This window comes from Burkholderia sp. BCC1996 (assembly GCF_905339955.1).
Classification (GTDB): Bacteria; Pseudomonadota; Gammaproteobacteria; order Burkholderiales; family Burkholderiaceae; genus Burkholderia.
On sequence record NZ_CAJPHM010000004.1, the window covers coordinates 1 to 115,101 of the forward strand.

Annotated in this window: 92 protein-coding genes, 3 tRNA genes and 2 pseudogenes (1 of these 97 only partly in view); 60 read left to right on the plus strand and 37 right to left on the minus strand. The window is 67.4% G+C overall.

Translation table 11 applies throughout. From position 1 onward, the window contains the following. The 3 genes from U4Z64_RS06225 to U4Z64_RS06235 all read left to right on the plus strand — a co-directional run. Positions 1–547 (plus strand): AMP-binding enzyme (locus U4Z64_RS06225; protein WP_415750553.1); only part of this gene is annotated, 547 nt, incomplete at its 5' end. An 85-nt stretch (positions 548–632) separates the two neighbouring features. Then, entirely contained in the window at positions 633–977 is a 345-nt protein-coding gene (locus U4Z64_RS06230) for a DUF4212 domain-containing protein (RefSeq protein WP_321819473.1), read from the plus strand. A gap of 3 nt (positions 978–980) precedes the next feature. Next, positions 981–2,996, plus strand: a complete 2,016-nt coding sequence (locus U4Z64_RS06235; protein ID WP_044847629.1) for a sodium:solute symporter family protein — start codon at positions 981–983, stop codon at positions 2,994–2,996. A 147-nt stretch (positions 2,997–3,143) separates the two neighbouring features. On the opposite strand, the gene U4Z64_RS06240 is transcribed toward U4Z64_RS06235, so the two are convergent. The 5 genes from U4Z64_RS06240 to U4Z64_RS06260 all read right to left on the minus strand — a co-directional run bounded on the left by U4Z64_RS06240 (position 3,144) and on the right by U4Z64_RS06260 (position 10,369). Next, positions 3,144–3,395, minus strand: a complete 252-nt coding sequence (locus U4Z64_RS06240) for a PAAR domain-containing protein (RefSeq protein WP_321812589.1) — start codon at positions 3,393–3,395, stop codon at positions 3,144–3,146. 25 nt (positions 3,396–3,420) lie between these two features. Continuing rightward, a complete protein-coding gene (locus tag U4Z64_RS06245) occupies positions 3,421–3,945 on the minus strand; it encodes a hypothetical protein (protein ID WP_321819474.1) in 525 nt (174 codons plus the stop codon). 5 nt (positions 3,946–3,950) lie between these two features. Further along, a complete protein-coding gene (locus tag U4Z64_RS06250) occupies positions 3,951–6,767 on the minus strand; it encodes a glycoside hydrolase family 104 protein (RefSeq protein ID WP_321819475.1) in 2,817 nt (938 codons plus the stop codon). Between the two features lie 60 nt (positions 6,768–6,827). Then, positions 6,828–9,335 carry a type VI secretion system Vgr family protein gene (locus U4Z64_RS06255; RefSeq protein WP_321819476.1) on the minus strand — a complete coding sequence of 836 codons (2,508 nt, stop codon included), beginning with the start codon at positions 9,333–9,335 and terminating at the stop codon, positions 6,828–6,830. Between the two features lie 943 nt (positions 9,336–10,278). After that, positions 10,279–10,369, minus strand: a tRNA-Ser gene (locus U4Z64_RS06260). Positions 10,370–10,694: 325 nt separating this feature from the next. On the opposite strand from U4Z64_RS06260, the gene U4Z64_RS06265 reads away from it, so the two are divergent. Then, positions 10,695–11,330 carry an HAD family hydrolase gene (locus U4Z64_RS06265; RefSeq protein WP_321819477.1) on the plus strand — a complete coding sequence of 212 codons (636 nt, stop codon included), beginning with the start codon at positions 10,695–10,697 and terminating at the stop codon, positions 11,328–11,330. A gap of 41 nt (positions 11,331–11,371) precedes the next feature. Here the strand turns inward: U4Z64_RS06265 and U4Z64_RS06270 are convergent, their stop codons facing one another. Continuing rightward, complete coding sequence (locus tag U4Z64_RS06270; protein WP_321819478.1) at positions 11,372–12,484, minus strand: fatty acid desaturase; 1,113 nt, start codon at positions 12,482–12,484, stop codon at positions 11,372–11,374. A 226-nt stretch (positions 12,485–12,710) separates the two neighbouring features. Here U4Z64_RS06270 and U4Z64_RS06275 point away from each other — a divergent pair, with 226 nt between their 5' ends. Then, a complete protein-coding gene (locus U4Z64_RS06275) occupies positions 12,711–13,748 on the plus strand; it encodes an AraC family transcriptional regulator (protein WP_321803876.1) in 1,038 nt (345 codons plus the stop codon). Positions 13,749–13,833: 85 nt separating this feature from the next. Here the strand turns inward: U4Z64_RS06275 and U4Z64_RS06280 are convergent, their stop codons facing one another. The 5 genes and pseudogenes from U4Z64_RS06280 to cysD all read right to left on the minus strand — a co-directional run. Continuing rightward, a complete protein-coding gene (locus U4Z64_RS06280; RefSeq protein WP_321819479.1) occupies positions 13,834–14,883 on the minus strand; it encodes a lactonase family protein in 1,050 nt (349 codons plus the stop codon). Further along, positions 14,870–15,064 (minus strand): annotated as a pseudogene (locus U4Z64_RS06285) (MFS transporter); the annotation flags it as partial. The gene U4Z64_RS06280 and the pseudogene U4Z64_RS06285, both read right to left, overlap by 14 nt. A 392-nt stretch (positions 15,065–15,456) precedes the next feature. Beyond that, positions 15,457–16,644: a helix-turn-helix transcriptional regulator gene (locus tag U4Z64_RS06290; RefSeq protein WP_321819480.1), complete on the minus strand. Its 1,188-nt coding sequence runs from the start codon at positions 16,642–16,644 to the stop codon at positions 15,457–15,459. A 133-nt stretch (positions 16,645–16,777) separates the two neighbouring features. Continuing rightward, complete coding sequence (gene cysN / locus U4Z64_RS06295) at positions 16,778–18,691, minus strand: sulfate adenylyltransferase subunit CysN (RefSeq protein ID WP_321819481.1); 1,914 nt, start codon at positions 18,689–18,691, stop codon at positions 16,778–16,780. After that, positions 18,691–19,614 (minus strand): annotated as a pseudogene (gene cysD, locus U4Z64_RS06300) (sulfate adenylyltransferase subunit CysD); the annotation flags it as partial. The gene cysN and the pseudogene cysD, both read right to left, overlap by 1 nt. A 186-nt stretch (positions 19,615–19,800) precedes the next feature. Here cysD and U4Z64_RS06305 point away from each other — a divergent pair. From U4Z64_RS06305 to U4Z64_RS06320, 4 genes are read left to right on the plus strand one after another with little or no spacing between them, the layout of a single operon-like run. Beyond that, on the plus strand, positions 19,801–20,910 hold the full coding sequence (locus tag U4Z64_RS06305; RefSeq protein ID WP_321819482.1) for a DUF1214 domain-containing protein: 1,110 nt from the start codon (positions 19,801–19,803) through the stop codon (positions 20,908–20,910). After that, entirely contained in the window at positions 20,907–22,100 is a 1,194-nt protein-coding gene (locus U4Z64_RS06310) for a sulfotransferase (protein ID WP_321819483.1), read from the plus strand. The genes U4Z64_RS06305 and U4Z64_RS06310 overlap by 4 nt, the downstream gene beginning before the upstream one ends. Positions 22,101–22,140: 40 nt before the next feature. Beyond that, entirely contained in the window at positions 22,141–22,932 is a 792-nt protein-coding gene (locus U4Z64_RS06315) for an SDR family oxidoreductase (protein ID WP_321819484.1), read from the plus strand. 17 nt (positions 22,933–22,949) lie between these two features. Beyond that, the gene (locus tag U4Z64_RS06320; protein WP_044847643.1) at positions 22,950–23,936 is read left to right on the plus strand and encodes a hypothetical protein; all 987 of its coding nucleotides are present in this window, start codon (positions 22,950–22,952) and stop codon (positions 23,934–23,936) included. 69 nt (positions 23,937–24,005) lie between these two features. Here U4Z64_RS06320 and U4Z64_RS06325 read toward each other — a convergent pair whose 3' ends face one another. Continuing rightward, positions 24,006–24,458, minus strand: coding sequence for a nuclear transport factor 2 family protein (locus U4Z64_RS06325; protein WP_321812599.1), 453 nt, complete (start codon positions 24,456–24,458; stop codon positions 24,006–24,008). A 13-nt stretch (positions 24,459–24,471) separates the two neighbouring features. After that, positions 24,472–24,951, minus strand: coding sequence for an SRPBCC domain-containing protein (locus tag U4Z64_RS06330; protein ID WP_321819485.1), 480 nt, complete (start codon positions 24,949–24,951; stop codon positions 24,472–24,474). Between the two features lie 370 nt (positions 24,952–25,321). Between U4Z64_RS06330 and U4Z64_RS06335 the strand changes: the two genes are divergently transcribed. Next, a complete protein-coding gene (locus U4Z64_RS06335; protein ID WP_321819486.1) occupies positions 25,322–26,806 on the plus strand; it encodes a deoxyribodipyrimidine photo-lyase in 1,485 nt (494 codons plus the stop codon). 34 nt (positions 26,807–26,840) lie between these two features. Here U4Z64_RS06335 and U4Z64_RS06340 read toward each other — a convergent pair whose 3' ends face one another. The 3 genes from U4Z64_RS06340 to U4Z64_RS06350 form a co-directional block, all read right to left on the minus strand. Then, complete coding sequence (locus U4Z64_RS06340; RefSeq protein ID WP_044847646.1) at positions 26,841–26,963, minus strand: hypothetical protein; 123 nt, start codon at positions 26,961–26,963, stop codon at positions 26,841–26,843. Further along, positions 26,954–28,186 carry an MFS transporter gene (locus tag U4Z64_RS06345; protein WP_321819487.1) on the minus strand — a complete coding sequence of 411 codons (1,233 nt, stop codon included), beginning with the start codon at positions 28,184–28,186 and terminating at the stop codon, positions 26,954–26,956. Before U4Z64_RS06345 ends, U4Z64_RS06340 begins: the two co-directional genes overlap by 10 nt. Positions 28,187–28,509: 323 nt before the next feature. Continuing rightward, positions 28,510–29,451: a LysR substrate-binding domain-containing protein gene (locus U4Z64_RS06350; RefSeq protein ID WP_321803855.1), complete on the minus strand. Its 942-nt coding sequence runs from the start codon at positions 29,449–29,451 to the stop codon at positions 28,510–28,512. 118 nt (positions 29,452–29,569) lie between these two features. Here U4Z64_RS06350 and U4Z64_RS06355 point away from each other — a divergent pair, with 118 nt between their 5' ends. Both U4Z64_RS06355 and U4Z64_RS06360 read left to right on the plus strand, forming a co-directional pair. Next, positions 29,570–30,631, plus strand: coding sequence for an alpha/beta fold hydrolase (locus U4Z64_RS06355; RefSeq protein ID WP_321819488.1), 1,062 nt, complete (start codon positions 29,570–29,572; stop codon positions 30,629–30,631). Positions 30,632–30,773: 142 nt separating this feature from the next. Beyond that, complete coding sequence (locus U4Z64_RS06360) at positions 30,774–31,526, plus strand: 4'-phosphopantetheinyl transferase family protein (RefSeq protein WP_321819489.1); 753 nt, start codon at positions 30,774–30,776, stop codon at positions 31,524–31,526. A 21-nt stretch (positions 31,527–31,547) separates the two neighbouring features. Here U4Z64_RS06360 and U4Z64_RS06365 read toward each other — a convergent pair whose 3' ends face one another. Then, on the minus strand, positions 31,548–32,468 hold the full coding sequence (locus U4Z64_RS06365; RefSeq protein WP_321819490.1) for a glutamate/aspartate ABC transporter substrate-binding protein: 921 nt from the start codon (positions 32,466–32,468) through the stop codon (positions 31,548–31,550). A gap of 225 nt (positions 32,469–32,693) precedes the next feature. Here U4Z64_RS06365 and hutH point away from each other — a divergent pair, with 225 nt between their 5' ends. From hutH to U4Z64_RS06415, 10 genes are all read left to right on the plus strand, one after another. Then, the gene (gene hutH, locus U4Z64_RS06370; RefSeq protein WP_321819491.1) at positions 32,694–34,217 is read left to right on the plus strand and encodes a histidine ammonia-lyase; all 1,524 of its coding nucleotides are present in this window, start codon (positions 32,694–32,696) and stop codon (positions 34,215–34,217) included. Positions 34,218–34,221: 4 nt separating this feature from the next. Continuing rightward, positions 34,222–34,917: a histidine utilization repressor gene (gene hutC / locus U4Z64_RS06375; RefSeq protein WP_044847652.1), complete on the plus strand. Its 696-nt coding sequence runs from the start codon at positions 34,222–34,224 to the stop codon at positions 34,915–34,917. A 39-nt stretch (positions 34,918–34,956) separates the two neighbouring features. Beyond that, positions 34,957–36,645, plus strand: a complete 1,689-nt coding sequence (gene hutU / locus U4Z64_RS06380; RefSeq protein WP_044847653.1) for a urocanate hydratase — start codon at positions 34,957–34,959, stop codon at positions 36,643–36,645. Between the two features lie 2 nt (positions 36,646–36,647). Next, a complete protein-coding gene (locus U4Z64_RS06385) occupies positions 36,648–37,259 on the plus strand; it encodes a HutD family protein (RefSeq protein WP_321812604.1) in 612 nt (203 codons plus the stop codon). Between the two features lie 4 nt (positions 37,260–37,263). Then, positions 37,264–38,487: an imidazolonepropionase gene (gene hutI, locus U4Z64_RS06390; RefSeq protein ID WP_321812605.1), complete on the plus strand. Its 1,224-nt coding sequence runs from the start codon at positions 37,264–37,266 to the stop codon at positions 38,485–38,487. A 151-nt stretch (positions 38,488–38,638) separates the two neighbouring features. After that, complete coding sequence (locus U4Z64_RS06395) at positions 38,639–40,015, plus strand: formimidoylglutamate deiminase (protein WP_321819492.1); 1,377 nt, start codon at positions 38,639–38,641, stop codon at positions 40,013–40,015. Positions 40,016–40,075: 60 nt separating this feature from the next. Further along, positions 40,076–40,873 carry an N-formylglutamate deformylase gene (hutG, locus tag U4Z64_RS06400; RefSeq protein ID WP_124489555.1) on the plus strand — a complete coding sequence of 266 codons (798 nt, stop codon included), beginning with the start codon at positions 40,076–40,078 and terminating at the stop codon, positions 40,871–40,873. 727 nt (positions 40,874–41,600) lie between these two features. Then, positions 41,601–42,407 (plus strand): gamma-glutamyl-gamma-aminobutyrate hydrolase family protein, encoded by an 807-nt coding sequence (locus U4Z64_RS06405; protein WP_321819493.1) that lies wholly within the window; start codon positions 41,601–41,603, stop codon positions 42,405–42,407. Positions 42,408–42,419: 12 nt separating this feature from the next. Continuing rightward, complete coding sequence (locus U4Z64_RS06410; protein WP_044847659.1) at positions 42,420–43,757, plus strand: glutamine synthetase family protein; 1,338 nt, start codon at positions 42,420–42,422, stop codon at positions 43,755–43,757. A gap of 38 nt (positions 43,758–43,795) precedes the next feature. Then, complete coding sequence (locus U4Z64_RS06415; protein WP_321819494.1) at positions 43,796–45,226, plus strand: aspartate aminotransferase family protein; 1,431 nt, start codon at positions 43,796–43,798, stop codon at positions 45,224–45,226. A gap of 18 nt (positions 45,227–45,244) precedes the next feature. Here the strand turns inward: U4Z64_RS06415 and cysC are convergent, their stop codons facing one another. From cysC to U4Z64_RS06430, 3 genes are all read right to left on the minus strand, one after another. Continuing rightward, positions 45,245–45,784, minus strand: coding sequence for an adenylyl-sulfate kinase (cysC, locus tag U4Z64_RS06420; protein WP_321819495.1), 540 nt, complete (start codon positions 45,782–45,784; stop codon positions 45,245–45,247). Between the two features lie 275 nt (positions 45,785–46,059). After that, positions 46,060–46,134: transfer RNA gene (locus tag U4Z64_RS06425), tRNA-Val, on the minus strand. Positions 46,135–46,217: 83 nt separating this feature from the next. Then, a complete protein-coding gene (locus U4Z64_RS06430; RefSeq protein ID WP_124488334.1) occupies positions 46,218–46,700 on the minus strand; it encodes an Lrp/AsnC family transcriptional regulator in 483 nt (160 codons plus the stop codon). Positions 46,701–46,891: 191 nt separating this feature from the next. On the opposite strand from U4Z64_RS06430, the gene U4Z64_RS06435 reads away from it, so the two are divergent. The 4 genes from U4Z64_RS06435 to U4Z64_RS06450 all read left to right on the plus strand — a co-directional run bounded on the left by U4Z64_RS06435 (position 46,892) and on the right by U4Z64_RS06450 (position 51,199). After that, complete coding sequence (locus U4Z64_RS06435; protein ID WP_321819496.1) at positions 46,892–48,106, plus strand: amino acid aminotransferase; 1,215 nt, start codon at positions 46,892–46,894, stop codon at positions 48,104–48,106. 30 nt (positions 48,107–48,136) lie between these two features. Continuing rightward, entirely contained in the window at positions 48,137–48,523 is a 387-nt protein-coding gene (locus U4Z64_RS06440) for a RidA family protein (protein ID WP_124488333.1), read from the plus strand. A gap of 94 nt (positions 48,524–48,617) precedes the next feature. Then, positions 48,618–49,688 (plus strand): porin, encoded by a 1,071-nt coding sequence (locus tag U4Z64_RS06445; RefSeq protein WP_415750554.1) that lies wholly within the window; start codon positions 48,618–48,620, stop codon positions 49,686–49,688. A gap of 92 nt (positions 49,689–49,780) precedes the next feature. Next, complete coding sequence (locus U4Z64_RS06450) at positions 49,781–51,199, plus strand: amino acid permease (RefSeq protein ID WP_321819498.1); 1,419 nt, start codon at positions 49,781–49,783, stop codon at positions 51,197–51,199. Positions 51,200–51,235: 36 nt separating this feature from the next. Here the strand turns inward: U4Z64_RS06450 and U4Z64_RS06455 are convergent, their stop codons facing one another. Beyond that, positions 51,236–52,138: a LysR family transcriptional regulator gene (locus U4Z64_RS06455; protein ID WP_321819499.1), complete on the minus strand. Its 903-nt coding sequence runs from the start codon at positions 52,136–52,138 to the stop codon at positions 51,236–51,238. Between the two features lie 173 nt (positions 52,139–52,311). Here U4Z64_RS06455 and U4Z64_RS06460 point away from each other — a divergent pair, with 173 nt between their 5' ends. The 3 genes from U4Z64_RS06460 (at position 52,312) to U4Z64_RS06470 (ending at position 56,886) form a co-directional block, all read left to right on the plus strand. Further along, positions 52,312–54,066, plus strand: a complete 1,755-nt coding sequence (locus U4Z64_RS06460; protein WP_321819500.1) for an acyl-CoA dehydrogenase family protein — start codon at positions 52,312–52,314, stop codon at positions 54,064–54,066. After that, positions 54,063–55,283 (plus strand): CoA transferase, encoded by a 1,221-nt coding sequence (locus U4Z64_RS06465; protein ID WP_321819501.1) that lies wholly within the window; start codon positions 54,063–54,065, stop codon positions 55,281–55,283. The genes U4Z64_RS06460 and U4Z64_RS06465 overlap by 4 nt, the downstream gene beginning before the upstream one ends. Before the next feature lie 190 nt (positions 55,284–55,473). After that, a complete protein-coding gene (locus U4Z64_RS06470; protein ID WP_321819502.1) occupies positions 55,474–56,886 on the plus strand; it encodes an MFS transporter in 1,413 nt (470 codons plus the stop codon). A 277-nt stretch (positions 56,887–57,163) separates the two neighbouring features. On the opposite strand, the gene U4Z64_RS06475 is transcribed toward U4Z64_RS06470, so the two are convergent. After that, positions 57,164–57,439 carry an oxidative damage protection protein gene (locus tag U4Z64_RS06475; RefSeq protein WP_006478357.1) on the minus strand — a complete coding sequence of 92 codons (276 nt, stop codon included), beginning with the start codon at positions 57,437–57,439 and terminating at the stop codon, positions 57,164–57,166. Between the two features lie 49 nt (positions 57,440–57,488). Beyond that, a complete protein-coding gene (gene argA / locus U4Z64_RS06480; protein WP_044847668.1) occupies positions 57,489–58,868 on the minus strand; it encodes an amino-acid N-acetyltransferase in 1,380 nt (459 codons plus the stop codon). A 23-nt stretch (positions 58,869–58,891) separates the two neighbouring features. Between argA and hrpA the strand changes: the two genes are divergently transcribed. The 5 genes from hrpA (at position 58,892) to U4Z64_RS06505 (ending at position 67,008) form a co-directional block, all read left to right on the plus strand. After that, on the plus strand, positions 58,892–63,097 hold the full coding sequence (hrpA, locus tag U4Z64_RS06485; RefSeq protein WP_321819503.1) for an ATP-dependent RNA helicase HrpA: 4,206 nt from the start codon (positions 58,892–58,894) through the stop codon (positions 63,095–63,097). Positions 63,098–63,276: 179 nt separating this feature from the next. Further along, entirely contained in the window at positions 63,277–64,266 is a 990-nt protein-coding gene (locus U4Z64_RS06490; RefSeq protein WP_044847670.1) for a beta-propeller fold lactonase family protein, read from the plus strand. Positions 64,267–64,282: 16 nt separating this feature from the next. Then, the gene (locus U4Z64_RS06495) at positions 64,283–65,257 is read left to right on the plus strand and encodes a sterol desaturase family protein (RefSeq protein ID WP_044847671.1); all 975 of its coding nucleotides are present in this window, start codon (positions 64,283–64,285) and stop codon (positions 65,255–65,257) included. Positions 65,258–65,368: 111 nt separating this feature from the next. Next, positions 65,369–66,196, plus strand: coding sequence for an EI24 domain-containing protein (locus tag U4Z64_RS06500; RefSeq protein WP_044849102.1), 828 nt, complete (start codon positions 65,369–65,371; stop codon positions 66,194–66,196). Further along, entirely contained in the window at positions 66,193–67,008 is an 816-nt protein-coding gene (locus tag U4Z64_RS06505; RefSeq protein ID WP_044849103.1) for a competence/damage-inducible protein A, read from the plus strand. The genes U4Z64_RS06500 and U4Z64_RS06505 overlap by 4 nt, the downstream gene beginning before the upstream one ends. A 147-nt stretch (positions 67,009–67,155) precedes the next feature. Here U4Z64_RS06505 and U4Z64_RS06510 read toward each other — a convergent pair whose 3' ends face one another. Beyond that, positions 67,156–67,620, minus strand: coding sequence for a rhodanese-like domain-containing protein (locus U4Z64_RS06510; RefSeq protein WP_044849104.1), 465 nt, complete (start codon positions 67,618–67,620; stop codon positions 67,156–67,158). A 405-nt stretch (positions 67,621–68,025) separates the two neighbouring features. Between U4Z64_RS06510 and glnA the strand changes: the two genes are divergently transcribed. The 4 genes from glnA to U4Z64_RS06530 all read left to right on the plus strand — a co-directional run bounded on the left by glnA (position 68,026) and on the right by U4Z64_RS06530 (position 74,514). Continuing rightward, positions 68,026–69,441: a type I glutamate--ammonia ligase gene (glnA, locus tag U4Z64_RS06515; RefSeq protein ID WP_044849105.1), complete on the plus strand. Its 1,416-nt coding sequence runs from the start codon at positions 68,026–68,028 to the stop codon at positions 69,439–69,441. Between the two features lie 161 nt (positions 69,442–69,602). Beyond that, positions 69,603–70,745, plus strand: coding sequence for a nitrogen regulation protein NR(II) (gene glnL, locus U4Z64_RS06520; RefSeq protein WP_044849106.1), 1,143 nt, complete (start codon positions 69,603–69,605; stop codon positions 70,743–70,745). Positions 70,746–70,791: 46 nt separating this feature from the next. Continuing rightward, positions 70,792–72,315, plus strand: coding sequence for a nitrogen regulation protein NR(I) (gene ntrC, locus U4Z64_RS06525; RefSeq protein WP_321819504.1), 1,524 nt, complete (start codon positions 70,792–70,794; stop codon positions 72,313–72,315). 81 nt (positions 72,316–72,396) lie between these two features. After that, positions 72,397–74,514: a prolyl oligopeptidase family serine peptidase gene (locus U4Z64_RS06530; protein ID WP_321819505.1), complete on the plus strand. Its 2,118-nt coding sequence runs from the start codon at positions 72,397–72,399 to the stop codon at positions 74,512–74,514. A gap of 25 nt (positions 74,515–74,539) precedes the next feature. On the opposite strand, the gene xth is transcribed toward U4Z64_RS06530, so the two are convergent. Next, on the minus strand, positions 74,540–75,316 hold the full coding sequence (gene xth / locus U4Z64_RS06535; protein ID WP_221622524.1) for an exodeoxyribonuclease III: 777 nt from the start codon (positions 75,314–75,316) through the stop codon (positions 74,540–74,542). Positions 75,317–75,497: 181 nt separating this feature from the next. On the opposite strand from xth, the gene U4Z64_RS06540 reads away from it, so the two are divergent. Further along, positions 75,498–75,574: transfer RNA gene (locus tag U4Z64_RS06540), tRNA-Met, on the plus strand. 82 nt (positions 75,575–75,656) lie between these two features. Here the strand turns inward: U4Z64_RS06540 and U4Z64_RS06545 are convergent. Then, a complete protein-coding gene (locus U4Z64_RS06545; RefSeq protein ID WP_321808645.1) occupies positions 75,657–76,349 on the minus strand; it encodes an aspartate/glutamate racemase family protein in 693 nt (230 codons plus the stop codon). A 209-nt stretch (positions 76,350–76,558) separates the two neighbouring features. Here U4Z64_RS06545 and dinB point away from each other — a divergent pair, with 209 nt between their 5' ends. After that, the gene (gene dinB, locus U4Z64_RS06550; RefSeq protein WP_321819506.1) at positions 76,559–77,986 is read left to right on the plus strand and encodes a DNA polymerase IV; all 1,428 of its coding nucleotides are present in this window, start codon (positions 76,559–76,561) and stop codon (positions 77,984–77,986) included. A gap of 60 nt (positions 77,987–78,046) precedes the next feature. Here dinB and U4Z64_RS06555 read toward each other — a convergent pair whose 3' ends face one another. From U4Z64_RS06555 to fixL, 4 genes are all read right to left on the minus strand, one after another. Beyond that, complete coding sequence (locus U4Z64_RS06555; RefSeq protein ID WP_321819507.1) at positions 78,047–80,134, minus strand: M3 family metallopeptidase; 2,088 nt, start codon at positions 80,132–80,134, stop codon at positions 78,047–78,049. A gap of 284 nt (positions 80,135–80,418) precedes the next feature. Beyond that, the gene (gene folD / locus U4Z64_RS06560) at positions 80,419–81,276 is read right to left on the minus strand and encodes a bifunctional methylenetetrahydrofolate dehydrogenase/methenyltetrahydrofolate cyclohydrolase FolD (RefSeq protein WP_044849112.1); all 858 of its coding nucleotides are present in this window, start codon (positions 81,274–81,276) and stop codon (positions 80,419–80,421) included. Between the two features lie 236 nt (positions 81,277–81,512). Next, positions 81,513–82,151 carry an oxygen response regulator transcription factor FixJ gene (gene fixJ, locus U4Z64_RS06565; protein WP_006493245.1) on the minus strand — a complete coding sequence of 213 codons (639 nt, stop codon included), beginning with the start codon at positions 82,149–82,151 and terminating at the stop codon, positions 81,513–81,515. Continuing rightward, positions 82,148–84,664, minus strand: a complete 2,517-nt coding sequence (gene fixL / locus U4Z64_RS06570; protein WP_124488317.1) for an oxygen sensor histidine kinase FixL — start codon at positions 84,662–84,664, stop codon at positions 82,148–82,150. The genes fixJ and fixL overlap by 4 nt, the downstream gene beginning before the upstream one ends. Positions 84,665–84,934: 270 nt before the next feature. Here fixL and aceE point away from each other — a divergent pair, with 270 nt between their 5' ends. The 3 genes from aceE to lpdA all read left to right on the plus strand — a co-directional run bounded on the left by aceE (position 84,935) and on the right by lpdA (position 91,404). Next, positions 84,935–87,631 (plus strand): pyruvate dehydrogenase (acetyl-transferring), homodimeric type, encoded by a 2,697-nt coding sequence (gene aceE, locus U4Z64_RS06575; RefSeq protein ID WP_044849249.1) that lies wholly within the window; start codon positions 84,935–84,937, stop codon positions 87,629–87,631. A gap of 70 nt (positions 87,632–87,701) precedes the next feature. Next, positions 87,702–89,357, plus strand: coding sequence for a dihydrolipoyllysine-residue acetyltransferase (aceF, locus tag U4Z64_RS06580; protein WP_321819508.1), 1,656 nt, complete (start codon positions 87,702–87,704; stop codon positions 89,355–89,357). Between the two features lie 277 nt (positions 89,358–89,634). Beyond that, complete coding sequence (gene lpdA / locus U4Z64_RS06585; protein ID WP_321819509.1) at positions 89,635–91,404, plus strand: dihydrolipoyl dehydrogenase; 1,770 nt, start codon at positions 89,635–89,637, stop codon at positions 91,402–91,404. Between the two features lie 216 nt (positions 91,405–91,620). On the opposite strand, the gene U4Z64_RS06590 is transcribed toward lpdA, so the two are convergent. After that, positions 91,621–92,187, minus strand: a complete 567-nt coding sequence (locus U4Z64_RS06590; RefSeq protein ID WP_044848197.1) for a phasin family protein — start codon at positions 92,185–92,187, stop codon at positions 91,621–91,623. 655 nt (positions 92,188–92,842) lie between these two features. Between U4Z64_RS06590 and pbpG the strand changes: the two genes are divergently transcribed. Then, positions 92,843–93,991, plus strand: coding sequence for a D-alanyl-D-alanine endopeptidase (gene pbpG / locus U4Z64_RS06595; protein WP_321809272.1), 1,149 nt, complete (start codon positions 92,843–92,845; stop codon positions 93,989–93,991). Positions 93,992–94,091: 100 nt separating this feature from the next. On the opposite strand, the gene U4Z64_RS06600 is transcribed toward pbpG, so the two are convergent. Then, positions 94,092–94,901: an IclR family transcriptional regulator gene (locus U4Z64_RS06600; RefSeq protein ID WP_124488314.1), complete on the minus strand. Its 810-nt coding sequence runs from the start codon at positions 94,899–94,901 to the stop codon at positions 94,092–94,094. A gap of 182 nt (positions 94,902–95,083) precedes the next feature. Here U4Z64_RS06600 and U4Z64_RS06605 point away from each other — a divergent pair, with 182 nt between their 5' ends. From U4Z64_RS06605 to iscX, 12 genes are all read left to right on the plus strand, one after another. Beyond that, on the plus strand, positions 95,084–95,806 hold the full coding sequence (locus U4Z64_RS06605; protein ID WP_044848195.1) for a (Fe-S)-binding protein: 723 nt from the start codon (positions 95,084–95,086) through the stop codon (positions 95,804–95,806). A 35-nt stretch (positions 95,807–95,841) separates the two neighbouring features. Continuing rightward, entirely contained in the window at positions 95,842–97,254 is a 1,413-nt protein-coding gene (locus tag U4Z64_RS06610; protein WP_321819510.1) for a lactate utilization protein B, read from the plus strand. 127 nt (positions 97,255–97,381) lie between these two features. Beyond that, complete coding sequence (locus U4Z64_RS06615; RefSeq protein ID WP_257771786.1) at positions 97,382–97,609, plus strand: hypothetical protein; 228 nt, start codon at positions 97,382–97,384, stop codon at positions 97,607–97,609. Positions 97,610–97,710: 101 nt separating this feature from the next. After that, entirely contained in the window at positions 97,711–98,193 is a 483-nt protein-coding gene (locus tag U4Z64_RS06620) for a low molecular weight protein-tyrosine-phosphatase (protein WP_044848192.1), read from the plus strand. A gap of 117 nt (positions 98,194–98,310) precedes the next feature. After that, positions 98,311–98,850, plus strand: coding sequence for a Fe-S cluster assembly transcriptional regulator IscR (gene iscR / locus U4Z64_RS06625; protein WP_006760276.1), 540 nt, complete (start codon positions 98,311–98,313; stop codon positions 98,848–98,850). A gap of 63 nt (positions 98,851–98,913) precedes the next feature. Then, the gene (locus U4Z64_RS06630) at positions 98,914–100,137 is read left to right on the plus strand and encodes an IscS subfamily cysteine desulfurase (RefSeq protein WP_044848191.1); all 1,224 of its coding nucleotides are present in this window, start codon (positions 98,914–98,916) and stop codon (positions 100,135–100,137) included. A 68-nt stretch (positions 100,138–100,205) separates the two neighbouring features. Beyond that, the gene (gene iscU, locus U4Z64_RS06635; RefSeq protein ID WP_009691729.1) at positions 100,206–100,613 is read left to right on the plus strand and encodes a Fe-S cluster assembly scaffold IscU; all 408 of its coding nucleotides are present in this window, start codon (positions 100,206–100,208) and stop codon (positions 100,611–100,613) included. Positions 100,614–100,677: 64 nt separating this feature from the next. After that, on the plus strand, positions 100,678–101,001 hold the full coding sequence (gene iscA / locus U4Z64_RS06640) for an iron-sulfur cluster assembly protein IscA (RefSeq protein WP_011885413.1): 324 nt from the start codon (positions 100,678–100,680) through the stop codon (positions 100,999–101,001). A 94-nt stretch (positions 101,002–101,095) separates the two neighbouring features. After that, positions 101,096–101,623 (plus strand): Fe-S protein assembly co-chaperone HscB, encoded by a 528-nt coding sequence (gene hscB / locus U4Z64_RS06645; RefSeq protein ID WP_044848201.1) that lies wholly within the window; start codon positions 101,096–101,098, stop codon positions 101,621–101,623. A 54-nt stretch (positions 101,624–101,677) separates the two neighbouring features. After that, complete coding sequence (gene hscA, locus U4Z64_RS06650) at positions 101,678–103,546, plus strand: Fe-S protein assembly chaperone HscA (protein WP_044848190.1); 1,869 nt, start codon at positions 101,678–101,680, stop codon at positions 103,544–103,546. A gap of 88 nt (positions 103,547–103,634) precedes the next feature. Next, complete coding sequence (fdx, locus tag U4Z64_RS06655) at positions 103,635–103,976, plus strand: ISC system 2Fe-2S type ferredoxin (protein ID WP_044848189.1); 342 nt, start codon at positions 103,635–103,637, stop codon at positions 103,974–103,976. A 44-nt stretch (positions 103,977–104,020) separates the two neighbouring features. After that, positions 104,021–104,230: a Fe-S cluster assembly protein IscX gene (iscX, locus tag U4Z64_RS06660; RefSeq protein WP_044848188.1), complete on the plus strand. Its 210-nt coding sequence runs from the start codon at positions 104,021–104,023 to the stop codon at positions 104,228–104,230. A gap of 126 nt (positions 104,231–104,356) precedes the next feature. Here the strand turns inward: iscX and U4Z64_RS06665 are convergent, their stop codons facing one another. The 5 genes from U4Z64_RS06665 to U4Z64_RS06685 form a co-directional block, all read right to left on the minus strand. Further along, entirely contained in the window at positions 104,357–105,112 is a 756-nt protein-coding gene (locus U4Z64_RS06665) for a glycine zipper 2TM domain-containing protein (protein WP_321819511.1), read from the minus strand. 346 nt (positions 105,113–105,458) lie between these two features. Next, the gene (gene lysS, locus U4Z64_RS06670; RefSeq protein WP_044848186.1) at positions 105,459–106,985 is read right to left on the minus strand and encodes a lysine--tRNA ligase; all 1,527 of its coding nucleotides are present in this window, start codon (positions 106,983–106,985) and stop codon (positions 105,459–105,461) included. Positions 106,986–107,060: 75 nt separating this feature from the next. Continuing rightward, positions 107,061–108,165, minus strand: a protein-coding gene (gene prfB, locus U4Z64_RS06675; RefSeq protein ID WP_124488306.1) for a peptide chain release factor 2 whose coding sequence is annotated in 2 segments (ribosomal slippage) — positions 107,061–108,083 and positions 108,085–108,165 — 1,104 coding nt in all. Because the reading frame shifts where the segments join, the coding sequence is not laid out codon by codon here. 183 nt (positions 108,166–108,348) lie between these two features. Next, positions 108,349–110,046: a single-stranded-DNA-specific exonuclease RecJ gene (gene recJ / locus U4Z64_RS06680; RefSeq protein ID WP_257771770.1), complete on the minus strand. Its 1,698-nt coding sequence runs from the start codon at positions 110,044–110,046 to the stop codon at positions 108,349–108,351. Between the two features lie 10 nt (positions 110,047–110,056). Next, positions 110,057–111,133 (minus strand): regulator, encoded by a 1,077-nt coding sequence (locus tag U4Z64_RS06685; protein ID WP_321819512.1) that lies wholly within the window; start codon positions 111,131–111,133, stop codon positions 110,057–110,059. A gap of 146 nt (positions 111,134–111,279) precedes the next feature. Here U4Z64_RS06685 and U4Z64_RS06690 point away from each other — a divergent pair, with 146 nt between their 5' ends. From U4Z64_RS06690 to U4Z64_RS06705, 4 genes are all read left to right on the plus strand, one after another. Next, positions 111,280–112,533 (plus strand): lipoprotein-releasing ABC transporter permease subunit, encoded by a 1,254-nt coding sequence (locus U4Z64_RS06690; protein ID WP_044848183.1) that lies wholly within the window; start codon positions 111,280–111,282, stop codon positions 112,531–112,533. Next, the gene (gene lolD / locus U4Z64_RS06695) at positions 112,526–113,284 is read left to right on the plus strand and encodes a lipoprotein-releasing ABC transporter ATP-binding protein LolD (protein WP_081051465.1); all 759 of its coding nucleotides are present in this window, start codon (positions 112,526–112,528) and stop codon (positions 113,282–113,284) included. The genes U4Z64_RS06690 and lolD overlap by 8 nt, the downstream gene beginning before the upstream one ends. 64 nt (positions 113,285–113,348) lie before the next feature. Continuing rightward, positions 113,349–114,137 (plus strand): TatD family hydrolase, encoded by a 789-nt coding sequence (locus tag U4Z64_RS06700; RefSeq protein ID WP_044848181.1) that lies wholly within the window; start codon positions 113,349–113,351, stop codon positions 114,135–114,137. Positions 114,138–114,194: 57 nt separating this feature from the next. Further along, positions 114,195–115,101, plus strand: the 5' end (the start) of a protein-coding gene (locus U4Z64_RS06705) for a DNA internalization-related competence protein ComEC/Rec2 (RefSeq protein ID WP_321819513.1). It continues 1,601 nt past the right edge of the window; only the first 907 of its 2,508 coding nucleotides appear in the window; the start codon lies at positions 114,195–114,197; its stop codon lies off the right edge, out of view.

Sequence of the window (115,101 nt, forward strand, 5' to 3'; positions counted from 1 at the left end):
GTGGCCGGCGATGATCCGCACGATCTGGGGCGACCCGGAGCGCTTCAAGAAGAGCTATTACCCGGAAGAACTCGGCGGCACGCTCTACCTCGCCGGCGACGGCACGGTGCGCGACAAGGACACCGGCTACTTCACGATCATGGGCCGCATCGACGACGTGCTGAACGTGTCGGGCCACCGACTCGGCACGATGGAGATCGAGTCGGCGCTGGTCTCGCACGAGCTGGTTGCGGAAGCGGCGGTGGTCGGGCGTCCGGACGACACGACCGGCGAGGCGGTGGTCGCGTTCGTGGTGCTCAAGCGCTCGCGGCCGGAAGGCGAGGAAGCGGCGGCGCTCGCGAAGGCGCTGCGCGACTGGGTCGGCAAGCAGATCGGGCCGATCGCGAAACCGAAGGACATCCGCTTCGGCGACAACCTGCCGAAGACGCGCTCGGGCAAGATCATGCGGCGCCTGTTGCGCTCGCTCGCGAAGGGCGAGGCGATCACGCAGGACACGTCCACGCTCGAGAACCCGGCGATCCTCGAGCAGCTCGCCGAAGTGCGCTGATCGCGCCTGTTGCGCACGTTGCGCGCACGGGCCCCTGCGCGGCAATCCCGATTGCCCGCGCAGGGGCTTTTTGCTAAATAACGGCATGACCGTTCCGCACCGTCCGGCGCCTGCCGCGCCGCCGCCCGTTCCCGAGCCGCTTGCGCGTGCGCATGCGCGCTATTGGCGCTTCAACGTCGCATTGATCCTGGTGCTGATGGCGATCGGCTTCACGGTGTCGTTCGTCGTGCCGTTCTTCGCGCCCGCGCTCGCGGGCGTTCGCTTCGCCGGTTTCAGCCTGCCGTTCTATGTCGGCGCGCAGGGCGCGATTCTCGTGTATCTCGTGCTGATCGTCGTCTACATCGGCTTGATGCAACGCGCGGACCGCATGCTGCGGCGCGCGTACGACGAACATGCCGCGCACGCGGGCAATGCGCACCATGCTCGCTGATCCATGCTGACGCATCGACTGATTCGCGCGTACGCGCTTTACACACTCGGCTTTCTCGGGTTCGTGCTGCTGCTGTGGCGGATCGAGCGCGCGGCCGGCTCCGGCGTGTGGATCGGCTATGTGTTCCTGTTCGTGCCGATCGCCGTGTATGCGGTGATCGGGCTGCTGTCGCGCACGTCCGATCTCGTCGAATACTACGTGGCCGGGCGGCGCGTGCCATCCGCGTTCAACGGGATGGCGACGGCGGCCGACTGGCTGTCGGCGGCGTCGTTCATCGGCCTTGCCGGCTCGCTCTACGCAACCGGCTACGATGCGCTCGCGTACGTGATGGGGTGGACCGGCGGGTTCTGCCTCGTTGCGTTCCTGCTTGCGCCGTACGTGCGCAAGCTCGCGCGCTACACGATTCCCGATTTCCTCGGCACGCGCTTTTCGAGCACCGCCGTGCGCGCGCTCGCTGCCGGCGCGGCGATCCTGTGCTCGTTCGTCTATCTGGTCGCGCAGATCCAGGGGATCGGGCTGATCGCGACGCGCTTCATCGGCGTCGATTTCGCGATCGGGATCTTCTGCGGGCTCGCGGGCATTCTCGTGTGTTCGTTTCTCGGCGGAATGCGCGCGGTCACGTGGACGCAGGTCGCGCAGTACATCATCCTGATCAGCGCGATCCTGATTCCCGTGTCGTTGATCGCGATGAAGAACGGGCTCGGGCCGGTGCCGCAATTCAATTACGGCAAGCTGATGGAACGCGTGGCGGCGCGCGAGGCGCAGCTGCGCGACGCGGCCGAGGAGCAGCAGGTGCGCGATGCGTATCGCCGGCAGGCGGCGGCCGTGCAGGCGCAGCTCGATCGCTTGCCTGCATCGTATGCGGATGCACGCCGACAACTCGTCGACCAGCTCGCGGACCTGCGGCGCCACAACGGGCCGCTGCGCGAGATCAACCAGCGCGAGCGCGAGCTGGCGGACTTTCCGCGCGACCCGACGGCGGCGCGCGTGACCTGGACCCAGGCGCGCGACGACCTGCTGGCACGCGCCGAGCCGCCCGTGCCGATGCACGAGCCGTTTCCCGCGGCGAACGACGACGACCGCAAGCCGCGCGAGCGGAATTTCCTTGCGCTGTTGCTGTGCCTGTCGCTCGGCACCGCGAGCCTGCCGCACATCCTCACGCGCTACAACACGACGACGTCGGTCGCATCCGCGCGGCGTTCGGTCGGCTGGACGCTGTTCTTCATCGCGCTGTTCTACCTGAGCGTGCCGGTGCTCGCGGTGATGATCAAGTACGAGATTCTGACCAACCTCGTCGGGCGGCCGACCGCTGAATTGCCCGCGTGGGTCACGCAGTGGCATCACTTCGAGCCGGACCTGATCAGCGTCGTCGAGGTGGTTCGCGACGGCATCGTGCACTGGTCCGAGATCCAGATGCAGCCGGACATGGTCGTGCTCGCCGCGCCGGAGATCGCGGGGCTGCCGTATGTCGTGTCGGGGTTGATTGCGGCCGGTGCGCTGGCTGCTGCGCTGTCGACCGCGGACGGGTTGCTGCTGACGATCGCGAATGCGTTGTCGCACGACGTCTATTACTGCATGGTCGCGCCGGATGCATCGAGCCAGCGGCGCGTGACGATCTCGAAGGTCTTGCTGCTCGGTGTCGCGCTGTTCGCGTCGTATGTCGCGTCGCTCAATACCGGGAAGATCCTGTTTCTGGTCGGGGCTGCGTTTTCGCTCGCGGCGTCGAGCTTCTTTCCGGTGCTCGTGCTTGGGGTGTTCTGGAAGCGGACGACGACGCGCGGTGCGATCGCCGGGATGGTGACGGGGCTCGCGGTGTGCGTGTACTACATCGTGTCGACTTATCCGTACTTCACGCAGCTCACCGGATTCGCCGGGCAGACATGGTTCGGGATCGAGCCGATCAGTTCAGGCGTGTTCGGCGTGCCGGCGGGGTTCGCGGTGGCGATCGCAGTCAGCCTGTTCGATCGGCAGCCGGATGAGTATACGCGGGCGTTGGTGGATTACATTCGGCATCCGTGAAGGGGGGGCGGCGCGCCTGCGGAGAAGCCGCTTGATTTGCTCCGGATTCAACCGGTTTCATGTTCTCGTCTGCGACGGCGAACAAGAGCGACGCGGAAATTCGGAGATGATCGCTTCACATGGCGGGAGCAACACCTGGCTAAACGATCAGGTGAGACTCGAAATCAGGTGACAGCCACACGTCGCGCGGTGTCCATGACGTGCGATCGGGATCCCGTCGTCCGTCATCGATGAGTCGCCTTCTTCGATGATATTGGGCGAGACGTCGGGATGCTGTGGGCACGACACGCGATCACCTTTGCGCGCGACGTAGCGGCCGTCAAAGCGCATTTTCGTGGAACCTGTTTCGACTTTGCCACCGTGGTCCGTCCCGTCTCCGACGCGGATTAAATCGATCATGCTGAAATCTCAAGGGTCGGGTAATTCAATTATTGCAGCGTGCAGTATTTTTTGATGTTGGCGAGATTTTTCCTGAATTGTTGAGTTCAAATTCTTTCTGTTTGCATTCTTCGCTGCGTCCGGGGGAGGCGGAAATGTGATATTTTGCAATGAGCAGTCGACTGCTCGCCATACTTAGCAATTCAGTAAAATAGCGCCTCCCATCTCGCGTCCGGGTTGGTGTGTCTCCCCCTGATGAAAACATGTCCAGGTAGTTGTAGTCTTTTCCAGTGGTCAGGTCGGATAGAGAGTAGTAAATGCACTCCGTTCCGCAACTATGCCTTCCTATGAAATACTTCCCTGCAAAATTGATGTTGGGGGTGTCGACCAATTTTCCCTCGTCATCGCGCCAGCCATCGTCAGTTTTCTTGTAATAATCTGGTATTTTTAGTTTCCCCGTGTATATTGGGGTGCTGTAATTGGAAAATTCGCTGGAAAGAGTCTCGGGCTGCGCAGTGGTTGCGATCCCCAGGAGGATGGCTGTCATAACTATAGAGATCTTGTGTTTCATTGTCTTCACTTGATCAAGTCGTCTAGTCCGCCAATTGGAACGGCTAATTCTGTTTGCCCCGCGAGCTCTTCATCAACGAACTTCTGGAAGTGAGCTCGCACAGATTGCATTGTAACTCCCCCTTGATCATATTTGTCGCCGGGGAGACTCGCCCATTCTAGATTGCATTGATATTTGTATATTGCGCTGTCTAGATCTCCGTTCTTTACGACATCAAGCGCATGTCGTTTAAACTTGAGCAGGGCGACACAGTACCTGTCTTGAGAGACAGGAGAGAAATCTGTGATGCGCGCCATTTTTCGGTACGCCTTGCTGTCGTTACCATCCCAGTTATATCCCATAACTTGATATGCTCCTGCGGCAGAGGAGGTAACGCTTCGCCCACGGATCAATCTGGTTATCATTATGTGAGGGTGATCGTCAAAGGTGCGCCCGTAATCCTTGATAAAGGATTGCCCCCCAAATAGCCGTTCATAACTATCCAGTCCACGAGTACCTTCTCCAACGCGGATCATCCGAAGGAACGCTCTGACTCGTGCTTCTTCCAAAGTGATAGTCCCTCCAGCGCTGGCCATAAAGTTTCCAACCAAACCAATCGGATGAAAATGCCACGGATTTGGCTCCTTCGGGAACCCCTCCACACCGGTGACCTGCTCCCACCACTGCAATTTTCCGATCCGCTCGATTTCGGTCTTCCACAGCCATAACAGCTTCTTCATGAGCGGAGACAACGCCTCCCACTTGCCCAGGCCGCCGCCCCATTCGCTCTCGCCCCGTACGACGAGGTGGGAGAGGGCTTCCGCCGTCCACGGGGTTTCCTGCGCGTGCTTCAGTTCCTGGGCGGTCACTTTCCCGTCGTGGTTCGCGTCGATCGCCTTTTCGAGTTTCGCGATGAGCGGGCTGCTGTTGACCGTCGCTGCGCTCGTCTCGAATTCGGTCTTGTCTTCGTCGACCAGGAACTGCTCGGCGACGTAGATGTAACGCTTGAGCATGTCGAGCGGCTTGATGCTGCTGTTGTCGATCAGCTCGAAGCCCGGCCAGTCCCACGGCCCGCACATGCGCACGAGCGGATGATCTTGTTCGCACACCCATCCGTCACGCGTGCCGCCGTCCCTGGTGCCGATCGTCACGTAATACCAGCGACGCCCTTGGTCGTCCTGCGCGATGTTCTTGTCCAGATCGACGGTGCGAAACACGGCGCGGAAATCAGCTCCCGGGCCCTTCGCACTCGAAAAGCTCAGCGGGAAGTCCTTCCAGGCGGGCATGATCGTAGCGAGGGTCGTATTGGCAAGGCTTCCGTCGACCCATACAGGCGTACCGATGTCGTTGAACATCGGTTTCGCGCGGCGATTGCCATGTCCGGGGGCGGCCGTCTTCGGTTGTACCTTCACCCACTTTCCCTTTGCGTCGGCGGCGAGTGGTACGAGCTTGGTGCCCGGTTGCAGCTTGTGAGCGGGCTCCGGCAAATGGGTAACCAGTTGCGCTCCGGGCGAGATTTCCAGGAACGCTTTGGACGCCGGCAGATGCTTTGCGCGATCACGGCTCTTCTGGATAAACGATTCGAGTTCGGGGCCTGCAAATACTTCGAGGTGCAGCAGCGACCGGTTCGGTTTCGGCGGCAGCAGCTTCGCATCCGGATAGCGCAGATAGTGGCCGAGCCGGCCGATCACGTCGCCGGCCTTCACCCTGTACGGTTGCTTCAGCACGACGACCGCGTCTAGCGGCTTCGGGTCGACGATCGGATCGAGTTCCCCGAGGAAGACGTATCCGTACGGCGCGTGCGGCGACGCCGGCGCGCCGACGACCGCCGCGGCCGGCGTGCCCGACTTGATGGACTTGATTTTCGCCCAGCCTGGTTTCGCTTGTGCCCGTTCGTCAGTGTCCGATATGGTCAACTCCGACCCCCGCGGCAGAATGCCGATGATCTTGCCGTTCGGCAGATCGCGGATGCGGATACCCGTGATCGGGGGCGGGAGCTGCGTCGCATCCTTGTCGCTTTCTTCCGGTTCCGGCAGTTTCTTGAAATCGCTCTGGATGAAGTCCCCGAGCACGTCGCGATTGATCGTCTTGCGCAGTGACGATACCGGCACTTTCGGCCGCGGAGCGTTCTGCTTGTCGTTTGCCTTGTTGCCGACGACATAGTAGCGATCGCCCTCCCAATACGGCATCGGTCCGATGTTCGGCCCGGACCGGCCGACCGGTGCGACTTTCGCCTGTTCAGCCGCAGACCGGTATGTGTTCCAGTCCATCGTATGCATGTACAGGCTGAAGAACGTCAGCGTTTCGTCCGGTGCCGGCTTGCTCGCAGTCGCGTTCGTAGTCGCCGACGGAGCTGGCGGCGTGGGCGTGGTCGATGATGTCGTCGGCTGCGTTGAGGAATCCTTCGCCGCGTTCGCCTTCGGCGGTGGGGGCACAGGCGGCAACTGCAATCGATGACGGATCAACACGAACCCCGTCGAGTACAACGCGTGTCGACCGTCCTGATAGCGCTGCTCCGGATACTTGCTGTCCAGCCGGTACGCGACGACGTCACCGTCGGCGATCGCGCGGATCCCGTCGCCTTGCCTCAATCGCGCAGCCGTGTTCTGGTCGAAGTGGATGCCGCCGTGCCACATGCCGTTCGCGCCCAACGGATAGAACCCGTCCTCGGCGGCTGCCAACGCCTTCATGTAGGTCATCGGGTTGGCCGGGTCATCCTTGCCGACCGGCGTGAACGGAAAAGCCCAGTTCAGCGGTGTGTAAGGTGATGCCGCACGTGTGCTCGGGGGAGACGCCGGTCGGGCCGGCGCGATGGGCTTCGGGGTAGGGTGGCTATTGCTCATGTTTCCCGGAATCTCTCGGTTCTCGTTTTTCTTGCTGCTCGGGTGGTGGCGGGCCTGGCGTCAACCGGAGAAGAGTGAGCCGCGGCCGCCATCGGTCGACACCGGCGTTGTCTGCAACGGATCGCGAATCGCTCCGCTCGCACCGCCCGGTTTGTCCCAGCTTCCGCATTTTTCGAGGATCTGCCCGGTCGTCACGTTCTCGATCAGCCCGCCCTTGATGCGGATATACGAGCCACCCGCGCCGATCCACACTTCCTCCGCGGCCGTCAGAATCAGACGTCCGTCCGCACTTTCGATCTTCACGTCCTGCAGGCCGACCAGTGAAACGGTGCCGCTCTGTGCCTGAATGTCTACCGGCCCCTTTGCGGCGAAAATCTTGATGCCGAGGTTCTGCGCGAACAGGCTGATCTTGTCGAGCACACTGGCCAGCAACGCTTTGCCGGCCGCCAGGTTGATGTTCCTGCCTGCCACGACGTTCGCGTGCTGGTTTGCCGTGACATGCACCGATTGCTGCGTCGACGCGGCGATCCCTTCAGGACTCGATAGCAGCATCACCGGCTTCGCAAAACCATTCGCGTTGCCGGTGCCGCCGCCGGCTGTGCGGCCACCGCCGGTCGCGCCAGCGATCGTGCGCTGCGTCGCGTCGGTGAACGACTTCAGCGCGGCCTGGCCGTCGTGCAGGCTTTCGGCGCGGTTCGTTTCGCTGGCCCTCGACGCGGCTTCGAACACGGCCTCCGCACCGGCGAGCGGCTCGGTTGCGGCCGTTACGTTCAGCGGCTGCGCGGTGGCCGGCTGCGTCGACACATACAGGCCTTGCTCGGCGCGCACCGCGCCGTACGCGCCGGATTTCAGGTCGAACCCGTTGCCAAGGAACGTGCCGCGCGTGTTGTCGCTCTGCTCGATCAGATAGCCCAAATGCAGATGAGAGCTGTAGCTCGACGAGTAAAGGTGGACGCGGTTCTGACCGCTCGAGTCATCCATGACGAACTGGTTGAAACCGTCGCCACCATATTCGCGGGAGCGGAAGCCGGACAGCAGGCCATGGGTATGCCATACCGGCATCGTTGCGCCACCATGCAATCGCGAGATGATGACCGGCCGGTCGCAATCGCCGTTCACGAAGCCCAGGAGCACCTGATCATCTTTGCGCAACGGAAAATAACCGCCACGCCTTGCACCTGCGTCCGGCATCGCCGCCCGGATCCACGACGTCGACTTCGTATTGCGATCGTTCCGGCTGTTCGATGTCCGGACCCGCACACGGTTGCCGTCGTCCGTGACGATTTCCTCGTTGCTGTCGGTTACGACGATCGCCGTCTGCAAGTGCATCTCCGGCTTCTGATGCGCGAACGGGCTGCGAAAGGGTGTCTTGCGGCGCTGCGCTTCGATCTCGACGTGAAAAAATCCGACGCCGCCATCGCGGTGGCTCACGGTCGTACCGGCCCCGGTGGACTGGGCCTGTTCGATTTCGCTGCGCAGGCTGCGCGGGAATCGCGTGAGCGCATCCATTCCCGGCACGTTGTTCTGGATCAGCCAGTCGCTCGCGATGATCGACAACTCGCGCTCGTCCGCTGGCAACGCATCGAAGAGAGGATGCCCGGATACCCTGAACCAGTAGCCGGGCAGCGCATAGCGCGGACTGCCGATCGCGAAATAGCGCTTCGCACGCGAAGCCCATTCTTCGGTTCGAATGCGGGCCTGTTGTTGTCCGACATCGGATTTGGCCCAGGTCTGCGAGCCCGTATACAGATAGTCTTCGCCTTGACCGGGCAAATCATCCAGATCCGCCGCCGGCGTGCTGACCTGTTTGTCGAGGTCCGGCCGCTTGTAGTCGGCCGTTCCGAGCGTGAGTGTCGCGCTCTGGACGTCCTGCTGTTCGCTCAACTGGGTGAGCCCGTCGAAATCCTCGTCGGTGCCCGCGTGGCTGAACTTCATCTCCGCATTCGGCAGAGAAGGTCCGAAATACAGGTCGTCCATCATGATGACCTTGTGCGACTTGCCGTCCTGCGCGAAATCGAAGCGCGGAAACACACCGACTTCCTCCAGGCTCCGATGCACGAAATTCCAGTCGGTTTCCCACTGCACGCGGTGCGAATACGAGCGCACCGCCGTGCGCAGTTCGTGACCATAGTTGCCGGAAGCTTGCGGATGCTTGTCGAATACGTCGGTGAGAATCTGCCAGCCGCTGGCTTCCTGCCAGTCGCGCCGATCGCTGCCGAGTTTCAAAAAGCTCAACCAGGAGGAGAACTGGAGCTGGAAATACGAGACGGCCCCGTCGTTTCCGACGCGACGGGCGCGTTGCACGTAGCCGTGGATCGGCAGATAGCGGCCGCCCGTCTGGCGGATCCACAGCGTGACAGGTTGCAGCATCAGGGCGTTGAGCTTGATTTTGTCGCCCACGACGGACGATGCGTCGACGGTCACCTCGAAATTGCGGCCGAGCCGTGCGTTGATCTTGACGTACAGCGGCACGAGCCAGTCGTCGCCGAGCGGCGTGTCAAGTTTGATCACGCGATCGAACTGCGCGTAGCCGCCGCGCAGCACCTTCAGCAAGACTTCCCGGCCCATTCGGTCACCCCGGTTCATGGAAAACGCGCCCGACCATCACCGAATATCCAAACAATTTTATCGTTCGGAATAAACGGCGATATATTTGAGATGTTCTGTTTAAATGGGGTGCGCCATTGAAAATGGGAGGCGGTGTGCCCCGCGCTTGATTGCACAAAAAATCATACCGAAGTCAGTTCGAATCGGTAACTGTGGGGCAACGATCCTTTAAGATTTTCTCAACGCTGCTGCTGGCATCTTTTTGAAACGATTCGATCCCTATCGAGATGCGTCTGGCTTCAATAAGAAAACTACGACTGTACGATACCTCGGATCAGCGTTTTCCGGCGTGTGCACTATGTTTTGCGGATTTGGTTAGTACACGTCTGCAAGCTTCATCGACTGTCAGCGATCCCGTGATAAGTGAATACTCTGATTCAACGAAGTTCACAAATCGTTACGTAAAGTTGGGCAGCGATTGAAATTATGGCAACCCATCGTGGTTATGCGCGAGCTGTTGCTTTCGATTGGGACGAAATTGAAGGGGGCAGTGAAATTTGCAGGACCGTACGTCCATTGGTTTGATAGAGCGACGCCATTTTGTTTCGTCCAATACATACGCGCATATATGGCGAATCTATCGGACGGCTAGACGAATAAGGAGAATGCTGTCGAACCCGATGGATACCGACAGCACGTCTTCGAAGCGACGGGCGATCGGCAACCACCCGCTGTCGGTCTGGTACGCCGTGACGAAAACGTCGATGTCGGGTCGACGCTCTAACGCCTCCAGGGGGCGCGCCGGCGTGACAGGGGCACGGAACAACCGCGCGGCGACTGGCCCATTGCCATGATCGGTCGCGGAAGCAGGGAAGAGGGCGGCCAACGCGACTTGATTCCACGTCGCATGTCGCAAAAAAGCCCCGCAAAATCGATCGATCTTGCGGGGCCTTTTCATTGATTCTGGCGGAGAGAGGGGGATTCGAACCCCCGATAGGCGATTAACCTATACACGCTTTCCAGGCGTGCGACTTAAACCACTCATCCATCTCTCCGGAAGAACGAGAGTATAGCAAACTCTGGCGGCCTCCCGCCACTCCCTTTGACGATCGGCCGGAACCGGCCCCAAAACCTTCCAGCGACGCTCGCACGACGTGCATTCGGTGCGGGTGTGGCGGCGGCCGGGGGGACGTGGCTGAACCGGGTCAGCGGGTCATTGCTGCCGATGCTCGCGGGGTATGTCGCGTTGTATCGGAAAAGCGCGAACTGACGCGATCGCGTATCGAGCCGTGCCGCCAGTCGCGCCGCTGCCCGCACCCGCACGCACGGCGTCCCGACTCTGCTATCTTCCCGGGCATCTCACCGCTTTCCCGCCTCTCCATGACCGACCGCATCGTCGCCGCATTCGATTTCGACGGCACCATCACGACCACCGACAGTTTCCGTCATTTCGTCCGCTACGCGGTCGGCACGCCGCGTTTCGCATGGGCCGGGCTGCGCGCGCTGCCGTGGATCGTCGCGATGAAGGCGGGCCTCTTGTCGCGCGGCGATGCGAAGGCGAAGTTCGCATGGTTTGCGTTCGGGCCGATCCGCGAGGACGCGCTCGACGCGCTCGCGCGCCGCTTCGTCGATGGTTATCTGCCGAACCTCGTGCGTCCGGACATGCTGGAACGGGTGCGCGAGCATCAGGCGCGCGGGCATGAAGTCGTGCTGGTCAGCGCGTCGCCGTCGCTGTATCTGGAGAAGTGGGCGAAGACGGTCGGCATCGGCACGGTGCTCGCGACGCGCCTCGCGTTCGAGCGCGGCGCGTTCGCCGGGCGGCTGAACGGCGAGAACTGCTGGGGCCCGCAGAAGGTCGTGCGCTTGCGCGGCTGGTGGGGAAATCAGCCGCCCGCGAAGCTGTTCGCGTACGGCGACAGCCGCGGCGACAAGGAAATGGCCGAACTCGCGAACCGGGCATGGATCCGCGGGCAGGGACCGATGCCGGCGATCGGCGCTGACGGACTGACCGACTGACGGACTGACGGGACCCGCGCGGCGAGCCGCGCCGCCCGCCGTTACGCGTCGGCGCGTTGCGCGCCGCGCGTACCGCGAATCGGACGATACGCGCCCCAGCGATTGGCGCGCCTGAACGTGCCGACATCGTTGAACCGCACGCCGACTTCACGCAGCGCCGCATGCGCGGTGCGCGCGGTCAGCTGCCGGATGTAGAACGGATCGCGCACCACGAAGTGATGGATCGCGTGCGTGCTGCCGAAGTTGAAGCAGAACAGCTGGAACGGCAGCATCCACCACGGGTTGAGCACCTGGGTCTGCTGGATCACGTTGCGCGAATCGATGTCGCCGAAGTAATGCATGTTCGAGCTGACGAAGTTGATGCAGAAGCTGCGTACGAAGTTCGGCCCGAGCCACACGACCGCGAGGAAATCGACGACGCTCATCACGCGCTCGACGACGGCCGGCACGGTCACCGCGTAGCCGAACGCATGCAGCGCGAACAGGCCGGCGTGATACACGATGAACGCGTGCCACAGCGCGTAGTACGCGTGACCGACCGGCATGTAGGACGATGCCTGCTCGATGCGCAATTGCGCGCGCTCGGCCGCATCCTGCACCGGCTGCGCGGCCACGTACTGCTTGACCTTGCGGCGCATCGCATCCGGCCGCAGCACGACGGCGAGCATGCCGTCCGCGATCATCAGCAGGCGCTTCACGCCCCAGCGTTCGCCGTTGGTGATGCCGAATTCCTCGAGATCCGATTCGCCGCCCGATACCTTGTGGTGATGCAGGTGCATGCGCCGGCGCGTCCACGGGTTGATCGTGCCCGGCCGCGTGAGCCAGCACAGCGCCATCATCAGGTGATAGGCCCATGGCGTCTTCTTGAAGTACATCAGGTGGATCAGGTCGTGCTCGAGTTCGTGGATCAGCGACGTGACGAACGCGGCGAGCGGCAACGCGACGTACCACGCGATCGCGCCGCGCGCATGCAGCCACGCGATCGCGAGCATCGCGCCCACCGACACGGCCATCACGGTCGCGCCGACGAGGTTCTGGTTGTCGAGCAGCGGAAAGCGCGCGCGGATCGCATCGCTCGCGGCGTTGACCTCGCGGCGGACATACGCGACCTTGTCGGCGTCGTGATGAAAGACGGTTCGTGCGGGTTGGCTCATCGACCGGAATCCGTGCGGAAAGAGTGGGGCGCAATGCCGATGTGACAAGCATAGGCGCGCCCCGGAGCGCACGCGAGGGCCGCCGGTGCCAATGATGGTGTCATTTCGGGTCACGGTGGCCGGTGCACGGGCGTGCGATGCCGCATCGGGCGGCTAGAATGCCGCTGCGGTGTCATTACGGGCCAGCAGCGCTACAATCCGCCGAAACCGCTCCGGAGTCCGCCGCATGGCCCTGTCCGCCCCGGATGCCGCGCGCCAGCTGAACAAGGCGACGGTATCGTCCGCGTATGCGCTGTTCATGCTGATGCTCGCCGAGGAGCGCGGCATCGATGGCGGCCGGATTCTCGCGGGCTCGGGCGTCGAGCGCGAGCGGCTCGCGCAGCCCGACGCGCGCATCACGCCGCTGCAGCAGGCGGCGATCGTGTTCAACCTGCTCGAGGCGACGGGCGATCCGTCGATCGCGATCGAGATCGGCCTGCGCAGCAGCCTCACGAAATCCGGGCTGATCGGCTTCGGGCTGATGAGTTGCGCAACGCTCGGCGAGGCGATCGCGCTCGGCATCCGCTACCTGCCGACGCGCGTGCCGTTCTTTTCGGTGCGGCTCGCCCAGCTCGACGGGATCGTCGACATCGACGTGCTCGAGGCGTTTCCGCTCGGCCGGTTGCGCCAGTTCGCGGTGGAAAACTTCCTGGTCGAGACGGCGATCCTGTTCAACTCGCTGCTCGATCCCGCGCCGGGGCGCACGCTGCAGTCGCGTGCGGAGCTGCATTTCGAATGGCCCGAGCCGCCGTGGTTCGAGCGCTATCGCGCGCGGCTGCCGCGCTGTCATTTCGACGCGAGCGCGAACCGTATCCGCTGCGACGCCGCGCTGCTCGACGAGCCGATCGGCACCGCGAACGCGCAGACCGCGCAGATGATCGTCCAGCAATGCGAGGCCGAACTCGCGCGGCTCGGCTATGCGGAAAGCATCGTCGAGCGCGTGCGCAACCTGCTGATCTGCGGCGAGACCGGTTATCCGTCGGTGGACGAAATCGCGCGCGAACTGCATGTGTCGGCGCGCACGCTCAAACGCAAGCTCGCGGAATTTGGTGCGACCTATTCGGCGCTGCTCGACGAGATCCGGCTGCGCGATGCGCTACGGTTGCTCGAGGGCACGCGCCTCCCGGTCGACGAGATCGCGGCGCGGGTCGGCTATACCGACCGCGCGAATTTCACGCGTGCGTTCAAGCGCTGGACCGGCGTCGCGCCGAGCGAGCGGCGCTGACGGCGCGTCGGGCGGCGCGGGCCGGTGCCGGTCGTGCGCCCGGCGTCGATCAAGCAATCATTCGATCCATCGGTCGATGGACCCGTCAGACAATCGCCACCCAGTTCGCCCCGCGGCCGCCCGGCACGCGGGCGTGCAACGCCAGCGTGCCGTCGTCCGACGCGATCGCGTACACCGATACGTATTCCGACTGCTCGCCGCACGCGACGAGCCAGCGTCCCGACGGATCGATCGCGAAGCCGCGCGGCTGCGTTTCGGTGGCCGTCGCGTGTACGGGGTCGAAGGCGCCGTCCGCATCGCGGCGATAGCAGAGCAACTGGCTCGACGTGCGTTCGCTCACATACGCGAAGCGCTCGTCGGGCGTCAGGTGGAGATCGGCAGCCCACACGGCGGGCCCGGTCGGCGCGGGCGGGCGCGCATGGCCTTGCGCGAGGCCGGCGACGGCCGGGTGGCGCGCGCTGACCCGTGCGTCGCCGAGGCGGCCGCTATCGGCGTCGCGTGTGAAAGTCGCGAGCATCGCCTGGAATTCGCTGACCGCGACCAGCATCCGGCCGTCGCACGCGAAGCGCAGGTGGCGCGGCCCGAAGCCGCCCGGCACGCGCGTTTCGCCGTGCTCGACCGCACGCAGGCCGCCGGCATCCTCGATCAGCGCGAACGTGAAGATCCGGTCCGAGCCGAGCGAGCTCACGTACGCGAAGCGGTTGTCCGGCGACACGACGACCGCATGCGCGTTCGCGATACCGTGCGCGACCTGCAGCGGCGCGCCGTCGCCGTCGCGCACGCGCGCGGCGTCGTAGAGGCTCAGCGAATGGCCGCCGTACGACGCGCCGAGCAGCCAGCGGCCGCTGCGGTCGAGCGACAGGTAGGCGAGGCTCGCGTCGATCGCGGTCGCGCCGATGCGGGCGAGCGCGCCGGTGGCCGCCGCGACGCGGAACGCGACGATCGTCGGCTGCTCGCCGCGCGTCGCGACGTATAGCCGCGCGCGATCGGGCTGCACGGCGACCGGCATCGCGACGTCGCCGGCCGGGTAGCGGGCGAGCGGCGCGAGCGTGCCGTCGGACGTGAGCGAGAACGTGGCGAGGTCGCCGTCGACGGCATTCGGGACGACGACGGTCAGGCGGTCAGTGTTCGGCATGGCGGAGCATTGCGGTGTGCGTGAAGGACTCGTCGGTCGGCAGGCCGCGCGGCGGATCGCTGCGCCGGCGCGTACGCGCGAACGGCGCGGCGACCGTGGCGACTAGGAACGCGATCGCGAGCGCATCCCGGTCGCCCGCGATCGAACCCGTATGTTGCTTCAGATAGCCGAAGGCCGTCGGCAGCGGTCGATATCGTTCGCGATGAACATGATCGGCACGAGCGGCTGCACGTGCCATTTCACTTTCGAGGTGGCGGATGCGAGCGGGGCGCGGCCGGGCAGGGCGGGCGAGGTCAAGGGAGTCTCCGGGCGGGCGGCGAACGGGGCAGCGGCCCGCGTTCGCGTCGGGTGGGGATCTAAGTAGTATGTTGTCGTATGACATGGTACGCCGGAGATCCTGATATGACGTCACGGGTTTACCCCGAATATATCCGAATATCGGGAAATGCCGGGAGGTTGTCTCCGTGCGCAATCACATCTGATGACGGATGACGTGAGTGGGCAGGCGTGCCGCTCGGTGCTGCCCTGCGGCGCACTTCGCCCCGGCAACCGGCCGGCTTCGTGCGCGGCCCGCTATGCCATCGACACGACGCTGTTCAGCAGCATCTTCACGAGCACGGCCTGCCGTGTCGCCCCCGTCTTCGCGAAGATTCCGCGCAGATGCGCACGGGCGGTGTTCTTCGTGATGCCGGTCGCGGCGGCCGCTTCGTCGAGCGTCAGGCCGTCGACGAGCAACAGCGCGATCTCGGTTTCCATCGGCGTGAGGCGGAACAGCCGGTGCAGCATGTCGCGAGAGGTCTGCGGCGACGACGCCGGATCGCGGACGAACACCGCGACGGCCGGCCGGTGCTGGCGGTCCTCCGCGCCGTGAAAGGGCGCGAGCGGGCGCAGCAGCACGTTCAACGGCATCGCGCCGCCGGGGCGCGACAGCGTGGTGGCCTCGATGCGGCCGAGCGCACCCGCGCGGAAATGCTCGAGCGCGGCCTGCAGCGCCTTCTGCAGCCGGCGCTCGTCGAGCGGGCACGATGCATGGAGCCGCTCCTGGCGCAGGCACAGGCCGTCCTGCTGCTCGAACAGCCGCTCGGCGATGCGGTTGTGCTTGATCACGCGACCGTCCTCGTCGAGGATCGCGGTGCCGACGTCGAGCCGGTCGACCGTGCCCGCGTACAGCGCGCGTTCGGCGTCGAGCACGTCGAGCGCCGCGTGCAGCTCGACCGCGCGCTGCAGGTGCGGCAGCAGCGTCGCGACCTGCGCGCGTTCGGCCGCGTCGAAGTCGCGCGCATGATGCGGGCGGCTCACGAAGAACGCGCACTCGACGCCGCGCTCGCCGCGCAGGATCGCACCGAGGATGAAGCGCAGGTCGAGCGGCTGCAGGTATTGACGGTAGAAATCGTGCGCGCACCAGCGCGTCGCGCCGAACAGCGTGTCGGCCGTGAACACCTGGCCGGGCGGGAGGTCGAGAAACGGGCACAGCGCGTAGAACTCTTCGCTGTACGACGGTTCGCCGGGCAGCAGCGGGCCGTGGGTCGATGCGTTGATGATGAGCCCGCGCCGCGTGCCGCGCGGGCTGCGCAGCACGAGCGTCGTGAAGCTCGCGTCGAGCCGCACGCGCATCGCTTCGAGAAAGCCTGCCCAAGGCGTCGTCTCGGACGGGCCCTGATAGACGAGCCCGAGCCACGCGCTGAGTTCGCGGGCCGTCCATGCCGCGTCGTCGAAGCTGTCGTGTGCGGCCGTGTCGCCGGGCGCCAGCGCGATCCGCATGCTCGTGTTCTCCTGGGTCGGGGTGAATGCTCCCGAGCCAGCATACCGACCGGCCAGCCGCCCGCGTCATCCGAACGGAGTAGACGACGCGGGCCGTGCCGGAGCGACGCAGCGTGCGTCGCGCTGGCGCCGCTTACGCGGTGCGTTCGCGCAGCAGGTACGCGACGATGCGTTCCGCCGCGGCCTCCGGCGACTCGGCCACCGTATCGATGCGCAGTTCCGGCTGCGCCGGCGGCTCGTACGGCGAGTCGATGCCCGTGAAGTGCTTCAGTTCGCCCTTGCGCGCCTTCTTGTACAGCCCCTTCGGATCGCGTTCCTCGGCGACCGCGAGCGGCGTGTCGACGAACACTTCGACGAACTCGTCGGGACGAACCAGCGCGCGCGCCATGTCGCGTTCCGCGCGGAACGGCGAGATGAACGACACGAGCGTGATGAGCCCGGCATCGAGCATCAGCCGCGCGACTTCGGCCACGCGCCGGATGTTCTCCACGCGATCGGCCTCGGTGAAGCCGAGATCGCGGTTCAGGCCGTGCCGCACGTTGTCGCCGTCGAGCAGGTACGTGTGCTTGCCGAGCGCATGCAGGCGCCGCTCGACGAGGTTCGCGATCGTCGACTTGCCCGCGCCCGACAGCCCGGTCAGCCATACGATGCGCGGCGTCTGCGCCTTCTGCACCGCGCGCGCGTCGCGGTCGACGTCGACGGCCTGCCAGTGCACGTTGTGCGCGCGGCGCAGCGCGAAGTGCAGCATCCCGGCGCCGACCGTGTCGTTGGTGAAGCGGTCGATCACGATGAAGCCGCCGGTGTGGCGATTCAGGTCGTACGGATCGAACGCGACGGGCCGGTCGAAGCTCAGGTTGCACACGCCGATCTCGTTCAGCGCGAGCGTGCGCGCGGCGAGATGCTCGCGCGTGTTCACGTCGATCTTGTACTTCGGCGTCGCGCAGGTCGCGCCGACCGTCTGCGTGCCGAGCTTCACGAGATACGGCCGGCCCGGTAGCAGCGGTTCGTCGTGCATCCACACGAGCGTCGCCTCGAACTGGTCGGCGACTTCCGGTGGCGCGTCGGCACGCGCGATCATGTCGCCGCGACTGATGTCGATCTCGTCGGCGAGCGTGAGCGTCACCGCTTCGCCGGCGCGCGCGACATCGGCTTCGCCGGCCGGCGTGATCACCGACGCAACGCGGCTCTCCTTGCCGGACGGCAGCACGCGCACGCGTTCGCCGACGCGCACTTCGCCCGACGCGATGCTGCCGGCATAACCGCGGAAGTTCAGGTGCGGACGGTTGACCCATTGCACGGGCAGCCGGAACGGTTCGTCGCGCGTCACGCGCTCGACGAGCGGCAGCGTGTCGAGATGCCGCATCAGCGGCGGGCCCGCGTACCACGGCATCCGAGCGCTCGATGCGATCACGTTGTCGCCGCGCAGCGCGGACATCGGAATGCTGACGATTTCGTCGAGGCCGAGTTCGGCCGCGAACGCGCGGTAGTCGGCGTCGATACGCTCGAACACGGCGCGGTCGTAGTCGACCAGGTCCATCTTGTTGATCGCGAGCACGACGCGCTTGATGCCGATCAGCGCGACGAGATGGCTGTGGCGGCGCGTTTGCGTGAGCACGCCCTTGCGCGCGTCGATCAGGATCACCGCGAGATCGGCGGTCGACGCGCCGGTGATCATGTTGCGCGTGTACTGCTCGTGGCCTGGTGTGTCGGCGACGATGAACTTGCGTCGCGCGGTCGCGAAGAAGCGATATGCGACGTCGATCGTGATGCCCTGTTCGCGCTCGGCCGACAGGCCGTCGACGAGCAGCGCGAAATCGAGTTCGCCGCCTTGCGTGCCGACCTTCTTCGAATCGGCTTCGAGCTGGGTCAACTGGTCGTCGAACAGCATGTTCGATTCGTAGAGCAGGCGGCCGATCAGCGTGCTCTTGCCGTCGTCGACGCTGCCGCACGTGATGAAGCGCAGCAGGTCCTTCGTTTGCGCATCGTCGGCGTGCATGTCGGGCGTCGTGTGCGCAAGTGCCTCGGGGGCGGTGAGTACGTGTGCCATCAGAAATATCCCTCCTGTTTCTTCTTTTCCATCGAACCGGCCGAATCGCTGTCGATCAGTCGTCCCTGGCGCTCGGACGTGCGCGTGTCGCGCATCTCCTGCAGGATGTCGTCGAGCGAGCTCGCATCGCTGTCGATCGCACCCGTCAGCGGATAGCAGCCGAGCGTGCGAAAGCGCACCTTGCGCATCTGCGGCACTTCGCCGTCGCGCAGCGGCAGGCGTTCGTCGTCGACCATGATCAGCGCGCCGTCGCGCTCGACCACCGGCCGCTCCTTTGCGTAGTAGAGCGGAACGATCGGAATGTCGTGCAGCCGGATGTATTGCCAGATGTCGAGTTCGGTCCAGTTGGAAATCGGGAATACGCGCAGGCTTTCGCCGCGGCGCTTGCGCGCGTTGTACAGCGACCAGAGTTCGGGACGCTGGCGCTTCGGATCCCAGCGGTGCTGCTCCGAGCGCAGCGACACGATGCGCTCCTTCGCGCGCGATTTCTCCTCGTCGCGGCGCGCGCCGCCGAACGCGGCGTCGAAACCGTAGTGGTCGAGCGCCTGCTTGAGCCCCTGCGTTTTCCACACGTCGGTGTGCACGGCCGAGCCGTGCGTGAACGGATTGATGTCGTTCGCGACGCCGTCGGGGTTCACGTGCACGCGCAGGTCGAGGCCGAGGCGCGCGGCCGTCTCGTCGCGAAACGCGATCATCTCGCGGAACTTCCACGTCGTATCGACGTGCAGCAGCGGAAAGGGCGGTTTCGCCGGGTAGAACGCCTTCATCGCGAGGTGCAGCATGACCGAGCTGTCCTTGCCGATCGAATAGAGCATCACCGGGTTTTCGCTTTCCGCGACCACCTCGCGCATGATGTGGATGCTTTCGGCCTCCAGTCGCTCCAAGTGGGTCAACATCGTTCGTCTCCTTGTTGCATGCCGGTGCCGCGCGACATGTGCGGCGTTTCGTGCATGACGCCAACGGTATCGAGCGAGGGCGGTGCCGTTCTTCGTCCGGGTGGACTAACACGCGGCGCGGCGGGCAGCGGATCTTTCCTTAGTCCACCCGGACGAAGTGGCGCGCGAGGCGCTCGCTTAAGGTGAGCGCTCGACCATCGGCGGAGACGACACATGACGGACGACACACGCGCCACGCAGTTGCTTTCGGGCCAGACCTGGGCCGATTTCTGCGACACCCTGAAACGCAGCGGCGAGCAGGTCCTGCGCGCCGAGGCGCCGGACGATCCGCTCACGCGCGCGGAAGGATTCCGCTACCTGAGCCGGCTGATGCGCATCGCGCTCGAAATGCACGTCGAGTTCGCGGACGGCGCGTGGCCCGGCTTCTTCTCGCCGTCGCACGAGACCGCGAAGATCGGCGCCGACAATCCGGACAACCTGTACCAGTACGCGCGCCTCGACGGCCGCTGCGAATATCGTGTGACGGGGCGGCGCGGCACGGTCGCGTACCTGAGCTTCGGCACGCAGAAGGGCGGTTACGAGACGGACGGCAAGATGCTGCAGACGGGTTTTCTCGACGCGAAGCAGCTCGAGATCGCGCCGGACGGCAGCTTCGAGATCGTGCTGAGCGAAACGCCGCGCGCGGGCAACTGGGTGCGCATGGAGCCCGGCACGAACGCGCTGCTCGTGCGCCAGACTTTCCTCGACCGGCGCTCGGAGACGCCCGCGCAATTGAAGATCGAACGCATCGGCGCGCACGATCGCCCGGCGCCGCTCGATCCGCTCGTGCTGCAGGGCGGCCTCACGCGTGCCGCGCAGTTCGTCGAGCAGACGGCGAAGCTGTTCGCCGACTGGGCCGCGAGCTACGGCTCGCACGTGAACGCGCTACCGCCTGCGGACCAGGCGCTGTGCCAGTCGGTCGGCGGCGATCCGAACATCTACTACTACCACTCGTGCTGGTCGCTCGCCGACGACGAGGCGCTCGTGATCGATGTCGACACGGTGCCCGACTGCGATTTCTGGAACGTGCAGCTCAACAACTACTGGATGGAGTCGCTCGACTACCGGCACTTCGACATCTGCGTGAACAAGCACAGCGCGCGGCTGAATACGGACGGCGGCGTGACCGTCGTGGTCGCCGCGTCGCGGCCGGGCGGTGCGAACTGGCTCGATACGGCCGGGCATCGCACCGGTACGATCTGCTGGCGCTGGGTCGGCGCCGCGCAGCCGGTGCATCCGCGCACGCGCGTCGTCAAGCTCGCCGCGCTGAAGGAGGCCGCATGAACGCGCCGCTCGACCCGATCCGCACCCAGCTCGACGCCGACGCGCTGATCGCCGAGGCCGTGTCGCGCACGGGCGGCCTCACCGCGTTCGGCGACGGCCCGTATCGCGAGGCGCTCGACGTGATGTGCGCGTCGCTGAGCGACGAAGCGAAGCTGTCGGCGCGCGGCGTGGCGATGATGCGCGAGAAACTCGTCGGCCAGCTCGTGAACCGGCTCGTTATCGAGGATTACTTCGGCCGTCATCCGGAGATCGCCGACATCGAGATCGACGATCCGCTCGTGATCGTCGGGCTGCCGCGCACCGGCACGACGCTGCTGCAGCGGCTGCTCGCGGTCGATCCGCGCTTTTATTCGGCCGCGTGGTGGGAAACGCGCTATCCGGCGCCGCTCGCCGGCGAGACGCTCGATGCGCCGACCGTGCGCATCGCGCGCGCGCAGGCCGAGGTCGCGACGATGATCGACTGCATTCCGCAGATCCTCGCGATCCATCCGCTCGACGCGATGCTCGCCGACGAGGAGTTCATGCTGATGGAGCATTCGTTCGTGTGCGCGATGGATTCGTACGCGAACGTGCCGGGTTATACGGCGTGGCTCGCGAAGCAGGACCTGACGCCGGTCTACACGTACCTGAAGCGGATGCTGCAGTTCCTGCAGTGGCAGAAGGCGCAACGCGGCGTTGCGCCGGCCGCGCGCTGGCTGCTGAAGACGCCGCAGCATCTGCATGCGCTCGACGTGCTGTGCCGCGTGTTTCCGCGGGCACAGGTCGTGCTCACGCATCGCGACCCGGCGCAGACGATTCCGTCGATGGCGAGCATGGCGCACACGCTGTGGCAGATGTATGCGGACGACCCGGATCCGCGCACGGTCGGCGCGCAGTGGAACGCCGGCATGGCGCGCGCGATCGGCGCGGCGATGACGGCGCGCGACGCGCTGCCGGCCGAGCGCTTTCTCGACGTGCGGTTCGAGGACACGGTGTCGGATCCGCTCGGCGTGGCCGAAGCCGTGTACCGTTTCGCGGAGATGTCGCTGGACGAGCCGCAGCGCGCGGCGATGACGGCCTGGATGGCGCGCAACGGCCGCGACAAGCGCGCCGCGCACGATTACTCGATCGCGCGCTTCGGCTTCACCGATGCGCAACTGGCGGACGACTTCGCCGCGTATCGCGCGCGGCACCTGCGGGCGGCCGGCTGACGGCGCGCCCGCGAGACGAACCATAACCAGGAGACAACCCATGTTGCTGAAGGACAAGATCGTCGTGATTTCAGGGATCGGGCCGGGGCTCGGTGTGAAGCTCGCCGTCGAGGCGGCACGCGAGGGCGCGCGCGGCGTGGTCGTCGCGGCACGCACGATGGAAAAGCTCGACGATGCGGAAGCGCGGATCCGCGCACTCGACGTCGCGTGCGACGTGCTGAAGGTGCGCACCGACATCGCCGAGCGCGCGCAGTGCCGGCAGCTCGCGACGCAGGCGGTCGAGCGCTTCGGCCGGATCGACGCGCTCGTGAACAGCGCGTTCGCGCACGGCACGTTCCCGGAGCCGGTCGAGGAAGCCGATCTCGACGGCTGGCGCGCGGTGTTCGACACCAACGTGTTCGGCACGATGACGCTCACGCAGGAAATCGTGCCGCACATGAAGCGGCAGAAGCGCGGCGCGATCGTGATGATCAACTCGCAGGCGACCCGCAAGCCGTTTGCAGGGGAAGCGGGCTACGCTGTATCGAAGGGCGCGCTCGCGGTTGCGGCAAAATACCTGGCGCGCGAGCTCGGCGTGCACGGGATCCGCGCGAACAGCATCCACATGGGCTGGATGTGGGGCGTGCCGACGCAGACGTATTTCCGGCAGGCGGCCGCCGAGCACGGCACGACGGAGGAGGCGATCATCGCACCGATCGCGTCGAACATCGCGCTCGCGAAGCTGCCGACCGACGACGACTGCGCGCGCGCGGCGCTGTTCCTCGCGTCGGATTACGCGAACGCGGTGACCGGCGCGACGCTCGACGCGAACGGCGGCGATTTCATGCCCTGAGGACGGAGCAACGGATCATGCAGGAACGACAACAGGAACAGGGGCGCCACTTCTTCGCGTTCAACGGCGATGCGGACGGCCTGTGCGCGCTGCAGCAGCTGCGGCTCGCGGAGGGCGAACGCGGCACGCTCGTGACCGGCGTGAAGCGCGACATCAGGCTGCTCGAGCGCATCGACGCGCGGGCCGGCGACCGCGTGACCGTGCTCGACGTGTCGCACGACCAGAACCGCGACGCATGCGCGCGGCTGCTGCGCGACGGCGCCGCAGTTCGCTACTTCGACCATCACTTCGCGGGCGAGCTGCCCGGCGATCCGCGTTTCGACGCGTATATCGACACGGCCGCCGACGTCTGCACGAGCGCGCTCGTGAACCGCCGTCTCGGCGGCCGGCATGTGCGCTGGGCGATCGTCGCGGCGTTCGGCGACGAACTGCCGGCGCTCGGCGACGCGCTCGCGCGCGAATACGGGATCGACGCAGCCGAACGCGGCACGCTGGCCGAACTCGGGCTCTACCTGAACTACAACGCCTACGGCGAATGCGTCGGCGACCTGCATTTCGATCCGGCCGTGCTGGCCGACGCGATGCTGCCATGCGTCGATCCGCTCGACTTCGTGCGCGACACGCCGGTGTTCGCCGCGCTGCGCGACGGCTATCGCGACGACATGGCGCTCGCGGGCGCACTCGCGCCGTTGCGCGACGTGCCGGGCGCGACGCTGATCAGGATGCCGGATCATCCGTGGGCGCGGCGCGCGACGGGGATGCTCGCAAACGAGCGGATGCGCAATGCGCCGCATGCGGCGCTCGCGGTGCTGTCGCCACGCGCGCAGGGCGGGTTCGTGGTCAGCGTGCGCGTGCCGGACGGCCGGGCGCTCGGCGCGGACGAATTCTGCCGCGGCTTCCCGACCGGCGGCGGGCGCAAGCGCGCGGGCGGCATCAACCATCTGCCGGAAACCGAATTCGACGCGTTCGCCGCGCGCTTCGAAGCGGCGTTCCGTCTCGACTGACCCGAGGGCCTGCGACACGCGCGCCGTGCGGCGATGCCACGGCGCGCGCGTCGTGCGACGTGTCGGTGTTCAGCCGGTCGCGTTCGCAAGCACGGCCGGCACGTTGTGGCCGTAGCAGCGTTCCTCGACGCGCTCGGCGATGCGCCAGCCCTGCGCGGTGCGCACGAACCGGTCGACGTACCACAGCCCGAGAAACATCACCTGCGTGCCGCCGTCCGGCAGCGCGACTTCCATCGGATTGAAACAGATCGTGCGGCCGCGCGCGGTGTCGCCGTCGAGCGTGATCGACAGGTTGCCGACCATGTGCTGGTACTGCGGGAACTGCGGCAGCACGGTGCGCAGCCACGCCTTGACGTCCGGATACGTGCCGGCGATGCCGCCCATCGCGCGATAGTCGATCGTCGCGTCGCGCATGAATACGGCATCGAGCGCGTCGAAGTCGCGCGCATCGATCGCGCTCGAGTACGCGACGATCAGTTCGCGGAGGTCGTGATGATCGGAGAGGGTCTGCAGGTCGGGCATCGGTTGCGCTCCGTCACGCGCTTTTGCGCCGGCGGGCCGCATGCAGCGCTTCCGCGCGCAGCTTCACGTCGCGCGCGCACTGGTCGAACCCCTGTTTCACCCAGCCGCCGTGCTCGCGCATGATCGTTTCCGCGTTGAGGCCGAGGAACTGGTCCGTCGTGAAGTAGCGGCAGCGCTCGGCGCCGTCGGCTTCGACGTACTGGTCGCGGCGCGCGGCGTCCTTGTTGTCGTCGGTCGGGCGCTGCTCCCACGACAGCAGGCGCTCGGGCTCGCATGCGACGAGGATTTCGTTGACGGGAATCACCGTCTCCGTGCCGGGAATGCGCACCTGCATGTGCACGAAGTCGCCGATCCGGCCGGTCGTCTCGAGGCCGACGCAGAACGTGTTCCATTCGCCGTAGCGCGGGAAGTCGGTCAGCACTTCCCAGACGACGGCAGCGGGGGCGTCGATCGCGACGGTGATCGAGGTGACGAGATTGGCTGGTTTGGTCATGGCGGGTATCGAATGTGAGTGAGGGAGCGGAGGGGGCCGCGGCTGCGCCCGCACGGGCGGGTACGCGCCGCGACAGCCGGAACGGGTCGCGCCGGCGCCGACCGGCATGGCGGACGCGCCGTGCAATGCATGGGGCTGAGCGGCGGCCGGCGCGCGTCGCACATCGCGGCGAACCCGACATCGAGCGTAGGCCGGTGCGTGCGGCGAAGAATCGTCGGAACGGACTAAGGCGTTTCACCGGGCTGGCGATCCGGTGTCGGCGTCGGTACGCGACGCACGCGCGCGGTACGCCGTGCGGTTCGAACGTCGACATCGCGCGAACCTGCCGCGACAATACCGGTCACTCTTCAGTTTCCTGCCCGAGGTGCCCGTGCCAGCGAAGTCGACCATTGCTCCTGCCGTCGTGTGGTTCCGCGACGATCTGCGCGTGACCGACCAGCCCGCGCTGACGCGCGCGGTCGCGTCGGGCCGGCCGCTCGTATGCGTGTACGTCGACGACACGGGCGAAGGCGCGGGGCGCGCGCTCGGCGGGGCGGCGCGCTGGTGGCTGCATGGGTCGCTCGCCGGACTCGATGCGGCGCTCGCGCGTCATGGCGGACGCCTGCTGCTGTTGCGCGGCGATGCGCCGCGCGAGATCGAACGCGTCGCGCAGGACACGGGCGCGGCAGCGGTGTACTGGAACCGCCGCTATGCGCAGCCGCAGCGCGATGCCGATGCGGCGTTGAAGGCGTCGCTGAAGGCGCGCGGCCTCGAGGTCGAGAGCAGCAACGGCAGCCTGCTGAACGAACCGTGGGACGTGCTGACGGGCGCCGGCACGCCGTTCCAGGTGTTCACCGCGTACTGGCGCGCGGTGCGGCGCGATCGCACGGTGGCGGCGCCGCTGCCGGAGCCCGAGCGGATCGCGTTTCATCCGTGGCCGGCCGGCGTGCGCGAACGCGCGCTGCCGCTCGACGCGCTCGCGTTGCGTCCGCACGCGCCGGACTGGGCGGGCGGCCTGCGCGACGCGTGGCCGGCACCCGACGAAGCCGGCGCGCAGGCGCGGCTCGACGCGTTTTCCGTGGAGTCGCTGGCCGGCTATGCCGATACGCGCGACCGGCCCGACCGGTCGGCGACGAGCCGGCTGTCGCCGTGCCTGCGCTTCGGCAACCTGTCGCCGCGACAGGTGTGGCATGCGGTGCAGGGTGCGGCACAGGCGGGCGGTGCGGCCTGCGCGGCCGGCGCCGAGAAGTTCCTGAGCGAACTCGGCTGGCGCGAATTCAGCCATGTGCTGCTGTATTACTTTCCGGCGCTCGCGACCGACAACTTCCGCGCGCAGTTCGACGCGATGCCGTGGCGCGACGATCCTGCCGCGCTGCGCGCGTGGCAGCGCGGACTGACCGGTTACCCGCTCGTCGATGCGGGGATGCGCGAGCTGTGGACGACCGGCTGGATGCACAATCGCGTGCGGATGGTCGTCGCATCGTTTCTCGTCAAGCATCTGCTGATCGACTGGCGGGCCGGCGAGCGCTGGTTCCACGACACGCTCGTCGACGCGGATGCCGCGAACAACCCGGCGAACTGGCAATGGGTGGCCGGCTGCGGCGCCGACGCCGCGCCGTATTTCCGCATCTTCAATCCGGTGACGCAGGGCCGGAAGTTCGACCCGCAAGGGGCGTACGTGCGCCGCTGGGTGCCGGAACTCGCGGGCCTCGACGCGGTGACGATCCACGCGCCGTGGGAGGCATCCCCGATGGAGCTTGCGGCGGCCGGCGTGCGGTTCGACGTCGACTATCCGGCGCCGATCGTCGATCACGACGGCGCGCGCCGTCGCGCGCTCGATGCGCTGGCCTCGTTGCCGAAGCGTCGCCAGGCGTGACCGGCCGTCGCTGCGCGCGGCACGGTTCGCCGCGTCAGTCGCAGAACGCCGCGTGCTCGAGCAGCGCGAGCGCGACGCCCGAATCGAAGTAGGCCGCGCCGCACCACGCGACGAACGCGAGCGCGCCGGCGGCCAGCGCCGCGCGCATCACGCCCATGCGGCTTTGCCCGGCACCGGCCGCGCGATGCGCGCGTCGTCGATCGGCAGGTGCAGCAGCGCGGCCAGCACGCCGAGCGCGATCGAGCCGATCCACAGCGGCAGGTACGAATGCGTCGCGTCGTACACGAGCGCGCCGAGCCAGACGCCGAAGAAACTGCCGAGCTGGTGCCCGAAGAACACGAAGCCGAACAGCGTCGCGATGTAGCGCACGCCGAACACCTGCGAGATCACGCCGTTGGTCAGCGGCACCGTGCCGAGCCACGTGAAGCCCATCACGGCCGCGAACACGTAGACGCTCGCGGGCGACAACGGCGCTGCAACGAACGCGACCATCGCCAGCGCGCGGACGAGGTACAGCACGGACAGCACGTACTTGCGCCGCAGCAGGCTGCCGAGATGGCCGCATGCGTAGGTGCCGGCCACGTTGGTCAGCGCGATCAGCGCGAGCGCGACGCTCGCGTGGCGCGCCGGCAGGCCGTGATCGAGCAGGTAGGCGGGCAGGTGGGTCGCGATGAACGCGAGCTGGAACCCGCACGCGAAGAATCCCGCGTTCAGCAGCCAGAAGCCGCGATGCGCGAACGCTTCGCGCACCGCCGCGCCGATCGACTGGTCGGGGCCGTCCGCGCGGCTCGCGGCCTGCGCGGGCCGGTCGCGCACCAGCACGGCGAGCGGCGCGAGCAGCGCGGCGACGACGGCGAGCGCGACGAAGGCATGCTGCCAGCCGATGCCGCCGATCAGCACCTGCGCGACCGGCACCATGCAGAACTGGCCGAGCCCGCCGATCGCGCCGGCGACGCCGAGCGCCCAGCCGCGCCGGTCGGGCGGAAACAGGCGGCTCAGCGCGCCGTAGATCGACGCGAAGGCCGACCCCGACAGCGCGACGCCGATCACGAACCCCGCGCCAGCCGTGAACACGCCGGCCGACGCGGCGAACGCCATCGTGACGAGCCCGGCCGCGTACAGCAGCATGCCGGCGACGATCACGCGCACCGACCCGAAGCGGTCGGCGATCATGCCGGTGAACGGTTGCGCGATGCCCCAGATCAGGTTCTGCAGCGCGAGCGCGAGGCCGAACGCCTCGCGCGACCAGCCGTGGTCGAGCGTGACGGGGGCGAGGAACAGTCCCTGCACGTGGCGGATGCCGAGCGCGGCGCCCATGATCAGGCCGCCCGCGAGCACCGGCAGCCAGCGGCGCCGGGCGTCTTGTTCGATCGGGGTCATGCGTGTCTCCGGATGGATGCGTGCGGCGCGGCGGCCGCGTTCGATCCGATTAGACGATTCGGTGCCGGGGCGCTCAAGCGATCATTCGGTCGCGTTCGCATGCGTGCGGGGAATGCGATGCGGTTCGGATGCGATGTCGGTGACGCGGGCTGCACGCGCCGGATGCGTGAAGCCGCTGCGCCGCATGCAGCCGGCGTGACAGGCGGCCGATGCAGCGGGGACGGGGCGTCGGTGCATTGCCCGTGGCGGCGTTCATGTACGTGCGCAAGACCGCGCCGGCGCCGGCTCGATGCGGGATTTCGCTCGCGGCTCGCGGCTCGCGACTACCGCTGCGCCACGTCGTAGGCGCGCATCGCCGCGTCGCATTCGGCCGCTTCCGCGACAATCCAGTCGCGCACGTCGGCGACTTCGCGGCGCGGTGCCGGATCGTGCCGGAACAGCCAGTAGCCGTACGCATCCGACAACGCCTGCGAGTGCGGGCCGAGCACCGCGAGCCGGCCGTCGGCGAGCATCGGCGCGACGAGCGCGAGCCTGCCGAGCGCGACGCCCTGGCCCGCGATCGCGGCGTGGATGACCTGGTCGTACTGGTTGAAGCGCAGCACGCCCTTCGGGCGCGCGTCGCCGAGCCCGGCCGCGTGCAGGTGCGCACGCCACTGCAGCCGGGTTTGCGGCGGCCCGTCGAATTCGAGCAGCACGTGCTCGGCGATAGCGGCCGCGTCGGTGACGGGCCGGGCGGCCAGCGCGGGGTGCGCGACCGGCACGACGATCTCGTCGAACAGGTGCAGCGCGCCGGCCGGCGCGCGCTCGCGCGGGCAGTAGCGGATTCCGAGGTCGATGCCTTCCGCGCGCAAATCGAGTACCTTGTCGTTCGCGGCCACGCGCAAGTCGATGTCGGGCAGGCGCGCCTGCAGGCGCCCGAGTCTGGGCAGCAGCCACAGCGCGGTGACGCCGATGCTCGCGGTGATCGTGACGGGTTGCCGCTCGCGTGCGGCGGCGAGCGACGCGACGGTGTCCTGCAGGCTGAGCAGCGCCGCATCGGCGGCGCGGAACAGCCGCTCGCCTTCCGGCGTGAACGCGATCTTGCGATAGCCGCGCTGCAGCAGCGCGACGCCGAGATGCGCCTCGAGCGCGTGCACCTGGCGGCTGACCGCCGACTGCGTGACGCACAGGTCCTGCGCGGCGAGCGTGATGCTCATGCGGCGGCCGACGGCGACGAAGCCGCGCACGAGGTCCAGCGACGGGAGACGGACGAGCGGCGTTGACATGCGTAGGGCTCATGCGAACGGAGCAGCAAGATTGGTTGAGAACGTCCGGCGCGTCAAGTTCAATGGAGGCTGGCCGATCGGGCGGGCGCCGGGCAGGCGGCGCCGCACAGGAGACACGATGACGATTTCGAACGAAGCAGGCGGGGCCGCGTGCAGCACGCGCGCGCCGGAACAGGCGCCCGGGCGCCCGGCGGGCGCGTTGCCGCCGGAGCCCGTGACGCTGATCGCGACCGACGGTTATGCGCTGCGCGGCTACGTGTGGCGCCACCGCGGCAGCACCGTGCGGCCGGTGACGGTCGTCAATTGCGCGACGTCGGTGCGCTGCGACTACTACTTCCGTTTCGCGGCCTGGCTGTTCGCGCAGGGGCGCGACGTGCTCGTGTACGACTATCGCGGGATCGGCGGCTCGCGCCCCGCGCGGCTCGCGAAGCTGCGCGCGAACTGGCTCGACTGGGGGCGGCTCGATTGCGAGGCCGCGCTGCAATACGCGCGCGATGCATTTCCGGGCCAGCCGCTCGACGTCGTCGCGCACAGCATCGGCGGCTGCGTGCTCGGGCTCGCGGCGTCGAACGCGTACGTGCGTCACGTGGTGACGGTGGGCGCGCAGTATGCGTACTGGCGCGACTATCGGCCGGAAGAGCGGCGGCGCATGTGGTGGAAATGGCACGTCGCGATGCCGGCGCTCGCGGCTGTGTTCGGCTACGTGCCCGCGAAGCGGCTCGGCTGGATGGAAGACACGCCGCGCGGCGTCGCGCTGTCGTGGGTGCGCGCGCAACCGCGCTTCGAGGACGCCTTCACGCACGGCCTGCTCGCCGAACCCGCGGCGAGCCGCGCCGCGCTGCCGGCCCGCTTCGCGCGGCTGCCGGCGTCGATGCTCGCGATCGGCCTCGACGACGACGGGTTCGGCACGGTCGACGCGATCGAACGGCTGGTCGGCTACTACACGGGCAGCGACGTCACGCACCTGCGGATCGCGCCGCGCGACATCGGCGTCGACGCGATAGGCCACTTCGCGTTCTTCCACAGCCGCTTCACCGACACGCTGTGGCCCGTCGCGCTGTCCTGGCTGCAACACGGCGCGCTGCCGGCCGATGCGCCGGGCCGCGTCCACGCGCGCCATCCGGCGCAGCGTGCGCGTCTGGCGGGAAGCGGCGTGCCGGGTGCCGTCGCGCACGGGTGAACGCGCGCGCAACCCGGCCATCGCGTCGATGAGACGGTTGCACCGGCTGCCGCTGCCGACGATCTCGGTCGCGATGCGTCGGTCTCCGTCCCGTACGATCGATTAACATCGAACGTTTCGTTCGCCTGGCTGCCGCGTGCCGATGTCCATTCCACCCGATTCCGAGATTGCCGACGACCTGTCCCGCGCGAGGCGCGTGCACCTGCTCGATGTGCCGCCTGCCGCGTCGCGTGCCGGCGTGCAGGTCGCGCGCGTCGATTTCGACTGGCGCGTGCCGCTCGCATCGCCCGCCTACGCGGCGCTGAGCGACGCGGAGCGGGCGCGTGCCGGGCGCTATCTGCGGCACGAGGATGCGGTGCGCAGTGCCGCGACGCGCGCCGCGCTGCGCGACGTGCTCGGTGCGGCGCTCGGCGTCGCGCCGAAGGACGTCGCGATCGTCGTCGACGCATCGGGACGGCCGTCGCTGGATCCCGCGTATCGCGCGTCGCTCGATTTCAACGTGTCGCACGCGGGCGATCACGCGCTCATCGCGTGGGCGGCGACGGGGCGCGTCGGCGTCGATATCGAAAGCTGCAACCGCACGGCCGACTGGCGTGCGCTGACGCGCGAAGTGTGCGCGGCCGCCGAGGCTGCGTATCTCGACGGCCTGCCGCTCGCCGCCCGCGCGGACGCGTTCATGCGCGTGTGGGCCGCGAAGGAGGCGCTGCTGAAGGCGCTGGGCACCGGCATCGTCGGCGGGCTGCGCGCGTTCGCGGTCGTGCCGCCGCGCGATGCGGCGACGCCCGCGACGACGATCGTCGAGCCGGCCGCGCCCGCCGCCGGCGTGGCCGCGTTCGACGCGGGCTGGCTCGACGCGGCGCCCGGTTACGCGGCGTGCGTCGCGTGGGCGCGCTGACCGCGTTGCAGCGCGCGACGCTCATTCGAGCGGTACGTCGTTGGGCGCCGCGTAGCGCGCCTTGATCACGTCGCTCATCGGGAACTCGAACGCGAGCCCCTTCGGCGGCACCGGCTTCATGAACCACTTGTCGTACAGCGCGTTGATCTCGCCGCTCTTCATCAGCTGCACGAGCACGCCGTCGACGAGCGCCTTGAACTGCGGATCGTCCTTGCGCAGCATGAACCCGTACGCTTCCGACGATTGCGGCGTGCCGACGATCGCCCAGTCGGCCGGCTTCGCCGCGAGCTGGCGCACGCCGGCGAGCAGCACGTCGTCCATCATGTACGCGGCCGCGCGGCCCGATTCGAGCGTGAGGCGTCCTTCGCCGTAGTCCTTCGCGCTGATGATCTGCATGTTCATCTTCTTTTCCTCGTTCATCTTGCGCAGCAGGCGTTCGGACGTCGTGCCCTGGTTCGTCACGACCGTCTTGCCGGCGAGATCGGGGAAGTCGCGGATGCCCGAGTTCGTGCGCGTGAGCAGGCGCGTCGTCGCGACGAAGAAGGTGGTCGAGAACGCGACCTGCGCGTGACGCGCGGCGAGGTTGGTGGTCACCCCGCATTCGAGATCGACGGTGCCGTTCTGCACGAGCGGGATGCGGTTCTGCGACGTGACCGGGATGAAGCGCGCCTGCAGGTCGGGCTTGCCGGTGCGCGCCTTCACGGCGGCGATCACGCGGTCGCACAGGTCCTGCGAGAAGCCGATCACCTTGCCGCTCGCGTCGACATAGGAGAACGGCACCGACGTCTCGCGATGACCGATCGAGATCAGGCCGCTTTGCCGCACCTTCTCGAGCGTGCCGGACAGCGGTTCCGCGGCGAGCGATGCGCCGCACGCGAGCGCGCACGCGGCGACGAGCAGGCTGCGGCCGAGGAGGGTGGTCAACCGGGGCGCAATGGTCATGGCGGATCTCCGTGGGCGGATCGTAGGGAAGCGTCGATTCGTATGTTGCCAAAGACAAAATAATTGCAACATATGTTAATTGCGAGGCCTGTCTGGCCGCTCCGGCGCGCCGCGCCGGACATCAGGGAAACTCCCGAGTCGGAATTATGAAAAACAGGTTGTCTAGACAAGTCGCGGTGGCTACACTGCAATCCATCCCGAACTTGTCTAGACAGGATTGCTCACATGATTACGTTGACCCCCGGCCACCTGACCCTTCCGCAACTGCGCAAGATCGCTCGCGAATCCGTGCAGCTCAAGCTCGACCCGGCGAGCTTCGCGAAGATCGACGCGGGCGCGAAGGCCGTCGCCGACATCGCGGCGAAGGGCGAGCCCGCATACGGCATCAACACGGGTTTCGGCCGCCTGGCCAGCACGCACATCCCGCACGACCAGCTCGAGCTGCTGCAGAAGAACCTGGTGCTGTCGCATGCGGTCGGCGTGGGCGAGCCGATGGCGCGCTCGTCGGTGCGTCTCCTGATGGCACTGAAGCTGTCGAGCCTCGGCCGCGGCCACTCGGGCATCCGTCGCGAAGTGATGGACGCGCTGATCACGCTGTTCAACGCCGACGTGCTGCCGCTGATCCCGGTGAAGGGCTCGGTCGGCGCATCGGGCGACCTGGCACCCCTCGCGCACATGTCGGCCGTGCTGCTGGGCGTCGGTGAAGTGTTCATCCGCGGCGAGCGCGCGAGCGCACTCGACGGTCTGCGTGTCGCGGGCCTCGCGCCGCTGACGCTGCAGGCGAAGGAAGGCCTCGCGCTGCTGAACGGCACGCAGGCATCGACCGCGCTGGCGCTCGACAACATGTTCGCGATCGAAGACCTGTACCGCACGGCGCTCGTCGCCGGCGCGCTGTCGGTCGACGCGGCTGCCGGCTCGGTGAAGCCGTTCGACGCACGTATCCACGAACTGCGCGGCCATCAAGGCCAGATCGACGCGGCAGCGTCGTACCGCGACCTGCTCGAAGGCTCGCCGATCAACCAGTCGCACCGCGACTGCGACAAGGTGCAGGATCCGTACAGCCTGCGCTGCCAGCCGCAGGTGATGGGCGCGTGTCTGGACCAGATGCGCCATGCAGCCGCCGTGCTGCTGGTCGAAGCGAACGCCGTGTCGGACAACCCGCTGATCTTCCCGGATACCGGCGAAGTGCTGTCGGGTGGCAACTTCCACGCTGAACCTGTCGCTTTCGCAGCCGACAACCTCGCGCTGGCCGCATCGGAAATCGGCGCGCTGGCCGAGCGCCGCATCGCGCTCCTGATCGACGCGACGCTGTCGGGCCTGCCCCCGTTCCTCGTGAAGGACGGCGGCGTGAACTCGGGCTTCATGATCGCCCACGTGACGGCGGCCGCCCTGGCATCGGAAAACAAGACGCTCGCGCACCCGGCATCGGTCGACTCGCTGCCGACCTCGGCGAACCAGGAAGACCACGTGTCGATGGCGACGTTCGCCGCACGCAAGCTCGCCGACATCGCGGACAACACGAAGCACATCCTCGCGATCGAACTGCTGGCCGCCGCTCAAGGCGTCGACCTGCGCGCGCCGTATCACACGAGCCCGAAGCTCGCGCCGGTGATGGAAACGATCCGCGGCAAGGTTGCGCACTACGAGCTCGACCACTACTTCGCACCGGACATCGCGGTGATCGCGAAGCTCGTCGGCGAGCGCGCGTTCGCGAAAGTCGCGCCGTTCTCGTTCGCATCGGAACAGTAAGCCCATGAGCGCGCCGGTCTACCAGGAGATCAAGGATTTCATCCTGGGCCGCATTCACGCCGGCGAGTGGGCGGAGGGCGACCAGGTGCCCTCCGAGAACGAACTGGCCCGCGAGTTCAAGGTCGCGCGCATGACCGTCAACCGCGCGTTGCGCGAGTTGACGGCCGAGCAGGTGCTGACGCGCATGAAGGGCGCCGGCACCTACGTCGCGCGGCCGAAGTACGAGTCGACGCTCGTCGCGATCCGCAGCATCTCGGAAGAGGTCGACGCGCGCGGGCATGCGTACCGCGCCAGCGTGCTCGGCCTCGAGACGATCCGCGCCGACGAGGCGCTCGCCGACGAGATGCAGATGGCCGTGCGCGCGAAGCTGTTTTATTCGCAGGTGTTGCACTTCGAGAATGACGAACCCGTCCAGCTCGAAGAACGGTGGGTGAATCCGGCGGTCGCGCCGGATTATGCCGAGCAGGATTTTACGAACACGACGCCGAACCTGTACCTGATGCGCGCGGCCCCGCTGCAGCGCGTCGAGTACCGGATCGAAGCGGCGGCTCCGGCGCCCGAGCGGCGCGAGCAGCTGCGGATGGACGACGTCGAGCCGTGTCTGGTTTTACATCGGCGCACCTGGTCGCAGGGCGTCGTCGCCTCGGTGGCGAATCTGTGGCACCCCGGCAGCCGTTATCGCTTCACCGGGCATTTCTGATTCCTATTTGATATTCATTTTCCTTCGGGAGCAGTCGTCATGAACCATCCGAAACACATCGATCCCCGTCTCGATCCGACCCGCACGATCCGCGCGCCGCGCGGCAGCGAGAAGGTCTGCAAGACCTGGCTGGCCGAAGCGGCCTACCGGATGATCCAGAACAACCTGGATCCGGAAGTCGCCGAGCATCCGCACGCGCTCGTCGTGTACGGCGGCATCGGCCGCGCGGCGCGCAACTGGGAATGCTACGACCAGATCCTCGCGTCGCTGAAGGATCTCGAAGAGAACGAGACGCTGCTGATCCAGTCGGGCAAGCCGGTCGGTGTGTTCCGCACGCACAAGGATGCGCCGCGCGTGCTGCTCGCGAACTCGAACCTGGTGCCGCACTGGGCGACCTGGGATCACTTCCACGAGCTCGACCGCAAGGGCCTGATGATGTACGGCCAGATGACGGCCGGCAGCTGGATCTACATCGGCAGCCAGGGCATCGTGCAGGGCACCTATGAAACCTTCTTCTCGGTCGCGAACCAGCACTTCAACGGCGATCCGTCGGGCCGCTGGATCCTGACGGGCGGCCTCGGCGGCATGGGCGGCGCGCAGCCGCTCGCCGCGACGATGGCCGGCTTCTCGATGATCGCGGTCGAATGCGACGAGACGCGCATCGACTTCCGCCTGAAGACGCGCTACGTCGACAAGAAGGCGACGACGCTCGACGAAGCGCTCGGCATGATCGACGAAGCGAAGCGCACCGGCAAGCCGGTGTCGGTCGGCCTGCTCGGCAACGCGGCCGACGTGTTCGCGGAACTCGTGACGCGCGGTATCACGCCGGACTGCGTGACCGACCAGACGAGCGCGCACGACCCGATCAACGGCTACCTGCCGCAAGGCTGGACCGTCGCGCAATGGCGCGAAGCGCAGAAGGTCGATCCGCAGAGCATCGTGAAGGTCGCGAAGCAGTCGATGGCCGTGCAGGTGCGCGCGATGCTGACGCTGCAGGAGCGCGGCGCCGCCACGCTCGACTACGGCAACAACATCCGCCAGATGGCGCTGGAAATGGGCGTCGAAAACGCATTCGACTTCCCGGGCTTCGTGCCGGCCTATATCCGCCCGCTGTTCTGCGAAGGCAAGGGCCCGTTCCGCTGGGTCGCGCTGTCCGGCGATCCGGAAGACATCTACAAGACCGACCAGAAGGTGAAGGAGCTGATCCCCGACGATCCGCACCTGCACAACTGGCTCGACATGGCGCGTGAGCGCATCGCGTTCCAGGGTCTGCCGGCGCGGATCTGCTGGGTCGGCGTGAAGGATCGCTATCGCCTCGGCCAGGCGTTCAACGAGATGGTGAAGAACGGCGAACTGAAGGCCCCGATCGTGATCGGCCGCGACCACCTCGACACCGGTTCGGTCGCGAGCCCGAACCGCGAGACGGAATCGATGAAGGACGGTTCGGACGCCGTGAGCGACTGGCCGCTGCTGAACGCCCTGCTGAACACCGCAGGCGGCGCATCGTGGGTGTCGCTGCATCATGGCGGCGGCGTCGGCATGGGCTTCTCGCAGCACTCGGGCGTCGTGATCGTCGCCGACGGTACCGCCGAAGCGCACGAGCGTCTCGGCCGCGTGCTGCTGAACGATCCGGCGACGGGCGTGATGCGCCATGCGGATGCCGGCTACGAACTCGCGCAGCAGACGGCCCGCGAAGCCGGCCTGAAGCTGCCGATGCTCGGCCGCTGAGCATGACGGCGCTCGACCAGGCGCCGGTGAACGCGACGATGATCCGCGCGGCGGATCTCGTCGCGTCGCCGTGGAAGAACGGCGGCGGCGTGACGCGCGAGATCGGTGCGTTTCCTCCTGGCGCCGCGCTTGATGCGTTCGCGTGGCGCGTGAGCGTCGCGGACGTCGGCGCGGCCGGTCCGTTCTCGCGTTTCGAAGGGATCGACCGCACGCTCGTGCTGCTGTCCGGCGCGGGCATGACGCTCGCGGAAGAAGGGGGCGCGCGCCACGTGCTCGACGCGCCGCTCGCGCGTGCAGACTTCGCTGGCGAGACGGCGATCGACGCGACGCTGCACGACGGTGCGACGCGCGACTTCAACCTGATGACGCGCCGTTCGGCCGCGCGCGGGACGCTCGACGTGTGGCCCGAAGGCACGCACCGCGTCGAGCGCGCCGATACCGTGCTGCTGTTCTGCGCAACGGGCGCGGTCGGCGTCGAGATCGACGGCGCGCACTACGCACTGCAGGAAATGGACACGCTGCGGCTCGACGGGCCGCAGCGTGCGTTTGACGTCGTCGTGAGCGGAGGCGGCGCGCTGCTCGCCGTGTCGCTCGCCGTCGGCGAACGAGACTGAACGCATGAAACCGACTGTCTGGCATCACCTGAGGCTGTGTCCGCACGGCCATCCCGACGAAACGATCGACGACGCGGCGATCGCCGTCGACGAAACCGGCACGATCGTGTGGCTCGGCGCGTTGTCCGCGCTGCCGCACGGTTATGCGCACTGGCAGCGGGAAGACCTGCACGGCGCGTGGGTGACGCCGGGCCTCGTCGACTGCCATACGCACCTCGTGTACGGCGGCACGCGGGCCGACGAGTTCGCGCAGCGCCTCGCCGGCGTCAGCTACGAGGAGATCGCGCGGCAGGGCGGCGGGATCGTGTCGACGGTGCGCGCGACGCGCGCGGCCGACGAGACGACGCTGTTCGTGCAGGCCGCCGCGCGCCTGCAGCCGCTGCTCGCCGATGGCGTGACGGCGATCGAGATCAAGTCGGGCTACGGGCTCGACCTCGCGAGCGAGCGCAAGATGCTGCGCGTCGCGCGCCAGCTCGGCGAGCGCTTCCCGGTCACGGTCTACACCACGTTCCTCGGCGCGCACGCGCTGCCGCCGGAATATACGGGCCGTGCGGATGAATACATCGACGAAGTGTGCGGCCGGATGCTGCCGGCGCTCGCCGACGAAGGCCTCATCGACGCGGTCGACGTGTTCTGCGAGCGCATCGGCTTTTCGCTCGCGCAGACCGAGCGCGTGTTCGAGGCCGCGACGCGGCGCGGGCTGCCGGTGAAGCTGCACGCGGAGCAGTTGTCGAACGCGGGCGGCACCGCGCTTGCCGCGCGTTATCGCGCGCTGTCGGCCGACCACCTCGAATTTCTCGACGAAGCCGGCATCGAGGCGATGAAGGCGGCCGGCACGGTCGCCGTGCTGCTGCCCGGCGCGTATTACTTCATTCGCGAAACGCAATTGCCGCCGATCGAGCTGCTGCGCAAGCATGGCGTGCCGATCGCGCTCGCGACCGATCACAACCCCGGCACCTCGCCGCTCGAATCGCTGCTGCTGACGCTGAACATGGGCTGCACGCTGTTCCGCATGACGGTGCCCGAGGTGCTGCAGGGCGTGACTCGTCATGCGGCCGCGGCACTCGGCCGCGCGGATCGTCACGGTGCGCTCGAGATCGGCCGCCAGGCCGATTTCGCGGCCTGGTCGGTCGGCTCGCTGTCGGAGCTTGCGTACTGGATCGGCCGGCCGCTGTGCGAGCAGGTCGTGCGCGGCGGCGCGACGGTGTTTCGCCGGATGAACGGCTAGTTTTAGCGGAGGGCCGGACGCGGCGCTGAAGCGTCGGTCCGGTCGATCGCCACGGAGCGGAAGCGGGCGCCGACGCGCCGCCTCCTGCCAACCGGGGCTTGGGACCGGACCGACGCTTCAGTGCGCCGAATCCGGCCAACAAGGACTCACGATGACCGACTCTATGTTGTTCGCGGACCATGCCTGGCTGCCCGATGGCTGGCGCCGCAACGTGCTGCTGCGCTGGGACGCGGCCGGCACGCTGACCGACGTGACGCCCGACACCGACGCGCCGGCCGGCGTCGCGCGCGCGGCCGGGCCCGTGCTGCCCGGCATGCCGAACCTGCATTCGCACGCGTTCCAGCGCGCGATGGCGGGGCTCACCGAATATCGCGCGAATCCCGCCGACAGCTTCTGGAGCTGGCGCGACCTGATGTACCGCTTCGCGCTGAAGATCACGCCCGACGCGCTCGCGGCGATCGCGCGCTGGCTGTACGTCGAGATGCTGAAGTGCGGCTACACGTCGGTGTGCGAATTCCACTACGTGCATCACGCGCAGGACGGCTCACGCTATCCGCAGATCGCGGAACTCGGTGCGCGCGTGGTCGATGCCGCGCGCTCGGCCGGCATCGGCATCACGATGCTGCCCGTGTCGTACCAGTTCGCCGGCTTCGGCAACAAGCCGCCGCGCGACGACCAGCGCCGCTTCATCAATACGCCGGACGGCCTGCTCGAGCTGCTCGACGCGATGCGCCGCGTCGCGCCCGAGCACGGCGGCCTGCGCTACGGCGTCGCCCCGCACTCGCTGCGCGCGGTGTCCGAGAACGGCTTGCGCGTGCTGCTGGAAGGCTTGCCCGACGACGCGCCGGTGCATATCCACATCGCCGAACAGACGGCCGAAGTCGACGATTGCGTGCGCGCGTACGGCGCGCGTCCCGTGCAATGGCTGCTCGATCGTTTCGACGTCGATACGCGCTGGTGCCTCGTGCACGCGACGCACGTCGATGCGGCCGAAACGGCCGCGCTCGCGAAGCGTCGCGCGGTGGCCGGCCTGTGCCTGACCACCGAGGCGAACCTCGGCGACGGCGTGTTCCCGGCGCTCGACTATCTCGCGCAGGGCGGCGTGATCGGCGTCGGCTCGGACAGCCATGCGTCGGTCGACTGGCGCTCGGAACTGCGCCTGCTCGAATACGGGCAGCGGCTCGTGCATCGCGCGCGCAACGTGCTCGCGAGCGACACGCAGGCGCATGTCGCCGACCGGCTGTTCGACGCGTCGCTCGCGGGCGGCGCGCAGGCGAGCGGGCGGCGCATCGGCGCGCTGCGTGAAGGCTGCCGCGCCGACTGGCTCGTGCTCGATCCCGATCATCCGGCGATCGCGGAGCACGACAGCGCGTCCTGGCTGTCGGGCACGGTGTTCGCCGAGCACGGCGACACGCCGGTGCTCGACGTCTATACCGGCGGCGAGCGCGTCGTGAGCGGCCGCCGCCATCGCGACGAAGCCGCAGCTTATGCCGACTACCGCGCCGCGCTGGCGCAACTGCTGCGCTGAATGCGCGGCATCCGGCGCACGCCGCGCGCGTGCGCCGGCCGACTTTTACGGTGATGCGACATGACTGAACAACCGGCTGTATTCACGCTGAAGCAGGGCACGCTGCCGCTGCTGATCTCGATTCCGCACGCAGGCACCCACATCCCCGACGACATCGCCGCGACGATGACGCCCGACGCGCGCTTCGTCGACGATTGCGACTGGCACCTCGAGCGCCTGTACGGCTTCGCGGCGACGCTCGGCGCGTCGATCCTCGTGCCGTCGCACGCGCGTTACGTCGTCGACCTGAACCGTCCGCCCGACAACGAGAACCTGTATCCGGGGCAGGACACGACGGGGCTCGTGCCGGTCGATACGTTCGACAAGGCGCCGCTGTATCCGGCGGGCGCGCTGCCCGGCAACGACGAGATCATGCGCCGTCGCGACCGCTACTGGCGCCCGTATCACGACGCGCTGCAAGGCGAGATCGCGCGCCTGAAGCGCGAGCACGGCCGCGTGCTCGTGTGGGAAGCGCATTCGATCCGCTCGCACGTGCCGCGCTTCTTCGAGGGCCGCCTGCCGGACTTCAACTTCGGCACGTCGAGCGGCGCGAGCGCCGCACCGGGCCTGGCCGAGGCGCTGGCCGCATGCGTGAGCGCGCACGGCGGTTATACGGCCGTCGCGAACGGGCGTTTCAAGGGCGGCTACATCACGCGCCACTACGGCGTGCCCGCGACCGGCGTCGAAGCCGTGCAGCTGGAGCTGTCGCAGATCACCTACATGGAAGAGACGCGTCCGTATGCGTACGACGAAGCGCGCGCCGCGCGGATCGTGCCGCTGCTGCAGACGCTCGTCGAAACCGCGCTCGCGCATCGCTGATCCGTCGGCGCGCGCTGCGTGCGGCGGCACGGCGCGATGTCGCGCCACGGCCGGCCGGCTGGCAAGGCGCACATTGGTGCATCGCACAAAACGGCATCGACCCGAGCGGTCGATGCCGTTTTTTTCGTCTGATCGATGGCGGGATCGGTACCTGAAAATTTGACGCAATTTTTAGGTGATATAAGCTGAATGTCAGGAAGTCGTCACGCGCGCCCCGGCCGCGACGGCGTCGATCAGCGCCGCGCCGCGCCGGAATCCGTTGCGAGACACCTTGCCGACGTGTCGTCGCGCGGCATTGCCGCCCCCGCTTCATCGCGACACGTGTCCTGCCTTCATCAGTCAGTCGAGTACGATCGTGAAAGCCGCCAGCCCTTCGATACGCCGGACCCGAAGTCCGTCGGCGGGCGCGCCGCCTCAGGCCGGGCCGATCCGGCATGCTGAGCGCGGCACGCGCGCCGCCCCCATACGCGAGCCCCGCTTCTTCGCTGTGCCCCATCGCGGCCTGCGCCGCTTCAATGTCGTCACCGCACACGTGTTCAGCGCGGTGCAGTGCGACGGCAGCGCTTCATTGTTGCCCTAGCGTCCTTTTCCGCTTTCGCATCGGATCGCACCGCCCGTTGCCGCATCGTCCGAGCGGCACGATCGCGCGTGGACGCGTGCAGCGCCATCGCGGGCCGCCATCGTCCTGCGCGTCCGCACGCGTCGCGCATTTATCGCGGAGGCGATCATGCGACCGCGCCCGCTCGTAGCCGTCACCGCCGATCGCGTCATGCGCGGCGCCCATCCGAACCACACGGCCGGGGAGAAGTATCTGGTCGCGCTGGTCGACGGTGCCGGCACGCTGGCGTTCGTGCTGCCCGCGCTGGGTGCGCGGCAGCCGGTCGACGCGATCGTCTCGGCGATCGACGGGCTGCTGCTGACCGGCAGCTATTCGAACGTCGAGCCGCATCACTACGGCGGCCCGGCGAGCGCGCCCGATACCCTGCACGATCCCGCGCGCGATGCGACCGCGCTGCCGCTGATCCACGCGGCGATCGATGCGGGCGTGCCGGTGCTCGCGATCTGCCGCGGCATGCAGGAGCTGAACGTCGCGTATGGCGGCGCCTTGCATCAGCGACTGCATGCGAGCGCGGGCTTCCACGATCATCGCGAGCGCGACGGCGATCCGCTCGAGCGGCAGTACGGCCCCGCGCACCGCGTGCAGCTCGCGCCAGGCGGGCTGCTGCAACGGATCGCGCACGGCGCGCACGACGCGCTGGTCAATTCGTTGCACGACCAGGGCATCGCGCGGCTCGGCGCGGGCCTCGCGGTCGAGGCGAGCGCGCCCGACGGGCTGATCGAGGCCGTGAGCGTGCGCGGCGCGCGTGCGTTCGCGCTCGGCGTGCAGTGGCATCCCGAATGGCGCCACGCGGAGCAACCGCTGTCGCGCGACATCTTCGCGGCATTCGGCGCGGCGTGCCGCGCGCGCATGACACACCGCATTCATGCGGCCGGCGGCACCATGCCGTCGCCGGCTGCATCCGACATCGACTGAACGAGGCCGATCATGCAACCCGAACTGAGTGAATTCCTGCGCCAGCACCGCATCACCGAAGTCGAGGCGATCATTCCCGACATGGCCGGTATCGCGCGCGGCAAGATCATTCCGCGCAACAAATTCGAGTCCGGCGAATCGATGCGCCTGCCGCAGGCCGTGATGGTGCAGACCGTCACCGGCGACTATCCGGAGGACGGCACGCTGACCGGCGTGACCGATCCCGACATGGTGTGCGTGCCCGATCCGTCGACGATCTGCCTGATTCCGTGGGCCGTCGACCCGACCGCGCAGGTGATCCACGATTGCGTGCATTTCGACGGTTCGCCGGTCGAGATTTCGCCGCGCTACGTGCTGCGCCGCGTGCTCGACCTGTACAAGGAAAAGGGCTGGAAGCCCGTGGTCGCGCCTGAACTCGAGTTCTATCTGGTCGACATGAACGCCGACCCCGACCTGCCGCTGCGTCCGCCGGTCGGGCGCACGGGGCGGGCGGAAACCGGCCGTCAGTCGTATTCGATCGAGGCGGTCAACGAGTTCGATCCGCTGTTCGAGGACATCTACGAATACTGCGAGATGCAGGGGCTCGACATCGAGACGCTGATCCATGAGGTCGGCGCTGCGCAGATGGAGATCAACTTCGTGCACGGCGACGCGCTGTCGCTCGCCGACCAGGTGTTCCTGTTCAAGCGCACGGTGCGCGAGGCGGCGCTGCGCCACAACATGTATGCGACGTTCATGGCCAAGCCGATGGAAAACGAGCCGGGCTCCGCGATGCATATCCACCAGAGCCTCGCCGATGTGCACACCGGCCGCAACCTGTTCGCCGACGACGGCGGCGTCGTATCGCCGATGTTCCAAAGCTATCTTGCGGGCCTGCAGAAATACACGCCCGCGCTGATGCCGATCTTCGCACCGTACATCAACTCGTATCGCCGCCTGTCGCGCTTCATGGCCGCGCCGATCAACGTGCAGTGGGGCTACGACAACCGTACGGTCGGCTTTCGCATCCCGCAGTCGACGCCGGTCGCGCGGCGCATCGAGAACCGGATTCCGGGCGTCGACTGCAATCCGTACCTCGCGTTCGCGGCGACGCTCGCCGCCGGTTATCTCGGTCTCACGCAGCAGCTCGCGCCGACCGAGCCGATCGCGTCCGACGGCTACGACCTGCCGTACCAGCTGCCGCGCAACCTCGAGGAGGGCATCTCGCTGATGGCCGCGTGCACGCCGCTCGCCGGCATTCTCGGTGACAAGTTCGTGAAGGCGTACCTGGCGCTGAAGGAAACCGAATACGAAGCGTTCTTCCGCGTGATCAGTTCGTGGGAACGCCGCCATCTGCTGCTGCACGTGTGAGCGTGCGCACGACCGCATCAAGGAACGACGGAGGAAACATGACGTACCGTAACGAACCCGCGTGGATCCAGCCCGCCGCGTTTGCGGCCCGCACGACGCAGGCACGCTCGACCGCCGAATACCGCGCGCTCGACGCCGCGCATCACATCCATCCGTTCTCGGACATGGGTGCGCTCAATCGCGCGGGCAGCCGCGTGATCGTGAAGGCCGACGGCGTCTATTTGTGGGACTCGGACGGCAACAAGGTCATCGACGGGATGGCCGGCCTCTGGTGCGTGAACGTCGGCTACGGCCGCAAGGAACTTGCCGATGCCGCATATCGCCAGCTTCAGGAACTGCCGTTCTACAACACGTTCTTCAAGACCACGCACCCGCCGGTGATCGAACTGTCGGCGATGCTCGCCGAAGTGACGCCCGCGGGCTTCAACCACTTCTTCTATTGCAACAGCGGCTCGGAAGGCAACGACACCGTGCTGCGTCTCGTGCACCAGTACTGGCGCGTGCAGGGCAAGCCGCAGAAGAAATACGTGATCTCGCGCAAGAACGGCTATCACGGCTCGACGATCGCGGGCGGCACGCTCGGCGGGATGGGCTACATGCACGAGCAGATGCCGTCGAAGGTCGAGAACATCGTGCACATCGACCAGCCGTATTTCTTCGGCGAAGCCCAAGCCGGCGAGACGCCCGAAGCGTTCGGCCTCGCACGCGCGCAGCAGCTCGAGGCGAAGATCCTAGAGCTCGGCGCGGAGAACGTCGCGGCGTTCATTGGCGAGCCGTTCCAGGGCGCGGGCGGCGTGATCTTCCCGCCGTCGACATACTGGCCGGAAATCCAGCGGATCTGTCGCAAGTACGACATCCTGCTCGTCGCCGACGAAGTGATCGGCGGCTTCGGCCGCACCGGCGAATGGTTCGCGCACCAGCACTTCGGCTTCGAGCCGGACCTGATCACGATGGCCAAGGGCCTGACCTCGGGTTACGTGCCGATGGGCGCGGTGGGTATCCATGAACGCGTCGCGCGCCCGATCATCGACAACGGCGAATTCAATCACGGGCTCACGTACTCGGGCCACCCGGTCGCGGCGGCGGTGGCGGTCGCGAACCTGAAGCTGCTGCGCGACGAAGGGATCGTCGAGCGCGTGAAGCATGACATCGGGCCGTACTTCCAGCGTCGGCTGCGCGAAGCGCTCGGCGATCATCCGATCGTCGGCGAGATCGCGGGGGCGGGGCTGGTCGCGGGCGTACAGCTCGCGCGCGATCGCGCGCGGCGCGAGCGGTTCGACGCCGGCGCCGATATCGGCACGATCTGCCGCGACTTCTGCTTCAACGGCAACCTGATCATGCGCGCGACCGGCGACCGGATGCTGCTGTCGCCGCCGCTTGTGATTCGTGAGGAGGAGGTCGACGAGATCGTCGACAAGGCGAAACGCGCGTTCGATGCGACCGCGGAACGGGTCGGGCGGGTGAGGTGAGCGAACGCAGCGCTTCGGTCAGGCGTAGGCGAAGCGCTGTTGATCGAACTCGATGATGCGCGCGACACACGCGGAGACGGACATCGTTCCGGTTTCGACAACGAGATCGGGCGCGACGGGTGCCTCATAGGGATCGGAGATGCCGGTGAACTGGCGCGTCTGGCCGGTCATGGCCTTCGCATACAGGCGTTTCGGATCGCGCGCGGAGCAGGTCTCGATATCGGTCTTCAGATAGATTTCGACGAAGCGCTCGTCACCGATGGTCTGCCGCGCCAGTTGCCGGTCGGCTGCATACGGGGAAATCAGCGCGACGATCACCATGATGCCCTGATTGTTCATCAGCTTCGCGATTTCGGCGGTACGTCGGCAGTTTTCGGCCCGGTCGTCGCGCCGGAATCCGAGATCGTGCGAGACGCCCGAGCGCAGTTCGTCGCCGTCGAGAATGCAGACCGGAATGTCGTGCGTGCGCAGGTACACGGCTATCTCGCGCGAGAGCGTGGATTTACCGGCACCACTCAGGCCGGTCAACCACAGGGTATGTGAATTCGGCAATGTCATGATGTGTCGCGACGGCGTGAACCAGCCGCAATGCGCGTGCCGGATTCCGTTCGTCTTCTTGATGGTGGGAAGCCGGTGCCGCTCGGCCGGCTGTCATGGTGGTCGATTCTAGTCAGCCGCTATTCGTACACCGTTACCAATTCGTTACCGATTATTACGTACTGGCCGATGGCGCGCGTCGGAATCACGCGATTATCTCTTGGACGTGTGCATGACGAGTGCGACGCACAAAACGAAAAGGGCCTGCGTCGTGAGACGCAGGCCCTTGAATTCTTTGGTGGGCGGTACTGGGATCGAACCAGTGACCCCTGCCGTGTGAAGGCAGTGCTCTACCGCTGAGCTAACCGCCCAAAGAAGCTGAAATTATGTCAGAGCTTTTCGGGTTCGTAAAGCACTTTCTTCAAATATTTTTCAGGCCGGTGCAAAAGGTGCGTCAGCCGGCCGTCGACGGCTCGACGAGATCGAGGATCGAGCCGTCGCGCTTGAGCGTCGCGAGCACGATGCTCGAATTGATCGACATCACGCCCGTCGCGCGATGCAGCCGGTTGATCACGAAGTCCGAGTAGTGGTCGAGGTCGCGCGCCCGCACCGTCAGCACGTAGTTCGAGCCGCCCGTCACGATCTGCGCGGCGATGACTTCCGGCCACTGCTGGATCGCCTCCACGAAGCGGTCGTGCCATTCGGGTACGTCCGGCCGCATCGACACGTGCACGAGCGCCTCGAACGCGACGCCGACCTTCTTCGGCTCGATCGTGCAGCGGTAGCCGGAAATGGCGCCGCGTTCCTCGAGCAGCTTCACGCGCCGCAGGCACGCCGACGGCGACAGCGCGACCGCGTTCGCGAGGTCCTGATTGCTGATGCGTCCGTCCCGCTCGAGGTGCCGGAGGATCCGCATGTCGGTTCGATCCAGATTCATTTCGCAGAATCCCGTCATTTTTGAGATGGTAGACGCAGACTCTACTGCAATCGGCGTGATTCGTCATCGAAAAGTGAAGCTCATTCTATTTCGTCCTCGATAACATGCGCCCCATGCCTCGACCGCACGGCCTGACGTGCCGTCAGGCCGCCGGCCGTATCGCCGCCTTCAACCCAGACCGTCATTCCGCCATGTACGAACACATTCCCGCCTATCCGGGCGATCCGATCCTGTCGCTGTTCCAGGCGTTCCAGCAGGATGCCCATCCGCACAAGGTCAACCTCAGCATCGGCCTCTATTACGACGACGCGGGCCGCATCCCCGTGCTGGAGAGCACGCGCCTCGCGGCCGAGCGCCTGCGCGAAGCCGGCGCGCCGCATACGTATCTGCCGATGGAAGGGCTCGCCGCGTATCGGCAGGGCGTGCAGCGCCTCGTGTTCGGCGCCGGTTGCGCGGCGCTCGCGCAAGGACGCATCGCGACGCTGCAGACGCTCGGCGGCTCGGGCGCGCTGCGGCTCGGCGCCGAATTCGTGAAGCGCTATTTCCCCGACAGCGCGATCTGGATCAGCGATCCGACGTGGGACAACCATCGCGTGATCTTCGCGGCGGCCGGCCTCGACGTGCACACGTATCCGTACTACGACGCAGCGCGCAACGACCTGCGCGTCGATGCGATGCTCGCGGCGCTCGACGCGCTGCCCGCGCGCAGCATCGTGCTGCTGCAGCCGTGCTGTCACAACCCGACGGGCCTCGATCTCGACCGCGACGCGTGGCGCGCGGTGATCGACGTGCTCGCGCGCCGCGGGCTGATTCCGTTCCTCGACATGGCGTACCAGGGCTTCAGCGATGGTCTCGACGACGACGCATGGGCCGTGCGCGCGATCGTCGAAGCCGGGCTGCCGGCGATCGTCAGCAACTCGTTCTCGAAGAATTTCTCGCTGTATGGCGAGCGCGTCGGCGGCCTGTCGATCGTCTGCGCGAGCGCGGGCGAAGCGGCGACGGTGCTGAGCCAGTTGCAGGCCGGCGTGCGCCGCACCTACTCGAGCCCGCCGCTGTTCGGCGCGCAGCTCGTGTCGGCGGTGCTGAACGACGACGTCCTGCGTGCGTGCTGGGAAGACGAGGTGGCCCAGGTGCGCACGCGCATCAAGCGCATGCGCGGTGCGCTGAAGGCGCGGCTCGACGCGCGCTTGGCCGGGCCCGCGTTCGACGCGCTCGTCACGCAGCGCGGCATGTTCAGCTATACGGGCATCGCCGCGGCCGACGTGGACCGGCTGCGCGCGTCGCACGGCGTCTACCTGCTGCGTTCGGGCCGCATGTGCATCGCGGGCCTGAACGACGCGAACGTCGAGCACGTCGCGTACGCGATCGCCGACGTGCTCGGCGGCACGTCGCGCCAGGCTGCCTGAGCGGCCGATTCCGAACCGAAGGAGGACACGATGGCAGACACGATCCCGGTCGACTTGCCGCAACTCGCGCAGCCGTTCTCGTGGGCGACCCGCGCGGGCGGGCTGATGTTTACCGGCCACGGCCCGGTCGATGCGTCCGGCGCGATCGCAGGCGACACGATGACGGGGCAGGCGCGCCTCACGCTCGGCAATCTCGCGAAGGCCGTCGCGGCGGCCGGCGCGACGATGGACGACGTCGCGCAGGTGCTCGTCTACCTGTCCGACGTGAAGGCGATGCCCGAATTCGACGCCGAATACCGGCGCCACTTTCGCGAACCGTACCCGAACCGCACGTGCGTGGGCGTGCAGGGCTTCGCGCACCCGGACATGCGCGTCGAACTCGTCGCATACGTGGCGTTGCCGGCGGCACGCGGCTAGAAAGCACGCAACTCGGCGCGGATTGCAGTACCCACGATTACCGACATACCCCAACCAGTACACATCGATAATTCAGACAAGGATGGAGACGAAGATGAAGAGTATCAATCGTTTCGCACTGCCGACGATCGCCGGCCTGCTCGCCGCGAGCGGCGCGATGGCGCAGAGCAGCGTGACGCTGTACGGCATCGTCGACCAGAGCATTCGCTACACGACGCATGCGAACGCGTCGAACGACGCGAGCGTGCAGATGACCAACGGTGCGATCACCAACAGCCGCTGGGGCCTGAAGGGCAGCGAAGCGCTCGGCGGCGGCCTGACGGCGATCTTCCGGCTCGAGAGCGGCTTCGAGCCGCAGAACGGGCAGCTCGACGGCGCGCTGTTCGGCCGCTACGCGTATGTCGGCCTGGCGAGCGACTGGGGCACCGTGAAGCTCGGCCGGCAGGCGACCGAGGCATTCAACCTGTTCGGCGATCTCGATCCGCTGACGGTCGGCAACTACACGGCCAACATGTGGCCGTACTTCCTCACGCAGGGCCGCGCGAGCAACGTGGTCAGCTACGACGGCACGTTCGGCGGGCTGAACGTCGGCGCGAGCTACGGCTTCGGCGGCGTCGCGGGCAGCCTCGGCGCGAATGCGTACTGGGGCACGCACGTGTCGTACACGCTCGGCGGGCTGATGGTCGGCGCGACCTACCAGCAGGTGCGCGACCTGACGAGCCGCGCGCAGCAGGCATGGGGCGCGGGCGCACGCTACGCGTTCGGCGCGGCGACGCTGTACGCGGGCTATCTCGGCGGCATCGACCGCACCGGCATGCTCGACCGGCAATTGCTGAACGCGCCGGGCCGCGACGTGACCTACGGTTCCTTCGCCGACAATCCGCGCCGCGACGCGATCTTCTATACCGGCGCGAGCGTGCAGATCACGCCCGCGGTGTCGGTGACGGGCGTCGCGTACTACGACGACATCCGCAACGTCAACGGCATCGCCGGTAACGGCGGGAAGCGCTACACGGGCGTGCTCGAGGCCGAGTACGCGCTGTCGAAGGCGACGCAGGTCTACGCGACGGTCGACTACAACCGGGTGACCGGCGGCGCGTTCACCGAGATGCCCGGACGCGGCAACCAGACGGGCATCGCGGCCGGCTTGCGCCACCTGTTCTGAGCATGCGGCGCGCGGTGGCCGGTGCGGTCCGGCACCGGTCCGTGCGCCGTCGACGTTTCGGCCGGACACACGCTTTCGAACGAGGTCATTCGATGCAACCAGAAGGGCAATTCCAGCACATCGCGGCGCGCGAGCAGGGTCTGCGCCGCACGCTTTCCGCACGGCAGATGGCGATGATCGCGATCGGCGGTGCGATCGGCACCGGTCTCTTTCTCGGCAGCGGATTCGCGATCGGCTTCGCGGGTCCGAGCGTGCTCGTCAGCTACGCGATCGGCGCGTTCATCTCGCTGTTGCTGATGGGCTGTCTCGCGGAGATGACGGTCGCGCATCCGACCTCCGGGTCGTTCGGCGCATACGCCGAACATTACGTGAGCCCGTGGGCCGGGTTCCTGGTGCGCTATGCGTACTGGGCGTGCATCGTGCTCGCGGTCGGCACCGAAGTCACCGCGATCGCGCTGTACATGAAGTACTGGTTCCCGGGCGTGCCGGGCTGGCTGTGGATCGTCGGCTTCTCGGCGCTGCTCGTGTTCGTCAACGCGCGCAGCGTCGACGTGTTCGGCGCGGTCGAATACGGCTTTTCGGTCGTGAAGATCGCGGCGATCGTCGGCTTCATCGTGCTCGGCGCGTACGTCGTGTTCGGCAATCCGGCACTGGTCGGCGACGGTGCGGCCCGCGCGGGCTTCCACCATTACACCGGGCACGGCGGCTTCTTCCCGAAGGGCATGTGGGGGATGTGGGTCGCGGTGATCGTGTCGATCTTCAGCTACCTGAGCATCGAGATGATCGCGGTCGCGGCGGGCGAGGCGGAAGATCCCGAGCGCGCGGTGACGCGCGCGTTCCGCTCGACGATCGTGCGGCTCGTGCTGTTCTACCTCGTCACGCTCGCGCTGATGCTCGCGATCGTGCCGTGGACGGCGGCAGGGCGCGACGAGAGCCCGTTCGTGAAGGTGATGGAGGCGATCCACCTGCCGGGCGCGGCCGGGCTGATCAACTTCGTCGTGCTGATCGCCGCGCTGTCCGCGATGAACAGCCAGCTCTACATCACGACGCGGATGATGTTCAGCCTGTCGCGCGCGGGTTATGCGCCGAAGGCGCTCGGCGAGGTCGACGCGCGCGGCGTGCCGTTCGGCGCGCTGCTGCTGTCGACGCTCGGCATCGCGCTCGCGACGGTCCTGAGCGTGCTGTACCCGGACGCGTCGTTCACGATCATGATGGCGGTGTCGATGTTCGGCGCGTTGTTCACGTGGATGATGATCTTCGTCACGCATTACTGCTTCCGGCGGCGTCGCGCGGCGCTCGGCCTGCCGGCGCCCGCGTTCCGGATGCGCGGCTTTCCGCTGCTGACGCTGCTCGGCGCGGCGCTGATGCTCGCGGTGATGGTGACGACCTACTTCACGGCCGAATTCCACATGACGCTGATCTTCGGCATTCCGTTCCTGATCGCGCTGTCCGTCGTGTACGCGGTGTGGTACCGGCGCGCGCAGCCGGTGCTGCAGCCGGAAGCGAAGTAACGGGGAAGTGCCGGCGCGAAATGCCGGCGCGCCGGCTCAGCCCGCGAGCACGGGCAGCGCGTCGATCGATGCGCGCACGTAGTCGGCGAAGCGCAGTGCGACCGGTTCGGCGGCGCCGCTGCGCTTCAGTTCGAGCGTGCGCGATTCGAGCGACGCATCCTTCAGCGGCCGGAACGCGAGCCGGTCGCTCTTCACCTGCTGCAGCACGCGCGGCACCAGCGCGATGCCCATGCCGAACTCGATCATCGACAGGATCGTCTGCCACAGCCGCGCCTCGTGACGGATCAGCGGGCTGAATCCCGCGTTCGCGCATTGCGCGATGATCAGGTCGTGATAGTGCGGCGCCGCGTCGCGCGGAAACAGGATGAATGGTTCCTCGGCCAGCGTGGCGAGCGCGACCTGACGGCGCCGCGCGAGCGGATGCGCGGCCGGCAGGCAGCAGACGAACGGTTCCGCGTAGACGGGCGCCGATTCGACCTCGGGCGGGCAGTGGCCCCAGTGCGCGTAGCCGAGATCGATCTGGCCGCGCTGGATCGCCTGCACCTGCGCCTGTGTGTTCATCTCGCTCAGCACGATCTCGACGCCCGGGTAATCGGCCTCGAAGCGCCGCACCGCATCGGGCAGCCCGCGATACAGCATCGAATGGACGAAGCCGATCCGCAGCCGGCCCGCGAGGCCGGACGCAGAGCGCACCGTGAGCCGCTCGGCCTCGGCCGCCTGCAGCAGCAGCCGGCGCGCTTCGCCGAGCAGCACCGCGCCCGCATTGGTCAGCGCGACCGTCTTGTTGGTGCGCGAAAAGAGCTGCACGCCGAGCGCGTCCTCGAACTTGCGGATGTCGAAGCTCAGCGCCGGCTGCGAGATGAACAGGCGCTTCGCCGCGCGCCCGAAATGCAGTTCCTCGGCGACCGCCACGAAGTAGCGCAACTGCCTCAGTTCCATGCTGTCTCCTTCCCGCATCGGCATCGATAAGCGTCGTCTATCGTACCGGATAAATCCTGTATTGGACGCTTATCGATCGCGCGCCTACGCTCTGCTGAACGCCTGGCATCAGCCGGCCGCGCCGCCGCCGCGCGGGCGCCGGCCGGCAGCCGGGCCATCCTGGAGACGCATGCATGAACGACACCGCTCGCACGCCGGACACCGGCGCGGCCAACAACATCCCCGACAGCCGGGGCATCAATTTCTTCACGGCCGATCCCGATCTCGGCGCGTTGCTGAAACTGCATCTCGGTGACGCGCGCTACGCGGAACTCGAACCGCAGCTGCACGCGCTCGGCGCGCGCGTGTCGGGCGAGCTCGACGCATGGGCGTCGCGCGCGGACAAGCATCCGCCCGTGCTCGAACACCGCAACCGGCGCGGCGAAGCCGTGCAGCGGATCGACAAGGATCCCGCGTACGTCGCGCTCGAACGCGTCGCATATTCGGAACTCGGGCTTGCGTCGCTGAGCCACCAGCCCGAGGCGGTCGCGCCGCTCGTCAAGTACGCGCTGACGTTCCTGTTCGTGCAGGCCGAATTCGGGCTGTGCTGCCCGATCAGCATGACCGATTCGCTGACGCGCACGCTGCGCCGCTTCGGCGCCCCGGCACTCGTCGAGCGCTATCTGCCGATGCTCGCATCGCGCGATTTCGACACGCTGTTCCAGGGCGCGATGTTCATGACCGAACAGGCGGCCGGCTCCGACGTCGGCCGCATCGCGACGCGCGCGGTGCGCGAAGCCGACGCGCAGGGCGAGGCGGTGTGGCGCCTCTTCGGCGACAAGTGGTTCTGCTCGAACGCGGACGCCGACCTGGCGATGGTGCTCGCGCGGCCCGACGGCGCGCCGGACGGTATCAAGGGGCTCGCATTGTTCCTGCTGCCGAAGACGCTGCCGGACGGCACGCGCAACCGCTACCGGATCGTGCGGTTGAAGGACAAGCTCGGCAGCCGTTCGATGGCGAGCGGCGAGATCGCGCTCGAAGGCGCGCAGGCATACCTGATCGGCGAGATCGGCCGCGGCTTTCACCAGATGGCGGACATGATCAACATGTCGCGGCTGTCGAACGGCGTGCGCGCGGCGGGCCTGATGCGGCGTGCGCTGAACGAGTCGCTGCACGTGGCCGCCCACCGCGCCGCATTCGGCCGCAAGCTGATCGAGATGCCGCTGATGCAGCGCCAGCTGATGAAGATGCTGCTGCCCGCCGAGGCCGCGCGCGCGATGTTCATGCAGATCGCGCTGCTGCTGCCGCAAGCGGATGCGGGCGACGAGCGGGCCGCGCGCTGCGTGCGCATCCTGACGCCGTTGATCAAGTTCCGCGCGTGCCGCGACGCACGCCGTGTGACGGGCGACGCGATGGAGGTGCGCGGCGGCACCGGCTACATCGAGGAATGGAGCGATGCGCGCCTCGTGCGCGATGCGCATCTCGGCTCGATCTGGGAAGGCACCAGCAACATCGTCGCGCTCGACGTCGCGCGCGCCGCGCAGCGCGAGCAGGCGCTCGATGCGCTGCGCACGTTCCTCGCCGACCGGCTCGGCGCGGCGCCGCTGCCCGACGCGAGCCGCGCGGCGCTGCGGCGCATTCTCGCGCGCGCGTGCGATGCGCTCGCCCGGGTCGCGGCGGAAGGCGACGACGCGCGCGTGCGGCAGGCCGCGTCGGCGCTGTACTACGCGAGCGCGGCCGTGCTGATGGCATGCGAGGGCGCGCGGCTCGCGCCCGATTACCGGCGCCTCGCGCTCGCGCACCTGATCGTGCGTCACAAGCTGTTGCCGGTCGATCCGCTCGCGCCGGCGTCGCGCGACGACGAGGCAGCGGCGTTCGATGCGTTGCTGCGCGGCACGCCGGTACCGCTCGACATGGCGCTCGACCTGCTGCCGGAGGTCGAACGATGAGCACCACGAAAGCGACGAAAGCGACCCGCGGCGCACTGGACGGCCTGAAGGTCGTCGACCTGAGCCGCGTGCTCGGCGGCCCGTACTGCACGCAGGCGCTCGCCGACCACGGCGCGACGGTGATCAAGATCGAGCCGCCCGACGGCGACGAGACGCGCGGCTGGGGGCCGCCGTTCCTCGGCGACACCGCGTGGTACTTCATGGGCGTGAACCGCAACAAGGAGGGCGTCGCGCTCGACCTGTCCCGCGACGAAGGGCGCGCGATCCTGTGGCGCCTGCTCGAGAGCGCCGACGTGCTCGTCGAGAACTTCAAGCCCGGCACGCTCGCGCGCTGGGGCATGGACTACGCGCGCGACCTGCAGCCGCGTTTCCCGCGCCTGATCCACTGCGCGGTGACGGGCTTCGGCGACGACGGCCCGCTCGGCGGGCTGCCCGGCTACGACGCGGTGATCCAGGCGATGGCCGGGCTGATGAGCGTGAACGGCGAGCGTGACGGCGACGCGATGCGCATCGGGTTGCCGATCGTCGACATGGTTACCGGACTCAACGCGCTTGCCGGCATCCTGCTCGCGCTCGCGGAGCGCGAGCAGAGCGGGCAGGGCCAGTCGATCGACATCGCGCTGTACGACTGCGGCGCGTCGCTGCTGCATCCGCACCTGCCGAACTTCTTCGGCTCGGGGCGCGTGCCCGAGCGCAGCGGCAACGCGCACCCGAACATCGCGCCGTACGACAGCTATCGCACGGCCACCGTGCCGATCTTCCTCGCGGTCGGCAACGACCGGCAGTTCGCGCGGCTCGTCGCGCATCTCGGCGCGCCGGCGCTCGCCGGCGATCCGCGCTTCGTCGACAACCGCAGCCGCTGCGCGCACCGGCCCGAACTGAAGGCCGAACTCGAGGCACGGCTCACCGCGCATCCGTGCGAGCCGCTCGCGCGCGACCTCATGGCGGCGGGCGTGCCGTGCGGGCCGGTGCGCACGGTCGCCGACGTTGCGCGCGACCCGCATGCGCTGCATCGCGAGTTGTTCGTCGAGATCGGCGCGTATCGCGGCACCGCATCGCCGGTGAAGCTGTCGCGCACGCCGGCGACCTATCGTTCGCCGCCGCCCGCGCTCGGCCGCGACACGCGCGCGGTGCTCGACCGCCTCGGCGTCGATCCCGCGCTCCAGCAGCAGCTGCTCAACGCGGGCGTGCTGACGGTCGCGCCCGACCCGACGTGACCGGACGAGTGGCCCTGCAGGCGAGTGACCTGGACCGACAGATCGCGACGTAAAGCGACGTTGGGCAGCGTAAAACAGCCCCGCGTCGAGCAATCGCTCGTAACGCAACTCCGCCAGCCGGCGGCGCAAGGCCGGCCATCCGGCAACGCGCGCGACAGTTGCGCCGCCGATCACAAACATGGAGACATCGATGAGCCGTCCGCAATCCCCGTCCGCCGCGCAGCCGCGGCCCGGCCGTGCCGCCCTCGCGGCGTTCGTCGGCACCACGATCGAGTGGTACGACTTCTACATCTACGGCACCGCCGCCGCGCTCGTGTTCGGCAAGGTGTTCTTTTCGAGCACGATGAATCCCGGCGTCGCGACGCTGCTCGCGTTCGTCACGTTCTGGGCGGGCTTCGCCGCGCGGCCGCTCGGCGGCATCGTGTTCGGGCATCTCGGCGATCGCGTCGGCCGCAAGACCGCGCTCGTGATCACGCTGGTGATGATGGGGCTTGCGACGACCGGCATCGGCCTGTTGCCCGGCTATGCGTCGATCGGCGTGTGGGCGCCCGCGGGCCTCGTCGTGCTGCGCGTGCTGCAGGGCATCGCGGTCGGCGGCGAGTGGGGCGGCGCGGTGCTGATCGCGAGCGAGAACGCGCCGAAGCATCGCAGCATCCTGTATGCGGCGTTCGCGCAGCAGGGTTCGCCCACCGGCAACCTGCTCGCCACCGCTGCCTTCTTCGCACTGAGCGCGCTGCCGACGCCGTCGTTCCTGATGTGGGGCTGGCGCATTCCGTTTTTGCTGTCGGCGGTGCTCGTGATCATCGGGATGGTGATCCGGCTGCGGCTCGAGGAATCGATCGACATGCAGCGCGTGCTCGCGCGCAAGCGCACGGTGAAGCTGCCGCTGCGCGACGTCGTGCGCGACCACTGGCCCGTCGTGCTGCTCGCGGCCGGCACGCTGCCGGTGATCAACGTCACGTATTTCCGCAGCACGTTCGCGCTGTCGTGGGCGACCAAGGAGCTCGGTTATGCGCAGGGCACGTTCCTCGGCATCCTGTCGATCTCGCTCGTCGTGCAGTTCCTGATGCAGCCGGTCGGCGCGTGGTTCGTGTCGAAGGTCGACATGCGGCGCGCGATGTGCTGGATCCTGATTCCGGAGATCGTGCTGATGCCGGTGATGTTCCATGCGCTCGCGACGCGTTCGTACTGGGTCGCCGTCGCGGGCATGTGCATCTCGACGATTCCGTCGGCGATGTTCTACGGTGCGGTCGGCGGCGTGCTCGCGCGCGTGTTTCCGGCCAACATCCGCTATACGGGCCTGTCGCTCGCGTACCAGCTGAGCGCGCTCGTCGTCGGCGGCGGCACGCCGGTGCTCGCGCAGGCGATCCTGAACGCGACCGGCAGCATCGTCGGCGTCGCGATCGCGTCGGGGCTGTACGCGCTCGTGTCGCTCGCGTGCATGCTCGCGCTGCTGAATCGCACCGGCTACCGCGCGGACGAGCTGTCGACGGCCGAGCGCAGTGATGCGGCCGAGTGGGGCGCCGAAAGTGCGAGCGCTGAAAGTCCGGCCGGCGAGACCGCCCGGCCAGGCGAGCGCGGCGCGTTGAAACCGGCGGGGTGAGACGGGGAGGCCGGCGTGATTCGGCACGCTGGCGATTCGGTAACGCGGTAATGCGGTAATGCGGTAATGCGGTGAGGCGGTAATGCGGTGAGGCGATAATTCGCCGCTCCGGCGACATCGCGCTCCGGCGACATCGCGCGCCGCACGGCCTCGACTCACGCCAAAAATCACGCGTCCCAAAAGCAAACGGCACCGTGCGATCCACGGTGCCGCTTGCCTGGCGATTGCTTGACTTCGCGACGAGGCCGGCACGGCCGGCCATCGCGATGCGCGGTGCTTAGCCTTCCGTCGGCGGCACGTAGCCGGACGCCTGGTCGGCGCCGTCGCCGAAGAAATACTTCTCGGTCTGCTTCATCAGGTACTGGCGCGCGCGCGGGTCGGCCATGTTCAGGCGGTTCTCGTTGATCAGCATCGTCTGCTGCTTGAGCCAGCCTTGCCACGCTTCCTTCGACACGCTTTCGTAGATGCGCTTGCCGAGTTCGCCCGGCAGCGGCGGGAAATCGAGACCCTCGGCTTCCTTGCCGAGCTTCGCGCATTGGATCATTCGAGCCATCGTGTACTTCTCCTGTAATCGGTCTGGGGGAGGGCAGTCGTGCCTGCGCTCAGAGCTGCTTCATCAGCACGAGCGACTTGCGCTGCCAGTTATAGAGTTTGCGGCGGTCTTCCGGCAGATCGTCGACGCTGACCTTGACGAAGCCGCGCTTGAGGAACCAGTGCTCGGTGCGCGTCGTGAGCACGAAGATGTGCGTGAGGCCGCGCGCGCGGGCGCGCTGCTCGATGCGCTTGAGCAGGCGTTCGCCGTCGCCCGAGCCCTGCGCTTCCGGCGCGACCGTCAGGCACGCCATCTCGCCGATCTTTTCCTGCTGGTACGGATACAGCGCCGCGCAGCCGAACAGCACGCCATCGTGCTCGATCACCGAGAAGTGGTCGATGTCGCGTTCGATCTGGTGGCGGCCGCGCCGCACCAGCGTGCCGTCCGACTCGAGCGGCTCGATCAGCGACAGGATGCCGCCGACGTCGTCCGGCGTCGCTTCGCGCAGGCTCTCGAGGTTCTCGTACGAGATCATCGTGCCGACGCCGTCGTGCAGGAACAGTTCGAGCAGCATGCTGCCGTCGAGCGACTGCGGAATCAGGTGGGCGCGGGTCACGCCGCCGCGGCACGCGCGGATCGAGTGCTTCAGGAAGAACGCGTCGTCGCCCTGGATGTTGCCCGAATCGAGCAGTTCGGCGGCCGCGTCGAGCGACATTTCGCGGATCAGCCCGCCTTCGTCGTCGACGATGCCGGGCGCTTCGGTCAGGAAGATGATCTTGTCGGCGCGCAGCGCGATCGCGGCGGCCGATGCGACGTCTTCCATCGACAGGTTGAACGCCTCGCCGGTCGGCGAGAAGCCGAGCGGCGACAGCAGCACGAGCTTGCGGCTCGCGAGCGAATGACGGATCGATTCGGCGTCGATCTTGCGCACGATGCCCGTGTGCGCGAAATCGACCCCGTCGAGAATCCCCACCGGCCGGGCGGTCACGAAGTTGCCGGACACGACGCTGATGTGCGCGTGCGCCATCGGCGAGTTCGGCAGACCCTGGCTGATCGCGGCCTCGATGTCGAGACGCACTTCGCCGGCCGCTTCCTTCGCGGATTCGAGCGCGCGCGCATCGGTGATGCGCAGCCCGTGCGAAAACTCGGATTCGACACCATGCAGGCTCAGCTGCTCCTCGACCTGCGGCCGCGAGCCGTGCACCAGCACGATCTGGATGCCCATCGCCTGCAGGAGCGCGATGTCGGACACGAGCGCGTTCAGCAGGCCCTGCTGCACCACCTCGCCGCCGAACCCCACGACGAACGTGCTGTTGCGGAACTTGTGGATATAGGGCGCGACGGAACGCATCCAGTCGACGAACTGCGCGTGGCTGGCGGCCGAATCGTCGGCGGCCGGCGGCGTCGCGGCGCCGGTCTGGGCGGGAGGGAGGTCGGTTTGGGAATTCATGGGCGGGATTATAATGCGCCCCCATGTCGAATGTACCTAAAAGTCCCGCGCCGACGCGGGCCAAAGCGCCGTCGGCGAAGCACCCGGATGGTGCGGCCGACGCGCGTCAGCAGCAGGGCCAGCCGCCGCGCCAGCAGCAGGAAAAGCCGGCGGGCAAGCCGGCCCACGCGCCGCGCGGCGACGAACGGCGTGGCGATGCGCGCCAGCCATCCGCGAAGGGCGCACCGCAGGCCGCCGGCGAGCGCGCTCCGCGCCGCGAGCGTGCGCCGCGCGCCACCGTCGCGCCGAATCCCGTTCCGCCGATCACTTACCCCGAAAGCCTGCCGGTGTCGGGCAAGCGCGACGAAATCGCGCGCGCGATCGCCGGTCATCAGGTTGTCATCGTCTGCGGCGAGACGGGTTCGGGCAAGACCACGCAGCTGCCGAAGATCTGCCTCGATCTCGGCCGCGGCCTCGGCGCCGGCGGCACGGGCCTGATCGGCCATACGCAGCCGCGGCGCCTGGCCGCGTCGTCGACCGGCCGCCGGATCGCGGAGGAACTCGGCACGCCGTTCGGCGAGGTGGTCGGCTACAAGGTGCGCTTCACCGACAATCTCGCGCCGGGCGCGTCCGTCAAGCTGATGACGGACGGCATCCTGCTCGCCGAGACGCAGACCGATCCGCTGCTGAAGGCGTACGACACGCTGATCATCGACGAGGCGCACGAGCGCAGCCTGAACATCGACTTCCTGCTCGGCTACCTGAAGGAGATCCTGCCGCGGCGGCCCGACCTGAAGCTGATCGTCACGTCCGCGACGATCGACGCCGATCGCTTCGCGCGCCATTTCGGCACCGACGAGCGCCCGGCACCCGTGATCGAGGTGAGCGGGCGGCTGTATCCGGTCGAGATGCGCTATCGCCCGGTGGCCGAGGATCGCCCGGCGGTGAAAAACGCCGAAGGCACGGGCGGCCGCGACCGCGTAAAGACCGCGCGCGAGGCCGAGCGCGACCTGATGGACGCGATCGTCGACGCGGTCGACGAACTGTGCCGCGAAGGCCCCGGCGACGTGCTGGTGTTCCTGCCGGGCGAGCGCGAGATCCGCGAGGCGGCCGAGGCGCTGCGCAAGCACCATCCGCCGCACACCGAGATCCTGCCGCTGTTCGCGCGGCTGTCGGCGGCCGACCAGGACAAGGTGTTCAAGGCGTCGAACGCGCGCCGCATCGTGCTCGCGACCAACGTGGCCGAAACCTCGCTGACGGTGCCGGGCATCCGCTACGTCGTCGACACCGGCCTCGCGCGCGTGAAGCGCTATTCGTACCGGAACAAGGTCGAGCAGCTGCAGGTCGAGTCGATCTCGCAGGCCGCCGCGAACCAGCGCGCGGGCCGCTGCGGCCGAGTGGCCGACGGCGTCTGCATCCGCTTGTACGAGGAAAGCGACTACCAGGCGCGCGCGCGCTTCACCGATCCCGAAATCCTGCGCTCGTCGCTCGCGTCGGTGATCCTGCGGATGAAATCGCTGCACCTGACGGCGATCGAATCGTTCCCGTTCCTCGAGCCGCCGCCCGGTCGCGCGATCGCGGACGGCTACCAGCTGCTCAACGAACTCGGCGCGGTCGACGACGACAACGCGCTGACGCCGCTCGGCCGCGAACTCGCGCGGCTGCCGCTCGACCCGCGCGTCGGCCGGATGATTCTCGCCGCGCGCGACCAGCAGTCGCTGCGCGAGGTGCTGATCATCGCGAGCGCGCTGTCCGTGCAGGACCCGCGCGACCGGCCGATCGAAGCGCAGGAGCAGGCCGACCAGGCGCACCGCCGGTTCGCCGACGAGCGCTCCGAATTCCTGCAGTGGCTGAAGATCTGGGCGTGGTTCGAAGAGGCCGTCGCGCACAAGAAGTCGAACCGCCAGCTGATCGACGCATGCCGGCAGAATTTCCTGTCGCACCTGCGGCTGCGCGAATGGCGCGACGTCCATTCGCAGCTGCTGACGGTCGTGCGCGAACACGGCTGGCGCCTCAACGAGGTCGAGGCGACCTACGAGCAGGTGCATCTGGCCCTGTTGACGGGCCTGCTCGGCAACCTCGGCATGAAGGCCGACGACGATCCGCACTACCTCGGCGCACGCGGGATCAAGTTCTACCTGTGGCCGGGCTCCGCGCTCGCGAAGAAGGCCGGCCGCTGGGTGATGGCAGCCGAACTCGTCGAGACGAGCCGGCTGTACGCGCGCTGCCTCGCGAAGATCGAGCCGGAGTGGGTCGAGAAGATCGGCGCCCACCTGCTGAAGAAATCGCTGTCTGAGCCGCATTGGGAAAAGCGTCCCGCGCAGGTCAGCGCGTTCGAGCGCGCGACGCTGTACGGGCTGCCGATCTACCACCGCCGGCGCGTCGCGTTCGGCAAACAGGACCCGGCGCGGGCGCGTGAGCTGTTCATCCGCGGCGCGCTGGTCGAAGGCGAATTCGACACGAAGCTGCCGTTCTTCGCGCACAACCGCAAGCTGCTCGCCGACATCGAGCAGCTCGAGCACAAGTCGCGCCGGCAGGACGTGCTGGTCGACGACGAGCTGATCTACGCGTACTACGACCAGGCGATTCCGGAAGGAATTCACACGGGCGTCGCGTTCGAGCGCTGGTATCGGGATGAAGTGAAGAAGGGCGGCCAGGCGGAGGACAAGCAGCGCCTGCTGTACCTGTCGCGCGACGACCTGATGCGCCACGAGGCGGCGGGCGTCACGACCGAGCTGTTTCCGAAGCGCGCGACGATGGCCGGCGTCGAGATGGCGCTGACCTACCACTTCGAGCCCGGCACGCCGCGCGACGGCGTGACGCTCGCGGTGCCGCTGTACGCGCTGAACCAGGTCGACGCGCGCCGCTGCGAATGGCTCGTGCCGGGGATGCTGAAGGAAAAGGTGCAGCTGCTGCTGAAGTCGCTGCCGCAGAAGCTGCGCCGGCATTGCGTGCCGCTGCCCGAGTACGCGGCCGGCTTCGTCGAGCGCACGGGCCGCGAGCGCTTCGGCGCGGGCGGCCTCGTCGAGGCGCTGATCGCCGACGTGCGCGGCGAGACGCAGGTCGCGATAAAGACGGCCGACTTCAAGCTCGAGACGCTGCCCGCTCACCTGTTCATGAACTTCAAGGTGATCGACGAGCACGGCCGCCAGCTCGCGATGGGGCGCAATCTCGCGCAACTGCGCCAGGAACTCGGCGCGCAGGCGCAGCAGCAGTTCCAGAAGATCGCGGCGGCGTCGACGATCGCGCCCGGCGGCGAAGCCGGCGCGGACGACGCGGGCGCCACGCCGGCGCCGCCTGCCACGGCGGGTTCCGCGGCTTCGGCGGCGAAGGGCGGCAAGCCGGGCAAGGGCGTCGCACCGCACACGGCCGCCCCGGCGGAAGCCGGCGCGACCGCGCTGTACGAGAACCTGACGACGTGGAACTTCGGCAAGCTCCCCGAGCTGCTGGAGATCCGCCGGCGCGGCCAGACGCTGTACGGCTATCCGGCGCTCGTCGATCGCGGCACGCATTGCGACGTCGAGGTGTTCGACTCGCCGGAGGAGGCCGCGCGGATCCACCGGGCCGGCTTGCGGCGGCTGTTCGCGCTGCAGCTGAAGGAGCCGATCAAGTTCCTCGAGAAGAACCTGCCGGGGCTGCGCGAGATGGCGATGCAGTACATGTCGCTCGGCACGCAGGACGAGCTGCGCGACCAGCTGATCGACACGGCGCTCGACCGCGCGTGCCTGCAGGATCCGCTGCCCGACGACGACGCGAGCTTCCACGCGCGTCGCGACGAAGGCCGCAGCCGCCTGAACCTGCTTGCGCAGGAGATCGCGCGGCTCGTCGGGCAGATCCTCGCCGAGTACGCGGGGCTCGCGAAGAAGCTCGCGCAGGCGAAGCCGTTCGCACAGGCCCACGCGGATCTGCAGCAGCAGCTCGCCGCGCTGGTCGGCAAGCGCTTCGTGATCGACACGCCTTACGTGCAGCTTGCACACTTCCCGCGCTACCTGAAAGGCATCGCGCTGCGGATCGACAAGCTGAAGGCCGACCCGGCGCGCGACGCGAAGCAGTCCGGCGAGCTGCTGCCGCTCGTCCAGCAGTACCAGCGCGCGGTGTCGCAGCGCGGCGGCGTCGCCGATCCGCGGCTCGCGGAATTCCGCTGGCTGCTGGAGGAACTGCGCATTTCGCTGTTCGCGCAGGAACTGCGCACGCCGATGCCTGTCTCTGTCAAGCGTCTGCACAAGGTCTGGGAGTCGATGCAGCGCTAGCGCAACGGCGGTTGTCCGGGCCCGCGCCGGCGGCCGGCCCGGCCAACCGCGCGGCGCCTGCCGCGGCAGGCCGCACGGCGGCCGCGGCGTGCGTCGAAGTGGCGCAGGGCCGACTTCCGTCAACCGGCAGGGCCGGTCGAGCGTTTTACAATCACTGCTGTTCCACGACGTGAGTCTTCATGCGCACTTTCCTTTCCTTCGGCCGCACGCTTGCGCTGGCCGCCGCCGTGCTGGCGCCTGCCGCGCACGCGAATAACGTGATCATCCTCAATTCGGCCGAAGCGACGCTTTCCCTGATCGACCAGCAGACCCGCCAGGTCGTCGGCACGATGCCGACCGGCAAGGAGCCGCACCACCTGATGGCGACGCCGGACAATTCGTCGCTGATCGTCGCGAATTCGGTCTCGAACAGCCTGATGTTCGTCGATCCGAAGACGGGCAAGCTGCAGCGCACGGTCGAAGGCATCGAGGATCCGTACCAGCTCGGCTTCTCGCCCGACAACAAGTGGTTCGTGTCGACCGGGCTGCGCCTCGACCGGCTCGACATCTACAGCTACGACGGCCGCGACCTGCATCTCGTGAAGCGCTTGCCGCTCGCGGTGATGCCGAGCCACATCGCGTTCACGAAGGACAGCAAGACCGTGCTCGTGTCGCTGCAGGTGTCCGGCGAGATCGCGGCGGTCGACCTCGCGACGCAGACGGTCAAGTGGAAGATGCCGGTCGGCAACGTGCCGGCGGGCCTGTGGATGACGCCGGACGACAAGTACCTGCTGGTCGGCATGACGGGCGCCGATTACGTCGCGGTCGTCGACTGGCGCAATCAGAAGGTCGTGAAGACCATCCAGACCGGCAAGGGCGCGCACAACTTCCGCTCGCTCGCCGACGGCACGCACGTCGCGATCACGAACCGGGTCGCGAACACGATCAGCATCATCGACGAGAACACGCTCACCAAGGTCGGTGACATCACCGGCCTGCTGCCGGGCCCGGACGACATGGAGCTGTCCGCCGACAAGAAGACGCTGTGGGTGACGTTCCGCTTCGCGAAGAAGGTCGGGATCATCGACCTGGCGTCGCGCAAGCTGGTGCAGACGATCTCCGTCGGCCGTTCGCCGCACGGCATCTACTTCTACGACCGCGCGCCGTGGAAGGCTGCGAACGGCGCGTGACGGGCGGAGGCGGACGATGCTGCACCTGATCGATGCGTTCGTGTCGGACATCCAGACCTGGCTGTACGTCGACGTCGTGCAGCCGCTCCTCTTCAAGTTCAACCTGATGGACTATGACGAGGACACCTACGACGCGCTGTACTGGGTGATCATCGGCGCGCTCCAGATGGTGCTGATGTTCGCGCTGCTGCGCCCGCTCGAGGCGCTCGCGCCCGTCGAGCGCTGGAAGAACCGCCGCGCGGTGCGGGTCGACGTGATCTATACCGCGATCTCGAAGCTCGGCATCTACACGCTGTTCTTCTTCTTCGCGCTGCAGCCGGTGTTCGACCGCTTCCAGGCGTGGCTGCGCCTGCACGGCGTTGCGAACGTCAACCTCGATTATCTGTGGCCGGGCGTGACCTCGCGGCCGATCGTCGCGTTCGCGATCTACCTCGTCGTGCTCGACTTCGCCGGCTACTGGTATCACCGCTGGCAGCACAAGTTCGGCATCTGGTGGGAGCTGCACGCGGTGCATCACAGCCAGCGGCAGATGTCGTTGTGGTGCGACGACCGCAACCACCTGCTCGACAACGTGCTGCAATCGTGCTTCTTCGCGGCGATCGCGCTCGTGATCGGCGTGACGCCGTCGCAGTTCGTCGTGCTGACCGCGGTCACGAACTTCGTGCAGAGCATCCAGCATACGAATGCGCGGCTGTCGTTCGGCTGGCTCGGCGAGCGCCTGCTCGTGAGCCCGACCTTCCACCGGCGCCACCATGCGGTCGGCTATGGCCACGAAGGCACCAAGTACGGCTGCAACTTCGGCGTGCTGTTCCCGTGGTGGGACATGATGTTCGGCACCGCGTCGTGGAACCGCACGGTCGAGCCGACCGGCATCCGCGAGCAGGTCGAAGGCGTGTCCTACGGCGAAGGCTTCTGGGCGCAGCACGGCCTCGCGTTCGTGCGGATCTTCCGGCGCCTCGTTCCCGCGAAGCGCGGCGCGGCGTCCGCCTGAGCGCGTCACTTTCCCGTTGAACGGCTTTCCCGCACGGCCCGCATGCGCTTTGGCGCATGCGGGCCGTGTGGTTTATCCTTTTCCCGTTTTTCATCGTCGATACAGGTTCGCATGAACGACTTGCTGCGCTCCTTCGTCCGGGCGTTCGCCAGCGCGCTGCACCCGCGCATGCTGTGGCTCACCCTGATGCCGTTCGTCGTCTCCGCGCTGCTGTGGGGCGTCGTGCTGTGGTTCTCGTGGCAGACGCTGATCGACGCCGCGCGCGGCGCGCTCGACGGCTTCGTGCTGACCGCCGCGCTGTACCGCGCGTTCGACGCGCTCGGGATGTCGCAGCTGCATGCGGTCGTCGCGCCGTTCGTCGTCGTGTCGCTCGCGATTCCGCTGATCGTGCTGACCGTGCTGCTGCTGATCGCGACGATCTCGATGCCGGTCGTGATCAGGCACCTGTCGAACCGGCAGTTCGCCGCACTGGAGGCGAAGCGGGGCGGCACGTTCTTCGGCAGCGTGTTCAATTCGCTCGGCGCGGCGATCGTGGGCGTCGTGCTGCTCGTCGTCACGATTCCGCTGTGGCTGATCCCGCCGTTCTTCGCGTTGCTGCCGCCGGTGATCTGGGGCTGGCTCACGTACCGCGTGATGACCTACGACGCGCTCGCGCAGCACGCGAGCCGCGACGAACGCCGCGCGCTCGTGCGCCAGCATCGCTGGCCGCTGATCGGCATCGGCGTCGCGACCGGGCTGCTCGGCACCGTGCCGACCTTCGTGTGGGTGTCGTCGGTCTGGATGATGGTGCTGTTTCCGTTCGTGGCGGCGGCCATGATCTGGGTTTACGCTTTCATCCTCGTCTTCTCGGCGCTGTGGTTCGGGCACTATTGCCTGCGCGCGCTGGACGACCTGCGCGCGAGTTCGCGCGCCACCGCAATCGACATGGGGCAGGCATGAGCATCGGCATCATCATCATCGGCGACGAAATCCTTTCGGGCCGCCGGCAGGACAAGCATCTGGCGAAGGTCATCGAACTGCTCGGCGCGCGCGGCCTCGCGCTCGACTGGGCCGAATACGTCGGCGACGATCCGGCGCGGATCACCGCGACGCTCGCGCGCGCGATCGCGTCGGGCGACATCGTGTTCTCCACGGGCGGGATCGGCGCGACGCCGGACGACCACACGCGCCAATGCGCGGCCGCCGCGCTCGGCGTGCCGCTCGTGCTGCATCCGGAAGCGAAGGCGCTGATCTCGGAGCGCATTCGCGAGACGCACACCGATGCGGCCACGCCGGTCGACTTCGAATCGCCGGAAAACCAGCATCGCTTCAACATGGGCGTGTTCCCGGCGGGCGCGACGATCATCCCGAACGGCTATAACCGGATTCCCGGTTTCTCGGTCGGCGATCTCCATTTCGTGCCGGGCTTCCCGGTGATGGCGTGGCCGATGATCGAATGGGTGCTCGACACGAAGTACCGGCATCTCCATCACGCGACGCCGCACGCGGAGCGCTCGCTGTACGTGTTCGAACTGCCGGAGTCGACGCTAACGCCGCTGATGGAGAAGATCGAGCGCGATTTCCCGAGCGTGCGCGTGTTCAGCCTGCCGAGCGTCGGCGATGCCGAGCGCGGCGGGATCTATGCGCGCCGGCATATCGACCTCGGCGTGAAGGGCGAGCCGGAGGCGGTCGCGGCCGCGTTCGTGAAGCTGCGCGAAGGCGTGCACCTGCTCGGCGGCGACGTGGTCGAACCGGAGGCGCCGCGCGCCTGAAGGCCTGAAGGCCGCGCGCGTCGATCGCGCATGCGGGCCGTTGAACGGCCCTGCAAAAACCACGGGCCGCGCAACGCGGCCCGTCATCGGGATGTCATCGCCCGGCTCGACGATGTGGCAGTCGGGCGTGCCTGGGCGGATGCGCCGTCAGGCGCCGATCCACGGCAGTTTCCGGAAGCACCAGCCGTCGACCGTCTTGCGGTGGCCTTCGGCATCCTTGCCGCCCTCGAAGCCTTCGAGCAGGTCGAAGGCCTTCGTGAAGCCGGCCTGCGTCGACGCGACCGCGGCGAGCTTCGAGCGCGCGGCGCTGCGGCACAGGAACAGGATCGGCGTATCGGCCGGGAGGGCCGCTTTCAGTTGATCGATGAATTCGGCGTTCGGCACGCCGCCCGGATAGCGCGTCCATTCGAGGTGCAGGTACTGGCCGTCGCCGACGAGCGGGCGGCCGATCCAGTCGAGCTCGGCGCGGGTGCGCACGTCGACGAGGCGTGCCGACGGGTCGAGCTGCAGCAGTTCGAATGCCTCGGCCGGCAGCAGGGCGCCGGCATAGTTGAGGGCGCCTTGGGCGCGGCGTTCTTCGGCCTTCGCGTAAAGCTGGTCGAGCGTACTCATGGCAGGAGGTCTCCGTATCGGTCAAACGAACATTCTAGCGCGGCGCCGCCGCGCGGATGTCCGCGTGCCCGGTGGCGCATGCACCGCCCACGCGCTCACCAAAAGAGTGCAGAATGGCACGAATGCACCAAAAAGATTCGTCGACGCCGTCGCCTCCCCGGGATTGCACCGTTGCGGTGCGGAGGCGCCGCCGCCGGTGCGGCGCCCGGCCCCGGAATCGCGCAGCCGGGCCCCGCTACGGCGCGGGTCGGCGTGATTCGCGTCGGTTTTGCGATGGTTGGCACGGAAGCTGCTATATAGAATTCGGTCGACCCGGGGCACGCTGCGCCAAAGCCAGACTCCGGGCAGCTCGATAAACGAGGCGGTTCCCAGTCCGCCGGAATTGTTCAATCAGGAGAAGAGGTTATGAGTAAAACCGTCGCCGACGTCATGCAGCTCGTGAAGGACGAGGACGTCAAGTTTGTCGATTTCCGCTTCACGGATACGCGCGGCAAGGAACAGCACGTGTCGGTGCCGGTTTCGGCGTTTGACGAAGACAAGTTCGAAAGCGGCCATGCATTCGACGGCTCGTCGATCGCCGGCTGGAAGGGCATCGAGGCGTCGGACATGCTGCTCATGCCGGATCCGAGCGCCGCATTCGTCGACCCGTTCTATGAAGAGTCGACCCTCGTGCTGACCTGCGACGTGGTCGAGCCGGCCGACGGCAAGGGCTACGAGCGCGACCCGCGTTCGCTCGCGAAGCGCGGCGAAGCGTACCTGAAGAGCACGGGCATCGGCGATACCGCCTACTTCGGTCCGGAACCGGAATTCTTCATTTTCGACTCGGTCCAGTGGAACACGGACATGTCGGGCTGCTTCGTGAAGATCAACTCGGAAGAAGCACCGTGGTCCTCGGCCAAGGAATTCGAAGGCGGCAACACGGGCCACCGTCCGGGCACGAAGGGCGGCTACTTCCCGGTCGCGCCGGTCGACACGTTCCAGGACATGCGTTCGGAAATGTGCCTGCTGCTCGAACAGCTCGGCATCCCGGTCGAAGTGCACCACCACGAAGTGGCGGGCCAGGGCCAGAACGAAATCGGCACGAAGTTCTCGACGCTCGTGCAGCGCGCCGACTGGACGCAATGGTCGAAGTACATCATCCACAACGTCGCGCACTCGTACGGCAAGACGGCGACGTTCATGCCGAAGCCGGTCGTCGGCGACAACGGTTCGGGCATGCACGTTCACCAGTCGATCTGGAAGGACGGCCAGAACCTGTTCGCGGGTAACGGCTACGCGGGCCTGTCGGAACTGGCGCTGTTCTACATCGGCGGCATCATCAAGCACGCCCGTGCGCTGAACGCGATCACGAACCCGACGACGAACTCGTACAAGCGTCTGGTCCCGCACTTCGAAGCACCGGTCAAGCTCGCCTACTCGGCGCGCAACCGTTCGGCATCGATCCGCATTCCGCACGTGTCGAACCCGAAGGGTCGCCGTATCGAAACGCGCTTCCCGGATCCGATGGCGAACCCGTACCTGTGCTTCACGGCGCTGATGATGGCCGGCCTCGACGGGATCCAGAACAAGATCCATCCGGGCGAAGCCGCCGACAAGAACCTGTACGACCTGCCGCCGGAAGAGGACGCAAAGATCCCGACCGTCTGCGCAGGCCTCGACCAGGCACTGGAAGCGCTCGACAAGGATCGCGAGTTCCTGACGCGCGGTGGCGTGTTCACCGACGGCATGATCGATGCGTACCTCGCGCTGAAGGAGCAGGAGCTGGCGAAGTTCCGCATGACGACGCATCCGATCGAGTTCGAGATGTACTACTCGCTGTAATCGGCGATGGCGCTTCGATTCAGCGCCGTCATGCCGGTTCGTTCCCGTCGCGTGGCCTGCGGCGGGAACCGCGGAGTCTGAAGGGGGACGGCGTCCAGCCGTCCCTTTTTTGTTCCGAAAATTTCCAATTTCCGACCCGGTAACGCGCGACGACACGCACGATGGCTCTGAAGAATCTCATCAAGGCGAAGACGGGGCAGCCCGAGCGACTGACGGAAGACGAGCGGCTCGCGCGCTCGGGCCTGCTTGCGGGGCTGGAAGCGCTGCCGACGGCCGTGATCGTGCTCGACCGCAAGACGCTGCGGGTCGCGTTCGCGAACCCGTCCGCGGAGGCGATGCTCGACATCTCGCGCCGGCAGCTCGCGCAGCGGCCGTGGGGCGAGATTTTCCCGAATGCGAACGAACTCGCGTCGACGATCACCGCGATCGGCCAGGAGCGCTTTCACGCGACGCATCTCGATACCGTGCTCGACCGGCCCGGCCGCGAGCCGCTGCACGTGCATGCGATCGTCGGCTTCCTCGAGACCGTGCCCGATTTCGTGCTCGTCGAGCTGTTCGAGAACGAACGGCAGTCGCGCACCGATCGCGAGGAGCGCATCCACGACCTGACCGCGGTCAACAAGCAACTGATCCGCAACCTCGCGCACGAGATCAAGAACCCGCTCGGCGGCATTCGCGGCGCAGCCCAGCTGCTCGAATTCGAACTGAGCGGGCGCGAGCGCGGCGAGTTGCGCGAATACACGCAGGTGATCATCAAGGAGTCCGACCGCCTGCAGACGCTCGTCGACCGGTTGCTGGAGCCGCATCGGCATCCGCACATCGTCGGCGACGTGAACATTCATGAAGTATGCGAACGCGTGCGCGCGGTGATGCTCGCGGAATTTCCGCGCGGGCTCACCATCGAGCGCGACTACGACGTGAGCGTGCCGGACCTGCGCGGCGACAAGGAGCAGCTGATCCAGGCGCTGCTGAACATCGTGCGCAACGCGGCGCAGGCGCTGCGCGAGCGGATCGCGCAGGGCGACGCGAAGATCGAGCTGCGCACGCGTATCGCACGCAAGGTGACGATCGCGAAGCGCCTGTACAGGCTGGCACTGGACTTGCACGTGGTCGACAACGGGCCCGGCATTCCGGAGGAGATCCGCGACCGGATCTTCTACCCGCTCGTGTCCGGGCGCGACGACGGCAGCGGCCTCGGCCTCACGCTCGCGCAGACGTTCGTGCAGCAGCACGACGGGATGATCGAGGTCGAGAGCCGGCCCGGTCGTACCGAATTTCAGATCCTGCTGCCGCTCGATCATTGAGCGGCTGCATGGCGATTCACCGGATTCACCCATACCTGACCGACCTATGAAGCCGATCTGGATAGTAGACGACGATCAATCGATCCGCTGGGTGCTCGAAAAGGCACTCGCCCGGGACAGCTTCGCGACGAAGAGCTTCGCGAACGTGCGCGACGCGCTGGCCGCGCTCGACCACGAGACGCCGCAGGTGCTCGTGTCCGACATCCGGATGCCGGGCGGCTCCGGCCTCGAGCTGTTGCAGGCGATGCACGAGCGCCTGCCGGGCCTGCCCGTCATCATCATGACGGCGTTCTCCGATCTCGACAGCGCCGTCGCGGCGTTTCAGGGCGGCGCGTTCGAATATCTCGCGAAGCCGTTCGACGTCGACAAGGCGGTCGAGCTGATTCGCCGCGCGGTCGAGGAGAGCTTGCGCGGCGGCGCGCCGCAGGACGAGCGTGTGGCCGAAGCGCCCGAGATGCTCGGCCAGGCGCCCGCGATGCAGGACATGTTCCGCGCGATCGGCCGCCTGTCGCACTCGGCCGCGACCGTGCTGATCACCGGCGAGTCGGGCACCGGCAAGGAGCTCGTCGCGCGGGCGCTGCACCGTCACAGCCCGCGCGCGAACGGGCCGTTCATCGCGCTGAATACCGCGGCGATTCCGAAGGACCTGCTCGAATCCGAACTGTTCGGCCATGAGCGCGGCGCGTTCACCGGCGCGCAGACGACGCGCCAGGGCCGCTTCGAGCAGGCCGAGAACGGCACGCTGTTCCTCGACGAAATCGGCGACATGCCGTTCGACCTGCAGACGCGCCTGTTGCGCGTGCTGTCGGACGGCCAGTTCTATCGGGTCGGCGGCCACAACCCGCTGCGCGCGAACGTGCGCGTGATCGCCGCGACGCACCAGAATCTCGAGTCGCGCGTGCGGCAGGGGCTGTTCCGCGAGGACCTTTACCACCGGCTCAACGTGATCCGGCTGCGGCTGCCGCCGCTGCGCGAACGCAGCGAGGACATCGCGCTGCTCACGCGCCACTTCCTGCAGAAGAGCGCGCGCGATCTCGGCGTCGAGCCGAAGCGCGTGTCCGACGAAGCGCTCGCGTATCTGACGTCGCTCACGTTTCCGGGCAACGTGCGTCAGCTCGAGAATCTCGCGAACTGGCTGACCGTGATGGCGCCCGCGCAGACGGTCGAGATCAAGGACCTGCCGCCCGACCTCGTGCCGGCAGGCGCGCCGGTGACGGCGACGGCCGACGGCGCGGATGCGCACGCCGGCACCGGCATGGGCGGTGGCGACATCGCGCGCGTGCAGCCGGCGGTGGGTGCGCCATTGACGGCTGCGCCCGTCGCGGCCGCGCCGAACGGCGCGCCGGCCGGCTATCCGATGTGGGAAAGCGGGTTGCGCACGGAAGTCGCGCGGCTGTTGCGCGAGAATTCGGCCGACGTGATGGACGAGCTCGCGCGCCGCTTCGAGGCGGCCGTGATCCGCGAGGCGCTCGATTTCACGCGCGGCCGCAAGGTCGAGGCGGCAGAGCGGCTCGGCATCGGCCGCAACACGATCACGCGCAAGATCCAGGAACTGCATCTGGAGCCGTAAAGCCTCTGTCGCGGCATGCGCGTGCGTCGCGCATGCCGCGATCGGACATAATCGCGGTTTGCCGTCACGTGCGCTCCCGTCATGTCCGATTCCTTCCGCTGGCCCGCCGGGGCCGATCCCTTCCGTTTTCTCGAAGCGCTCGACAGCAAGCGTGCCCGTGCGTGGGTCGACGAGCAGAACGCGCGCACGCGGGTCGCGCTGCGCGACGACGACGCGTATCGCGCGCTGACCGCGCGGCTCGCGCAGGCGTATCTGCCGCGCGAACGCCCGGTGATTCCGACCCGCTGGCGCGACTGGGCGTACGACCTGTGGCAGGACGATCTCCATCCGAAGGGACTGTGGCGCCGCGCGCGCTGGGACGACTGGCGCGCGGGCCGGCCCGAGTGGGAAACGCTGCTCGACGTCGACGCGCTCGGCGCGCAAGAGGGCGAGTCGTGGGTGTTCGAGCAGGACGCGATCCTGTACCCGGACGGCGACCGCGCGCTGCTGTCGTTGTCGCCGGGCGGCGCCGACGCGGTCGTCGTGCGCGAATTCGACCTCGTGCAGCGCCGTTTCGTCGACGGCGGCTTCACGATCGACGTGCCCGGGAATCACACGATAGGCTGGATCGACCGCGACACCGTCTACGTGAGCTGGGATCGCGGCGAGGCGCATGCGACCGCCGCCGGCTATCCGTACGAAGCGCGCCGCTGGGTGCGCGGCACGCCGCTCGCCGATGCGCCGGTGGTGTTCCGCGGCGAACCCGACGACATCAGCGCGGGCGCCGGGTTCGATCCGATCGACGGCCGCCACGTCGCGTGGCGCAGCGTCGATTTCTTCGACGCGCATGCATACCGGCTGACCGACGCGGGCGAGTGGGCGCGCTACGACGTGCCGACGCACGTCGAGGTCGGTTTCTGGGAAGGCTGGCTGATGCTGGAGCCGCGGCTCGACTGGGACTGCGGCGGCGTGCGTCACTCGGGCGGCTCGCTGCTCGCGATCCGCGAGCAGGCGTTCCTCGCCGGGTCGCGCGAGCTCACGACGCTGTTCGAGCCGCGGCCGTCGACTTCCGCGTGCACGTGGACGCACACGCGCACGATGCTGATCGCGAGCTGGCTCGACGATGTGCACAACCGCACGATGCTGTGGCAGCCGCGCCAGGGTGAGGACGGCGCATGGACGTGGCACGCGCGGCCGTTCGAATGGCCGGGCGACGCGCAGATCGACGTCGAGCCGGTCGAGTCGACGCTGAACGACGACGTGTACGTGGACGTCGACACCTATCTCGATCCGCCCGAATGCTGGCTCGCCGATCTGGCCGATCGCGCGGCCGATGCGCCGTCGCGTCGCGTGCTGCTCGACCGGCCGCCGGTGCGGTTCGATGCGGCCGGGCTCGTCGTGCGTCGCGCGAATGCCCGCTCGCGCGACGGCACGGTCGTGCCGTACACGCTGATCGGGCCGCGTGATGCGCTCGATGGCCTGGCGCATCCCGACGGCAGCGCCCGCGTCGCGCGGCCGTGCCTGCTGTCAGGCTATGGCGGCTTCGCGATTCCGAACCTGCCGGGCTACAGCGATGCACTCGGCATCGCATGGCTCGAACGCGGCGGCGTCGCGGCGTTCGCGCACATCCGCGGCGGCGGCGAATTCGGACCGGGCTGGCACGTCGACGCGCAACGCGAGCATCGGCAGCGCTCGTTCGACGACTTTATCGCGGTGGCCGAGGACCTGATCCGCACCGGCGTGACGACGGCTGCGCAACTCGGCATCGAGGGCGGCAGCAACGGCGGGCTGCTGGTCGGCGCATGCATGGTGCAGCGCCCGGAACTGTTCGGCGCGGTGCTGTGCCGCGTGCCGCTGCTCGACATGCGGCGCTATCCGAAGCTGCACGCGGGCGCCGCGTGGCTCGACGAGTACGGCGATCCGGACGATGCGCGCGAGGGCGCGGCGCTCGCCGCCTACTCGCCGTATCACCGCGTGCGCGAAGGCGTTGCGTATCCGCCGCTGCTGCTGACGACGTCGACGCGCGACGACCGCGTGCATCCCGCGCATGCGCGCAAGATGGCCGCGCGCATGCATGCGCTCGGACACGAACGGGTGTGGTACTGGGAGAACACCGACGGCGGCCACGGCAGCGCCGACGATCTTGAGCGTGCCGAATCCGATGCGGCGGAATTCGGCTTCCTGTGGGCGCATCTCGGGCCCGCGCCCGCGCGCGGTTGAGCGCAGGCGCGAGCGGGCAGGGCGTTCAGCTGACGACCGCGATCACAGGCGTGTGGTCGGACGGCTGTTCCCACGTGCGCGGCACGCGATCGACCTCGCACGACGTGCAGGTTTCGGCGAGCGCCGGCGACAGCAGGATGTGGTCGATGCGCAGCCCCGCGTTGCGGCGGAACGCGAACATCCGGTAGTCCCACCACGTGAAGGTCTTCTCGGGCTGCTCGAAGCGGCGGAACGCATCGACGAAGCCGAGTTCGATCAGCTTCGCGAAGTGCGCGCGCTCCTGCGGCGACACGAGGTTCTGGCCTTCCCATTTCGCCGGGTCGTGCACGTCGCGGTCTTCCGGCGCGATGTTGTAGTCGCCGAGCAGCGCGAGCTTCGGGTAGCGCTGCATCTCGGTGCCCAGCCACGCCTGCAGCGCATCGAGCCACTGCATCTTGTAGACGAACTTGTCGGAGTCGGGTGCCTGGCCGTTCGGGAAATATGCGGACACGATGCGCACGCCTTCGACCGTCACGGCGACCACGCGCTGCTGCGCGTCGTCGAAGCCGGGGATGTTGCGCACGACGTCCGATTCGTCGACGGCGAGCGTGTCGCGCGCGAGGATCGCGACGCCGTTGTAGGTCTTCTGGCCCGCGAACCAGCTGCGGTAGCCGATCGCTTCGAGATCGGCGCGCGGATATTTCTCGTCCGGCAGCTTCAGTTCCTGCAGGCACAGCACGTCGGCTCCGCTTTGCGCGAGCCAGTCGAGCACGTGCTGCTTGCGGACGTTGAGCGAGTTGACGTTCCAGGTGGCGATTTTCATGAACGGGAATGCGTGCGGGGTGAATGCGAAGGCCGCCATCTTACCGCGAGCACGGGGCGCGAACGCGCGCGACACACGATGCGAAGCCGGTGCCGTGCGTGTCGATATCGACGGCCTGCGAAGAATTTGTGACAAAAGTATTGACGTGAGTGCTTCATCACCCTATAATTTATTTCTCTGACGCGGGGTGGAGCAGTCTGGCAGCTCGTCGGGCTCATAACCCGAAGGTCGTAGGTTCAAATCCTACCCCCGCAACCAAGCACACCAGACGATGTGCAGCGCAAGTGACCGATGCGCGCTTCGTCGACAGGAACCCGGCCCCGTGCCGGGTTTTTTGTTTTCAGCCCGCCGCCCACTCGACCGCCGCCTTCGCATGCAGCGCGGTCGTGTCGAACACCGGCAGCGGCACATCGTCCGCGCCGATCAGCAGCGTGATTTCCGTACAGCCGAGTATCACCGCCTGCGCGCCGCGTTTCGCCAGTTCCTCGATGATCGACACGTAGGTCGCGCGCGACCCGGCATCGATCACGCCATGACACAGCTCGTCGTAGATGATCCGGTGCACGTCGTTGCGCGCCGATTCATCCGGCACCAGCACGTCGAGGCCGAACTTGTCGCGCAGGCGCTCCGCATAGAACGGCAGCTCCATCGTGTAGCGCGTGCCGAGCAGCGCGACGCGCTCGACGCCGGCGGCGCGCAGCGCGGCGCCGGTCGGATCGGCGATGTGCAGGAACGGCAGCGATACGGCAGCCTCGATCGCGCCGTGCACGCGGTGCATCGTGTTGGTCGTCAGCACGACGAGATCGGCGCCGGCCGCTTCGAGCCGACGCGCGGCATCGGCCATCCGTTCGCCGAGCGCGGCCCAGTCCTGCGCGCGCTGCAGCGCTTCGATCTCCGCGAAATCCACCGTGACCAGCACGCTCTTCGCGTTGTGATGGCCGCCGTGCAGCGCCTTCGAATGGCGATTGATCATCCGGTAGTACTCGGCCGACGATTCCCAGCTCATCCCGCCGATGAGTCCGATCGTTTTCATCCGTCACCTGTGCGTTTCATATGTCGTGGCCGACGAGTATAGGGGCCGGTCCGGGCGCGCGGCGGTACGATCCGCGCGAAGCGGACCTGTACGGCATTGCCGGTCGGGGGTGGCCGGCGAGCGGGTGGAGGCGATTCGAGGCGTTCCGGCTGCGCCGGGCGTCGGCCGTCGGCCGAACGCGGCAGCACGCGACAGTTGAAACGGGCACTGTGTTTTTGTACAGTATCGGCACCGTGAATCCGACCATCATCCCGCCTGCCGATCCGCGCGGGTCGCCGCCCGGCGACGCGCCGTCGCGCGTGCGCAAGATCATCCACTGCGACTGCGACTGCTTTTACGCGTCGGTCGAGATGCGCGACGACCCGTCGCTGCGCAACCGGCCGCTCGCCGTCGGCGGCCGGCCCGACCAGCGCGGCGTGATCGCGACCTGCAACTACGAGGCGCGGCGCTACGGCGTGCATTCCGCGATGTCGTCGGCGCTCGCGATGCGCAAGTGTCCGGACCTGCTGATCCTGCCGTCCGCGATGGACAAGTACCGTGCGGCGTCGCGGCAGATCATGGCGATCTATCGCGACTACACGCACGACGTCGAGCCGCTGTCGCTCGACGAGGCGTACCTCGACGTCAGCGGTTCGCAGCTGTGCCAGGGCAGCGCCACGCTGATTGCGCGGGAGATTCGCCAGCGCGTGTACGACACGGTCGGCGTGACGGTGTCGGCGGGTGTCGCGCCGAACAAGTTCATCGCGAAGATCGCGTCCGACTGGAACAAGCCCGACGGCCTGTTCGTCGTGCGCCCGCACGAAGTCGATGCGTTCGTCGCGGCGCTGCCGGTGCGCAAGCTGCACGGCGTCGGCCAGGTGACGGCCGCGCGGCTCGACCGGCTGGGCATCCAGACCTGCGCGCAGTTGCGCGGCTGGTCGCTGATCGACCTGCATCGCGAGTTCGGTGCGTTCGGCCGGCGGCTGTACCAGCTGGCGCGCGGCATCGACGAGCGGCCGGTGCGGGCCGACCAGGAGCGCAAGTCGGTCAGCGTCGAGACGACCTACGTGACCGACCTGACGACGCTCGAGCAATGCGCGGACGAGATCCGCCGCCTCGTCGTGCAGCTCGACGCGCGCATCGCACGCGCGGGCGCGGCCCGCACGATCCGCAAGCTCTACGTGAAGATCCGCTTCGCCGATTTCCAGCGTACGACGGTCGAGTGCGTGGCCGACGCGACGAATGCGCAGACGGCCGTCACGCTGCTCGCGAAGGGGCTGCAACGGCGCGCGCAGGCCGTGCGGTTGCTCGGCGTGGGCGTGCGCATCGACGAGGACACGGCCGAACGTCACGGGCAGTTTTCGCTGTTCGATGACGATGCGGACGAGGGGGCTGATACTGACGCCGCTGCCGCTGCCGCTGCCGCCGCCGCTGCCGCTGCCGCTGCCGCTGCCGCTGCCGCTGCCGCTGCCGCTGCCGCTGCCAACGCCAACGCCAACGCCAACGCCAACGCCAACGCCAACGCCAACGCGGCAACCGACGCAACCGACGCAACCGACGCAACCGACGCAACCGACCCGAACGACGTGAACGGCGCGAACGAGGCGAACGAGGCGAACGAGGCGAACACCGCCAACGACAAACCTCCCACGCCATGAAAAAAGGCACCGCCGCAGCGGTGCCTTTCGATGCAACCGGACAAGCCGGACAGCGCGCGCTCAGTGCGCGGGCGAGGCCATCCCGTTGTGACGCAGCAGCGCGTCGATTTCCGGCTCGCGGCCGCGGAACGCCTTGAACGAATCCATCGCCGGCCGGCTGCCGCCGACTTCGAGGATTTCGCGGCGATAGCGCGTGCCGGTCGCCGCGTCGAGCACGCTGCCGCTGGCGGCGGCCGCTTCCTCGAACGCCGCGTACGCGTCGGCCGACAGCACCTCGGCCCACTTGTAGCTGTAGTAGCCGGCCGCATAGCCGCCCGCGAAGATGTGGCTGAACGTGTTCGGCCAGCGCGAGAACGCGGCCTGCGGGATCACGTGGTAGCGCTCGTTGATCTCGCGCGCGAACGCATTCACGCCGGTCGTGCCGGCCGGGTCGAAGTCGACGTGCAGCAGCATGTCGAACATCGAGAACACGATCTGGCGCAGCGTGCCGAGGCCGCTCTGGAAGTTCTTCGCGGCGATCATCTTGTCGAACAGCTCGCGCGGCAGCGCGGCGCCCGTATCGACGTGCGACGACATCGACGACAGCACGTCCCATTCCCAGCAGAAGTTTTCCATGAACTGCGACGGCAGCTCGACCGCATCCCATTCGACGCCGTTGATGCCCGACACGCCGAGCTCGTCGACGCGCGTGAGCATGTGATGCAGCCCGTGGCCGAATTCATGGAACAGCGTGATGACCTCGTCGTGCGTGAAGCAGGCGGGCTTGCCGCCGACGGGTGCCGAGAAGTTGCAGGTCAGGTACGCGACCGGCGTCTGCACGGCGTCGCCGCGCTTGGCGCGCGCACGCGCATCGTCCATCCACGCGCCGCCGCGCTTGCCTTCGCGTGCGTACAGGTCGAGATAGAACTGCGCGACGAGCGAGCCGTCGCGGTTCTCCACGCGGAAGAAGCGCACGTCCTTGTGCCACACCGGTGCGTCGTCCGGCTTGATCCGCACGCCGAACAGCGTTTCGGTGACGTTGAACAGGCCCTTCAGCACGGCCGGTTCCGGGAAGTACTGCTTGACCTCGTTTTCCGAGAACGCGTAGCGTTGCTGACGCAGCCGCTCGGCCGCGAACGCGACGTCCCACGGGGCGAGCTCGGTCAGGCCGAGTTCCTTCGCGGCGAACGCGCGCAGTTCGTCCCAGTCCTTGTCCGCGTGCGGACGCGCGCGCGTCGCGAGATCCTCGAGGAACGCGATCACCTGTTGCGGCGATTCGGCCATCTTCGGCGCGAGCGACACTTCGGCGAAGTTGCGGTAGCCGAGCATCTGCGCCTCTTCGCGGCGCAGCTTCAGTTCGTCCGCGACGATCGCCGTGTTGTCCCACTCGGCCTTGCCGCCGCCGTATTGCGGCCCGAGTTCGGACGCGCGCGTCGCATACGCGCGGTACAGCGTCTCGCGCATCGCACGGTTCTCGGCGTACTGCAGCACCGGGAAGTAGGACGGAAAGTGCAGCGTGAACTTCCAGCCTTCCTTGCCTTCCTTCTGCGCGGCCTCGCGGGCCGCTTCGATCGCGTCGCCCGGCAGGCCGGCCAGCTCGGCCTCGTCCTGCGCGAAATACGCATACGCGTTGGTCGCGTCGAGCACGTGGTCGGAGAATGCCTTCGACAGCGCGGCCTGCTGCTCCTGCAATTCCGCGAAACGCGGCTTCTGATCCTCGGGCAGCTCGGCGCCCGACAGGCGGAAATCGCGCAGGGCGTTGTCGAGGATCTTCTTGCGCTCGGCGGACAGCGTCGCGTATTCGGCGCTCGCGGCGATCGCCTTGTACTTCTCGTACAGCGCGAGGTTCTGGCCGACGCTCGACCAGAATTCGGTCACGCGCGGCAGGTTTTCGCCGTACGCGGCGCGCAGCTCCGGCGTATCGGCGACCGCGTTCAGGTGGCCGACGACGCCCCATGCACGCCCAAGCGGCTCCGTCGCCTGCTCGACCGTCTCGACGATCGCGGCCCAGGTCGCCGGCGTGCCGGGCGCGCTCGCCGTGTCGACCGCGCGGTTGGCGGCCTCGAGCAGCGTGTCGAGCGCGGGCGTCACGTGTTCCGGACGAATCTCGCCGAAGCGGGGCAGGCCGGAGAAATCGAGGAGCGGATTGGTATTGGCGCTGGCGGACATTAAGACTCCCTGTCTGTTGCCGGATGAACCGGGGTGAAAAGGGTGAGGCGCGATGCGGCGGCGCCCGATATCGACATTATTGGGGCGCAACGCGCGCTTTCCAATCGTTAGTTTCTAACGAGGCGATTGGCGCTGGGCGACGCGGAGCCCGAAAGGGTCGAAAGGGGCGGAATGAAGCGGAGCGCGGCAGTGTGGCAGGGCGCTGACGCGGCCGCGACGGGCGGCCGACGGGACGCCGGCGCACGCATGCGCGCCGGCTGGACGGGCAAGAGGGGCGAAGGCGCTCAGGCGGCCGCGGCGGCGCGCTCGGCGGCTTCGATCGTGTTGATCAGCAGCATCGTGATGGTCATCGGGCCGACGCCGCCCGGCACCGGCGTGATGTGGCCGGCGACTTCCTTCACGCCGGCGAAGTCGACGTCGCCGCACAGCTTGCCCGCGTCGTCGCGGTTCATGCCGACGTCGATCACCGTCGCACCGGGCTTGACCATGTCTGCCGTCAGGATGTTGCGCTTGCCGACCGCGGCGACCACGACGTCCGCCTGGCGCGTGTGCGCGGCGAGGTCGCGCGTCTTGCTGTGGCAGATCGTCACGGTCGCGCCGGCTTCGAGCAGCAGCATCGCCATCGGCTTGCCGACGATGTTCGAGCGGCCGATCACGACGGCGTTGGCGCCTTGCAGCGGGATGCCGTGCGCTTCGAACATCTTCATCACGCCGTACGGCGTGCACGGGCGGAACAGCGGCTTGCCCGTCATCAGTGCGCCGGCGTTCGCGACGTGGAAGCCGTCGACGTCCTTCTCCGGCGCGATCGCCTCGATCACCTTGTGGCTGTCGATGTGCGCGGGCAGCGGCAGCTGGACCAGGATGCCGTGGATCTTCGGGTCGCGGTTCAGTTCATCGATGCGCGCGAGCAGGTCGGCTTCCGACAGCGTGTCCGGATACGCATCCTTCTGCGAGAAGAAGCCGTTGTCCTCGCACGCCTTGATCTTGTTGCGCACGTAGACTTCGCTCGCCGGGTTGGCGCCGACGAGGATCACCGCGAGGCCGGGCTGGTGGCCGCGTGCGGTCAGGGCGGCGGCACGTTCGGCGGCCTGCGCGCGCAAGGTCTTCGAGAGGGCGTTGCCGTCGATGAGGAGGGCTGTCATGGTGGTGGTCCTGCCGGGAAGTTGGAATGCGGGCGTGCGGCGCGCGAAACGCCGCAGCAAAACACGCAATTATACCGGTCGCCTGCCGTCGTCCGACAGCGAATACAAGGAAAGCGTCATGGCGGCGGTGCCGGCGCCCCGGGAGGCGGCGCCGGACCGTGCCGCGCGAGTGGGCCGCATCGCGCGGCGCGGCGGTGCGGCCGGCCGGGCAGGCGCCCGGCGGCCGCGCGCAACGTTCAGGCCTGCTTCTTCGACAGCGCGAGGCGCAGCAGATCGGCGACCGTGTTGACGTTGAGCTTTTCCATGATGTTCGCGCGGTGCGCTTCGACCGTCTTGATGCTGATCCCGAGATCGTCGGCGATCTGCTTGTTCAGGCGGCCGGCGATGATCCGCTCGAGCACCTGCTGCTCGCGCGCGGTCAGCTTCGACAGGCGCTCGCTCGCGGCGCGCTGTTCCTGGACGCTCTTGCTTTCGCTTCGGGCCTTGTCGAGCATCCGCTCGACGAGCTTGCGCAGCTCGGCCTCGTCGAACGGTTTCTCGATAAAGTCCATCGCACCCTTTTTCATCGTCGACACGGCCATCGGCACGTCGCCGTGGCCCGTGACGAAGATGATCGGCAGCGCGGCGTTGTCGGCGATCAGGCGCTCCTGCAGCTCGAGGCCGCTCATGCCCGACATCCGCACGTCGAGGATCAGGCAGGCGATCTGGCCGGCCTGCTGCGCCGGCTGGTACGCATCGAGGAACTGCTCGGCGCTCGAGAAACATTGCACGCGATAGCCGTTCGCCTCCAGCAGCCAGCGCAGCGAGTCCCGTACGGCTTCGTCGTCGTCGACGACGAAGACAGTTTCCTGAGTGGTGGTGACAGGGCTATTCATAGTTCTCCCGTAACGGTATGTGATGCCGATGCCTCGCGCCCCCCTTGGCCGAGATCAGCGGGTTCCCCAATGGGCAGGCTGCAGTGGAATGTCGCGCCGGAAATGCGGCCGTCCGGTTCGACATTGTTGACCACCCACAGACGCCCCCGATGCGATTCGATGATCGAACGGCAGATGTTCAGCCCCATGCCCATGCCGTCGGACTTGGTGCTGTAAAACGGTTCAAACAGGCGTTCGGCGGTCGCTTCGTCGACGCCCGGACCCTGGTCGATCACGCGGATGTCGACGAAACCCGCATCGATGTCGGCGACGACGCGGATCACGCCGTCCGCCGACGCCGGCTTCACGTCGGCCATCGCCTCGGCCGCGTTCTTCATCAGGTTCACGAGCACCTGCTCGATCAGCACGGGGTCGACATAAATAATAGGCATTCTTGCGAGGATTTCCGTGACGATCCGGATCCTGCGCTTCCTGGCCTCGATTTCGGCGAGCCCGACTGCGTCGGCGACGATGTCCGCGACCCGCGCCGGCTGGCGCTTCGGCTCGCTGCGCTTCACGAATTCGCGGATCCGCTTGACGATCATCCCCGCGCGCAGCGCCTGCTGCGCGGTCTTTTCCAGTGCGGGCTGCAGCGTCTCGGGCGTGCCGCGGCCGCTCTTCACGAGCGCGAGCGTGCCCGAGCAATAGTTGTTGATCGCGGCGAGCGGCTGATTCAATTCGTGTGCAATCGACGACGCCATTTCACCCATCGTCATCAATCGGCTCGTGAACTGCAGCTTCTCTTCCTGCTGGTGCGCGAGTTCCTGCGCCTTCTTGCGGGTCGTGATGTCGGTCGCGATCTGCATCTGCGCGAGGTGGCCGTCCACCCACTGGATGTACTGGCGGCGCACCTCGAACCACTTCTGGATGCTCTCGACGTACACCTCCTGCGCGTCTGCCGTGCTGCTCGTCAGCGCGGCGGCCGGCAGGCCCGCGAACGCATCGACCATGTCGATCGAGTCGGACGACGCCTGCGCGCGGTCGAAGCCGCCGCCCGACAGCTCGAGGTGGCCGTCCGGGCGGATCCCGAACAGGTGGCGGTAGTAGCGGTTCGCGAACAGCAGCTCGGCTTCGTCGGCGGCCAGCACCGATACCGCGGCGTCGAGGCTTTCGAGCACCGTCGTGAAGCGCTCGTGCGCGGCCGCGAGTTCCTCGCGCGCGCGCTTCGGCTCGGTGATGTCGGTCATCGACGACATCCAGCCGGTCTGGCGGCCCGAGCTGTCGATCAGCGGCGAAACGTAGAGGCGCGCATGGAACAGCGTGCCGTTCTTGCGCCGCACGCGCAGCTCGAAGCCCGAGCTCGGTGCCTTGCCGCGCAGCGTCATGTCGAGCTGGCGCTGCATTTCGGGATACGAGTCGCGCGGCCAGTAGGGGAACGGTGCGACCTTGCCGACGAGGTCGGTTTCATCCCAGCCCGTCATCCGGCAGAACGCGGGGTTCACGTGCGTGATGCGGCCGTGCATGTCGAGCACGCGCATGCCGATCAGCACCGAATTCTCCATCGCGCGGCGGAAGAACGCCTCCGCATACAGCGCCTGCTGTGCCTCGAAGCGTTGGCGCGTGTGCTTCCACAGGCTCCAGAGGCTCCACAGCACGAAGCACGACAGGCCGGCCACGAGCCACACGAGCGTGTTGTTGGTCAGGTTCGTGAGCTGCGGGAACGCGTACACGCGCACGGTCAGCCCCTGGCCGGGCGGGTCGAGCGGCAGGTCGTAGTGGGAGTCGCGCGGCAGGCGCGGGCGCGTCGACGTGGACGACAGCTCGCGGTTGTTCGAGTCGGTGATCGAGATCTTGTACTTCGACGACAGCTCCTGCGGGATGTCGTGCTTCAGGATCCCTTCGACCGAGAACACCGCGGCGAGCGAGCCGAGATATTCGCGGTCGCCGCGCATCACGGGCGTCTGCAGCGTGATGAAGCCGTTGCCGAAGTCGTCGTAGATCAGCGGCGAATAGGCCTGGCGGCGCGTGCTGCGCGCTTCGTCGTACGCGCCGCGCACGGCGTCCTGCATCTGCGCGTCGCCGGGTTTCGCGAGCCGCTGGCCGAGCAGCGGAGGATGCACGGTCGGCCAGCGCTGCACGCCGGGCGCGGTGTACCAGTTCAGATAGAGGATTTCCGGATGCGTCTGCATCACGTCGGCGACGGCCATCTGGAATGCGTTCTGGTCGAGGCGGCCGGACGCGAGATCGCGCGACAGCGCCTGCAGCTGCTCCTGCGCGCCCGTCATCGACAGGCGGATCTGCTGCTGCGCCCACGCGACGTTACGGAACAGGGTGTCTTCCTGCTGCTGCTGTTCGCGGCGATTGAGGCTCCATAGAATGAGGCTCATCACCACGAGGAACACGAGGATCGACAGCAGCGGCGTCAGCAAATAGGAATTGGACCACCACGGTCCGTGGTGCCAGCGGGACGGCTGCGACTCCGCCGGCGGGCCCGACGGTCGCGCCGAGCGTGCGAAAAGCCGATCGGTCAACATGGCAGGATTGTAGCGCAGCGCAATACATGGAAAACCTATACCGGATATGTTGAACGGAAACGGATTTATGCCCGCGGCGCGTGCCGGAGAGGCCCGCCGCAAGGGTGCAGCGCAGCAATATTCCGCATTACGAGAAAAGATCTCATAATTCGAAAATTCTGTTGCGCGGGGCCGGCGACGCTCATTACAATCCGTCGGAGCTTGCCCGCAGGCCGCGCCGCGTCGTCTGCACGAGAGCGATCCTCACATTCCAGGACCCAGGAGACGAGAATGTCCGCTGTACCGAACGAAGTGATGAAATATGTCGCCGCCGAACGTGACGACGACCCGCAAGAAACCGTTGAATGGCTCGAGTCGCTCGACGGCGTGATCTCCTCGGTGGGCACCGGCCGCGCGCATTACCTGATCGAAAAGCAGATCGAGTTCGCCCGCATGCACGGCGAACACCTGCCGTTCTCCGCCAACACCCCGTACATCAACACGATCCCGGTCGAAGCCCAGGCGAAGATTCCGGGCGACCAGGACCTCGAGCACCGCATCCGTTCGTACACGCGCTGGAACGCGCTGGCGATGGTGCTGCGCGCCGGCAAGGACACGAACGTCGGCGGCCACATCGCGTCGTTCGCATCGGCCGCGACGCTCTATGACGTCGGCTACAACCACTTCTGGCACGCGGCGTCCGACCAGCACGGCGGCGATCTCGTGTTCGTGCAGGGCCACTCGTCGCCGGGCGTGTACTCGCGCGCGTTCCTGCTCGGCCGCCTGTCGGAAGAGCAGCTCGACAACTTCCGCCAGGAAGTCGACGGCAAGGGCATCTCGTCGTACCCGCACCCGTGGCTGATGCCGGACTTCTGGCAGTTCCCGACGGTGTCGATGGGTCTCGGCCCGATCATGGCGATCTACCAGGCACGCTTCATGAAGTACCTGGAATCGCGCGGCATCGCGAAGACCGCCGGCCGCAAGGTCTGGGCGTTCCTCGGCGACGGCGAGACGGACGAGCCGGAATCGCTCGGCGCGATCGGCATGGCGAGCCGCGAGAAGCTCGACAACCTCGTGTTCGTGATCAACTGCAACCTGCAGCGTCTCGACGGCCCGGTGCGCGGCAACGGCAAGATCATCCAGGAACTGGAATCGGAATTCCGCGGCGCCGGCTGGAACGTGATCAAGGTCATCTGGGGCAGCCGCTGGGATGCGCTGTTCGCACGCGACAAGACGGGCGCGCTGATGCGCCGCATGATGGAAGTCGTCGACGGCGAATACCAGACGTACAAGTCGGAGTCGGGCGCGTTCGTGCGCGAACACTTCTTCAACACGCCTGAACTGAAGGCGCTCGTCGCCGACTGGTCGGACGACGACATCTGGGCGCTGAACCGCGGCGGCCACGATCCGCACAAGATCTACGCGGCGTTCCACGAAGCGACCAACACGAAGGGCGCGCCGACCGTCATCCTCGCGAAGACCATCAAGGGCTACGGGATGGGCGAGTCGGGCCAGGCGATGAACATCACGCACCAGCAGAAGAAGCTGCCGGTCGAGCAACTGAAGAAGTTCCGTGACCAGTTCCGCCTGCCGATCACCGACGAGCAGATCGCCGACGTGCCGTACCTGAAGTTCGAGGAAGGCTCGAAGGAACTCGAATACATGCGCCAGAAGCGCATGGACCTCGGCGGCTACCTGCCGCATCGCCGCGAGAAGGCGACGTCGCTGCCGGTGCCGGCACTCGACGCATTCGAGCCGCTGCTGAAGGGCACGGGCGAAGGCCGCGAGATCTCGACGACGATGGCGTTCGTGCGGATCCTGAACATCCTGCTGAAGGACAAGGCGCTCGGCAAGCGCGTCGTGCCGATCGTCCCGGACGAATCGCGTACGTTCGGCATGGAAGGCCTGTTCCGCCAGATCGGTATCTGGAACCAGGAAGGCCAGAAGTACGTGCCGGAAGATTCCGACCAGCTGATGTTCTACAAGGAATCGGAAACCGGCCAGATCCTGCAGGAAGGCATCAACGAAGCGGGCGGCATGTGCGACTGGATCGCGGCGGCGACGTCGTATTCGACGCACGGCGAGATCATGGTGCCGTTCTACATCTTCTATTCGATGTTCGGCTTCCAGCGGATCGGCGACCTGGCATGGGCGGCGGGCGACATGCGCTCGCGCGGCTTCCTGCTCGGCGGCACCGCGGGCCGCACGACGCTGAACGGCGAAGGCCTGCAGCATGAAGACGGTCACTCGCTCCTGTGGGCCGCATCGGTGCCGAACTGCATCAGCTACGACCCGACGTTCGGCTACGAACTCGCGGTGATCGTCCAGGACGGCCTGCGCCGCATGGTGCAGGAGCAGGAAGACGTCTACTACTACATCACGGTGATGAACGAGAACTACGAGCACCCGGCGATTCCGCAGGGCGAGCACGTGGCGGCCGACATCATCAAGGGCATGTACGCGTTCAAGAAGGCCGACGCGGACGCGAAGGCGCCGCGCGTGCAACTGCTCGGCGCGGGCACGATCTTCAACGAAGTGATCGCTGCCGCCGACCTGCTGAAGAACGACTGGGGCGTCGCGGCCGACCTGTGGAGCGTGCCGAGCTTCACCGAACTCGCGCGTGAAGGCCACGAGATCGAGCGCTGGAACCTGCTCCATCCGACCGAGGAGCGTCGCCTGTCGCACGTGCAGAAGTGCCTGAAGGACACGCAGGGTCCGGTCATCGCATCGACCGACTACGTGCGCGCGCTGGTCGACCAGATCCGCGGCCAGATCGACCGCCGCTTCGTCGTGCTGGGCACGGACGGCTTCGGTCGTTCGGACACCCGCGAGAAGCTGCGTCACTTCTTCGAAGTCGACCGTCACTGGGTCACCGTCGCCGCGCTGAACGCGCTGGCCGACGAAGGCACGATCGAGCGCAAGGTGGTCGCGGACGCGATTGCCAAGTACAACCTCGATCCGTCCAAGCCCAACCCGATGACCGTTTAACGCACACGCGCCGTGTGATGCCGCGCGCCGCTTCCGGGAGGGGCGCGCGCGGCCATGGAGACACAAAAAGATGAGTCAAGCGATCGAAGTGAAGGTGCCGGATATCGGCGATTACAAGGACGTGCCCGTCATCGAGGTGCTCGTGAAGGTGGGTGACACGGTCGAGCCCGAGCAGTCGCTCGTCACGCTCGAGTCGGACAAGGCGACGATGGACGTCCCGAGCCCGGCAGCCGGCACGGTCAAGGAAGTGAAGATCAAGGTGGGCGATTCCGTGTCGGAAGGCTCGCTGATCGTCCTGCTCGAAGGCGGCGCCGCGGCGCAGGTGAACGGTGCGGCCGCGCCAGCAGCAGCCCCGGCTCCGGCGGCAGCGCCCGCACCGGCACCGGCTGCAGCCGCGCCGGCTGCCGCGCCGGCAGCGTCGGGCGGCACGCTCGAGGTGAAGGTGCCCGACATCGGCGACTACAAGGACGTCCCGGTGATCGAGATCGGCGTGAAGGTCGGCGACACGGTCGAGAAGGAGCAGTCGCTCGTCACGCTCGAGTCCGACAAGGCGACGATGGACGTGCCGAGCCCGGCCGCCGGCGTCGTGAAGGAAATCAAGGTCAAGGTGGGCGATTCGGTGTCCGAAGGCACGCTGATCGTGCTGCTCGACGCCGCTGGCGGCGCGCCTGCCGCCGCGCCGCAGGCGAGCGCACCGGCTCCGGCCGCTGCCGCGCCGGCACCCGCCGCCGCACCGGCACCCGCGAAGGCTGCGCCGGCTCCGGCTGCTGCTGCCGCGCCGGCCGCCGCAGCGTCGGGCGAGTACCGCGCGAGCCACGCATCGCCGTCCGTGCGCAAGTTCGCGCGCGAACTCGGCGTGGAGGTCGCACGCGTGCAGGGTAGCGGTCCGAAGGGCCGCATCACGAAGGACGACATCACCGGCTTCGTGAAGGGCGTGATGACGGGCCAGCGCGCGGCACCGGCCGCGGCAGCCGCGCCGGCAGGCGGCGGCGAGCTGAACCTGCTGCCGTGGCCGAAGGTCGACTTCTCGAAGTTCGGCCCGTTCGAGGCGAAGCCGCTGTCGCGCATCAAGAAGATCTCGGGCGCGAACCTGCATCGCAACTGGGTGATGATCCCGCACGTCACGAACAACGACGAAGCGGACATCACCGAGCTCGAAGCGCTGCGCGTGCAGCTGAACAAGGAGCACGAGAAGGCGGGCGTGAAGTTCACGATGCTCGCGTTCGTGATCAAGGCGGTCGTCGCCGCGCTGAAGAAGTTCCCGACCTTCAACGCGAGCCTCGACGGCGACAACCTGGTGTTCAAGCAGTACTACCACGTCGGTTTTGCCGCGGACACGCCGAACGGCCTCGTCGTGCCGGTGATCCGCGACGCGGACAAGAAGGGCCTCGTCGACATCGCGAAGGAAATGGCCGAGCTGTCGAAGGCCGCGCGCGACGGCAAGCTGAAGCCGGACCAGATGCAGGGCGGCTGCTTCTCGATCTCGTCGCTCGGCGGGATCGGCGGCACCAACTTCACGCCGATCATCAACGCGCCGGAAGTCGCGATCCTCGGGTTGTCGCGCGGGCAGATGAAGCCGGTTTGGGACGGCAAGCAGTTCGTGCCTCGACTCACGCTGCCGCTGTCGCTGTCGTATGACCATCGCGTCATCGATGGCGCGGAAGCCGCGCGGTTCAATGCGTATCTCGGCGCGTTGCTGGCCGATTTCCGTCGCATCATTCTTTGATGAGCGTGGGAGTGGCTCGCGGGGGCGTGGGTTTTGTGTCGGTCATCCATGCCTCGTCGTTGAACCTGTTTCGCTAACGGTCTATTAGCGTCGCCCCTGCGCGGGGCGGCGGTCACTTTTCTTTGTCTTCCAAAGAAAAGTAACCAAAAGAAAGGCGCGTCCTTGGGCGGACGGCAAAGGTGGTCCTGCCCAGGTTCGCGTTCTTTTGTCAGGCCGTAGTCGGTTCTTGTGCGAGTTCCTCCCCCTCTGTCTGCAGCTAATCAAGAAGGGGACAGTAATGAGTCTCATCGAAGTCAAGGTTCCGGATATCGGCGATTTCAGCGGCGTCGATGTCATCGAAGTCAACGTGAAGCCGGGCGACGTGATCGAAAAAGAGCAGACGCTCATCACGCTCGAATCGGACAAAGCCTCCATGGAAGTGCCCAGCGACGTCGCCGGCACGGTCAAGGAAGTCAAGGTCAAGGCCGGCGAGAAAGTCTCGCAAGGCACCGTGATCGCCATCGTCGAAGCAGCGGCAGGCGCAGCCGCGCCCGCGAAAGCAGCCGAACCCGCAAAGGCCGCAGCACCGGCTCCGGCCGCCGCGCCCGCCGCCGCCCCGGCCGTCGCTCCGCAAGCCGGCAGCTACAGCGGCTCCGCCGACATCGAATGCGACATGCTCGTGCTCGGCGCCGGCCCCGGCGGCTACTCGGCCGCGTTCCGCTCAGCCGACCTCGGCATGAAGACGGTGCTCGTCGAACGCTACTCGACGCTCGGCGGCGTCTGCCTGAACGTCGGCTGCATCCCGTCGAAGGCGCTGCTGCACACGGCGCTCGTCATCGACGAAGCCGCGGCGCTCGCGTCGCACGGCATCTCGTTCGGCAAGCCGGAAGTCGATCTCGACAAGCTGCGCGACTTCAAGGGCGGCGTCGTCAAGAAGCTGACGACGGGCCTCGCCGGCATGGCGAAGGCGCGCAAGGTCGAAGTGGTCACCGGCGTCGGCGCGTTCGTCGATCCGTATCACATGGAAGTGCAGGGCGAAAACGGCAAGAAGGTCGTCAAGTTCAAGCAGGCAATCATCGCCGCCGGCTCGCAGGCGGTGAAGCTGCCGTTCATGCCGGAAGACCCGCGCGTCGTCGATTCGACGGGCGCGCTCGAACTGCGCCAGCTGCCCAAGCGCATGCTCGTGATCGGCGGCGGCATCATCGGCCTCGAAATGGCGACTGTGTACGCGACGCTCGGCGCCGAGATCGACGTCGTCGAAATGATGGACGGCCTGATGATGGGCGCGGACCGCGATCTCGTGAAGGTCTGGGAAAAGTACAACGCGAAGCGCTTCGGCAACGTGATGCTGAAGACCAAGACGGTCGGCGCGGAAGCGAAGGAAGACGGCATCTACGTGAAGTTCGAGGGCGAGAAGGCGCCGGCGGAAGCGCAGCGCTACGACCTCGTGCTGGTGGCGGTGGGCCGCAGCCCGAACGGCAAGAAGATCGGTGCCGACAAGGCAGGCGTGGCCGTCACCGACCGCGGCTTCATCGACGTCGACAAGCAGATGCGCACGAACGTCCCGCACATCTTCGCGATCGGCGACATCGTCGGCCAGCCGATGCTCGCGCACAAGGCCGTGCATGAAGGCCACGTCGCAGCGGAAGCCGCGCACGGCGAAAAGGCGTACTTCGACGCGCTGCAGATCCCGTCGGTGGCGTACACCGATCCGGAAGTGGCGTGGGCCGGCAAGACGGAAGACCAGTGCAAGGCCGAAGGCATCAAGTACGGCAAGGCCGTGTTCCCGTGGGCCGCATCGGGCCGCGCGATCGCGAACGGCCGCGACGAAGGCTTCACGAAGCTGATCTTCGACGAGGAAACCCATCGCGTGATCGGCGGCGGGATCGTCGGCCTGAACGCGGGCGACCTGATCAGCGAAGTGTGTCTCGCAGTCGAGATGGGCGCGGACGCGGAAGACATCGGCAAGACGATCCATCCGCACCCGACGCTCGGCGAATCGATCGGCATGGCCGCGGAACTGTACGAAGGCGTCTGTACGGACCTGCCGCCGCAACGCAAGAAGTAACGCGATCGGCACGGCCGGCCTCGCGCCGGCCACGAAAAACGCCGCCGCCCGGGATACCCGGACGGCGGCGTTTTCTTTTGCCCGCGGCCGACGGCAGTGCCCGGTCCGTGCCGCGCCATCGCGCCGGCGCCACCGGGATGCCCGGATGCCCGGATGTTCCGTCGCCGGAAACAAAAAAGCCGCGCAGTGCGCGGCTTTGTCAGGAGCAGGGGACGCTTACGCGGCCGGCTTGCTCGAACGGCGCGATGCAGCAGCGCTCGCAGCCTTCGTCGCGACAGCGGCAGCCGCGTTGAAGTTCGTTTCGGCGATCTCGACGGCTTGCTTGGCAGCCTTCTGGACCGTTTCGTACGTCGTGTTCGCAGCGTTCAGTGCCGACTTCAGTGCGGCGACAGCCGTTTCCGAGCCGGCCGGAGCGTTCTTCGCGACGTTGTCGACGAGTGCCTGGACCTTCTTGTTCTGCTCTTCGAATTGCGCTTCGGCAACCTTCGCGAACTCGGCTTGCGTCGACGACGCGATTTCATACAGGTGACGGCTGTACGACAGCACCTTTTCCGCGACCGGCTGCGACAGGCTCGCCTGCAGCGCGATCAGTTCCTGTGCGTCCTTCACCGACAGCAGGCGCTGCGCGTTTTCCTGGCTTTCGGTCAGCGTCGACTTCACGACCTGCAGGTTGAGTTCGATCAGCTTTTCGACGCCTTCGAACGCCTTGGTCGTCAGACCGAACAGGCTTTCGAGGTTGGCTTTCTGTGCGGCGGCGATTTGCTCGGGGGTCAGCAAGGACATGTCAAGCTCCTGAAAAGCGATCACGTCGATCGCAGGGATAAAGGGCACTACGATGGGGAACCTCGGCGCCGCGTGCTTTGTGCAACGCAGCAATGAGTCATATTTTAGGGCAGAGAAAAGTCTTGTCAAGCACTTTTTGTGCATTGCACAATCACGACAAATTATCGATAAAACAACGGGTTATCGCGGCCCGTTCGGAATCGGTTTCAGACGTGTTCCCACATGGTGCGCACTTGGCCGGGGCAGGCGCGCCGCACCGTGATCATGCACAGGTAAACCTGACAGGCATGTGGAACGTTATGCTTCTGTTCCTGTCGAAAAGCGCGCCGTTTCGCGATGCGCATGCCGTGGCGACGTGCCGCCGCCGCGGTCAAGACCGGTGCCTGGTACACCGAACGCCGGATACGTACTTTCCCCGCTTTAATTCGTCGCCAAAGTGACGTTATCTCAATTAACCGCGTGGTAATTCGGGAGACGGGTACTGTCGGGCGGCGCATCCCATGAATTTTTTCGATGGGAGCGCGAGGGTTGATCGAGTCATCGTTGGTTGACCCTTACATTCCGGTTTAACGACGATCGGTAAGTGCCTAATATTGCTCTTTTTTTCAGCTTTAACTACACTTGCGGAAACCCCGCCCGCTTTGTCCAGACCCCAATGAAAGCCGAATCGTTTTCACCGCGCAGATTGTTGCAGAGCATGACGCTCGGCACGGCTGTGTCGGTCGCCGTCGCCTTGCTGGCGACCGCCGCGTCCGTCGCGCCCGCTGACGCCTTTGCCGCCACTGCGAAGACCCACCAGGCCGCCAAGAAAGCCGCTTCCTCTTCGGCAACGAAGAAGACGGTGAAGGCCGCCTCCGCGAAATCCGCCAACGTCGCGTCGGCCGATGCGCCGAAGGCGTCGCGCAAGCGCGCGACGCTCGCGTCGAACGTGCACGGCCACCGCGGCGCGGTGCGCAAGGTCGCGTTCCAGCCGCGTCGCCCGACCGTCGGCCAGGCATTCGGCCTGCACGACACGCCGGACGCGCTCGCGCTGCGCTCGAGCGTCGCGTACGTCGTCGACCAGAACACCGGCGAGTCGCTGTTCGACAAGAATTCGCTCGCCGTCGTGCCGATCGCCTCGATCTCGAAGCTGATGACGGCGATGGTCGTGCTCGACTCGAAGTCGCCGATGACCGACCAGATCGAAGTCACCGACGAAGACCGCGACTACGAGAAGGGCACGGGTTCGCGCCTGTCGGTCGGCTCGGTGCTGTCGCGCGAGGACATGCTGCACATCGCGCTGATGGCGTCGGAAAACCGCGCGGCCGCCGCGCTGTCGCGCTACTACCCGGGCGGCCGTCCGGCGTTCATCGCCGCGATGAACGCGAAGGCGAAGTCGCTGGGCATGAACGACACCCACTTCGAGAATTCGACGGGCCTGTCGAGCTCGAATGTGTCGAGCGCACGCGACCTCGTGAAGATGGTCAACGCGGCATACCAGTACCCGATGATCCGGCAGTTCTCGACCGATCGCACGTACGACGTCAATACGGGCAAGCGCAACCTGGTCTACAACAGCACGAACGCGCTGATCCGCGGCAACGGCTCGTGGGACATCGGTCTGCAGAAGACGGGCTTCATCAACGAGGCGGGCGAATGTCTCGTGATGCAGGCGACGATCCATGGCCGGCCGATGGTGATCGTGCTGCTGGATTCGTTCGGCAAGTATTCGCGCTTCGCCGACGCGGCACGCCTGCGCAACTGGCTCGACGCCGGCGGCGGCGAGCGCCTGACGGCCGCCAATACGGCGAATGGCGGCACTTGAGCGTGTCACGGCGGTTCGCCGCCGTGCCGATCGCCGCAAAGAAAAAGCCCCGCGATGCGGGGCTTTTTTTCATCCGGCGCCATGCGGCGGGCGGCGCGACTCACGCGTGCCGTTGCAGCCCTTCGGCATCCTTCGTGGGCGCGGGCCGGTAGCCGAGCGATTCCGAGATGGTCAGCGCGGTGCGGCTCAGCTGGCCGAGCCACGCGTCCTGCAGGCGGTCGGCCGGGGCCGACAGCGACAGGCCCGCGACGAGCTTGCCCGAGTCGTCGTAGATGCCGGCCGCGATGCAGCGCACGCCCAGCTCCAGTTCCTCGTTGTCCCGCGCGCACGATTGCTGGCGCACGAGTGTCAGCTCGCGCTCGAGCTTCGCGATGTCGGTGATGCTGTTCTGCGTATGGCCGGACAGCCCGGTGCGCGTCGCATACGCGCGCACGCGCGAGGTTTCGTCGACCGCGAGAAACAGTTTGCCGACCGACGTCAGATGCAGCGGCGCGCGGCCGCCGATTGCGCGGACGACCTGCATCCCCGAGCGCTCGGAATACGCGCGCTCGATATAGACGATTTCGTCGCCCTGACGCACCGACAGGTTCACGGTCTGGCCGGTCAGGCGATGCAATTCGCGCATCGGCATCAGCGCAGCGTCGCGTACCGACAGGCGCGCCTTCACGAGGTTGCCGAGCTCGAGCAGCCGCATGCCGAGCCGGTAGGTGCCGGGATCGGAGCGGTCGACGAGGCGGCAGGTCACCATGTCGTTGAGGATGCGGTGTGCGGTCGACGGATGCAGCTCCGTGCGCTGCGCAAGCTCTTTCAGGCTGACGGGGTCGCTGTGCGCGGCGAGCGCGTCCAGCAGCCGCATCATGCGTTCGATCACCTGGATCGACGTTTTGGAATCCGGGGTGGGTTGGCTCATGTCGGGGGAGAATCGGTTGACGCGTCAAGCGGTGTTGCGTCGATTGTATCTCGTATCGTGAAAAAAGCGAACGCCGTTCGAGGAAGTCCTCGTTTCCGGCATCGCGCACTTGCGCGCGTGCCGGCGTTGGTCTTGCCGGCCAAACGGCGGATAATGAGAGCCGTTTTCTCGAAGGAGCGCGTATGCGAGTCGGTTTGTTCGTGACCTGCCTGGTCGACCTGATGCGTCCGGAAATCGGCTTTTCCGCGCTGAAACTGATTCGCGAAGCCGGCTACGAGGTGTTCGTGCCGCCCGCACAAACCTGCTGCGGCCAGCCGGCCTACAACTCGGGCGACCGCGCGCTCGCACGGGATCTCGCCGAAAAGACGCTGCGCGAGTTCGAGCAGTTCGACTACGTCGTCGCGCCGTCGGGCTCGTGCGGCGGCATGATCCGCGCGCACTACGGCGACCTGTTCCGCGACGACCCCGAACTGATGGGGCGCTATGCGCGATTCCAGCAGAAAGTCTACGAACTGACCGATTTCCTCGCGAACGTCGCGAAGGTGACGCTCGCCCCCGGCGAATTCACGGGGCCCGTCACCTATCACGACTCATGCTCGGGCCTGCGCGAGCTCGGCGTGAAGGCGCAGCCGCGCGCGCTGCTCGCGCAGCGCGGCGTGGCCGTCACCGAGATGAAGGACTGCGAGCACTGCTGCGGCTTCGGCGGCACGTTCGCGGTCAAGTACGGCGACATTTCGGCGGCCATCGCGGACGAAAAGTGCGCGAACGTGCGCGCGTCCGGTGCGGGCGCCGTCGTGCTCGGCGATCTCGGCTGCATGCTGAACATCGAAGGGCGGTTGCGCCGCACGGGCGATCGCGACACCCGCGTGCTGCACGTCGCGCAGGTGCTGGCGGGCGACGTCTGACGCCCGGTTCCCGCTTACTTTTCCTCGATACCGCGATGCAAGTTCAATCGATGCATTTCAAGGCGCGCGCCGGCCAGAAGCTGGCCGACCAGCGCCTGCAGCAGAACCTGAAGAAGCTGTCGACGAAGTTCGTGTCCGCGCGCGCCGATGCGATGACCGCGATCGACTTCCAGGCGACGCGCGCCGCGCTGAAGGCGCGCCGCAACCGTGCGCTGGAGAACCTCGACGTGTGGCTCGAGGCGTTCGAGCGCGAGGCGACGCGGCGCGGCACGACGGTGCTGTTCGCGGAAACGACCGCGGACGCCGCGCGGCTGGTCGCCGACATCGCGCGGCGCCACGACGTGAAGAAGGTCATCAAGACGAAGTCGATGGTGTCCGAGGAAATGCGCCTGAACGCGGTGCTTGCCGAGATGGGCGTGCAGTCGATCGAGACGGACCTCGGTGAATACATCCTGCAGATCAACGACAACGAGCCGCCGAGCCACATCATCGCGCCGGTCGTGCACAAGGACAAGGACGAGATCGCCGATCTGTTCGCGCGCACGCACCACCGCGAGCGGCTGACCGAGATTCCGGACATGACGCGCGAGGCGCGCGAGGTGCTGCGCCCGCATTTCCTGTCGGCCGACATGGGCGTGACGGGCGGCAACTTCGTGGTCGCCGAGACGGGGTCGGTTGCGCTCGTCACGAACGAAGGCAACGAAGGGATGTGCACGGTGATGCCGCGCGTGCATGTCGCGGTGACGGGCATCGAGAAGGTGCTGCCGACGCTCGAGGATCTCGCGACCGCGATGCGTCTGCTGCCGCGCTCGGCGACCGGCCAGAAGACCTCGAACTACTTCTCGGTGCTGACCGGGCCGCGCGGCCCCGGCGACGAGGACGGCCCGGAACACAACTACGTGGTGCTCGTCGACGGCGGCCGCACGGGCCTGATCGGCGGCGAATTCCAGGAGATGCTGCGCTGCATCCGCTGCGGCGCGTGCATGAACCATTGCCCGGTGTACCAGAAGGTCGGCGGGCACGCGTATGGATGGGTCTATCCGGGCCCGATGGGGTCGGTATTGACGCCGAGCTACGTCGGGATCGACCGTGCGCTCGACCTGCCGCAGGCCGCGACGCTATGCGGCGAATGCGACAGCGTGTGCCCGGCCGGGATCCCGCTGTCGCACCTGCTGCGCACGCTGCGCGAGAAACAGGTCGAGCGGCACCTGCGGCCGTGGCGCGAGCGCGCCGCGCTCGCCGCGTGGGGCTTCGTCGCGCGCCGGCCACTCCTTTACGCGCTGACGACCAAGCTCGCGGTACGGATCCTCGAGCGGCTGGGCGGCAACGGCGGCACGCTGCGGCGCCTGCCGATGATGGGTGGCTGGATGGACACGCGCGACATGCCGACGCCGACCGGCCGGACGTTCCGCGAACTGTACGCGGCCTCGCAGAGCCACCTGGGCTGACGACTGTTCATCGGGTGGCAACAGTGCGTTCGCTATTCATGTATTTATCTTGATAGGTGCGGTCTATAGAATCCTGCCTGTAGTCCCCGGAATCGGGTTTCGGGGCATGAGGTCAAGGAGCCGCATCATGAAAAAGACAATATCGATGTACTGGCCGCTGGCAATCGTCGTCCCGCTTGCGGCGGCCGCTTATCTGCACGCGATGGCCGACGCGCCGGCGCGTGGACCGATCGCCGTTCACCAGGCATCGGCCGAACTCGCGCGCGCGGTGTCGTTCGGGCTGGTCGACGACGCAGCGACACCGTTGCCGGCCGCATCCGGCGACGTCGTGCTCGCCGCACCCAAGGCGCTGTAAGGCACGCCGCCGTCGCTTCGCGCGGCGGCGCGATTCCGGGCGCCTTTGTATAATGGCGCGTTCTTCTCCCGCGCGGCTCGCCGCGGCTTTCCGATAGTGCGATGACCCGCGTTGCGATCTGTTTCGTCTGTCTCGGCAATATCTGCCGTTCGCCCACCGCAGAAGGCGTGATGCGCCACCAGGTGGACGCGGCCGGGCTGGCCGACCGGATCGAGGTCGATTCGGCCGGTACCGGCGACTGGCACGTCGGCGAGCCGCCCGACACGCGCGCGCAGGCGGCGGCCCGCATCCGCGGCTACGACCTGTCGGCGCTGCGCGCGCGGCAGGTGAGCGCGGCGGATTTCGAGCGGTTCGACCTGCTGCTGGCGATGGACGAAGCCAATCTGGCGGAATTGCGGCGGCGCTGCCCGCCCGGGCAGCGCGACAAGGTGCGCCTCCTGATGGAATTCGCGCCGGGCGCGGCCGAGACCGAAGTGGCCGATCCTTATTTCGGCGGCGCGCAGGGCTTCGAACAGGTGCTCGACCAGGTCGAGCGCGCGTGCGCGGGCCTGCTGGACACCCTCCGGAGCGGCGCCGCACGCTGATCGCGGCGGGGAATTCAGCGGTCTGCGAATACCCTGTCGAAGACATGGATACTTGACTAAAAACGTCAAATATTTATACTTGACCAAAATCGTCAAGATTGCAGTCCCCTAGACACCATGAGACTCACCACCAAAGGCCGTTTCGCCGTCACGGCGATGATTGACTTGGCACTGCGCCAGGAGCAGGGCCCGGTGACGCTTGCAGGCATCAGCCAGCGCCAGCGGATTTCGCTCTCGTATCTCGAACAGCTGTTCGGCAAGCTGCGCAGGCATGAAATCGTCGAATCCGTGCGCGGCCCGGGCGGCGGCTACAACCTCGCGCGTCGCGCGCAGGACGTCACCGTCGCCGACATCATCATCGCGGTCGATGAACCGCTCGACGCCACGCAGTGCGGCGGCAAAGGCACGTGCGACGGCTCGAAGCAGCCCGACGGCCATTGCATGACGCACGAGCTGTGGTCGACCCTGAACCAGAAAATGGTCGAATACCTCGATTCGGTATCGCTGCAGGATCTCGTCGATCAGCAGCGCGCACGCGAGGGCGCGCCCGCGGTGCTGCGCGACCGGCGCGCGCCGGAGCCCGCCGCGGCGCCGGCCGAACCGGTGCGCACGATGCCGCTCGGTCCCAATTCGGTGTTCAACATCGCGAGTTCGTGAGCGCGAACGCGCCGCACACCCCATAACGCACATAGTCCCTGCACAGAATACCCGGAGCGACAGATGACCCAAGAGACTCTCCACCTGCCCATCTACATGGATTACAGCGCGACGACGCCGGTCGACCCGCGCGTGGTCGACAAGATGGTGCCGTACCTGCGCGAGCAGTTCGGCAACCCGGCATCGCGCAGCCACGCGTACGGCTGGGATGCCGAACGCGCGGTCGAGGAAGCGCGCGAACAGGTGGCTGCGCTCGTGAATGCGGATCCGCGCGAGATCATCTGGACGTCCGGCGCAACGGAATCGGACAACCTCGCGATCAAGGGTGCCGCGAACTTCTACAAGGGCAAGGGCAAGCACATCGTCACGGTGAAGACCGAGCACAAGGCCGTGCTCGACACCTGCCGCGAGCTCGAGCGCGACGGCTTCGAAGTCACCTATCTCGACGTGAAGGAAGACGGCCTGATCGACCTCGACGTGTTCAAGGCCGCGCTGCGCCCGGACACGATCCTCGTATCCGTGATGCACGTGAACAACGAGATCGGCGTGATCCAGGACATCGAGACGATCGGCGAGATCTGCCGCGAGAAGGGCATCGTGTTCCACGTGGACGCCGCACAGTCGACCGGCAAGGTCGAGATCGACCTCGCGAAGCTGAAGGTCGACCTGATGTCGTTCTCGGCGCACAAGACCTACGGCCCGAAGGGCATCGGCGCGCTGTACGTGCGTCGCAAGCCGCGCGTGCGCATCGAAGCGCAGATGCACGGCGGCGGCCACGAGCGCGGGATGCGTTCGGGCACGCTGGCGACGCACCAGATCGTCGGCATGGGCGAAGCGTTCCGCATCGCGCGTGAAGAAATGGCGACCGAGAACGAGCGCATCCGTATGCTGCGCGACAAGCTGCTGCGCGGCCTGTCGCAGATCGAGGAAACGTACGTGAACGGCGACATGGAGCACCGTGTCCCGCACAACCTGAACATCAGCTTCAACTTCGTCGAAGGCGAGTCGCTGATCATGGCGATCAAGGACGTCGCGGTGTCGTCGGGCTCGGCTTGCACGTCGGCGTCGCTGGAGCCGTCGTACGTGCTGCGTGCACTCGGCCGCAACGACGAACTCGCGCACAGCTCGATCCGCTTCACGGTCGGCCGCTTCACGACGGAGCAGGACGTCGACTTCGTGATCAACCTGCTGAACAGCAAGATCGCGAAGCTGCGCGAACTGTCGCCGCTCTGGGAAATGCACCAGGAAGGCATCGATCTGTCGACGATCGAATGGGCCGCACACTGAACACCGCATTGAATACATTCGCGGGCGGATTTGCGCACGCAGACGTAACGAGTCAAGGAGTTTGAGTCATGTCATACAGCAACAAGGTTCTGGATCACTACGAAAACCCGCGTAACGTCGGTTCGTTCGCGAAAGACGACGACGCGGTCGGCACGGGCATGGTCGGCGCGCCGGCCTGCGGCGACGTGATGAAGCTGCAGATCCGCGTCGGCGCGGACGGCGTGATCGAAGACGCGAAGTTCAAGACGTACGGCTGCGGTTCGGCCATCGCGTCGAGCTCGCTCGTGACCGAGTGGGTGAAGGGCAAGACCCTCGACGAGGCACTGTCGATCAAGAACACGCAGATCGCCGAAGAGCTGGCCCTGCCGCCGGTGAAGATTCACTGCTCGATTCTCGCGGAAGACGCGATCAAGGCAGCCGTGGCCGACTACAAGAAGCGCCACGACACCAAGGAAGGCGATCAGGCAGCAGCCTGAGCGGCATCGAGCGGCTTGTGAAGGATCGCGGCGGGCCCGGGTGGCGCGCCGCGGCAAGGACATCATGGCAATTACACTGACCGAAAAAGCAGCACAGCACGTCCAGAAATACCTCGTCCGTCGCGGCAAGGGTGTGGGCCTGCGGCTTGGCGTTCGCACGACCGGGTGCTCGGGGCTCGCGTACAAGCTCGAGTATGTCGACGAGCTGGCTCCCGAGGATCAGGTGTTCGAGAGCCATGGCGTGAAGGTCGTCGTCGACCCGAAGAGCCTCGCGTACATCGACGGCACCGAGCTCGACTTCGCACGCGAAGGCCTGAACGAGGGGTTCAAGTTCAACAACCCGAACGTGAAGGACGAGTGCGGCTGCGGCGAATCGTTCCGCGTGTGACGCGGGTTTCCGCGCGATGCGGGCAAGAGGCGGCACGGGCCGCCTTTTTAATGTGCGGCGTTTGCCGCGCGACGAACCGGAATTGAACGCGACGATGGTTTCGCTGAAAGACAGCCACTTCGATCTGTTTCACCTGCCGGCGCAATTCGCGCTCGACGAGACGGCGCTCGACAGCGCCTATCGCACGGTGCAGACGCAGGTGCACCCGGACCGCTTCGCGGCGGCCGGCGACGCGCAAAAGCGCATCGCGATGCAATGGGCGACCCGTGCGAACGAAGCCTACCGCACGCTGCGCGATCCGCTGAAGCGCGCGACCTATCTGCTGTCGCTGCGCGGCGTCGACATCGGTGCCGAAAACAACACCGCGATGGAGCCCGCGTTCCTGATGCAGCAGATGGAGTGGCGCGAAGGCATCGAGGATGCCGCGGCTGCCCGCAACGTCGACGCGCTCGATGCGCTGCTCGCCGAGCTGCGCGACGAAAAGCGCGTGCGCCTCGAGCGCCTCGGCACGCTGCTCGACAGCGCGGCCGACCAGGCCGCCGCCGAGGCCGTGCGCCAGCTGATGTTCATCGAACGGGTCGCGTCGGAAGTGGGCGCGCAGATCGAGCGCCTCGAAACTTAACCGCGTGCCTCGCGGCACGCGCAGCAAACGGGCCGAGCGCCCGAACGAACCAAGATGGCTTTACTGCAAATTTCCGAACCGGGCATGGCGCCGGCGCCGCACCAGCGGCGACTCGCTGTCGGGATCGATCTCGGCACGACGAACTCGCTCGTCGCGGCCGTGCGCAACAGCGTGCCCGAAGTGCTGCCGGACGAAGCGGGCCGCGCGCTGCTGCCGTCGGTGGTCCGTTATCTGGAGAAGGGCGGCCGCCGCATCGGTCACGAAGCGAAGGAGCAGGCCGCGACCGATCCGCGCAACACGATCGTGTCGGTCAAGCGCTTCATGGGCCGCGGCAAGGCCGAGGTCGAAGGCGCGGCGAACGCGCCGTACGAATTCGTCGATGCACCCGGCATGGTGCAGATCCGCACGATCGACGGCGTGAAGAGCCCGGTCGAAGTGTCGGCCGAGATTCTCGCGACGCTGCGTTACCGTGCGGAAGACACGCTCGGCGACGACCTGGTCGGCGCGGTGATCACGGTGCCCGCGTACTTCGACGACGCGCAGCGCCAGGCGACGAAGGACGCCGCGCGCCTCGCGGGCCTCAACGTACTGCGCCTGTTGAACGAACCGACCGCGGCCGCGATCGCCTACGGTCTCGACAACGCGGCCGAAGGCCTCTACGCGGTGTACGACCTCGGCGGCGGCACGTTCGACCTGTCGATCCTGAAGCTGACGAAGGGCGTATTCGAAGTGCTGGCCGCGGGCGGCGATTCCGCACTCGGCGGCGACGATTTCGACCACGCGCTGTTCGGTCACGTACTTGCGCAGGCCGGCATCGACGCGAAGGCGCTCGCGCCCGAGGACGTGCGCCTGCTGCTCGATCGCGTGCGCGTGCTGAAGGAAGCGCTGTCGTCCGCGCCGCAGGCGTCGCTCGACGTGACGCTGTCGACCGGTGCACACCTCGTGCAGACGATCTCGCACGACACGTTCGCCGCGCTCGTCGAGCCGCTCGTGCAGCGTACGCTGACGCCGACCCGCAAGGCACTGCGCGATGCGCAGGTGAGCCCGGCCGACATCAAGGGCGTCGTGCTGGTCGGCGGCGCGACGCGCATGCCGGTGATCCGCGAGGCGGTCGCGAAGTATTTCGGCCAGCCGCCGCTCGTCAACCTCGATCCGGACCAGGTCGTCGCGCTCGGCGCGGCGATCCAGGCCGACCTGCTCGCCGGCAATCGCGGCAGCGGCGACGACTGGCTGCTGCTCGACGTGATTCCGCTGTCGCTCGGCGTCGAGACGATGGGCGGTCTCGTCGAGAAGATCATTCCGCGCAATTCGACGATTCCGATCGCGCGTGCGCAGGAATTCACGACCTTCAAGGACGGCCAGACCGCGATGGCGATCCACGTCGTGCAGGGCGAGCGCGAGCTCGTCGCCGACTGCCGCTCGCTCGCGCGCTTCGAGCTGCGCGGCATCCCGCCGATGACGGCCGGTGCGGCGCGCATCCGCGTGACCTACCAGGTCGATGCGGACGGGCTGCTGTCGGTGTTCGCGCGCGAGCAGCATTCGGGCGTCGAGGCGTCGGTCGTCGTGAAGCCGTCGTACGGCCTCGCCGACGACGACATCGCGAAGATGCTCGAGGACAGCTTCAAGACCGCCGAGATCGACATGCGGGCACGCGCGCTGCGCGAAGCGCAGGTCGAGGCCGAGCGGATGATCGAGGCGACGCAGGCGGCGCTGGCGGCCGACGGCGAATTGCTCGACGATGCCGAACGCACGCAGGTCGACGCGCTCGTCGCGGCGCTGCGCACGATCGCGCAGGGCGACGACACGGACGCGATCGAGACCGCGACCAAGACGCTGGCCGACGGCACCGACGAATTCGCGGCGCGCCGGATGGACAAGAGCATCAAGCGCGCACTGTCGGGCCGCCGCCTCGACGAGATCTGAACGAACGAACTGCACGCGGGCCGGCGACGGCCCGCGCGATATTGAACCGTGCGGCGCCAGCCGCCGCACCCTGACTGACGGAACGGACATGCCTCAACTGGTGGTGCTGCCTCACGTCGAACTGTGCCCGGACGGCGCAGTGATCGACGCGACGCCCGGCAAGAGTATTTGCGACAACCTGCTCGACCACGGGATCGAGATCGAGCATGCGTGCGAGAAGTCGTGCGCGTGCACGACCTGCCACGTGGTGATCCGCGAGGGCTTCAACGATCTCGAGCCGTCCGAGGAGGACGAAGACGACCTGCTCGACAAGGCATGGGGCCTCGAGCCGACATCGCGCCTGTCGTGCCAGGCGATCGTGAAGGAAGATTCGGACCTGGTGGTCGAGATCCCGAAGTACTCGATCAACCACGCGAAGGAAAATCACTGACGGATCGGCGGGACGGACTCGCCACGTATACGGGAGAGCAGGCCATGAAATGGACCGATTCGCGCGAAATCGCCATCGCGCTGGCAGACAAGCATCCGGACGTCGATCCGCAGCGGGTCAATTTCGTCGACCTGCGCCAATGGGTCATCGAGCTGGACGGCTTCACCGACGACCCGGCGCACTCGGGCGAGAAGATCCTCGAAGCGATCCAGGCTCACTGGATCGACGAATCGGACTTCGACGACGAAGACTGAGGTTCGCGCCGACGCCCGCACCGCGTGGCGCCGGCAACGCTCCCGCAAAAGGAAAAGGCTCGTGACGCGTCACGAGCCTTTTTCATTTCCGCGCGGCGCAAGAGCCGCGCGGCGATTCGTCGTGCATTACGAGCCGACCAGCGTGCCGTTCTCGATCCGCACGCGCTGGCCCTGACCGAACGGCGGCGGGTTGTGGTACGTGAACGTGCGCGTCGCGCCGCTTTCCATCTGGACCTGCACCTGGTAGTCGGTTTCCGCGCGTATCTGCTTCTCGACCTGGTTGCCGGCGAGACCGCCGCCGAGCGCGCCGATGATCGTCATCGCGGTGCGGCCGTTGCCGTGACCGAACTGGTTGCCGAGCAGGCCGCCGGCCGCTGCGCCGCCGACCGCGCCGATCCCCGAGCTCTGGCCCGGCGTGCGCGTCTGCGTAATCGCGACGACCGTGCCGCAGGTCTGGCAATAGGCCGGCTGCGCGGGTGCGGACGGCTGTTGTGCGTATTGCGGCGGTTGCGGTGCCGGCGTATGGCGGTGGTGCGTGGCTGCCGGGCGCGGCGCGGGCCGCGGCTCGGCTTGTGCCGCAGCTGCCTTCTCAGCAGCGGCTTTCTCGGCCGCAGCCTTCTGCGCGGCCTGCTCGGCTGCCTGCTGCTGCGCTTGCGCGGCGAGCGCGGCGCTGGCTGCCGCGGCCGTATCGACGACCGGCTGCGACGCGATCAGCGCGGCCTGGGTCTGGCCGTTCTGCGCGTTGTTGCTGCTGGCCTTCGGGAAGATGCCCGTGATCGCGGCAGTGGCGGCGAGGCTGGCGACGATGACTGCGCCTGCGGCGGTCGCGATGAGCGGGTGCAGGCGTTGCTTTTGCGGCGTGGTTTGATTCTGGTTGTCCATTTTCTTCTCCGGTGTCGACCCGGTTTCGCACGTTGGCGCTGGCCGGATCCCACGCTCGGGAGCGAGCAGACTTGGCGTTCCGGCGCCTCGTTCTGGTCCCGTGGTCATGCGTGGTGACGCAACAGGAGTGTCGTCCACGAGCGAGCGGCGCACCGTATCAAGGTGTAACGAATTGCAGCGCGGGATCGGCGTTTGCTACAGGGAAAACCCGGAGAAGGCCGTCGCGACGAGGGAATAAAACGGGGGAGGATCGAAAACCGGCGAACGCCGGCAGGCGGGATTTACGCGTGGTTACAAAGCTGACGCGTGCGCGCCGCGAGGGGCGGCGCACACGCGGGCACGGCCGTCAGTCTTCGCGGCGCAGGTGCGGGAACAGCAGCACGTCGCGGATCGTCGGGCTGTCGGTCAGCAGCATCACGAGACGGTCGATGCCGATCCCGCAACCGCCCGTCGGCGGCATCCCATGTTCGAGCGCGCGGATGTAGTCGGCGTCGAAGAACATCGCTTCCTCGTCGCCGGCATCCTTCTGCTCGACCTGCTTCTTGAAGCGCGCGGCCTGGTCTTCCGGATCGTTCAGCTCCGAGAAGCCGTTCGCGATCTCGCGGCCGGTCATGAACAGCTCGAAACGCTCGGTGATGCCCGGCACCGTGTCCGACGCGCGTGCGAGCGGCGACACTTCGACCGGGTAGTCGATGATGTAGGTCGGCTCCCACAGCTGCGATTCGGCGGTTTCCTCGAACAGCGCGAGCTGCAGCGCGCCGATGCCGGCGTTCAGGAAGGCCGGCTGCGACACGTCGACGCCGAGGCGCTTCAGTTCGGAGCGCAGGAACGCGTCGTCCGACAGCTGGCCGTCGGTGTACTGCGGCGCGTACTTCTGGATCGCCTGCGTGATCGTCAGGCGGTGGAACGGCTTCGCGAGATCGAGCTCGCGGCCCTGGTACTGGATCGTCGCGGTGCCGAGCGCATCGATCGCCGCCTGGCGGATCAGCTGCTCGGTGAAGTCCATCAGCCAGCGGTAGTCGGTGTACGCGGCGTAGAACTCCATCATCGTGAATTCCGGGTTGTGGCGCGGCGACACGCCTTCATTCCGGAAGTTGCGGTTGATCTCGAACACGCGTTCGAAACCGCCGACGATCAGGCGCTTCAGGTACAGCTCCGGCGCGATGCGCAGGAACATCTGCATGTCGAGCGCGTTGTGGTGCGTGACGAACGGCTTGGCCGCGGCGCCGCCCGGGATCGGGTGCAGCATCGGCGTCTCGACTTCCATGAACTCGGCGTTGTCCATGAACTTGCGGATCGACGCGATGGTCTTGGTGCGCGCGCGGAACGTGTCGCGCGTTTCCGGCGTGACGATCAGGTCGACATAGCGCTGGCGATAGCGCATTTCCTGGTCGGCGAGGCCGTGGAACTTGTCCGGCAGCGGACGCAGCGCCTTCGACAGCAGACGCAGTTCCTTGCACTGGACCGACAGCTCGCCCTTGTTGGTGCGGAACAGCACGCCGCGTGCGGCGACGATGTCGCCCAGGTCCCACTTCTTGAATGCGTCGTAGGTTTCCGCGCCGACGTCGTTCGGCGTCACGAAGAACTGGATCTGGCCCGAACCGTCCTGCACCGTCGCGAAGCTCGCCTTGCCCATCACGCGCTTGAGCATCATGCGGCCGGCGACCGACACCTCGACCGGGTTCGCTTCGAGCGCGGCCTTGTCCGAGTCGGCGAATTTCACCTGGAGATCGGCGGCGTGATGCGTCGGCCGGAAATCGTTCGGATAGGCGACGCCTTGCTCGCGCAGTGCGCGCAGCTTCTCGCGGCGCTCGGCGATGATCTGGTTTTCGTCCGCCGCGACGGCGGGCTGCGTTTGGGTCGGTTCGGTCATGATGGTCGGAATTCGGAATGGGTGCGGCAACGCAACGGGAAGGGCGGCGCGACCGGAGGGGCCGCGCCGCGGCGCTTACACGCCCTGTTTGAGGCTCGCGCTGATGAAGTCGTCGAGATCGCCGTCGAGGACGGCTCTCGTGTTGCTCATTTCGACGTTCGTGCGCAGGTCCTTCACGCGGCTCTGGTCGAGCACGTACGAACGGATCTGGTGGCCCCAGCCCACATCGGTCTTGCTCGATTCGAGCTTGTCCTGTTCGGCCTGGCGCTTGCGCATTTCGACTTCGTACAGGCGCGATTTCAGCATCGCCATCGCTTCGGCGCGGTTGCGGTGCTGCGAGCGGTCGTTCTGGCACTGCACGACGATACCGGTCGGCATGTGCGTGATCCGCACCGCGGAGTCGGTCTTGTTGATGTGCTGGCCGCCCGCGCCCGATGCGCGGTACGTGTCGATGCGCAGGTCGGCCGGGTTGATCTCGACTTCGATCGAATCGTCGATTTCCGGATAGACGAACACCGACGAGAACGACGTGTGACGGCCGCCCGACGAGTCGAACGGCGACTTGCGCACGAGGCGGTGGATGCCCGTTTCGGTGCGCAGGAAGCCGTATGCGTATTCGCCCGTGACCTTGACCGTCGCGTTCTTGATGCCGGCGACGTCGCCGTCGGACTCTTCGAGCACCTCGGCCTTGAAGCCCTTGCGTTCGCAGTAGCGCAGGTACTGGCGCAGCAGCATCGATGCCCAGTCGCACGCTTCGGTGCCGCCGGCGCCGGCCTGGATGTCGATGAAGCAGTTGTTCGGGTCGGCCGGGTTCGAGAACATCCGGCGGAACTCGATGTCGCCGACGCGTGCTTCGAGCTTCTTCGCGTCGTCTTCCGATGCGACGAGGGTGTCTTCGTCGCCTTCCTCGCGTGCGAGCTCGAACAGGTCGAGCGCATCGCGCAGGTCGCTATCGAGCGCCGTCAGCGTCGTGACGACGCCTTCGAGCAGCTTCTTCTCGCGGCCAAGTGCCTGGGCGTTCTTCGAATCGTTCCAGACGTTCGGGTCCTCGAGTTCCTTGTTGACTTCGGTCAGACGCGCAGCTTTGGCGTCGTAGTCAAAGATACCCCCGAAGCTCGCCCGCGCGGTTGCGCAGGTCGAGCAGGGAGCTTTCGATCGCGTTGAGACGTTCCGCTTCCATGATCGTTCGCTGTTCTTGCTTCGTAAAAAAGCGGAATTATAGCCGATCGGCAGGGTTTCCCGGTGACGCGGAGTGTGCTTGCGCGCGCGCCGCGGCCCCGTCCGGCGCGGCGCGCATGTGGTCTGCATGTGGTCTGCACATGGCCCGCGGGCGCCGCGGGCCGGGTGGCCGGCCGGTCGGCGCTCAGCCGGCCGCGTGTTCGACGATCAGCTGGACGCGCGTCACGCCGTTCCACGTGTCGGCCACGAGCCGGTACGCGATCAGCGCGCTCGCCGGCAGCGGCTCGGTGTGGTTGAACCAGATCGCGTTGAAGCGCTGGCGGCCGCGCGCCAGTTGCAGCTTCAGGTGCTTTTCCTTCACGAGCGACTGCGACACGACGTCGAATTCGCCGGAGAAAAGCGGGGCCGGAAAGCCCTGGCCCCAGACGGCTTCGTCGAGCAGCCCGACGAACTGCGGCGTGAAATACGCTTCCTCCAGTTCGCCGTCGGTCTCGATCACGCGCGCCAGCGCGTCGTCGGACAGCCATTCGCGCGCGACGGCCTCGAACGCGGCCGCGAAGCGCGGCACGTTGTCGGTGTCGAGCGTGAGACCGGCTGCCATCGCGTGGCCGCCGAACGCGACGATCAGGTCGGGCTCGCGCTTCGACACGAGGTCGAGCGCATCGCGCAGGTGGAAGCCGGGAATCGAGCGGCCGGAACCCTTGACCCGCGTGCCGGCCTCGTCCGCATGCGCGAACGTGAACGACGGGCGGTGGAATTTCTCCTTGAGCCGTCCGGCGACGATGCCGATCACGCCCTGGTGCCATTCGGGATTGAACAGCGTGATCGTGCACGCGTCGGCCGGATCGACGTCGGCGAGATCGGCGAGCGCCTGCTGCTGCATGCCGGCCTCGATCTCGCGGCGCTCGCGGTTCATCACGTCGAGCTGCTGCGCGAGGTCCCACGCGCGGCCGATGTCGTCGGTGATCAGGCACTCGATGCCGAGCGACATGTCCGAGAGCCGCCCGGCGGCGTTCAGGCGCGGGCCGAGGCCGAAGCCGAGGTCGAAGCCCGATGCGGTGCGCGCCTCGCGGCCGGCGGCGCGGAACAGCGCGGCGATACCCGGCTGCATGCGGCCGTTGCGGATGCGCTGCAGCCCCTGTGCGACGAGCACGCGATTGTTGCCGTCGAGCCGCACGACGTCGGCGACGGTGCCGAGCGCGACGAGGTCGAGCAGCCCGTCGAGACGCGGTTCGGCTTCCTTGCTCGCGAATGCGCCGCGGCGGCGCAGCTCGGCACGCAGCGCGAGCAGCACGTAGAACATCACGCCGACGCCGGCGAGGTGCTTGCTCGGGAACGCGCAGCCGGGCTGGTTCGGGTTGACGATCGCGCGCGCGGCGGGCAGCGCGTCGCCGGGCAGGTGGTGGTCGGTCACGAGCACGTCGATGCCGCGTGCGTTCGCGGCCTCGACGCCCGCGACGCTCGCGATCCCGTTGTCGACGGTGATCAGCAGGTCGGGCTTGCGCGCGGCCGCGAGTTCGACGATCTCGGGCGTGAGCCCGTAGCCGTATTCGAAGCGGTTCGGCACCAGGTAGTCGATTTGCGCACCGAACATCCGCAGGCCGCGCACCGCGACCGCGCAGGCGGTCGCGCCGTCGCAGTCGTAGTCGGCGACGACCAGCAGGCGCCGCTGGTCGGCGATCGCGTCGGCGAGCAGCGCCGCGGCGTCCGCGCAGCCTTTCAGTTCGGTGGGCGGCACGAGCCGCGCGAGCGCGGTTTCGATGTCGGTCGGGGACTGCACGCCGCGCGACGCATACAGGCGCGCGAGGACGGGATGCAGGCCGTGGCGCGCGAGCGCTTCGGCGTCGGCGGGCGCGACGGGGCGGGTAACGATCCGGGTCATACAGGTCGGGTTATTCGAACAGGGATGCCAGCGCGCGGCGGCGCCAGAACTTGCGCAGGTCGCCGCGCGTCGCGTGCAGCGTCACGGAGCTGGTGTCGCCGCACAGCGTGAAGTCGACGCCGGCCAGCTCGCCGTTCTGCAGCGCGGCGAGGGCGGGCGCGAACCAGTCGCGCTCGAGTGCGGCGAGCGCGTCGTGCCAGCGTGCCCAGTCCTGTTCGATGAACGGGGCGGACAGCGTGGGCAGCTCGACGAGCGTCGCGCCGGCGGCGGCGGATAGTGCGCCGAATGCGGCCGGCACGGCGCCGGCCTCGGCCTGCGCCGCGCGCGCGAGGCCAAGCGCGGCGGGCGACACGGACAGCACGCGCGCGAACGGCTTGCCGACCGGCTTCAGCGTGCCCTGCGCGTGGAACCAGATCGAATTGACGGCGGGCAACCCGCGCGCTTCGCGCGCTTCGTTGACCGGATGCTGGAACCACGCCATCTGCACTTCGTTCTGCAGCTTCATCCACATCCGCGAGCGTTCGCCGGTGTGCGCCTCGTGCGGCAACCAGATCTCGATGTTGCGGCCGCTGGCGCGCAGCGGCGCGGCACCGGCGAGGCGGGCGAGCTGCTCGCTGGACAGGTACCAGCGCGCCGGATGCGGTGCTTCCAGTCGCACGCCGAGCTCCTCGATCAGCGGGCGCGCGACCGCCAGCAACGCGGCGGCGTCGCCGTCGTCGAGCGCGAGGCTCGCCGGGTCGACGAGCACGAGGTGATCGTGCGCGATTTCGACGTGGACCGGCTCGACGCACGCCCAGGCCTGGGTGCCCGGCTCGCCGCCGTCCGCCAGCAGCATGTAGGGCGCGAGCGGCGCCTCGTCGGCGGCGTTGCCCTGAGTCGCGCCGAACCGGCGGGCCAGCCAGCGCTCGTGCGGCAGCGTGCGCTGGAAGTCCTCGCCGGCCACGCGCTCGACGAGGCTCGCGCGGGCGAGCAACTTTTCGAGCGCGGGGCTGTCCAGCGTGTGCAGGGACGAGGCCGCATCGGCCGCCGACGGCAGCGCGAACGGAACGAGAAAATGGAGGCGTCGGTCGTGCATGATGGTGCGCATTGTATGGCAAACTGCGCGCGTGATCGGGCCGGCTGACGGTCCGATTGGGCCCGATTGCGTCCGGCGACCGCTTTTTTCGACCGCGCCCCGGGCGGCGCTCCGGCCTCGGGCCGCCATCCCCGCCGTAACCAGCAGAAAGGATTCGCTTGAAACTTCCGTACGAATGGCAGATCGGCTGGCGCTACACGCGCGCCGGCAAACGCACGACCGGCAACGGCTTCATTTCCTTCATCGCGCTCGTGTCGATGCTCGGGATCGCGCTCGGCGTCGCGGCGCTGATCGTCGTGCTGTCCGTGATGAACGGCTTCCAGAAGGAAGTGCGCGACCGCATGCTGTCGGTGCTCGCGCACGTCGAGGTGTTTTCGCCGACCGGCTCGATGCCCGACTGGCAACTGACCGCGCAGGAAGCGCGCCGCAATCCGTCGGTGACGGGCGCGGCGCCGTACGTCGACGCGCAGGCGCTGCTCACGCGCCAGGACGCGGTGAGCGGCGTGATGCTGCGCGGCGTCGAGCCGTCGCTCGAACCGCAGGTGTCGGACATCGGCAAGGACATGAAGGCGGGCCAGCTCGCCGCGCTCGTGCCCGGCCAGTTCGGCATCGTGCTCGGCGACGCGCTCGCCGGCAACCTCGGCGTGACGGTCGGCGACAAGGTCACGCTCGTCGCCCCCGAAGGCACGATCACGCCGGCCGGGATGATGCCGCGGCTCAAGCAGTTCACGGTCGTCGGCGTGTTCGAGTCGGGCCACTACGAATACGACAGCACGCTCGCGATGATCAACATCCGCGACGCGGAGGCGCTGTTCCGGATGGCCGCGCCGACCGGCGTGCGGCTGCGGCTCACCGACATGCAGAAGGCGCCGCAGGTCGCGGTCGAGCTGTCGCATACGCTGTCGGGCAGCCTGTACATCCGCGACTGGACCCAGCAGAACAAGACCTGGTTCTCGGCCGTGCAGATCGAGAAGCGGATGATGTTCATCATCCTCACGCTGATCATCGCGGTGGCCGCGTTCAACCTCGTGTCGTCGCTCGTGATGACGGTGACCAACAAGCAGGCCGACATCGCGATCCTGCGCACGCTCGGCGCGCAGCCGGGCTCGATCATGAAGATCTTCGTCGTGCAGGGCGTGACGATCGGCTTCGTCGGCACCGCATCGGGCGTCGCGCTCGGCTGCCTGATCGCGTGGAGCATTCCGTGGCTGATCCCGATGATCGAGCATCTGTTCGGCGTGCAGTTCCTGCCGCCGTCGGTGTACTTCATCAGCGAGCTGCCGTCCGAGCTCGTCGCGGGCGACGTCATCAAGATCGGCCTGATCGCGTTCGTGCTGTCGGCCGTCGCGACGCTCTATCCGAGCTGGCGCGGCGCGAAGGTGAAGCCGGCGGAGGCGCTGCGCTATGAATGATCGCGCGACCGCATTCGCGGATTCACGACAACCCATCAGACAGGATTCGGCAGGTATGCAGGAATACGTGCTTCAGGCGCGCGGGATCACGAAGGCGTTCGTGCAGGGCGGCTTCAACGTGCAGGTGCTCAACAACACCGAGCTGACGGTGCGACGCGGCGAGAAGCTGGCGGTCGTCGGCGCGTCGGGCTCCGGCAAGAGCACGCTGCTGCACGTGCTGGGCGGCCTCGACGAACCGAGCGCGGGCGAAGTGTCGCTGCTCGGCAAGCCGTTTACGCAGCTCGCCGAGCGCGAGCGCAACGAGCTGCGCAACCGCGCGCTCGGCTTCGTCTACCAGTTCCATCACCTGCTGCCGGAATTCACCGCGCTCGACAACGTCGCGATGCCGCTGCGCATCCGCCGGATGACGACCGAGGACGCGCGCGCGCAGGCACAGGCGATGCTCGAACGTGTCGGTCTCGGCCCGCGTGCGAAGCACCGGCCGGGCGAGCTGTCGGGCGGCGAGCGGCAGCGCGTCGCGATCGCGCGCGCGCTGGTGACGAAGCCGGCCTGCGTGCTCGCCGACGAGCCGACCGGCAACCTCGACGGCACGACGGCCGATACCGTGTTCAACCTGATGCTCGAGTTGTCCGAGACGCTCGAAACGAGCTTCGTGATCGTCACGCACGATCCCGAGCTCGCCGCGCGCTGCGACCGCATCATGCGCCTGCGCGACGGCGTGCTGCACGAGGAGCCGGCGCTGCCGGTGTGAACGAACGCCTCCGCCGTGCCGCCGGACGAGTCCCGGCGTTGCGGCGGGGCGCAGGAAAGCCGCCATGTGGATCGATACGCATTGTCATCTCGATGCCGCCGAATTCGACGCCGACCGCGACGCGGTCACGCAGGCGGCGCGTGCGGCCGGCGTGTCGCGCATCGTGATTCCGAGCATCGGGCGCGACAATTTCACGACCGTGCGCGAACTGGCGCAGCGCACACCGGGCGCGGTCTATGCGCTCGGCATCCACCCGATGTATACGCCGCACGCACGCGACGAGGATCTCGACCGGCTGCGCATGGAGATCGAGGCGAGCCTCGACGATCCGCGCTTCGTCGCGATCGGCGAGATCGGGCTCGACTACTTCGTGCCGGGGCTCGACGAAGCGCGGCAGCAATTCTTCTATCAGGGGCAGCTCAAGCTCGCGCGGGAATTCGACCTGCCGGTGCTGTGCCACGTGCGCAAGTCGCAGGACCGCGTGCTCGCCGGGCTGCGCCGCTTCGGCGTGCGGCGCGGCATCGCGCATGCGTTCAACGGCAGTTTCCAGCAGGCCGACGCGTATCTCGCACAGGGGCTGCATCTCGGTTTCGGCGGCAACGTGACGTTCGGACGCGCGTTGCAGATCCGCCGGCTCGCCGCGCAGTTGCCGCTCGACGCGATCGTCGTCGAGACCGACGCGCCCGACATCGCGCCCGAATGGGCGTACAAGTCCCGCAATGCGCCCGACCAGGTGCCGCGCATCGGTGCCGTGCTCGCCGAGCTGCGCGGGATCGACGCGCACGCGCTGTCCCTATCCACAACGGCTAACGCGCTCGCCGCGCTGCCGCGACTCGCCCTTTCGTCCGCATAATCGTTGCCGGAAGGCGCCGTCTCGACAGCGGCGGCGCCAGGTCGACGAGGAGGCGCGATGCGCGTGTGGTGGATCGCGTTCGCGCTCGGCGTGGTCGTGCTGCAGCGGCAGGCGGCGTTGCCGGGCGCGGGCGTCTGGGCAGGCGGGGCGGCGGTGCTGGCCGGTTGCGGCGCGCTGCTCGCATGGTGTGCGCGGCGCCGTCGAACCCGCGCGATCGTCGCGCTCCGGTGGGTGCTGTGCGCGTGCGCCGCCGGTGCGATCGGATTCGGCTATGCGGCCGCGCGCGCCGAATGGCGGCTGCGTGACAGCCTGCCCGTCGAGCGGGAAGGGCGCAACATCGTCGTCACGGGCGTGATCCGCGGGTTGCCGGTGATCGACGACACCGGCGCGCGACTGCTGTTTGCCGTCGAATCGAACGATGCGGCGCTGGCCCGGTTTCCTCCCGTGATCCGGTTGTCATGGCGCACGTACGGCGCGCCCGGAGCACGCGACGCGATGCCCGATTTGCGCGCCGCGCAGCGCTGGCGCCTCGTCGTGCGCCTGAAGCGTCCGCATGCCGAGGCGAATCCCGGCGTGCGCGACAGCGAGGCGGCATGGCTCGCCGCGGGCATTCGCGCGATCGGCTATGTGGTCGCGCCCGAACGGGCGGAACTGCTCGACGCGCGTGCGTCGGGATGGCGCGCGTCGATCGATCGGCTGCGCGACGCGCTGCGTGCCGGTATCGGCGATGCGCTCGGCAGCGGCGCGCGCCATCGCGGCATCGTGACCGCGCTCGCGGTCGGCGATCAATCCGGCATCGGCGACGACGCGTGGCGCGTGCTGCGCAATACGGGCACGAGTCATCTGGTCGCGATCTCGGGGCTGCATGTCGGGCTCGTCGGCGCGCTCACCGGCGGGATCGCATCGATCGTCTGGCGGCGTCTGCGCTGGCGAGGACGTGCGGCGGCGCTGATGATACCCGCGC

What these genes read in the sequence shown, in the direction of transcription:
- U4Z64_RS06330 (WP_321819485.1), bottom strand. Translation starts at nt 24,951, where the DNA reads ATGACCAAACCAGCCAATCTCGTCACCTCGATCACCGTCGCGATCGAC.
- cysC (WP_321819495.1), bottom strand. Translation starts at nt 45,784, where the DNA reads ATGACATTGCCGAATTCACATACCCTGTGGTTGACCGGCCTGAGTGGT.
- U4Z64_RS06270 (WP_321819478.1), bottom strand. Translation starts at nt 12,484, where the DNA reads ATGAGCCAACCCGCACGAACCGTCTTTCATCACGACGCCGACAAGGTC.
- lpdA (WP_321819509.1), top strand. Translation starts at nt 89,635, where the DNA reads ATGAGTCTCATCGAAGTCAAGGTTCCGGATATCGGCGATTTCAGCGGC.
- U4Z64_RS06505 (WP_044849103.1), top strand. Translation starts at nt 66,193, where the DNA reads ATGAGCATCGGCATCATCATCATCGGCGACGAAATCCTTTCGGGCCGC.
- folD (WP_044849112.1), bottom strand. Translation starts at nt 81,276, where the DNA reads ATGACAGCCCTCCTCATCGACGGCAACGCCCTCTCGAAGACCTTGCGC.
- U4Z64_RS06240 (WP_321812589.1), bottom strand. Translation starts at nt 3,395, where the DNA reads ATGATCGATTTAATCCGCGTCGGAGACGGGACGGACCACGGTGGCAAA.
- hutC (WP_044847652.1), top strand. Translation starts at nt 34,222, where the DNA reads ATGAGCGCGCCGGTCTACCAGGAGATCAAGGATTTCATCCTGGGCCGC.
- U4Z64_RS06340 (WP_044847646.1), bottom strand. Translation starts at nt 26,963, where the DNA reads ATGGGCGTGATGCGCGCGGCGCTGGCCGCCGGCGCGCTCGCGTTCGTC.
- U4Z64_RS06395 (WP_321819492.1), top strand. Translation starts at nt 38,639, where the DNA reads ATGACCGACTCTATGTTGTTCGCGGACCATGCCTGGCTGCCCGATGGC.
- xth (WP_221622524.1), bottom strand. Translation starts at nt 75,316, where the DNA reads ATGAAAATCGCCACCTGGAACGTCAACTCGCTCAACGTCCGCAAGCAG.
- U4Z64_RS06430 (WP_124488334.1), bottom strand. Translation starts at nt 46,700, where the DNA reads ATGAATCTGGATCGAACCGACATGCGGATCCTCCGGCACCTCGAGCGG.
- hutI (WP_321812605.1), top strand. Translation starts at nt 37,264, where the DNA reads ATGAAACCGACTGTCTGGCATCACCTGAGGCTGTGTCCGCACGGCCAT.
- argA (WP_044847668.1), bottom strand. Translation starts at nt 58,868, where the DNA reads ATGAATTCCCAAACCGACCTCCCTCCCGCCCAGACCGGCGCCGCGACG.
- fixL (WP_124488317.1), bottom strand. Translation starts at nt 84,664, where the DNA reads ATGTTGACCGATCGGCTTTTCGCACGCTCGGCGCGACCGTCGGGCCCG.
- U4Z64_RS06365 (WP_321819490.1), bottom strand. Translation starts at nt 32,468, where the DNA reads ATGACCATTGCGCCCCGGTTGACCACCCTCCTCGGCCGCAGCCTGCTC.
- U4Z64_RS06460 (WP_321819500.1), top strand. Translation starts at nt 52,312, where the DNA reads ATGAACGACACCGCTCGCACGCCGGACACCGGCGCGGCCAACAACATC.
- U4Z64_RS06415 (WP_321819494.1), top strand. Translation starts at nt 43,796, where the DNA reads ATGACGTACCGTAACGAACCCGCGTGGATCCAGCCCGCCGCGTTTGCG.
- U4Z64_RS06405 (WP_321819493.1), top strand. Translation starts at nt 41,601, where the DNA reads ATGCGACCGCGCCCGCTCGTAGCCGTCACCGCCGATCGCGTCATGCGC.
- ntrC (WP_321819504.1), top strand. Translation starts at nt 70,792, where the DNA reads ATGAAGCCGATCTGGATAGTAGACGACGATCAATCGATCCGCTGGGTG.
- U4Z64_RS06445 (WP_415750554.1), top strand. Translation starts at nt 48,618, where the DNA reads ATGAAGAGTATCAATCGTTTCGCACTGCCGACGATCGCCGGCCTGCTC.
- U4Z64_RS06490 (WP_044847670.1), top strand. Translation starts at nt 63,277, where the DNA reads ATGCGCACTTTCCTTTCCTTCGGCCGCACGCTTGCGCTGGCCGCCGCC.
- U4Z64_RS06665 (WP_321819511.1), bottom strand. Translation starts at nt 105,112, where the DNA reads ATGGACAACCAGAATCAAACCACGCCGCAAAAGCAACGCCTGCACCCG.
- U4Z64_RS06685 (WP_321819512.1), bottom strand. Translation starts at nt 111,133, where the DNA reads ATGCGCACCATCATGCACGACCGACGCCTCCATTTTCTCGTTCCGTTC.
- iscU (WP_009691729.1), top strand. Translation starts at nt 100,206, where the DNA reads ATGTCATACAGCAACAAGGTTCTGGATCACTACGAAAACCCGCGTAAC.
- aceF (WP_321819508.1), top strand. Translation starts at nt 87,702, where the DNA reads ATGAGTCAAGCGATCGAAGTGAAGGTGCCGGATATCGGCGATTACAAG.
- U4Z64_RS06495 (WP_044847671.1), top strand. Translation starts at nt 64,283, where the DNA reads ATGCTGCACCTGATCGATGCGTTCGTGTCGGACATCCAGACCTGGCTG.
- U4Z64_RS06600 (WP_124488314.1), bottom strand. Translation starts at nt 94,901, where the DNA reads ATGAGCCAACCCACCCCGGATTCCAAAACGTCGATCCAGGTGATCGAA.
- hrpA (WP_321819503.1), top strand. Translation starts at nt 58,892, where the DNA reads ATGTCGAATGTACCTAAAAGTCCCGCGCCGACGCGGGCCAAAGCGCCG.
- U4Z64_RS06275 (WP_321803876.1), top strand. Translation starts at nt 12,711, where the DNA reads ATGGCCCTGTCCGCCCCGGATGCCGCGCGCCAGCTGAACAAGGCGACG.
- U4Z64_RS06355 (WP_321819488.1), top strand. Translation starts at nt 29,570, where the DNA reads ATGACGATTTCGAACGAAGCAGGCGGGGCCGCGTGCAGCACGCGCGCG.
- U4Z64_RS06615 (WP_257771786.1), top strand. Translation starts at nt 97,382, where the DNA reads ATGAAAAAGACAATATCGATGTACTGGCCGCTGGCAATCGTCGTCCCG.
- U4Z64_RS06630 (WP_044848191.1), top strand. Translation starts at nt 98,914, where the DNA reads ATGACCCAAGAGACTCTCCACCTGCCCATCTACATGGATTACAGCGCG.
- hscA (WP_044848190.1), top strand. Translation starts at nt 101,678, where the DNA reads ATGGCTTTACTGCAAATTTCCGAACCGGGCATGGCGCCGGCGCCGCAC.
- U4Z64_RS06700 (WP_044848181.1), top strand. Translation starts at nt 113,349, where the DNA reads ATGTGGATCGATACGCATTGTCATCTCGATGCCGCCGAATTCGACGCC.
- U4Z64_RS06250 (WP_321819475.1), bottom strand. Translation starts at nt 6,767, where the DNA reads ATGAGCAATAGCCACCCTACCCCGAAGCCCATCGCGCCGGCCCGACCG.
- U4Z64_RS06245 (WP_321819474.1), bottom strand. Translation starts at nt 3,945, where the DNA reads ATGAAACACAAGATCTCTATAGTTATGACAGCCATCCTCCTGGGGATC.
- U4Z64_RS06530 (WP_321819505.1), top strand. Translation starts at nt 72,397, where the DNA reads ATGTCCGATTCCTTCCGCTGGCCCGCCGGGGCCGATCCCTTCCGTTTT.
- iscR (WP_006760276.1), top strand. Translation starts at nt 98,311, where the DNA reads ATGAGACTCACCACCAAAGGCCGTTTCGCCGTCACGGCGATGATTGAC.
- U4Z64_RS06510 (WP_044849104.1), bottom strand. Translation starts at nt 67,620, where the DNA reads ATGAGTACGCTCGACCAGCTTTACGCGAAGGCCGAAGAACGCCGCGCC.
- U4Z64_RS06320 (WP_044847643.1), top strand. Translation starts at nt 22,950, where the DNA reads ATGCAGGAACGACAACAGGAACAGGGGCGCCACTTCTTCGCGTTCAAC.
- U4Z64_RS06325 (WP_321812599.1), bottom strand. Translation starts at nt 24,458, where the DNA reads ATGCCCGACCTGCAGACCCTCTCCGATCATCACGACCTCCGCGAACTG.
- hscB (WP_044848201.1), top strand. Translation starts at nt 101,096, where the DNA reads ATGGTTTCGCTGAAAGACAGCCACTTCGATCTGTTTCACCTGCCGGCG.
- U4Z64_RS06610 (WP_321819510.1), top strand. Translation starts at nt 95,842, where the DNA reads ATGCAAGTTCAATCGATGCATTTCAAGGCGCGCGCCGGCCAGAAGCTG.
- U4Z64_RS06450 (WP_321819498.1), top strand. Translation starts at nt 49,781, where the DNA reads ATGCAACCAGAAGGGCAATTCCAGCACATCGCGGCGCGCGAGCAGGGT.
- pbpG (WP_321809272.1), top strand. Translation starts at nt 92,843, where the DNA reads ATGAAAGCCGAATCGTTTTCACCGCGCAGATTGTTGCAGAGCATGACG.
- U4Z64_RS06435 (WP_321819496.1), top strand. Translation starts at nt 46,892, where the DNA reads ATGTACGAACACATTCCCGCCTATCCGGGCGATCCGATCCTGTCGCTG.
- U4Z64_RS06315 (WP_321819484.1), top strand. Translation starts at nt 22,141, where the DNA reads ATGTTGCTGAAGGACAAGATCGTCGTGATTTCAGGGATCGGGCCGGGG.
- lolD (WP_081051465.1), top strand. Translation starts at nt 112,526, where the DNA reads ATGAATGATCGCGCGACCGCATTCGCGGATTCACGACAACCCATCAGA.
- U4Z64_RS06280 (WP_321819479.1), bottom strand. Translation starts at nt 14,883, where the DNA reads ATGCCGAACACTGACCGCCTGACCGTCGTCGTCCCGAATGCCGTCGAC.
- U4Z64_RS06410 (WP_044847659.1), top strand. Translation starts at nt 42,420, where the DNA reads ATGCAACCCGAACTGAGTGAATTCCTGCGCCAGCACCGCATCACCGAA.
- U4Z64_RS06500 (WP_044849102.1), top strand. Translation starts at nt 65,369, where the DNA reads ATGAACGACTTGCTGCGCTCCTTCGTCCGGGCGTTCGCCAGCGCGCTG.
- U4Z64_RS06230 (WP_321819473.1), top strand. Translation starts at nt 633, where the DNA reads ATGACCGTTCCGCACCGTCCGGCGCCTGCCGCGCCGCCGCCCGTTCCC.
- U4Z64_RS06440 (WP_124488333.1), top strand. Translation starts at nt 48,137, where the DNA reads ATGGCAGACACGATCCCGGTCGACTTGCCGCAACTCGCGCAGCCGTTC.
- hutG (WP_124489555.1), top strand. Translation starts at nt 40,076, where the DNA reads ATGACTGAACAACCGGCTGTATTCACGCTGAAGCAGGGCACGCTGCCG.
- U4Z64_RS06470 (WP_321819502.1), top strand. Translation starts at nt 55,474, where the DNA reads ATGAGCCGTCCGCAATCCCCGTCCGCCGCGCAGCCGCGGCCCGGCCGT.
- hutH (WP_321819491.1), top strand. Translation starts at nt 32,694, where the DNA reads ATGATTACGTTGACCCCCGGCCACCTGACCCTTCCGCAACTGCGCAAG.
- recJ (WP_257771770.1), bottom strand. Translation starts at nt 110,046, where the DNA reads ATGACCCGGATCGTTACCCGCCCCGTCGCGCCCGCCGACGCCGAAGCG.
- U4Z64_RS06620 (WP_044848192.1), top strand. Translation starts at nt 97,711, where the DNA reads ATGACCCGCGTTGCGATCTGTTTCGTCTGTCTCGGCAATATCTGCCGT.
- U4Z64_RS06475 (WP_006478357.1), bottom strand. Translation starts at nt 57,439, where the DNA reads ATGGCTCGAATGATCCAATGCGCGAAGCTCGGCAAGGAAGCCGAGGGT.
- U4Z64_RS06555 (WP_321819507.1), bottom strand. Translation starts at nt 80,134, where the DNA reads ATGTCCGCCAGCGCCAATACCAATCCGCTCCTCGATTTCTCCGGCCTG.
- fdx (WP_044848189.1), top strand. Translation starts at nt 103,635, where the DNA reads ATGCCTCAACTGGTGGTGCTGCCTCACGTCGAACTGTGCCCGGACGGC.
- glnL (WP_044849106.1), top strand. Translation starts at nt 69,603, where the DNA reads ATGGCTCTGAAGAATCTCATCAAGGCGAAGACGGGGCAGCCCGAGCGA.
- U4Z64_RS06235 (WP_044847629.1), top strand. Translation starts at nt 981, where the DNA reads ATGCTGACGCATCGACTGATTCGCGCGTACGCGCTTTACACACTCGGC.
- U4Z64_RS06290 (WP_321819480.1), bottom strand. Translation starts at nt 16,644, where the DNA reads ATGCGGATCGCGCTGGCGCCCGGCGACACGGCCGCACACGACAGCTTC.
- U4Z64_RS06590 (WP_044848197.1), bottom strand. Translation starts at nt 92,187, where the DNA reads ATGTCCTTGCTGACCCCCGAGCAAATCGCCGCCGCACAGAAAGCCAAC.
- U4Z64_RS06360 (WP_321819489.1), top strand. Translation starts at nt 30,774, where the DNA reads ATGTCCATTCCACCCGATTCCGAGATTGCCGACGACCTGTCCCGCGCG.
- glnA (WP_044849105.1), top strand. Translation starts at nt 68,026, where the DNA reads ATGAGTAAAACCGTCGCCGACGTCATGCAGCTCGTGAAGGACGAGGAC.
- U4Z64_RS06310 (WP_321819483.1), top strand. Translation starts at nt 20,907, where the DNA reads ATGAACGCGCCGCTCGACCCGATCCGCACCCAGCTCGACGCCGACGCG.
- U4Z64_RS06345 (WP_321819487.1), bottom strand. Translation starts at nt 28,186, where the DNA reads ATGACCCCGATCGAACAAGACGCCCGGCGCCGCTGGCTGCCGGTGCTC.
- U4Z64_RS06455 (WP_321819499.1), bottom strand. Translation starts at nt 52,138, where the DNA reads ATGGAACTGAGGCAGTTGCGCTACTTCGTGGCGGTCGCCGAGGAACTG.
- U4Z64_RS06465 (WP_321819501.1), top strand. Translation starts at nt 54,063, where the DNA reads ATGAGCACCACGAAAGCGACGAAAGCGACCCGCGGCGCACTGGACGGC.
- U4Z64_RS06545 (WP_321808645.1), bottom strand. Translation starts at nt 76,349, where the DNA reads ATGAAAACGATCGGACTCATCGGCGGGATGAGCTGGGAATCGTCGGCC.
- cysN (WP_321819481.1), bottom strand. Translation starts at nt 18,691, where the DNA reads ATGGCACACGTACTCACCGCCCCCGAGGCACTTGCGCACACGACGCCC.
- iscA (WP_011885413.1), top strand. Translation starts at nt 100,678, where the DNA reads ATGGCAATTACACTGACCGAAAAAGCAGCACAGCACGTCCAGAAATAC.
- U4Z64_RS06350 (WP_321803855.1), bottom strand. Translation starts at nt 29,451, where the DNA reads ATGTCAACGCCGCTCGTCCGTCTCCCGTCGCTGGACCTCGTGCGCGGC.
- U4Z64_RS06255 (WP_321819476.1), bottom strand. Translation starts at nt 9,335, where the DNA reads ATGGGCCGGGAAGTCTTGCTGAAGGTGCTGCGCGGCGGCTACGCGCAG.
- fixJ (WP_006493245.1), bottom strand. Translation starts at nt 82,151, where the DNA reads ATGAATAGCCCTGTCACCACCACTCAGGAAACTGTCTTCGTCGTCGAC.
- U4Z64_RS06305 (WP_321819482.1), top strand. Translation starts at nt 19,801, where the DNA reads ATGACGGACGACACACGCGCCACGCAGTTGCTTTCGGGCCAGACCTGG.
- U4Z64_RS06265 (WP_321819477.1), top strand. Translation starts at nt 10,695, where the DNA reads ATGACCGACCGCATCGTCGCCGCATTCGATTTCGACGGCACCATCACG.
- U4Z64_RS06605 (WP_044848195.1), top strand. Translation starts at nt 95,084, where the DNA reads ATGCGAGTCGGTTTGTTCGTGACCTGCCTGGTCGACCTGATGCGTCCG.
- aceE (WP_044849249.1), top strand. Translation starts at nt 84,935, where the DNA reads ATGTCCGCTGTACCGAACGAAGTGATGAAATATGTCGCCGCCGAACGT.
- lysS (WP_044848186.1), bottom strand. Translation starts at nt 106,985, where the DNA reads ATGACCGAACCGACCCAAACGCAGCCCGCCGTCGCGGCGGACGAAAAC.
- iscX (WP_044848188.1), top strand. Translation starts at nt 104,021, where the DNA reads ATGAAATGGACCGATTCGCGCGAAATCGCCATCGCGCTGGCAGACAAG.
- hutU (WP_044847653.1), top strand. Translation starts at nt 34,957, where the DNA reads ATGAACCATCCGAAACACATCGATCCCCGTCTCGATCCGACCCGCACG.
- U4Z64_RS06385 (WP_321812604.1), top strand. Translation starts at nt 36,648, where the DNA reads ATGACGGCGCTCGACCAGGCGCCGGTGAACGCGACGATGATCCGCGCG.